We start from the raw sequence: 111,742 nt of genomic DNA on the forward strand, positions 1-111,742 counted from the left end.
TCCCGCTCCACCAGCAGCGGCATCGCCTCGGAGGCGGTGACCAACTCCCGCAGCGGGAAACGGGCCAGTACCTCGTCCACCTCCGGTGACAGTGCGGCCTTCAGGCGGTGGTGCACCGACAGGGTGTCGTCGCCGAGGGCACGCGCGGCGGCCAGGACCAGGTCGCGCTCCGCTCCCTTGGGCACTCCGGCGGCCGCACGCTCGTAGAGGTCGGCACCCTCTTCCAGGACCAGGCCGGTGTCGATGCCCGCCGGCACCTTGACGGAGGCGGTGTGCCGCCAGGTGGCCAGCGGATGGCTCCAGGCCTCGACACGGAAGGTCCAGCGGCCGGTGACGTCCGCAGTGACATCCGCCCCCCAGAGGTCGCTGCCCGGCGACAGTTCGCGCATCGGCGTCCAGGGGCCCCGGCGGCCCGCCGGATCCCGCAGGACCACGTTGGCACCGACGGCGTCGTGCCCCTCACGGAACACGGTGGCCGTGACCTGGAACGTCTCCCCGGCCACCGCCTTCACCGGGCGCCTGCCGCACTCCACGGCCGGCCGGATGTCACGTACCGGTACGCGGCCGATGGCCGGGGTCCTGCGCATGGATCTCACCTCCGCCGTGCGCGAAGCCGGGCCCCGGGCCGGCTTCGTGATCCGAGAAACGGTTCGGCTGCTGCCGCCCGTCTGGAACGCCGCATACGGTGCCAGGTCAGGGGCTTGACGCCGTGGAACGCCGCTCCGGTGGTGGTGCCCGCCGGGCCGCGCGATCCTGCTGCGGCCGCCCGTCCTGCTCGCGCAGGTAGCCGGCCAGGCTCGAGCGCAGATAGCGCTCAGCCGCGTCCGCTGCCTCCCGGGCGCAGCGCTTTCCCATCAGCACGCACAAGGTGTAGCCCGAGTCCTCGAAAGTGGCCCGGACCGTGCGGTCGTGGGGCGAGGCGAGCATCACGCGCTCCCACGCCCGGTAACGCCGCAACTGCCGGGCCACTTCGGCCTTGGCGGGTAGCAGCATGACCCTCTTCACCTTCCACGCTCTCGACTGGGCGCGTTCCCGACGGTCGGGTGGTGTCCGCGCAGGGGTGGGCACGGCACCGTTACGGCGATCGAGGCTTTCACTCATGGTGCACGTCCAGGCACACAACGTCCTGTTAGAACTTCAACCATCCGGCCGTTCGAGAGACTCGTGTTGCACGAATGGCGTAGTGGGCCCACTGTGGATGTGACTCAGAAGCGATCAACGCTCACGCTCGGTGTCCGGGATCCCTCCCGGACGGGGCGAGGGGAGCGAGAGCTTCGCCGGTGAGGAGCTAGCGACGATGAAGACCGCAGTGCCCTGCTACTACCACCTGGACGTGGAAGTCAGCCCGGAACGGGTGGGACAGGTCAGCCGCATCCTGGCCGCCCATCTCCGCTACTGGGACCTCGAGAACCTCGTGGACCCCGTCTGCCGCGGCGCCGAACTGCTGTTGCGGGCCATCGACGAGCACGCCACGGACAAGAACACGTCGATCGAGATGTGGTGGAACGGACAACACCTCATCACCGCCGTCGGCGGCGACGACCGCGACCTGCGCCCCGACCAGGACCTGCGGGCCTGCCTCGCCAACATCGCCGCCATGAGCGACGGCTGGGGCTGCTGTGCCTCGGAGACCGGCAGCAAGATCATCTGGTTCTCGCAGCGCGCCCGTGCCGGCCAGCGCGTCCCGTTGGTCCCGACCGCCCCGGCGCCGAGCCTGAGCGAGGGGCTCCAAGTGCCCCGCGAGCTCCCGGTGGCGGCTCTGGCCGCCCCGGCGACCGCCGTGGACGACGTTCTGGAGGGCGCCCGGTGACGGCCCGGAAGTCCCGCAAAGGGGTGCCCGTGTGGAGCGGGCACCCCTACCCGTTGGGTGCCGCCTTCGACGGGCAGGGCACCAACTTCGCCCTGTTCAGCGAGGTCGCGGAGCGGGTCGAGCTGATCCTGGTGGACGACGCCGGCACCGAGACCCCCGTCCCGCTGCACGAGGTCGACGGATTCGTCTGGCACGCGTACCTGCCCGGTGTGGGTCCGGGACAGCGCTACGGCTACCGCGTGCACGGCCCCTGGCAGCCGTCCCTCGGTCACCGGTGCAACCCGGCCAAGCTGCTGCTCGACCCGTACGCGCAGGCAGTGGACGGCCAGATCGACAACCACGCCTCCCTCTACGAGCGCGCGGACGACGGCCCCTCTCCGGGCAACAGCGCCGGGCACTCGATGCTGGGTGTGGTCACCGACCCGTACTTCGACTGGAGCGACGACCGCCCGCCGCGGCGGGCGTACGCCGACTCCGTCATCTACGAGGCCCATGTGCGCGGCCTGACCCGCACCCACCCAAAGGTCCCCGAGCGGCTGCGCGGCACCTACGCGGGCCTGGCCCATCCCGCGGTCCTCGAGCACCTGACCTCGCTCGGCATCACCGCGGTCGAACTGATGCCGGTCCACCAGTTCGTCCAGGACGGCGTCCTGCAGGACCGGGGCCTGGCCAACTACTGGGGTTACAACACCATCGGCTTCTTCGCCCCGCACAACGGCTACGCCGCGTTCGGCAGCCGGGGTCAGCAGGTCAACGAGTTCAAGGCCATGGTGAAGGCGCTGCACGCGGCCGGCCTCGAGGTGATCCTCGACGTGGTCTACAACCACACCGCCGAGGGCAACGAGATGGGCCCTACGCTGTCGTTCCGGGGCATCGACAACGCCTCCTACTACCGCCTGGTCGACGGCGACTGGGGGCACTACTACGACACCACCGGTACCGGCAACAGCCTGCTGATGCGGCACCCCTACGTGCTGCAGCTGATCATGGACTCGCTGCGGTACTGGGTCACCGAGATGCACGTCGACGGCTTCCGCTTCGACCTCGCGGCCACGCTGGCCCGCCAGTTCCACGAGGTGGACCGGCTGTCGGCGTTCTTCGACCTGATCCAGCAGGACCCGGTGATCAGCCGCGTCAAGCTCATCGCCGAGCCCTGGGACGTGGGCGAGGGCGGCTACCAGGTGGGCAACTTCCCGCCGCTGTGGTCGGAGTGGAACGGCCGCTACCGGGACGCCGTCCGGGACTTCTGGCGGACGGAACCGGGTTCGCTCGGGGAGTTCGCCTCCCGGCTGACCGGGTCCTCGGACCTGTACCAGCACAGCCGGCGCCGACCGCGCGCCAGCGTCAACTTCGTCACCGCACACGACGGTTTCACGCTGCGCGACCTCGTGTCGTACAACGACAAGCACAACGAGGCCAACGGCGAGGGCAACCGGGACGGCGAGAGCGCGAACCGGTCCTGGAACTGCGGTGCCGAGGGTGACGCCGGCGACCCGGCCGTCCTCGAACTGCGCGCCCGCCAGCAGCGCAACCTGCTGGCCACACTGCTGCTGTCGCAGGGCATCCCGATGCTCTGCCACGGCGACGAACTGGGCCGCACCCAGCGCGGCAACAACAACGCCTACTGCCAGGACAACGAGATCTCCTGGGTGGACTGGGACCTGACGGACGACCAGCGCACCCTCGCCGACTTCACCCGCTACGTGATCAACCTGCGCGCCGGGCATCCCGTGCTGCGCCGACGCCGCTTCTTCCGCGGCGAGACCGCGACCAACGCCAAGCAGCCGCTGCCCGACCTGATGTGGTTGCGGCCCGACGCCCGCGAGATGACGGACCGGGACTGGCAGCGCGGCGACGCCCACTCGGTCGGCATGTTCCTCAACGGCGACGCGATCGCCGAGCGCGACGCCTACGGCCGGCGCGTGATCGACGACTCCTTCCTGCTGCTGCTGAACGGCTACTGGGAACCCGTCGACTTCCGCCTGCCCGACGACTCCTTCGGCGAACGCTGGACGACCCTGATCGACACCGCCGATCCGGAGGGCACGCCCGACGAGCGCGAACGCAAGGCCTCCACCCGGCTGCGGGTGGAGGCCCGCAGCCTGGTCCTGCTGTCCCGGCCGTCCCGCAGCGGTCGATAGCCGGCGGCCCTTCGCACCACGGCGCCGGGTCCCCGCAGCACATGCTGCGGGGACCCGGCGCCGTGCCGGAGTCCTCGAAGGGACGCATCGGCCAGGCCGGCCGCACCCCGTCAGCGCGGGGTGCGGGACGTGACCGTGAACTGAGCGCCGTCCGGATCCCGCAGGATCGCCTCCGTCTCGTTCTCGCTCAGGACACTGCCGCCGTGCTTCTCGGCGGACCGGGCGCAGCCGGGGACGTCGTCCACCGCGAAGTGGACTTGCCAGTGCGGCCGCACGGAGGGGTCCGGGGCCGCCTCCACCGCGCCGGAGTCGATGCGCGCGACCACGTCGCCACCGCTGCGCAGCACCACCTCACCGGCCTCGTACTCGACTTCGCAGCAGCCCGGTGTGCCGGAGGCCCAGCCGAGGATCTCGCCGTAGAAGATCGCGGAGTCGAAGGCGTTACGGGTGTGCAGCCGGATGAAGGTCGGGGCCGCCCGCCGCCACGTCTCCCAGTTGGAGACCAGTTCGCCCTGCCAGATCCCGAAGGTGGCCCCGTCGCGGTCGGCGAGCAGGGCGGCCCGTCCCGGGGGGAAGGACAGCGGCCCGACCGCCGCCGTGCCGCCGCGCTCCCGGGCCCGCGCCACGGCCACGTCGGCGTCCGGGACCGCGAAGTACGGCGTCCAGGCCACCGCCATCTGCCACATCGAGGCGACCGCGGCGATCCCGGCCACCGGCACCCCGTTCGCCAGCGCGATCCGGAAGTGCTCGCCGAGTTTGGCACCGCGCCACCGCCAGCCGAGCAGAGCCGAGTAGAAGTCCTGGGTGGCTTCCAGGTCACGGCTGGTGAGGCTCACCCAGCACGGGGCGCCGAAGACGGAGTGTGTCGAGACGACGTCCCTCGTCCTCGGTCCACCGCTGGCAGGCGTGTCATCGTTCATGGCAGTCGCGTCCTGGTCTCGGGGCCGGGGGGCCACCGGTTCTTGTACCAGTGTCCAACCGGATCGGGGTGGAATGCCTGTCGAGTACCCCAGTGGCGCGGGGCCAGGCGGGTGAGCAGGATGGATACATGGCAGAGAGCGAAGCGGAGCGGATCCTCGAGCTGCAGGCGGAAGTCGCGCAGTTGAAGGAGGCCGTGGCTTCCCATGCCGTGGTGGATCAGGCCATCGGGATGATGGTCGCCCTCGGCCGGGTGACCCCGGACGCGGGCTGGGAGGTGCTGAAGGAGGTGTCCCAGCACACGAACATCAAGCTGCGCAACATCGCGGAGCTGATCGTCATCTGGGGGCGCCGGGGTGACATACCGCCCGAGATCGGTGCCCAGCTGGAGGACGCCCTGGACCGTTACGGGCCCACCCAGGTCCCCGGAACCGCCGAGGCGATCCCCGTCGTCGACGACATCGCAGACGACGCCACCCACGAGGAGCGACCCGGCACGTCGCGAGACCGTCCGGGCTCGCGGGACTGAGGCTCAACGGGTTTCCGCGAGCAGTTCCTCGCGCAGCCGGTCGAAGCAGCCGCTGAGCAGCCGGGAGACGTGCATCTGCGAGATGCCCAGCTGCTGGGCGATCCGGCTCTGCGTCATCCCGCCGAAGAACCGCAGGTAGAGAATGGTGCGCTCGCGTTCGGGCAGCGCCTCCAGGCACGGCTTGACCGCCGCGCGGTCGACCACCAGGTCGAAGCCGGGGTCCGACTCGCCGAGCGAGTCCCCGAGCGCGTACCCCTCCGTCCCGGCAACCTCGGCGTCCAGGGACAGTGCGGAGAAGCACTCCAGGGCCTCCATGCCGGTGCGCACCTCGTCCTCGCTGAGTCGCGTGTGCGCTGCGATCTCGGCGACTGTCGGCGCCCGGCCGGGCGTGGTCTGCGCCAGTTCCTTGACCGCACCGCGGACCCGGTTGCGCAGGTCCTGCACCCGGCGCGGCACGTGCAGGGTCCACATGTGGTCGCGGAAGTGGCGCTTGACCTCACCGGTGATGGTGGGCACCGCATACGCCTCGAACGCGCGTCCGCGGGCCGGGTCGTAGTGGTCGACGGCCTTCACCAGGCCGAGTGCGGCCACCTGGTACAGGTCCTCCAGGGACTCCCCGCGGCCGCGGAACCGTACCGCGATCCGCTCGGCCATGGGCAGCCAGAGCCGGACCAGTTCGTCCCGGAGCGCCTGGCGCCCGGGCCCGTCGGGCAGCTGCGCGAGCCGCTCGAAGGTCTCGCGCGTGTCGGGAGCGTCGTCATGGGGGTGAGGCTTCGTCCTGCCGGTGACAGGCATCGCGCGCACCTCTCTCAGCAGGTGCTGGATCGACAGACACCGCGGGAGGTGCGCTCGGACGAAAGGACACCGGGGCGCCCGGTCGGAGCCGGCTCCCACGGACGTGCCTCCTGTCCGAAGCACATACCAGCAGATTCCCGCTCACTGACATAACAAAACAATCTGGTTCTTAAGGGCCGCATTCGGACGCGCCCCTTGACCTCCTTTTGGGGAAGCAATACCTCTGTAGCAGAGGTAATCTTCAGGTGTGGAAGCCGAATTCCCCGAAGCCCTGGCCGACGCTCTTGTGGGGATCCAGCGGCTGATCCGGCGCCGGCTGCGCGGCGGGCTGACCGTCCCGCGGCTGCGCGGTGCCGAGGTGGAACTGCTGCGGCTGGTCGAGGGTCGGCCCGGCATCGGCATCTCGGACGCCGCCAGGGCACTGCACCTGGCGGGCAACTCCGTGTCGACCCTGGTGAATCAGCTCGCGCGGGACGGCTACCTGATCCGGGAGACCGACCCGGCCGACCGGCGCGCCGCCCGCCTGCGGCTCACCGAGACCGCCGAGAAGCGGCTCGGGGACTGGCAGCGCCGCCGGGCCGAACTGGTCGGCCGCCACGTGGCACGGTTGGACGAGGCCGACCGTGAGGCCCTGCGCACGGCGCTCCCGGCCCTGCGCAAGCTGGCCCTCACCCTGCACGAGGAGGCCGAGGAGACATGACGAGCGACACCCCCGCCCAGCCCGCCGAAGCCGTCGCCTGCACCCGCCTCGCCTACGCCTTCGGGGACACCAACGCGGTCGACGGACTCGACCTCGTCGTCCACGAGGGCGAGGTGTTCGGACTGCTCGGCCCCAACGGCGCCGGCAAGACCACCGCCATCCGCTGCATCACCACGCTCCTGCCGGTGCCGGCCGGCACGGTCCGGGTCTTCGGGCACGACGCGGCCAGGGAGCGCATGGCGGTGCGCCGCCTCCTCGGCTACGTCCCGCAGCAGCTGTCCGCCGACAGCGGACTCACCGGACGGGAGAACGTGGCCCTGTTCGCCCGGGTCTTCGACGTGCCCCGCCGCGAGCGCGCCGAGCGCGTCCGCCAGGCCCTGGCAGCCGTCGGCCTCGCCGACGCCGCCGACCGGCTCGCCGGCACCTACTCCGGCGGCATGGTCCGCCGGCTCGAACTCGCCCAGGCGCTGGTCAGCGCGCCCCGGCTGCTGATCCTGGACGAGCCCACCATCGGCCTGGACCCGATCGCCCGCACCGGCGTCTGGGAGCACATCAACGCCGTCCGCGCCGCCACCGGCATGAGCGTCCTGGTCACCACTCACTACATGGACGAGGCCGACCAGTACTGCGACCGGGTCGGCCTGATGCACCGCGGCCGCGTCCGCGCCCTGGGCACCCCGGCCGAGCTGCGGCAGGGGCTCGCCGAGCGCCGGGGCACCGACGCCCTGCCCACGCTGGAGGACGTCTTCCGGGACGTCGCCGGCAGCGGTCTGCAGGACCAGTCAGGAGGAGGTTTCCGCGATGTCCGAAGCACCCGCCGCACCGCACACCGCGTCGGCTGAGGCCCCACAGAACGGCACCGCCCTGCTGCTCAGCCCGCCCCGGCCGCGCGCCGGCTGGCGGCTGCTGCCCGCCCGGGTGGCCGCGATGTGCGCCGTCGAACTGCAGAAGCTGCGCCACGACCGCACCGAGCTGTACACCAGGGCGGTCCAGCCCGCCCTGTGGCTGCTGATCTTCGGGCAGACCTTCACCCGGATCCGGGCGATACCGACCGGGGGCATCCCCTACATCGACTACCTGGCGCCCGGCATCATCGCCCAGTCCGCGATGTTCGTGGCGATCTTCTACGGCATCCAGATCATCTGGGAGCGGGACGCGGGCATCCTGAACAAGCTCCTCGTCACCCCGACCCCACGCTCGGCGCTGATCACCGGCAAGGCCTTTGCGGCCGGAGTGAAGTCGCTGATCCAGGCCGTCGTCGTGATCGTCATCGCCGCCCTGCTCGGTGTCGCCCTCACCTGGAACCCGCTGAAGCTGCTCGGCGTCGCCGCGGCCGTGGTCCTCGCCTCCGCGTTCTTCTCCTGCCTGTCGATGACCATCGCGGGCATCGTCCTCAGCCGCGACCGGCTCATGGGCTTCGGCCAGGCGATCACGATGCCGCTGTTCTTCGGCTCCAACGCCCTGTACCCCGTCTCGGTGATGCCGGGCTGGCTCCAGGCCGTCAGCAAGGTCAACCCGCTCAGCTATCAGGTCGACGCCCTGCGCGGTCTGCTGCTCGGCACGCCCGCGCACCTCGCGGCCGACTTCGGCGTCCTGGCGGTGGCCGCCGCCCTGGGTATCGCCGCGGCCTCCTCGCTGCTCGGCCGGCTGGCCCGCTGATCTTGTCCCGGACGTGATGTGCGGCACGCACCCGCACCCGGCCCGGGAGCCCGGTCCCGGGATTCTTCCTGCGCAGCGCTTGATCACCGATCAAAGCGGGCGAACCCCCTGGCCACAGCGCATTCCGCTCATTTGACAGTGCGCTGAGCGCACAGATAGACAGCAGCTCTCGAAGGTCGAGAGGGGCATTGTGTACGAGCCGAACGTGGTCGGGGACTGGCAGGAGTACGACGAGTATGCCGGTCTGCGGGTCCGCGTCCACCGTCTGGAGGCGGCCGAGCCGCCGCGCGGACGCGACGACGCCGCGGCGGGGCTGACGTACTTCAGTGTCCGGGTGACGGTCGAGAACCGCGGCGCGCGGCACTACGGCATCCACCTGGAGGACGGCCAGATCGACGTCCGGGTCGGACCGGACGGGGAGGGCGCCTTCGTCGACTGGCGCAACTCCCAGTTCATCGAGGGCTTCGACGTCTATCCGCTGCGCCGGGCCACCGCCGTGCTCTACGCGGCCGCCCCGGAGGCCGCCCTGACGCACGTGGACGTACAGGTCCAGCTGCGCGTGGACGAGGAGTGGGCCGACCGGCGGCTCTGGGCGGGCGGCGTCGGCGTCCTGGAGGCGACCGCGACGGCCGCCCCCACGGCCGCCGCACAGGGCGGCCTGGCCCACCAGGTCAGCGCCTTCCTGAAGGACCAGACGGAGCCGGGCGGCGCCTGAACCGGGTCAGTGCGGGATGCCGTCGATGATCTCCCGCGCCCCCTGCCGCAGCAGCGACACAGCGACCGAGGTGCCGAGCGTGGCCGCGTCGAGCCGGCCCGCCCACTCGTGGGCGTTCAGCCGCGTCTTTCCGTCCGGAGTGAAGACACACGCCCGCAAGGACAGTTCACCGCCCCGGTCGACGCGCGCGTAGCCGGCGATGGGGCTGTTGCAGTGCCCCTGGAGGACATGCAGGAACATCCGCTCGGCCGTGGCCTCCCGGTGCGTGTCGGGGTCGCCGAGCCGGCTGACCGCGTCGATCAGCTCGCTGTCACCCTCCCGGCACTGCAGGGCGAGGATGCCCGCGCCGATCGGGGGCATCATCGTCTCCGGTGACAGCACCTCGCTGATCACGTCCTGGCGGCCGATCCGCTCCAGACCGGCCACGGCCAGCAGCAGCGCGTCCACCTCGCCGGCGGCCAGCTTCGCCAGGCGGCGGTTGGCGTTGCCGCGGAACGGCACGCACTCCAGGTGCGGGTGCGTGGCGGCCAGCTGGGCGACCCGGCGCACCGAGGAGGTGCCGATCCGGGTGCCGGCCGGCAGTTCGTCCAGGGTGAGCCCGCCCGGGTGCACCAGCGCGTCACGGATGTCGTCCCGCTTCAGGAACGCGGCGAACACCGTCCCCGCGGGCAGCGGCCGGTCCGCGGGCACGTCCTTGACGCAGTGCACCGCGAGGTCCGCCGCCCCGGCCAGCAGGGCGGCGTCCACCTCCTTGGTGAACGCACCCTTGCCCTCGACCTTGGACAGGTCGCCGAGCCACTTGTCACCCGTGGTCTTCACGGGGACGACCTCGGTGCGCACCGTCGGACGGAGCACGGCCAACTCGGCGCGTACGCGCTCGACCTGGGCGAGCGCCATCGGTGAGTCGCGGGACACGATGCGAATGAGTTCCGGGACGGACATGGGGACACGATAGACCCTCGGGTGTGATGCCTCGTCATGTCAGCCGCGCAGCCACCGGGCGAACGGGAACGAGTCCGCCTCCCGTCCGGGCCGCGCGACGAGGCCTCGGCGTTGACCGGGGTGCGTACCGGACGGCGGTTCCGCAGCAGGTCACGCCGCCCGGCCGGGGGGGCGTGGAACCGCACCGCGCCCTCGTTCCGGGCCGGGGCTGCCACTGCACCCCGGGCTCGCAGAGGCCGAGCTCGCGGGCCTCGGCGACGACTGCCTCCACCAGCAGCGGGCCCGGGGCCGGACCGCGATGGCCGGGAGTCGGGGAGAGGCGGTCCGTGTGCAGGTACTCAGTTCCGCGGGCTCGGCGTTCGCGGGCAGTGCCTGCGGCGGAGCGGCGAACGGGTGCCCGGGAGGGCGACGACGAGCACGACGGCACCGGCCAACGGGCGGCGAGCCATGCGCGGGTCCGGACGTGTGAGGTCGGCGAGGACACCGCGAGCCGCCAACAGCGGGGGTGCGCAAGGGCGTTCAGTGTGCCGGCCGGGCGCCGTGCGGCCAGGAGGTGACGGGCGTCACCGGAGTGAAGCCGCGCGGAACAGCGGCAGCTACCCGAAGCCCTCGGGCAGGTCCGCCGCCGCATCCTCCGGCCTGAGGTCCGGGCGCAGCCGCAGCCACGACGGCTGGCGCAGCATCCCGGCCCGGGTCCGGGTGCTGTAGCTGACCTCGCCGACCAGCCGGGGCAGCACCCAGCGGGCGCCCGGGATCCGCGGGACCGGCTCGAAAGGGCACGCGTCCGTCGCGGCGTCCCGCAGCAGGGCCGCCAGTTCGGCCCGTTCCGCCTCGCTCCAGCCCGTGCCCACTCCGCCGACGTACCGCAACCCGCCGCCGGCGCGCTGGCCGACCAGCACCGCGCCGGGCAGCCCGGTCAGCCGCCCCTTTCCCGGCAGCCAGCCGCCCACGATCACGTCCTCGCTGCGCATGTTGCGGATCTTGATCCAGGCGCGGGAGCGCACCCCGGGCTCGTACACCGAGTCCAGCCGCTTGCACACCAGCCCCTCGAGCCCGTGCTCCCGGGTGGCCTGGAGCGCCTGTTCGCCGTGCCCGGTCACCGCGGCCGGCGTCGACCAGTGCGACCCCGCCAGGCCCAGCTCCTCCAGCCGTGCCCGCCGCCGCGCATAAGGGAGCGCGAGCAGCGGCCCCTCCAGGTGGGGGACGTCGAACAGCACCAGATGGACCGGCACCTGCGCGGCTCGGCGTGCCGCTCGCGCCGGGGCGTGGGCGAGGCCCATCCGGCTCTGCAGCAACTGGAAGTTCGCCCGCCCCTGCTCGTCCAGGGCCAGCACCTCGCCGTCCAGGACGGCGGCCGTGGTGCCCAGGGCGCTGCCGAGCGGCCGGAGTTCGGGGTAGGCGGCGGTGATGTCCTCGCCGGAGCGGGCGCGCAGCAGCACGCTGCCGTCGCCGGGCAGGTATACCATCACCCGCTGGCCGTCCTGCTTGGTCTCGTACGCCCACCGCTCGTCCTGGGCGGCGGGCGGCAGCGTGCCGGGGGTGGCGAGCATCGGCGGGATGAGCGGCAGGGTCACGGCGGTCACGGCTGAAGGTGTCGACCGCTCCCGCCGTCCTCACGCGCCTTTCGGCACCGGTTCCCCTGAACGGGCCCGTCCCGGCGGCCGGTGCCTCGGGCCGGCCCGCCACAGTCCCGACTGACGGGCGAGCGACACGAGTTGGACACGGTGGTGGGCCGTGGGCCGCGTCATGGCCCGGCGCACAGGGGGGGGCACCGTCAGCGGGGACCCGCACAGCCGCGCCGTGATCTCCTCGGTGGACCGGCCCTGTGCCATCAGCGCCATGACCCGTCGTTCCCGCGCGGCGAGCCGCTCCGGCGGTGCCCGGCGGGCGCTGCGCTCCGGCCCGGTCGGGGAGCGGGGGCGATCAGCGTCCGGGTGGCGGCGGGTGAGGCAGGGCCTCACCCGCCGCCGAGCGGCTACCGACACCGGTGTGTTCATCGAGACCGGTCCGCACGGGCACGCCATCCAGCAGACGTTCTTCCTGTACGTCTACGAGCCCGGCGGCAACCGCATCGAGCTGTGCAACCCGCTCACCCGGCTGGCCCTGGCCCCCGACCGGCCGCTCCTCACCTGGAGCGAGGCCGAGCGGAAGAAGGGTCAGGCCTGGGGGCCGAAGACCCTCGAGTCCTTCCCCCACGGCACGCCATCCGTGGGGTGAGACCGCACGCACAGGTGCGAAGGGGCTGAACACCGCTGTGTGCAGCCCCGGACAACCGTGCCACCGCGGTCGGCCGGAGCTCCGGCATGGGCCGCTTCGGCACTGTCTTCGGCCCCTGGCTCGGCGGCCAGTTTGCTCGCCGCGGGCAACGGCGACCGGGGCTTCACGGCCTTCGCGCCGGCCGGTGTGTCGTCGACGGTCGTCATCGGCATCGCGGCGCTGCGCTCGGCCCGGCGGCCGGCGCGCAGCGGCGCGGAGCAGCGGCTCGTCGCCGCCCGGTGACCGGCGGGGTGCCGCGCCCGACAGCCGGGCCCGGCACCCCGCCGTGTCAGCCCTCGCCCGCCGGCTCGACGTCCAGACCCGTGCACGCCAGCTTCCCGTCGACCTCGGCGCAGGCCTCCACGCCCCGGGGCGAGCGGACGGCGAGCATCGGGCTGGTGTCACCGGCGGAGTCGCCCGCCGGATAGCTCGCCGACAGCACGTCCTGCCCGGCCCGCACCGACACCTCCCGCGCCAGCGGGGAGCGCACCCGCACCTGCGACCACGCGGTGCCGCAGGTGGGGGAGTAGCGCAGCAGGACGTCGTAGGCGGGGTCCGTCACCCGGCTCCTGGTCTGCGCGTCCCGGGCGCACACCGAGGCGTCGGGCAACTGGCCCTGGCAGGAGCGCGCGTGGCAGCGGGGCACGGGCAGCAGGGTCTGCGCGGCGGGCGCGGGGGCGCCCGGCCGTCCGGACACGGCGACGGCGGCGGCCACCGCGGCGGCCGTACCGAACAGTGCGAGCGCCGACAGCGGAAGCCACCGCGGGCGGGCCCGGCCCTTCGCGCCGGTTCGGCCCGCCCGGCTCGGGGGACTTGGCGCGGGCGGCTCCTCGGCCGCCTCCCACAGGGCCAGTACTGCGGCGGGATCGGCGCCGGCCAGCCGGCTGAGCGCCTCCACCGCGGGCCGCGGTGGCCGCTTGGTGCCGGTCAGATAGCGGTGCCAGGCCGACTTGCTGTAGGGGGTGCGCGCGGCCAGTGCCGCGAGGCTCAGTCCCGTACCGTCCTTCAGTTCGCGCAGTCTCGCCACCAATGACTCGTCCGGCGTGGTCGATCCCTGGGGATGCCGCATCGTGCGTCCCTCGACTCCCGTTCCGCTATGGGCACTTTCGCCCCTGTTGTCGGAATGGCTTCCCTGGAGACCGGGATTCGCAACACCGGGTGAGGTATGAGGCAGGTGTGGCGCGGATGTACCGAAGGCCTGTTCGGGGGTCATCGAACAGGCCTTCGGTGGTCAGGGGTTACGGTGCTGCGGGTATGTCAGCACCAGGGGACGGCACGGTGAGTGACCACGTAGCGGGCCGCGACGTAGCCCCTGTGGTGGGGCAGCCGGTACCAGATGTGGTTGCCCAACACCCCGGTGCCGTACGTCTCGCAGGTGATCGCCAGCAGCTGGCGCGTGTGCCGGTGCCCGATCACACGATAGGTGGTGCCCGGACCGGAGCGGACGTTCAGCCGGGCGTGGCGCGTGGCGACGCGGCCGAGGGTGGGGAAGGTGCGGCGGTACGACATGCCCTGCGCGACCGCCCGGGCCACCCCCTCGGCGGTGAAGCGGTGGACGCGACGGATGTGCAGCCGGCGGTGGTGGACGCGGTGGGTGCCGCGCCCGACGTGGTGGGTGCGGTACCGGGTGTGGTGCGTGCGGTGCTTGGTCTGGTGCTGGGCCGTGGCGCTGGGGGCCGGGCGCGGGGTAGTGGCGGCGCTCGCCGGCGCTGCCCCGGCCGCCGCGGGCAGGAACGCGAGCACCGCGACCGTGGCCAGCAGACTGCCCTTGAGAGTCCGTCGGATCATGGAAACCTCCGGCTGTCGTTCTCGTGACCACGAACGGTGATCACAACAGCCAGCGTTGCCGTGCCGGACCGTCAGGATGCCGTCCCGGCGTCCCGTGGGACGCCGGGGACGTCCCCGGGGACGGACTGCTCAGCCCATCAGGCCCTTCGTCGAGAGGTGTTCCACCGTCCTGCCCGTCTCCGTGAACGTCCCGGTGGCGTCGCCCCGGGGAGCGCACCCGGATGTCGAACCGCGCCGGCCCGGCCGGGGGAGCCGGCGCAGCGGCTGGACGTACAGGCCTCCCCTGTGACGCGGACCGTCCAGCGGCCGCGGCGGTCGGGCTACGTCACCTGCGTCCCCGTTCGGCCAGGAGGCCGACGCCCCCGCGGCGACGGCATGACGGCGCAGGCGCGGGGCGTGCGCCGGAGGTGGCCGGCCCCGGCCGGTCGATCCGAATCGGCCGTCCGCGCGTCTACCGTCGAGTAATATCCGGCGGCAGGTCACCAGAGGAGGAACCGTGCCCCGGTCCGAACGCTCACCCCTGCTGCTCGCCGGCCTGCTGGCCGCTGCCGGCGTCGCCCACTTCGCCGCCCCGCGTCAGTTCGATGCCACGATCCCCCGGGCGCTGCCGGGCTCGCCCAGGGCCTGGACGTACGGCAGTGGGGTCGTGGAACTGGCCCTCGCGGCCGGCCTCGCCTCGCGCCGGACGCGCCCGGTGGCCGCGAAGGCGGCCGCGGCCTTCTTCGTCGGCGTCTTCCCGGCCAATGTGAAGCTGGCCGTCGACTGGCGGCACCGGCCCGCGCCACAGCGCAACGCGGCCCTGGCCCGCCTTCCCCTCCAGTTGCCCCTGGTGCTGTGGGCCCGCGGTGTGGCCCGCAACGGGGAGGGACGGTCGTGAGCGCAGGTGTGGAGGTCGGGGACAAGGCCGAGGACTTCGCCCTGCCGGACGAGACCGGCACCACCCGGCGGCTCACCGAACTGCTGGCCGAGGGCCCGGTGGTGCTTTTCTTCTACCCCGCCGCCCTGACGCCGGGCTGCACCGCCGAGGCCTGCCACTTCCGCGACCTCGCCGCGGAATTCGCCGCCGTCGGCGCCCGCCCGGTCGGAATCAGCGGCGACAGCGTCGACAGGCAGCAGGAGTTCGCCGGACGGCACACCCTCGGCATGCCGCTGCTGTCCGACGTCGACGGGACGGTCCGCGAGCGCTTCGGAGTCAAGCGGGGCTTCACCCTCGCGCCCACCAAGCGCGTCACCTTCGTCATCGCCCAGGACCGCACCGTGCTCGACATCGTCCGCAGCGAACTGCGGATGAACACCCACGCCGACCGGGCGCTGTCCGTACTGCGCACCCACAAGGGCTGAGGCGGGCCGCTTCCGCACTCGATGCACCGGAACAATCGGACCAGCCTTGCGTCTGCGGAGCGTCTCGCGGCCGCGGCGACCACCTCGTCGTCGGCGAACGCGTCACCAACGCCATCCGCTACGGCGAACCGCCCGTCCAGCCGCGTCTGATCCGCGACCGCGCGCTCATCTGCGAGGTCTCGCACGCCAGTTCACACCTCGACCCACCTGGGGTGTGCGCACGCCTACGACGAGGGCGGCCGCGGACTGCTGCCGGCTGCCCCGGCTCACCCAGCGCTGGGGCAGCCGGCAGAGTGCCGGTGGCAAGACGATCTGGGCGGAACAGCCCCTGCCCGACGCCTGATCACTGGAACGGGCACCCCGGGTTCGGCGCGTCCTCCGAGAACGGGGAGCCGTGCGGCAGCACGTAGAGCACGTCGAGGACGAGCGGCGTGTCGCCCAGGTTGCGCCCGATGTGGACGTTGCCGGGACCGGACGGCTCCTGGATCGTCGCGCCGGCCCGGTACACGCCGTCCGAGGCGCAGGTGGAGTCGAAGTGACTGAGGGTGCCCTGCTTCACGAATCCGAACAGCGGGCCGTCATGGTAGTGCCATCCGGTGCTCTGACCGGGCGGGATCGTGATCTCCCGCAGCGTGTAGTCGGTGCCCTCGAGGGTGGTCTGGCTGATGAGCCGGGCGGTCACCCCGGGCCCCGGTGGGGTCGCCCCGGCGGTGCCGCAGGTCCAGACGGTGGCGGCGGTCACCGTGCCGGTGACGGCGGTGCGGAGTGCGGTGCGCATGTGGGAGCCTCCAGGGACGCGAGCGGGCATCGCCGCGAACATAGAGGCACAGTGGGCGCGTTGGGGGCGGAACCCGAGGATCCGGATTCAGCCGGCCGCACGCTCCCGCACCCACGTCCTCGGCTTCTCGTCCTCGCGCAGCCCGAGGGGGCGCGGATGGCGCAACATCCCGTCCCTGGTCCACTCGGTGAACTCGACCTGCGCCCGTTCGGACTCCACCCACCGGGCCCCGCCTCGCGCACGGCCCCCGTGAAGGGCGACTTCTGCCGGCGCAGTCCGCGCAGCCGCTCGCGCAGCGCGAGCAGCGTCTCGCGGTCGAAGCCGGTGCCGACCTTTCCCGCGTACCGCAGCCCGCCGTCCTCGTAGTGGCCGAGCAGCAGCGCCCCCAACCCCAGCCGGCTGCCCGCCGGTTCGGTGAAACCGCCGATGACGAACTCCTGGCCCCCGCGCGCACTTGAGCTTCAGCCGGTCCATGGAACGGCGCGGCCGGTACGGCCCCTCGGCCCGCTTGGTGATCAGTCCCTCCCGCCGTGCTCACAGGCCTCGGCCGGCAATTCCGCGCCGCCCCGTTGCGATGGGGCGTCAGCCGCAGCGGAGCGCGGAAGGAGAGTGTGCGGCGCAGCAGTGACGTGCGGGCGCGCAGCGGGAGTCCACCGGTCGGCACCCTCCAGCCGCAGCAGGTCACTTCTCCCCGTCGTCGGCGAGGACCTGGGCGAGAGTGCGTCCGGTGCGCACCGAGCGGGCCCGACGGGGATCCGGGGTGCCGTGCCCCTTTGCCCGGGCGGGGCCCTTGTGGACCAGCAGCCAGGCCTCCTCCCCGTCCTCACCGCTGCGGAATCGGGTGAGCGCGTACTCGCCGTGCAGCTTGGAGCCGTGCAACCGGAAGGAGGCGTGCCCCTTCTCCAGCGACTCCGCGAAGTCCACCGGGCGTCCCCTGCGGTCGTGACTGAGCGGCTCGTACGTCCCACGGTCCCAGACGATCACGGTGCCGCCGCCGTACTCGCCCTTCGGGATCACGCCCTCGAAGTTCTCGTACTCCAGCGGATGGTCCTCGGTGGGCACGGCCATCCGTTTGTCCCCGGGGTCGGTGGACGGGCCCTTCGGGACGGCCCAGGACTTCAGCACGTCGCCCACCTGCAGCCGGAAGTCGAAGTGCATCCGGCGCGCGTCGTGGATCTGTACCACGAACCGGGGCTGCTCCTCAGCGGCCGCGGCGGCCTTCCCCGACGGCTCGCGGGTCCGCTCGAAGTCGCGCTTGCCGCGGTACGTCCGCAGCCGGTCCTCCGTCGCCACGTGCGGCTCCTTCCCTACGTCCGCCTCACGGCCCCGAGTACCCCGGGGCGGCCCGTTCAGCTCCCGATCCCGTCCAGCTCGGCGACCGCGTCCTCCGGGAGGGACAGAGCGGCGGCGGCGATGTTCTCCCGCAGTTGGTCAGGGGACGACGTACCGGGGATGAGGGCGATGGTGGGCGAGCGCCGCAGCAGCCAGGCCAGGGCGACCTGTTGCGGCGAGGTGCCCAGCCGCGCGGCGACCTTCGACAGCGCCTCGGACTGCAACGGGCTCAAACCGCCCAGCGGGAAGTACGGCACGAAAGCGATGTTCTCCGCCGCGGTGCGCTCCACCAGGCCGTCGTCCTGCCGGTTGGCCAGGCTGTACAGGTTCTGGACAGTGACCACGGGCGCGATCGCCCGGGCCTCCTCCCACTGCGCGACGGACGCGGCGGTGAGCGCCCCAGGTGCCGGATCAGCCCCCGCTGACGCAGCTCCGCCAGGGCACCGAACTGGTCGGCGACGGAGTCCTCGTTCGGGGTGTCCATGTCGCCGAGCCGCAGATTGACCACGTCCAGCGTTTCCACGCCCCAGGTTCCGCAGGTGTCGGGCCCGGCGTAGGCCCGCAGGGCGAGCAGTAGCGCGGCACGGGCAGTCCGCCGACGCGGGCCGAGGTGCACCCTGACCGGCCGGAAGGCCAGGTCGCGGCCCCTGCCCCGGCGCGGCCGGACAGCAGGGCAGGCAGCTGCCCCGCGTGGCCCGGTGGCTTCCCTTCCGCGAGGCCCCTGATCAGGCCCTGAGCGGCATGGGCCGACCGGGCTGAGGGCCGTGGCCCTGCCGCCGTACGCATGCCCTGTCGCCAGGCCGCTCCCTCAGTGTCACGATCTCCCTGGAGCCACTGCGGACGACCAGCGGAGCGCGCATGACGACGGACGGGCCCCGAGCGGAGCAGGCCGGGCGGACGGAGCAGGTCAAGGGCGTCGAGGTGCTGCCGGTGGCGGGGCACATCGGCGCCGAGATCACCGGTGTCGACCTCGCCGGACCGCTCGAGGACGCCGTGGTCTCCCTGATCAGGGAAGCGGTGCTGCGCTGGAAGGTCGTGTTCTTCCGCGGCCAGCGCCTGGACCACGCCGGGCATGTCGCCTTCGCCCGTCGCTTCGGGGAACCGGTTGTGCTCGGCCGGCGCGGCAGTGCCTCACCGGCCGACTTCCCGGAGGTGGAGACCACCGCCGACCGGCTGGAGCTCGGTGGACGCTTCGGCATGGAGCACGAGGAGTGGCTGCAGCGCCGCCGGCACACCCTGCTGCGTGGCTGGCACTGCGACCACGGCGCCCGCGTGGACCCGCCGGCCGCGACGATCCTGCGGGCGCAGACCGTTCCGCCGTACGGCGGTGACACCACCTGGGCCAACCTGGCCGCCGCCTACGCCGGGCTGTCGGCCCCGGTCCGCGCCTTCGCGGACGGACTGCGCGCCGAGCACCGGCTCGGCGTCGGCTACCAGCCCCGGCCCGGCGACGACGCCTACCTCCGCCACCTCCTGGACCACCAGGTCGCCTCCGTGCACCCTCTGGTCCGCGTCCACCCGGAGACGGGCGAGCGGGTGCTGTTCGTCAATGGCTACTACCTGGAACAGATCACCGGCGTCTCGCGCCCGGAGAGCGCGGCCGTGCTGCAGATGCTGCTTGAACAGGCGGTCCGGCCGGAGTACACGGTCCGGTTCCGCTGGGAGCCCGGCAGCGTCGCCTTCTGGGACAACCGGGCCACCATCCACCTGGCCCCGAGCGACAACGCCCACCTGGGCCTCCCGCGGATCATGCACCGGGTGATGCTCGCGGGGGACGTGCCGGTGGGCGTGGACGGCAGGCCGTCCGTGCCGGTCACCGGCACGGAGGCGGGCCGCTGGTGAGTCAGCCGGCCGGCCGCCACCCCAGGGCAGGGCCGAGCTTCGTCGCCATGTCCGTCAGGATCTGGACGTAGTCCTCGTGCGCGAAGGTGAACGGCAGGGCGAACGCGACCTCGTCGATCTCGCGGAAGGCGGCGTGCACGCGCAGTCGTGCGGCGAGCTCGTCGGAGGTGCCGACCAGGTCCGGGGCGAAGAGGAGCCGCGCCGGGCCCTGCGGGGAGGTTGTCCGGGGGAGGCGCCTGGCCGCGTACTCCTCGTACCTGGCGCGCTGCTCGGGGCTCGCGGAGTCGGTGGGGATCACCACCAGGCCCTGGGAGACGCGGGCCGCCTCCCCGTCGGGGTGGTGGGCGCGGAACGCGCGGATGTGGGACAGCTGGATCTCGGCGAAGTCCGGTGGGCCCGCGTCCCCGGTGTTCTCGGCGTTGGCGGTGTTCTCGGCCTTGACCACGCTACTGGTCAGGAAGTTCATGCCGTGCTCGCCCGCCCAGCGCGCCGAGCCGAGGCTGCCGCCGCCGTACCACAGCCGCCGGCCGAGGCCGGGGGAGTGCGGCTGGACCACGTCCGAGCTGTATTCGATGGGCGGCTGCCGCCGCGTGGCCTCGAAGCCCGCCACCGCGCTGAAGTCGGTGGCCGGCTTGCCGCGCACGAAGTCCAGCAGCCGCCGCACGCGAGCGTAGCCGAAGTCCTCGGTGTCGGCCGTGTCCGGGTAGAGGGCCTTTCCGACCTGCTCGAAGTGCATCGGCGGGCCCACGCTGACGCCGGGATTCAGGCGGCCGCCGGACAGGATGTCCACCGTCGCCAGGTCCTCGGCGAGACGCAGCGGGTTCTCCCAGCCCAGCGGGATCACCGCGGTGCCCAGCTCGATGCGCCGGGTGCGTTGGGAGGCGGCGGCCAGCACGGCGACCGGGGACGAGATGCCGTACTGGAGGTGACGGTGGCGGACCCAGGCGCTGTCGAAGCCCAGCCGCTCGCCCAGCTCGATGATCTCCAGCGTGGACGCGTGGCCCCGGCCCGGGTCGGCCGCGTCGAACAGACCGATCGTGAGGAAGCCCAGCTTGCGCAGCGGGCGGGGAGTGGACGGCACGGACTCTCCTCCAGCGGTCGTACGTCGCTACCGTGCCCGATTCTGGCAGCCGAGTGTGACAACCGTGTGATCACGACAGCGGGATGGTGACCTCGTCCTCGACCGGCGGATCGATCTCCTGGGCCCGGTTGCCGGTCGCGGCGAAGCAGCGCAGCCGTACCGCCTCCGGGGAGACGTCCAGGCGCAGGAAGCACTTGAAGAACGGCGGGCTGTAGGTGGCCGAGCCGGGCGAGAACAGCTGGCTGTAGATCTTGTGGACCGGCAGCCGGAACCGGGAGGTGCGGTCCGGGCGCCCGCCGGCCCCCAGCAGGCTCGCGACCAGGCGGGTGCGCCGGGAGACCCGGGTCTCCGGGCCGGGCGCGCGGACCGGTTCGATGCCGAGCCTTTCGGCGACGACGGCCGTCGCCTCGGACTCGCTGAGGGCGAAGAAGCGGCGCAGGCGCAGGCGGCGGCCGTACAGGCGGCTGTAGAAGGCCAGCGAGTCGCCGCGCAGCGGATAGCAGCGGAACTCCCGCTCGGTCACGTTCGCGACCGACACCCGCGGGATGGTGTGCGTGGCGTGCATGAACGCGCCGCCGCCGCCCGCCACCACGTACTGAATGGTGCGCCCGTCCACGTCGACCGGATAGCGCTGGTAGTTGTGGATGTCACCGCCGATCGCGGCCACGTAGTGGTGGTCCGGCTCCCGGACGATGTCGTCGACCGTGCCACCGCCCTCGATGGCGCAGGGGTGGTGCTCGCCGTCCACGTACAGGGGTGAGCCGGTGATCAGGATCTTCGGCTCGGGCCCCCGGGAGACCTCGCGCAGCCACGCGCCCTGTTCGGCGTCGATCGTGCCCAGCAGCCCGGTGTCGATGCCGACGATCCGCACCGGTCCGGCGTCGATCGCCCAGTACGGCCCCGGCTGCACGGCCCGTTGCCCCGGCGCCGACCTCGACTTCCGTGCGGCCGCCAGGCGTTCCTCGTCCGCCGGGCGCGCCCGGTGCCAGAGCAGTGCACGCCACCAGGCCCGGGTGAGTGGGCGGGGTGTCGGCTCGGGGTCGAGGGGTGGGGTGCCGGCGCAGAAGACACGCATGAACCCGCCGAGGTCCTCGTACCAGTCGTGGTTGCCCGGTATCGCGAATATCGGCGCCGGGTAGTCGTGGTACGGCCGGAAGAACTTGGTGCCGTAGTCGTCGGCGCTGCCCACGGGGTAGATCACATCGCTCGCGATCACCGCGAAGTCGGTGTCCTGACCTGTCTTCAGAAACCCGGGTACGACGGCGTACTGGGAGTCGTCGCCCTCGCCGGTGTCCCCGATGACCATGAAGGAGAACCGCTCCGGCACGTCCCGCCGGATCACCTTGTCGGCGGGTGCCCCCGCCGCGGCCCGCCGCGCCACCCACCGGCTGCGGGTGCGGCCCGTGGGGTCGCCGAACCACGACGCCAGCACACCGTTGCGGGCGGCCCACAGGACCCTCGGGTTCAGCCACGACAGCTTCTCGACGTGGTCGGGCATGAGCTGCTGGTAGACGCCGCGTTCGGACGGGCCCCAGCCGGCGCCCCGTGCGGTATCGCGTGAGGATTCAGACACGCGACGCACGGTAACAACCGGCCGGCCGACGGCCGTTGGCCGGGGCCCGGTCCACCTGCTGACCCTCCTCGGCACGTCCGGCCCGCGCGCGCCGGTCAGGGCGACGCTCCTGACCGCCACGCGAAAACGCCGAGGTGCCGCGCGAGCGGGCGCGAACAGCGGTCCGTGGCCCCGGAGTTGCTTCGGTTCCTGCCGTGACCGATCCACGCGGGGTACCTCGTCCCGTTGAGGAGGTGTCGTGAGGGTGAGGGCCTTGCGGCCCGGCTGTGCACGATGAAGGGGACATGGGTACCGGTCTCCGCTGTCGGGCGGAAGAACCAAGGTCGAACTTGATTAGACAAGTTGGCGTGGAGGAGGTCAGGTGGCACCTTGCTCGGCCGCATCGCCGGCCACCGCCGCCCAGGGCCCTTCCGGATCCGGGCCGCTGTGAGCCTCCCACCTCTCACGTGCCCGACAGGCGCGCGGAACCGCCCGGACTCCCGGTCGTCCACAGTGGTCACCCCGAGGCCTCCTGCGCTCGCGCCGGCCGGTACGGCACTGCGGAAGCACCGGGGCCGTCCCAGGCGCACCGTTCGGCATAGGGAAAACCCTCGAATGCTCCCGACCTGGCTGCCATGTTCCGGCCAAAGCTGAAATCCTCCCCCCGCACACAGATCCTCCCCGGTGTGTACACGGATCACGGTCCCCGCACAGCTCAGCTCGTCCCGGGCGGCACACCCGTCTGCCCGGGTCTGTCACCGGCCGCGACCCGGCGGCCGCAGCAGGAGGAGTACGAGTGAGACGTCTTCCCCGCAGACGGGCCACGGTCGGAGCCGCACTGGTCTCCACCGCGGCCTTCCTTGCCGTCGGCATCCAGTCGGTCCCGGCGACGGCCACGCCCGCAGGCCCCCACCCCAGCCCCCTTCGCGCCGGAGGCCTGGAGGCCGGGCTCACGCCCGCCCAGCACTCCGCGCTGCTCAAGAGCGCCAGGCAGAAGACCGCGGCGACCGCCCGCACGCTCGGGCTCGGCGCGCAGGAGAAGCTGGTCGTCAGGGACGTCGTCAAGGACAACGACGGCACCCTGCACACCCGTTACGAGCGCACCTTCGCCGGACTCCCCGTCCTCGGCGGCGACCTGGTCGTCCACACCCCGCCCGCCTCCCTCGCCGCGGGCACCGTGAGCACGACCTTCAACAACAAGCACAAGATCAAGGTCGCCTCCACCACCGCGACCTACGCCAAGTCCGCCGCCGAGACCAAGGCCCTCAGGGCCGCCAAGGCCCTCGACGCCAAGAAGGCCACCACCGACAGCGCCCGCAAGGTGATCTGGGCCGGCAGCGGCGCACCGAAGCTCGCCTGGGAGACGGTGGTCGGCGGCCTCCAGGACGACGGCACGCCCAGCCAACTCCACGTCATCACCGACGCCACCACCGGCAAGGAGCTGTACCGCTACCAGGCGGTCAGGACCGGCACCGGAAACACCCAGTACAGCGGCACGGTGAGCCTCAGCACCACGCTGTCCGGCTCGACGTACCAGCTGTACGACACCACGCGCGGCGGCCACAAGACCTACAGCCTGAACAACGGCACCTCCGGCACCGGCACCCTGATGACGGACTCCGACGACGTCTGGGGCACCGGGTCCGGTTCCCACACCCAGACCGCCGGAGCGGACGCGGCCTACGGGGCCCAGACGACCTGGGACTTCTACAAGAACACCTTCGGCCGCAGCGGCATCAGGAACGACGGCGTCGCCGCCTACTCGCGCGTCCACTACAGCAGCGGGTACGTGAACGCCTTCTGGGACGACAGCTGCTTCTGCATGACCTACGGCGACGGCTCGGGCAACACCCACGCCCTGACCTCGCTGGACGTGGCCGGCCACGAGATGAGCCACGGCGTCACCTCCAACACCGCCGGTCTCGAGTACAGCGGTGAGTCCGGCGGGCTGAACGAGGCGACCTCCGACATCTTCGGCACCGGAGTGGAGTTCTACGCCAACAACAGCTCGGACGTCGGCGACTACCTCATCGGCGAGAAGATCGACATCAACGGCGACGGCTCGCCGCTGCGGTACATGGACAAGCCGAGCAAGGACGGCGGATCCGCCGACAGCTGGTACTCCGGGGTCGGCAACCTGGACGTGCACTACTCCTCGGGCCCCGCCAACCACATGTTCTACCTGCTCTCCGAGGGCAGCGGCACCAAGGTGATCAACGGTGTCACCTACAACAGCCCGACCTCGGACGGCGTCGCCGTCACCGGCATCGGCCGGGCCGCCGCCCTGCAGATCTGGTACAAGGCGCTGACGACGTACATGACGTCCAGCACCGACTACGCCGGCGCCCGCACAGCCGCCCTCAACGCGGCCGCCGCGCTCTACGGCACCAACTCCACCCAGTACGCCGGGGTGGGCAACGCCTTCGCCGGCATCAACGTCGGCAGCCACATCACCCCGCCCAGCAGCGGAGTGACGGTCACCAACCCGGGCAGCCAGACCGCCACCGTCGGCACGGCGGTCAGCCTGCAGATCCAGGCGAGCAGTACCAACAGCGGTGCGCTCACCTACAGTGCCTCCGGTCTGCCGGCCGGCCTGTCGATCAACAGCTCCACCGGTCTGATCTCCGGCACCCCCACCACCGCGGGCACCTCCAGCACCACCGTCACGGTCACCGACTCCACCGGCGCGTCCGGCACCGCGACCTTCGGCTGGACGGTCAACTCCGGTGGTGGCGGCGGTTGCACCGGGACCCAGCTGCTGACCAACCCGGGCTTCGAGTCGGGCAGCACCGGCTGGACGGCGACCAGCGGGGTCATCACCACCGACAGTGGTGAGGCGGCCCACGGCGGTTCCTACAAGGCCTGGCTCGACGGCTACGGTTCCTCGCACACCGACACCCTGTCCCAGTCGGTGACGATCCCCGCGGGCTGCAAGGCGACCCTGACCTTCTACCTGCACATCGACACCTCGGAGACCACCACCGGCACCCAGTACGACAAGCTGACGGTGACCGCGGGTTCGAAGACCCTCGCGACCTACTCGAACCTCAACAAGGCCTCCGGCTACAGCCAGAAGTCCTTCGACCTGTCCTCGCTGGCGGGCTCGACGGTCACGCTGAAGTTCAACGGGGTCGAGGACTCCTCGCTCCAGACCAGCTTCGTCGTGGACGACACCGCCGTGACGACCGGCTGAGGGATGGCCGCGGTCCCGCACCCCCGGGTGCGGGACCGTTCGCACGTCAGCTCAGCGGATCCAGCGTCAGATACGCCTGCTGCGGGTTGCCGTCGTTCACCAGCGACTCGTGGTTGCCGACGTCGTCGAAGGCGAACGCGTACGCCTTGCCGTCGGCCATCTGCGCGTGGATCTTGCGCGCGTAGTGGTTGGTCACCGCGTCCTGGTAGAAGTTCGCCGCCGAGGTGTCCGGCTGGTTGGGGTTGGTCAGCAGCGTCGAGCGGTTGAAACCGGCGCACAGCGTGCGGGAGATGGGCCCGCGGACGTTGTCGTTGGGCGCGTCCAGCAGCTTGTGGCAGCCGAAGATGCTGTCCGCGTCCGGCTTCTGGAAGCTCGTGACGATCGCGCCGGAGGCGTTGGTGAAGTTCATGACGTTCCCCGAGACCCGGCCGTAGTACTTGGTGTTCGGCTGGTTGGCGAACGGGGTGACCGTGAGGGTCGACGTCGAGTACTTCTGCCAGACCCGGTTGACGTAGTCGTCCATCACGCTCGCGGGAAGGGCCCCGGTCTCCACCCCGTACAGCGGGGAAAGGGCGCGCAGCACGGTGCCGTCGGAGCGGGTCTGGATCAGGTTGGCCCAGCCGCCCGGCTGTCCGCGCAGCGCGTCGAAGAAGCCGGTGTAGCCACCGGACTTCAGGTGCCCGGTGCTGCTCACGCTGCCGTCGGAGCGCTGCACGCCGACCGCGTACGGTGCCGAGAACATGTCCACCTGGGTGCTGTTGAGCCACAGCCCGGCGTCGTTGAGCGTGTACTCCGACCAGTTGAACAGGATGGTGCGGTTGGGGTCGGACGGGTTCTGCACGGCCGGCTGGACGAGCCCTCCGGTGGTCAGCCGGAAGTCGAGCTTCTGCCCGTAGGAGAAGTAGATCCGGCCGGAGAACTTCGGTATCCGGATCGTCTTCGACTGCCCGGCGGCCGGGCCGGCGATCGCCGCGTCCGGCGCGGGAGTGGGCGGATTTCCGCCCGCCGGCCAGGCGTGGAAGGCGCCGCCCGCGTCGGCCCAGCCCTGGCGTCCCGAGGACAGCTGGGTGCCGAGGTCGTAGACGTACACCGGGTCGGAGCGGCCCGAGTTGTTGGTGATCTTCAGCGGAATAGTGTCCGGTACGGCGGCTCCGGCGCGGTCCGGTGTGGCCAGCGCGACAAGGCCGCCGGCCAGGACCGCCGCGACCGCGAGGGGCAGCGCCGGGCGGGTGATGCTGGGGAGCACTCTCCACCTCCGTGTGGGGATCGGGGTCGTACGGACATTGGTCCGTACCTGTTTGAGAGCGCTCTCAGCGTCATGCTGAGACGCGTGCATGTCAATACAGGGGACGAGATCCGCCAGGCGCCCGCGGCGGGCCCCGGAACCCGGTCTCAGAAGGCGCGCTTGAGCAGGTCGAGCAGCGCCGCCCAGTGACGCTCGTCGGCCTCACGGTCGTAGGCGGGGGTGTCCGCCTGGGTGTAACCGTGCTGCGCGTCCTCGTAGACCTCGCACCTGTGCCGCACCCCGGCCGCGGTGAGAGCCGCCTCGAAGCGCCTGACCTGGTCCTCGGGCAGCGACGGATCATCGCCGGCGTGGCCGAAGTACAGCTCGGCGGTGATGGACCCGACCGCCCGGTGCGGGCTGCGGGGGTCGTCGGTGGCGAGCCGCCCGCCGTGGAACCCGGCCGCCGCCGCGACCCGGTCGGGATGGGCGGCGGCCGTCCGGACGGCGAGCACGGCGCCCATGCAGTAGCCGGTGATCGCGACCGGGCCGCCGGGGGTGAGCGGGCTGTCGGCCAGCCACCGGAGATAGGCCTCCGCGTCCCGCTCGATCAGATCCGGCGTGAGCGACGCCACGATCGGGCCGAGCCGCTCCCAGAGGGTCGGGTCGGCGCCCGGGTCGATGAATTCGGGCAGCCCGAGCACCGGGGTCCGGCCGAGGCGGTAGAACACGTTCGGCACCAGGACGGTGTAGCCGGCTCCGGCCAGCCGGTCGGCCATCGACCTCAGGTGCGGGCGTACCCCGTAGGCGTCCTGGTAGAACAGCACGCCCGGACGGGGGCTCCCGTCGGCGGGGCGGGCGAGGTAGGCGTCGGCGATGCCGTCGGCGGCCGGGACGTCGACGGTTGTTCCCTGGACATCGGTCATGGTGGGAAAGCCCTCCTTGGAGGCATGGGCGCCGGCGGCGAGCGCCCCTTGGCGCCGCGGGTACGGCCCATGCTGCCACGCAAGATCCATCCCGCCCCATCCGCCCGCCGCGCTCACTCGAAGCGGCTGGGGTCCCCCGCTCCCCGCCGCACGATCTCCGCCTCGCCGCTGGAGAAGTCCACCACCGTCGTCGGCTCGGTGCCGCAGTCCCCGGAGTCGACCACCGCGTCCACCGCGTGGTCGAGCCGGTCCTTGATCTCCCAGCCCTGGGTCATCGGCTCCTCCTCGTCCGGCAGCAGCAGCGTGCTGGACAGCAGCGGCTCGCCCATCTCGGCCAACAGGGCCTGGGTGACCAGGTGGTCGGGGATGCGCACACCCACGGTCTTCTTCTTGGGGTGCAGCAGCTTGCGCGGCACCTCGCGGGTGGCCGGGAGGATGAAGGTGTAGCTGCCGGGAGTCGACGCCTTCACGGCCCGGAACACGTCGTTGTCGACGCGGACGAACTGGCCGAGCTGCGCGAAGTCCCGGCACATCAGCGTGAAGTGGTGCCGGTCGTCCAGGTGGCGGATCGAACGGATCCGGTCCATGCCGTCCCGGCTGCCCAGGCGGCAGCCCAGTGCGTAGCAGGAGTCGGTCGGGTATGCGATGAGCGCACCCGACCGCACCGCGTCGGCGACCTGGCCAATGCTGCGCGGCTGCGGGTTCTCGGGGTGCACGTCGAAGTACTTCGCCATCTGCCGAGCTTAATGCCGTCCCCCACCACCGCGCGCGCGGCTCCGGCGCGCCCGTGTCGCCCCCGTCTCCGCCGGCATGCCCCGGCCTGCTGGAGGCGGCCGTGGTGGAGGACAGCCGGTGGGCGTTCATGACCGGTCCGCACGCCTCTGCCCTGGTCACCGGCGTGCTCCGCCTGCTGGGTGCGGTCCTCGCGGCGGCCGGGATGCGCCGAGGGGCGGCTCCGGAAGCCGGCTGAGGGACGTTCGCCCGGCGCACCCGAACTGCCGGTGTACGCCGCTGATCGCGGGGCATCCGACGTGTGAGGCACCCGGGGCCGTCCCCCCGCTCCGGGTCGCGATGTCTCCGCCGGCGGTTCCACCCCCCCCAGGACCGCCGGCGGAGCCGTGCCCGTCGACGGCCGGGACAGGGGGTCACCCCTGGGGTCCTGGGGTAACGTCCCCTTCGAAAGCCGAGGTCAACCCGACGACGAGGAGAAGGGCGACGTGGCCGGCCGAGCCGACGAGAGCCCCCACGCCCAGCAGCCGCACGACACCGACAGCGCCTGGGCGGAGCAGCTGCTGGACCATCTGCGTCCCGCCGGCCGCGAACCGCGCCGGGTCGTCGGCTGGCTCGGACCGGCCGTGCGGGCCACGGTCTGCCTCCAGGACGCGCACGGCGGCCTCCTCGCCGGTGAACGCCTGCCCCTCGACGAAACCGTGCTCGCCGACGTGGTCACCGGCCGGATCTCCTCGGCCGCCCTGGAAGACGGCGAACGCCATGTCCGCATGGTCCGGATACGGCATCCCGAACAGGGCCCGGCGGCGGGAGCGGTGCTTGCGGTGGCCCGCCCGGAACCCTTCGACCGGCGCGCCGCCGAGATCGTGAACCGCACCGCGGGCGTGCTCGAACTGCTCCTGCGTGAACGGGAGCTGACGGAGGCCGGGCGCCGGCTGCGGCGCGCCACGGCCGACCTGCGGCTGGCCATCCTGCAACTGCTGATGGTGGAGGACACCGTCTCCGCCCGCCGGGTCGCCGCGGGCCTGTGGCCCGGACTGCTCGAAGAGGACTCGGCCCGCGTCTACGTCGTCGAGGGTCCCCCCGCCGAGCGGGACACGCTCGCCGACGCCTGCGCCGACGCCACCGACGGCGAGGCCCTCGTCGTGCGCTGCCCCGCGATGGACGGCCACGTCATCGTCGTCAGCCCCAAACCATCGGCGGGGGAGCGGCTGCGTTCCCTCGTCGACGGCCGGCCGGGCACCTTCCTCGGCGGCAGCCTGCGCCAGCGCCTCGCCCGGACCGCCACCGCCTACCGGCAGGCCATCAGCGCCCTCGCCGTCGCCCGCTTCCGGCCGGACCAGGCGGCCGTCTACGCCGAACGCACCCATCCCGAACGGCTCATGCACCCGGCCGCACTGCGCGCCTGGTCCGCCGGCGTGCTGCGTCCCCTCGACCGACTGCCGCACCACATCCGCGCCGAACTCCTCGCCACCACCCGCCTGGGCCTGGAGTTCACCGCGGTCAGCGCGGCCAAGGTCCTCGGCGTCAGCCGCAACACCGTCCGCGCCCGGATGGACCGTGTCGAGGCACTGCTCGGCACCGACTTCTCCGACCTCACCACCCGCGCCGCCGCCCACCTCGCGCTCAACACCGAGGCGACGCAGGACCCGTACGGCCCCGACGACCCGGCCCCGGACCCGCCGGCCCCCGCCCGCCTCGGCGACCTGCTCGCCTCGACCGCGCTGCGGGCCTGGGCCCGCGACCTCCTCCGCCGCCTCGACGGCGACGGCCGCGACCTGCGCGGCACCCTGCGGGCCTGGCTCGCCGCGGACTCGAACGCCGAACGCACCGCCCGGGACCTGGGCGTCCACGCCCAGACCGTGCGCGAACACGTCCGGGCCGCCGAACCGGTCCTCGAGCGCCAGTTGCTGGCCATGGGCAGCGACCTGTACGAGGTCGTTCTCGCCCACCTGGCCACCGGCGCCCTCGCCGTACCCGCACTCGGCGGGTGAACCGGGGCGAAGCGGACTCACCTGTGCACGAGTGAGCCTTCGCCGCTGGGGAAAGGGCACCGGCGCGATACCCACCGCCGTGCCCCGCACGTAAGTTCAGCAGTCCGCGGGGCACGACCGGAACGGGGGACCGGTCGGAGCCCCGCGCGTCTCAGGCGCCCAGCCGGACCGGCACCTCCTGCCAGCCGTGGGCGATGAACGACGGCACGTGCCGCAGCTCGTCGGGGCCGACGGCCAGGCGCAGCCCGGGGAAGCGGGCGAACAGCGCGGGCAGCGCGGTCAGTGCCTCCATGCGGGCCAGCGGAGCGCCGACGCAGCGGTGCACACCGACCCCGAACGCCAGATGGTCGTCGGCGCCGCGCGCCGCGTCGAAAGCGGCCGCGTCCGGTCCGTAGTGCGCGGGGTCCAGCCCGGCGGCCGCGTACGTCGTGATGATCGCGTCCCCGGCCGGGATCGTCACGTCAGCGACCTTCAGGTCCGCGACCGCGAACCTGAGGGGCAGCGCGGCGATCGACGGGTGCACCCGCAACGTCTCCTCCACCACCGCCTCCCAGCCGATGCCTCCGGAGCGCACCGCCGCCAGCTGCGGCGGGTGGGTCAGCAGGGCGACGACCGCGTTGCCGATGAGATTGACGGTGGTCTCGAACCCGGCGCCGACCACCAGCAGTAGCGTGTGCAGCAGTTCCTCGTCGGAGAGCCGGTCGCCGTCCTCGTCCCGGACCCGGATCAGTTCCGTGGTGAGATCGTCGCCCGGATTCCTCCGCCGGTGCGCGAGCAGCGCCCCCAGCACCGTACCGATCCGTTCCTGCACGGACGCCGCCAGTTCCGGGCTCGGGTCGGAGGTGTCGAAGATGTCGGCGATGAGCCGTGCCGCGTCCGCGCGCAGCGAGTCGGGCACCCCCAGCAGTTCGCAGATCAGGCGCATGGGCAGCGGATGGGCGAGGGCCGCCCGGAGGTCGACCACCCGGCCGTCGGCGCCCTCGGCCTCCAGCTCGTCCAGCAGTCCGGCGGTGATGGCGGCCACGCGCGGGCGCAGCGCCTCGGTGCGCCGGTGCGTGAAGCTCGGCGCCACCAGCTTGCGCAGCCTGGTGTGGTCGGGACCGTAGGTGGAGAGCATGTTGACCACGCCCACCCAGCTCACGATCCAGCTCCAGGCCGGGTGCTCGCCGGTCTGTGGCCACAGTCGCCAGTGCCGGCGCGCGTCCTTGCTCACCAGGGGATCGAGGATCAGTTCCTTGAGGACGTCGTGTCCGGTGGGCGCCCAGGCGGGGATGCCGCCGGGCAGTTCCACGGGGACGACCGGGCCGAGGGCGCGCAGCCGGGCGCTCTCCGCCGCGATGTCGGTGCCGAAGGGGTCGAGCGGGACGCGGTCGGTGACGGTCACGACTGCTCCTGGCTGGTCGGTCTCGCGAGGCGGTCATGCCCAGTACACACCGTCATCGACCGTGAGCGAACAGTGCGTATCGGGACTCGGCCGAAACCGGCCGGATCGACACCTCACCTTGCCGCGGGTTCGGCCGGCAGGTTGAAGACGTGGTCCGGAGAAACGATCTTCGTGATCGCCTCGCCGAACAGGGTGCTGGGCTCCTGGCCTTCGTGGTCGATGTCGGTGTTGAGCAGCACCACGAGGGTCGCCTGCGCCGAAGGGAGGTAGATGGTCAGGGACTCGTAGCCCGGGAGGGAGCCGTTGTGGCCGATCCAGCCCTGCACGTTGAAGATGCCCAGTCCGTACCCGGCGCCCGGGATCGGCGTCGCCGGCGTGATGAGCCGCTGCCTCTGCGTGGCCGGGCTGATCATCCACCTGCCGTCCGGGAATTGGCCGGTCGCCACCGTGCGCGCCCACACCCGCAGGTCCTCCTGCTTCGAGACCATGGCGCCCGCCGCCCATCCCCAGGACGGGTTCCAGTCGGCCGTGTCCGCGACCTTGCCGTTGGCCGTCTGGTCCGTGTAGCCCTGCGCGTGCGGGGCGGGGAACTCCGCACCGGCCGGGAACAGCGTGTGCGTCATGCCGGCCGGGTCGAGGATGTTCTGCTGGATGTAGTGGCCGAGCCGCTGCCCGCTCTCCTTCTCGACGACCAGGCCGAGCAGGATGAGATTGGTGTTCGAGTAGAAGAACTTCTCTCCCGGCGGGAACAGTACCGGGTGCTTGAAGGAGTAGGCGAGCAACTCCTGGGGCGTGAACGGGCGTTGCGGGTCGGACGTGAGCGCCTTGTAGAAGTCGTCGTCCTCGGAGTAGTTGAACAGCCCGCTGCGCATGCCGGCCAGCTCCCGCAGCGTGATGGTGTCCCGGTTCGGCACACCGTCGACGTACTTACCGATCGGATCGTCCAGGCCCACCTTGCCCTGGTCCACCAGCTGCAGCAGCGCCGTCACGGTGAACGTCTTGGTCTCGCTGCCGATCCGCATGTACAGGTCCGGTGTCATCGGCCTGCCGGTGCTCTTGTCGGCGACACCGAACGAGCTGACGTAACTGCCCCGGTCCGGGGTCCAGATGCCGACGGTCACCCCCGGCACGTTCGCCTCCTGCATCACCTTCTGCACGGCGGCGTCGAGTTGGCGGGCCACGGTGGGGGTGAGGGTGCGGACGTCCGGGCCCGAGGGGGAGGGGCTGGGTGAGGCGGCGGCGAACGCGACGGGAACGGAGGCCGGTGCCGCCCCTGCGGGAGCACCGGCGAGCGGAACCATCAACGTCCCCAACGCGACGGCGAACGCGGCCCCCCGGCGCAGGCGTGCGGGCGAATGCGACATGGGCTGACTCCAAGCACGTGAGAGCCGAACGCGCGGTGGGCGGGACGTCGGAGCCCTGTCACCCCAGCATAGGAGCGCCCATCCGGGGGCGCCTGTCGGCCGTGGACACCGGGCTGCGGCACCCCTCCACGGTCGTACGGCGCCTCGAACCGCGCCCGAGGACGTCGACGGTCGGCGGTGGGTGCTGCCAAGGGGGCCCGTCGTGTGGCGGAATGTGCCGTCGGCGGCATGGGGCGCGGTTGTGCGGCGCCTCGGGGGTGTCCGCGGGTGTCGAGCGTCGGCGGTGGGTGCTTTCAAGAGGCCCGTCGTGTGGTGGGGTGTGCCCTCGGCGGCACTGGTCGCCGTCCTACGGCGGTCCGCCGCGGGATGTTTGCCGGACGGGCGGAAGGCCACGTTCGAGGGGCGGGCTCACCCGACCCGGTGAGCCCGGGGCCGGGCGTACCGGTGGCGCGCCCCGGGCGTTGCCCCGGCATGAATGTCAACGACCGCGTGGACCGGACGAACCGCAGGGCTCCGGTGGACCGTACCCGTGAGCCGATCCATGCCCAACTCGTCGCGGAGTGGCGGGCCGGGGGACGGACCGTGCCCGCGCAACGGGAGGCCCTGTGGGCCACCCTCGTCGGGATCGCGCTGCGTATCCGGGCCGAGCCCGAACGCTCCTGATCCGCTACTGCTCGCACAGCGGCGCGTGGACCGCCAGCGTGCCGTTGGCCTCCCGCAGCGCCGCCTCCAGGGTGCCGGGCGTGTGCAGCGAGCCGGTGCCGTCGGGCGGGACCAGCCACTCCAGGGAGCGGGCGGGCCGGTAGGGCGGCGGTACCGCCACCCAGGAGCCCTTGGTCGCGTACCGCAGACCGGTGCCGACCCAGCCCCCGGACGGGTCCGGCGGCAGGAAGAACCCGACCCGGCCCGCGGCGGTGTCCACCAGCGTCGGCCCCGGTACGGGCAGCGGGGGCCGCCACAGCAGGTCCAGGGCGAGCAGGCCGAGCCGGTCGGGAACGCTCAGGACGTCCCAGAAGCGTCCCGCCTCCAGCAGCGTGACACCCTCGCCGTGGTCCCACTGCCATTTGCAGGCGCGCGGATCGGCCGCCGCCGCGGCCAGCCACTCCACGCCCCGCATCCACATCGTGTTCGTCATGCACTGCTCCGGATGGTCCTCGCTCGTCTGTCATGGACGTGGAAAACAGGCGTGACCGGGCACTTGGTGCGCCTGCACCCCAACCCGGCATATGCATGCTCGTAGATATTTCTATCTGGCGGAAGGGGTGGCGCGGCCTGGCGTTTGAGAACGGCGTGTTCGAACACCGAGCGCAGGTTCGGTGATTGAAGGTGGAGCGTCACCCTCATGGGCGACGCACGTCCGGTTGGCGCGTGATTCGAGTGTGATCGCGATTGATTCGAGCGTCACTTCTTGATGGTTTAGCTATTTCGGTCGTAGGCTCACGCTGTTCCGTCATCACACCCACCGAGGTACTCCATGGACCGCACGCGTCTGCACGCCCTCCTGGCCTGCGAGAGTGCCGAGGCCGAACGCCGCAACCCACGTTCCCGGGCGGCCTACGCAGGGGCCGACCACCTCTTCGGCCGGGTACCGATGACCTGGATGAACAAGACCGCCGGAGCCTTCCCCCGGTATCTGGCCGGCGCGCGCGGCGCCCGGGTCACCGACGTGGACGGGCACGAGTACATCGACTTCTGCCTCGGTGACACGGGAGCGATGGCCGGTCACTCGCCCGCTCCGGTCACCGCGGCGGTCCACCGGCGCTTCGCCGGCCTGGGCGGGGCCACCGCCATGCTGCCCACGGAGGACGCCGAGTGGGTCGGCGCCGAGCTGACCCGCCGCTTCGGCCTGGCCCGCTGGAGCTTCTCGCTGACCGCGACCGACGCCAACCGGTGGGCGATCCGGCTCGCCCGGGCGGTCACCGGGCGCCCGAAGATCCTCGTGAACAGCTACTGCTACCACGGCAGCGTCGACGAGTCGCTGATCGTCGTCGGCCCGGACGGGCACGGCACCGCACGCCCGGGCAATGTCGGCGCCCCCTGCGACGTCACCCTGACCAGCAGGGTCGCCGAGTTCAACGACCTCGCGGGGCTGGAGCGCGAGCTGGCCCACCAGGACGTCGCCGCCGTTCTGATGGAACCCGCGCTCACCAACATCGGCATCGTCCTGCCCGAACCCGGCTACCTCGCCGGTGTACGGGACCTGACCAGGCGGTACGGCACCCTGCTCATCAACGACGAGACCCACACCTTCTCCGCGGGTCCCGGCGGCTGCACGGCCGCCTGGGACCTCGAACCCGACCTGCTCACCATCGGCAAGGCGATCGGCGGAGGCATCCCGGCCGGTGCCTACGGCCTCTCGGGGGAGCTCGCCGAGCGGCTGCTGGCCCGCGCGGACCTGGACCTCGTCGACATGGGCGGCGTGGGCGGCACCCTCGCCGGCAACGCGCTGTCGGTCGCCGCGATGCGGGCCACCCTGGAACAGGTGCTCACCGACGAGGCCTTCGCCCGGATGGAGAAGCTCTCCGAACGCTTCGCGTGGGGCGTCCGGGCCGGTGTCGAGGCGCACCAGCTGCCCTGGACCGTCAGCCGCCTCGGCGCCCGCACCGAATACCGCTTCACCTCGCCGGCGCCGCGCACGGGCACCGAGTCCGCGGCGGCGGCCGACCCGGAGCTGGAGGACTTCCTGCACCTCTACCTCGCCAACCGGGGCATCCTGCTGACCCCGTTCCACAACATGGCCCTGATGTGCCCCGACACCGCCGAGCAGGACGTCGACACGCACACCGAGGTCTTCGCCGCGGCCCTGGCCGAACTGGCGGGATGAGGAAGAACGTGGCACAGATGGACGAGATCGACCGGGCCATCCTGCGCGAGCTGCAGACCGACGGCCGCATCGCCTATGCCGACCTCGGCCCGAAGGTCGGCCTGTCCGCCTCCGCGGCCCGGCAGCGCCTGCAACGTCTGCTGGATTCCAGGGCCGTGCAGGTCGTCGGCGTCACCGACCCGATGGCCATGGGCGGGCAGGCCATGGCGCTGCTCGGCATCGGCGTCGACGGCGACCCGCGCACGATCGCGGACGCCCTCGCCGAACGCCCCGAGGTGGTCTACTCGGTGCTCACCTCCGGCGGCTTCGACCTGTTCGCGGAGGTGGTCGCTCCGGGGCCCAAGGACCTGTTGGACTTCGTCAACGACGCGGTGCGGCCCCTCGAGGGCGTTCGGGAGATCCAGACGTTCCCGTACTTCGGGATCCACACCCACCGCTTCCTGTGGGACGTGGGCTGACCCGGGTGTCTTCCGGTGACGCGCTCGAGCCGGGTGCGCGCTCAGGTGACCGGTGGCTGGGGTGTCAGGACCAGCAGGGTCGCGTCGTCGCGGACCTCGTAGCGCAGCTGTCCGATGTCCGCCCACACGGCGCCGGCGAGTTCACCGGAAGGGGTGTCCGCGAAGGCGGTCAGCCGCTCGGCCAGGGGATAGAAGGCATCGGAGGCGTCCCGGGCCTCCCAGACGCCGTCGGAGGCCAGCAGCAGGCGGTCTCCCGGCTCGAGCGGCACCGTGACCTCCTTCGGGGGATCGGCGTCGACCAGCCCGAGGCCCAGGGGAGCAGCCGCCGCGACCGTCACCTCCCGGGCCTGATCCGCATGCAGCAGCACCGGCGCCGGATGCCCGCAGCCGACCACCCGGACCGTCCGCGCGTCCACCGTGAACTCCAGGAGCACCGCGGTCGCGAACAGCTCCGCGTGCCGCACACCCGCCGAGTCCACCGCCAGCCTGCGGTCCATCCGGGACGCGACCGACTCCAGGTCCGGCTGGTCCAGCACCGCCTCCCGGAACGCCCCCAGCAGCGACACCACCGTCGCGACCGCCGTCAGCCCGTGCCCCTGCACGTCCCCCATCACCGCGCGGACGCCGTACGGCCCCTCCCGCACCTCGAAGAAGTCGCCGCCCACCAGCGTCCCGTCCTGGGCCGCCCGGTAGAAGCCCGCGCACCCCACCCGTCCGACACGCTCCGGCAGCGGCGGCATGACGGCCCGCTGCACGGCCTGGCCGATCGCGCGCTCCGTGTCCAGCTGTGCGTCGCGGCGACTGCGGACGAAGGAGACGAACACACTCAGCAGGGCGACGAACACGATGGTGAGCAGGTCGGTGTTGCCGGGACGGTTCAGGTGGGTGGCCGGCAGGTGCAGCACCATGACGACCAGCCCGCCGAGGACGGCGGTGGCCAGCGGTCCGTACGACAGGACGGCGAGCGGCGGGATCGCGCCCAGCAGGAACCCCAGGTCGTTCGCGTGCGGTGTGATGAGGGTGGCCGCGGTGACCCCGACGAGCAGCAGCACCGGCAGCACCCGCACCCACCGCGGCGGTGGCGCGCCCCGCAGCCAGCCGCGCTCTTCCCGGTTCCGACGCGACGACCAGCCGCGCACCGATCTCACATCCCCACGCTACGCCGCCGCCGGGGGAGGGGCTCCCCCGGGAAATTCGCTCGACGCGGGCCCGGTCGCCCGCCTAGCGTGTGCGGCACGCCCGAGACGGACGGAAGGAGGCGAGCGATGCAGATCACCGTCATCCTGCGCTCCCCCCTCCCCGTTCCGCGGGCGTAGCACGTCTGATCCGGCCGGGAGCGCGCCCACTCAGCGCAGTACGCATCCCGGAGGAATCCATGACCACTGTGGTCATCCGCACGCTCGACGAGAGCAGTGCTCACCTTTTCGACGCCCTGCCCGACCCCCTGGGCCTGGGCGAGAAGCACCGGCAGACCCGGTACCGTCCCGGCTGGAAGCGGGTCGCCCTGCGCGACGGCCGGATCGTGGCCCGCGCCGCCTGGTGGGGCCGGTCCGAGGACGCCGAGCCGCTCCTGATCAACTGGTTCGACGTGGCCGAGGGAGAGGAGGGTGCGGGAGCCGAACTCCTGCGCACCGCCCCCTGGCACACCGCGGAGCTCGAACTCGATCTCCCTGCCGGCTGGCGTGACGTTCCCGAGCAGCGGGCCGCCGTCGCCACCCGCACCGCCGCCGCCCGCGAGGCCGGATACGAACTGCTGGTGGAGCGCTTCCTGTACCGCTGGACCCCGGAGCACGGCCTGCCCGAGCGCCCCGGGCGCCTCGTCTTCACGGCCGAACCGGACGACTCCGTCTTCTTCGACGCCCTGCGCCGCATCCATTCCGTCACCCTGGACGCCCACGCCCGCCGGGCCATCGCGCACGGCGGAGTGGACCGGGCCGCCCAAGAGGAACTCGACATCTTCCGCTGGTTCCCCTCGCCGCGGGAATGGTGGCAGGTCGCCCGCACGCCCGAGGGCGAGCCGGCCGGCATCCACATCCCCGCCCGCAACTCGTCCGGACCGTGCGTCGGCTTCATCGGCGTCCTGCCGGAACACCGCGGCCACGGCTACGCCTACGACCTGCTCACCGAGTGCACCCACTTCCTCGCCGAACGTGGCGCCGAGTTCATCGCCGGCGCCACCGACCAGGCCAACTTCCCCATGGCCGCGCACTTCACCAGGGCCGGATACCCCGTCGTGCGGGAGCGCCTGAACTTCTGGGCCGGGCGCGATGTCAGTGCCGGGTGACATGCTGACGGAGCGGTGACCGGCAGCGGAACGGGGGAGGGGCCATGGGGTTCGTCGGCGAGGTGTGGTGCGTGCACGCCGGGGAGGAGGCCGTCGGCGAGATCGCGATCGACGACGCCGACTTCCCCTGGCCGTCGGGCCGGTTCACCGCCGGCCCCGGCTTCCCCGCCGCACAGGACCTCTTCGCCCGTGAACTGGCCCTGATGAACCGGGACGACGAGACGGCCTGGGGGGAGTGGTAGCCCGTGTACGACGAGATACGCCGCCGCGTCTCCCTCTTCTCGCCGGGCGGCCCGGTCCCCGAGTTCCTGCTGCACATTGAGGGGGACCGGGCATGGTTCCGGTGGAGCGACGAGCCTTTCGAAGAGGCGTAGGCGACGGTGGCGGGGACACCCCCTAGTCGGCCGGCCCCCCGGTCAGTCGGGTCTCCGCCGCTGCGAGTATCTCGGTGACCCGCAGGCCGAACGCGGCGTCGCAGGCGTGCGGGCGGCCCGTGCGCGCGGCGGTCAGCAGGGCGTCCGCGGCGCGGGTGAGGGCGGGGACCGCGCCCTCGGAACTCCTCGGCAGCAGCGACACGCCGGCCTCGCCCCGCAGCTCGAGGTCGGCCCCGGCCGCCGCGGGTGGTGCCGTCAGGCTCAGCGTGAGCGTGCTCGACGCCCCTGTGGCATGGTCGAGGACCAGGTGCACCGTGTCGGAGGGGCCGTACGCCGCCGCCAGGACCTGCCGTACGTCACCGAGGACCGGCAGCAGGACGGACAGCGCGTGCGGCCCCACGTCCCACAGCGCGCCCTTCTCCCGCCGCCACGGAGAGGCAGCGAACGGGCTGTCGCTGGTGAACACCGCCCCCAGCCACTGCGTCCGCGCGGTGAACCAGCCCGCGGCGGCGGCCTGTTCGTCGATCCAGGCCTCCGGTTCCTTCTGGAAGCGTGTGGTGAAGAACACCACCGAGGCCACTTGGGCCCGCTCCGCCGCCCGGGCGACGGCCCGTGCCTCGGCGACCCCCACCGCCAGGGGCTTGTCCAGCAGCAGATGACGGCCGGCCCGTGCGGCCCGCACCGCCAACTCGGCCTGGACGGACGGCGGAAGGGCCATGGCCACCGCGTCCACGTCGGCCAGCAGCGCCTCCACGTCGTCATACGCCCGGACGCCGTACTGCTCCGCCAGCGCGCCGGCCGCCTCCGGGCGGCGGCCCCACACACCGGCGAAGTCCAGACCGGTGTGTCCGGCGAGGGCGGGGGTGTAGGCCGCCTGGGCCCAAGGCCCCGTTCCCAGCAGTCCGATGCGCATGTCGCGTTCCTTTCTCCTTACCGGTCCCGGCGGTCTCACGACGCCCTGCCCCGGTCGCCGTCGACGCAGGGCGCCTCCGGTTCCCCGTCCCCGGCCAGCCATTGCGCGATGGTCTCGGCGATCGGCAGGCCGGTGTCCATCTCGACGAAGCCGAACTGGCCCGACTGGTTGCACTCCAGGAACCACCAGATCCCGTCCGTGTCCTCCGCGAAGTCGAAGGCACCGTATGCCAGTTCGGCGTCCTTCAGGTACCGCAGGACGGCCTCCCCGACACGCGGGGGCACGTCCACCGGGAGCCAGGGAGAGACCGACGGGGCGAAGCGTACGTCCACGTCGTCGGGGTGGGCGTCCGGATCGGCCGGCTTGCGCGCGGCCAGCAGCCGCTCGCCGACGACCGTGAGCCGGATGTCGGCCCGCTTGGGGATCCGCCGTTGCAGCAGGGTCGGGCCGAAGGCGACGGCCGCGAAGTCGGTGTCCGGCGCGACCCGGCTGGTGGGCACCGCCCGCGGCGGCTCCTGCGGATGCACGCCCGAGACGGGCTTGACCACCAGATCCGGGAAGCGCTGGGCGAACTCCCGGGCGGCCTGCGGAAACGTGGTGATCAGCGTGGCCGGCACCGCGAGTCCGCTGCGCTGGGCGAGCCGCAGCTGCCAGGGCTTGTGGCGCGCCCGGCGGGCCGCGTCCGGATGGTTCATCCAGCGCGCGTCGGTACACCGCAGCATGCCGTACAGCGCCTGGGACGACTCCTCCGTCAGCCACGCGGACGGCTGGGCGGCGCGGGCGGCCGGCTCCCCCGGCCTGCGCAGCCAGATGGAGCGCAGGCCGTTCATGCTCACCAGGCGCCCGCCGACGGACAGATGTCCGCGGCAGGCGCCCTGCACGTACTCGCCCGACAGAGCCACCCCGTTGGTGAGGTCGGCGGGGTCGAACCGGACCACGGGCACGCCCGCCTCGCCCAGTCGCAGGACCACCATGTCCGCCGTCACGTCCTCTTCACTGGTCAGGATGAGCACGGTCATCTTCCGTCGGCCCGCGGTCAGTCGTCGAAGTGCGTCTTGGACCCGGCCGTGGAGGTCGTTGTCCCCAGCGCTCTCAGGGTCGCGTGGTCGGTGGCGGCGATCCGCCCGTCCGGGAGGACGTTCAACTGCAGTCCGGAGTCGTACGCGTACGGAGTGGTGACGTCCAACTGCACAGCGGGGCGCGCGTAGTTGAGCGTGAACGGTTGCATGGTCTCTCCCTGATTCGGCTTTCACGTCCTTATACGAATCGAACGGGTGATTGGTTTCCTTACGCTCCGTAACCATGGTCCGGAGCAAGGCCGTTCGGGGCGTCGGGTAGGAGGACGCCGAGGAGTGCCGCGAGGCTGCGTGACGGCGCCGGCGATTCATCCCGCGAGGGCTCCGCGGGCCGCGGCGAGGGCCTGTTCGGCATAGCCGCGGCCGAACAGCACCACGTGCACCAGCAGCGGGAAGAGCTGGTGCAGGCCCACCCGCCCCCGCCAGCCGTCGGCCAGCGGCGCCGCCTCCTGGTAGCCGGCCAGCACCCGCTCCAGATGCGGGCAGCCGAACAGCCGCAGCATCGCCAGGTCGGTCTCCCGGTGCCCGCCGTGCGCGGCCGGGTCGATGAGCCGGACCTCCCCGTCGGCGCCCCACAGCACATTGCCGTTCCACAGGTCGCCGTGCAGGCGCGCGGGTGGCTCGGGTGGCCCGGCGAGCTCCGGTAGCCGCTCACAGACCCGCTCGACCAGGGCTGCCTCCCCTGACCGTACGGTGCCGGCGTCGACCGCGCCGCGCAGATACGGCAGTACCCGGTGCTCGGCGTACCAGGCCGGCCAGTCGCTCCCCGGTGTGTTGCGCAGGGGTGCGAGGCCGATGTACGCCTCCTCGGGGCCGCCGGGCGGCGGCGCGCCGAACGCCGGCGCCCCGGCGGCGTGCAGGGCCGCCAGAGCATGGCCGAAACGCAGTGCCGCGTTGCCGTCGGGGTGGCCGGTCCTCACGCGTTCGACGACCATCCACCGCTCGTCGTGCCCGAGCACCGCGGGCACCCGGACCGCGCCCGCCTCCCCGAGCCAGCGCAGCCCGGCCACCTCCGCGGGTACGGCGCCTGGGGCGTGGCCACGCTTGACCATCACCACCGTGCCGCCCTCGAGCGTCACCTCGGCGGGCGACCCGGACGCCGCCCGCGTACCCGTGACCGGGCGCCCGGTGAGCCGGGACGCCGCCTGCCCTGGATCCTCGTCTCGGTTGACCACGCCCCCAGCGTACGACCCGTAAATGAGGCTTTCCCAAGGGCGCTTGGACCATTGATACGACTGCTTTCGGCCAAACCAGCCAGTTACTACCCGTGTTGACCCTGTGCGACTGGCGTAAGGGTGCCGCGTCACCGCACCGGGGGCCCAGGGCCCTCGCGGGACTGGGCCGCATTCCCGGATGCCGGCATTCAGGCGGCCCCCCTGCCGCCCACCTCCCTGGGATCTAGCGCCGCTAGATGATGGGGCAACGCTAGTACTGCTGCTGCTCGATTATCTAGCGGTGCTAGGGTCGAACCATGTCGGTGCAGGAACGCAAGCAGCGCGAACGGGCGGACCGCGAACGCCTCATCTTGGCGACGGCCCGCGAACTCGCCGAACAGCAGGGCTGGGACGCGGTCACCACCCGCCGGCTCGCCGAGCGCATCGAGTACAGCCAGCCCGTTCTCTACAGCCATTTCCGCGGCAAGCGCGAGATCATCGGCGCTGTCGCCCTCGAGGGTGCCGCCGAGCTGGCCGCGGCGCTGCGGGCCGCGACCTCCGCCACGGACGGACCTCGCGCCCGGGTCACCGCGCTCGCCCACACCTACCTCGAATTCGCCGCACGCAACCCGGCGGTCTACGACGCCATCTTCGAACTCGACGGCGGCCTGGCGTTCCCACACGAGGACACCCCCGAGCCGCTCAAGGACGCCTTCGCCGCCCTGCTGGAAAGCCTCGGCGAGGTTGCCGGGGACGGCGTCCACCCGGGACTGTTCACCGAGGTGTTCTGGGCGGCCCTGCACGGGCTGGCCACCCTGACCCGAGCGGGACGGCTGCCGCCGGAGGACACCGAGCCGAGGGTGGAGCTGCTGGTGGACCGGCTCGCCATGCTCTGACGCACCGTCCCAGCGGGCACACAGCCGGGGTCCTCGGACCCCGCTGCCTGCCTGCGGCATCGCTTCCGGTCACTCGCGCCCACACGGCGCAGCCGCAGATCGCCGGGCCCCGGACCCCCGGCGGGGCACCCGCCCCGGAAGCCGCGGTGCTCATTGATCACGACCCGATACGCGATCTGCGGCCCAGGAGCACTGGATAACGGCGGAGCAGCGTGGCGCTGGGTCCACTGCTTTGAGTCCCCCTTCGCAACATCCCCCACGCCGGTGACCCAATACGGGTATGCGTCGAGCGCTTCGCATCTTTACCGTGGCCGCCGCCGCGCTCCTCGTCACGGCCGGGCCGGCGCCCCTCGCCAGCGCGGCGGGCCCGGCTCCCAAGCAGTGGTATCTCGACGCCATGGGGGCTGAAGCCATCAGGAAGGTGAGCACCGGCAAGGGGAACAAGATCGCCGTCATCGGCACCGGGGGTGAACCCCGATACGCCCTCACTGCACGGGCAGGCGCTGCGGGGAAGGACGCCCTCGTCGCTGACGGGCTGGCCAAGGGCAGCGTCACGGACACGCGCGACACCACCGGCGCCGGCACCATGGCCCGCCGAGCTCATCGCGGGAACGGGCCGCGGCGGCGGGCTGAGGCGCCTCGCCCCGGGCGCGTGAATCGGTGAGACACGGCGGGGGGGGGTGCCGGCTCGCTTGGGAGGCGGACGAGACGGGAGTTCGTCGCCTGTTCCTCCTCATTCATCCAGCAGATGACTGCTCGCAGGTCGGCTGCGAAGGGCCGTTAGCTGATCTGTTCGGCCAGGGCGAGGATGATGCCTGAGGGGCCGCGGAGGTAGCAGAGGCGGTAGATGTCCTTGTACCGCGCCACCTCGCCGAGCAGTTCGGCGCCATGGGGGCGCAGGCGGGCGATGGTGTCGTCGATGTCGTCCACAGCGAACATGACCCGGTGCAGGCCCAGCGTGTTCGGTGGCGGGTTGTGCGATCCGTCGCCGATCGCCGCGGGGGTGTGGTACTGCGCGAGCTCCAGCTTGCCGTGGCCGTCCGGGGTCCGCATCATCGCGATGTCGCTGCGGACTCCGTCGAGTCCGACGGCCTGATCCGCGAAGAGGCCCTCGATCTGCGCCTCGCCGTCGACCTCCATGCCCAGTTCGGTGAAGAAGGCGACTGCGGCGTCCAGGTCTTCGACCACGATGCCGACATTGTCCATCCGCTGAAGCGTCATGACGGTTCTCCCTCTGCGTTGCGCGGCACTTTGAGGCCACCGGTATACCGAGGAACGCAGCCGGCGGCCCGTTCTCGACACCCGTAAAGGAGCTGAGTTCCGCGGACCCGCTTCTGGTCCCGCCCTCGGGTGCCCCCATCACCGAAAGGGAACCCGCCGATACACGACAGAGACGGAGCCCTCTATCGGGCACCCGAAGGAGACACCCCGGAGAGTCACCGCCCAGCCCTGGGTCCCCGGCCGCGCGCGGCCGGATCGCCCTCGAGGTCCTGCTGGACCGCCTGCCGGACCTCGCGCTCGCCGTGCCCTCCAGCCAACTGGTGTGGCGCACCGGCTTCATGAAGCGGATCCCCGAGCGGCCGCCGGTGACCTGGTGGCCGCAGGCCGTCCGTACGTCCCGTACGGAGTCCCCGGCCCGGCACCCGGGCGGGGACGCCGACGTACCTGGCCGTCACGGGCCGGCGACGTGCCGTCCGGTCAGTCCCACCGGGTTGCCGGACGGCAGCAGCCCCGAGTCCACGACGGTGCGGGCCAGCGGCTCCAACAGGTCGGCCAGTCGTGCGGTGCGTTCCGCGCCGAGCACGGTCCACGGGCGCTCGGCCGCCGCGTCGGTCCGTGTCTCGACGAACGCGCGCCCGGCCACGCCCGCGCGGGTCAGAGATCCGTGCTCGGTGAGGAAGCCGCGCTCACGCAGGGCCGCCTCGGCAGCCGCCCAGTCCTCCGCCGCCCACGTGCGGGTCTCCCGCAGGAACGGTCCGTCGGACTCCCCGGCGGCCGCCTTGAGCACCATGGCCTCCACCGGTCCCAGTCCCAGGCTCACCAGGACCGCGACATGCCCGTCGCCCCGGTGCTCGCGCAGGGTCGTCAGGGCCTGCCACAGCCGTACCGCCGGCCGCTCCGGCCGCTCCAGGGCCTGGTTGGCGGCGGCCAGCACCCGTCCCGCCGTGTCCGCGCCGGCCGCCGCCTCCCACGCGAGATCGGCCGCCTCGGCAAGCTCGGCGGACTCCACCACGTCCGCCCCGAACAGACCGGTCATCGCCGCGTCCATGGCCGCCCACCGGGCCGCCAGCACATCCGCCGGCGCCGCGTACCCCCAGGCGTCGGGCAGCGCACGGGCCACTCGGGAGGGGTGGAAGACATAGAAACAACCCGTCACCACGGACGGGGACACCGCGCCGAGCGGGGCCGCCCGCAGCGCGAAATACCCCATCCAGAAGCCGCGCATCCCGAGCCCGTCCGCGGTCCGTCGCGCCTCGGGCGTGAAGTACACGAGATCGTGCACCGGCTCGAACCGCTCCCACATCTGCCGTGCCATCCCGCCCGCCACTCGGTCCTCCCACCACGTCGGCCAGTGACGACCAGCCTGCGCTATGACGGCGGTCATAACAAGGGGTGCGGCCGGACTCCCGGCCTGGCGCGCCCCGGCATCATCCGGTAGCGATCCGGACGCGCCCGATGGCATTGCCGAACAGCTCCGTGAACCATACGGTTCGACGGGGCCCCGCCGTGATGCGGAACGGCGGCACCTTGTCGGCGTCGCCCGGCACCGGGAGCGTGGTGATCCCGCCGTTCGGGCCGACCCGCCCGATCCGTCCGGCCTGGTCGGCGTACCACACGTGCCCGTCCGGCCCCCGCGTGATGCCGCTCGCGCCGCCGTCCGGATCGGGCAGCGGAAACCGGGTGACCCGGCCGGTGGCGGTGATCAGGCCGATCGAGTTCGAGCCGGACGCGGTGAACCACATGCCGCCGGGCCCGGCGACGATGTCGTCGGGGAAGCGGGAGTCGCCGGGCAGCGGGAACTCGGTGATCCGGCCGGTGACGCCGATCCTCCCGATCCTCCCGGCGAGCAGCTCGGTGAACCACAGGCCGCCATCCGGTCCCGCGGCGATGGAGTAGGGCGAGGCGCTCAGGGTGGGCAGCGGGTACTCGGTGACCCGGCCGGTGGTGGTGATGCGGCCGATCCTGTTGCCGTTCTGTTCGGTGAACCACAGGGCACCGTCGGGTCCGGGCGCGATCCCGGCCGGGAAGCTGTCCGCCGTCGGCACCGGGAACTCCCTGAGCCGGCCGGAGGTGGTGATCCGGCCGATCCTGTTCGCCTTCCCCTCGGTGAACCACAGCGCCCGGTCGGGGCCCGGGGTGATGTCGAGGGGGAAGCTGTCCGGGCTCGAGGTGGGGAAGTCGGTGACCTTGCCTCCAGCGCTGATCCGCCCGATGCGGCCGACTCCCGACCCCGCGAACCACAGCGCGCCGTCCGGTCCGGCGGTGATGCCGGCGGGGAGAGTGTCGGCCGTGGTGGTGATCGGATACTCCGTCACACGGCCGATGTCGGCCCCCGCCGGGGCGGCCACGGCGGTGATCCCGATCAGGGCACCCAGGGACGTCGCAAGGAGGCGGCGGGTTCCGCGTCCGATCAGGGCTGCGCTGGGCACGGTACGGCCCCTTCCCGGCGGGGCGAGGGACGCGGGCGCCGCCGTGATGTGATGGCTCGTCGGATTCAGGCTATGGGTGCCCGCCCGGTCGTACGGCCGAATCCGCCCGGAAGAGGGACGCCGGCTGCGCCCGACGGGAGGATGCCCCTGGACAGTCACCGGAAGGAGCATCGCCTTGCACATCGACGAGTCGCTCGTACGGTCCCTGCTGCGGGAACAGCATCCGGACCTCGCCGCGTACGCACCGCGCCCGGTGCAGGGCGGCTGGGACAATCAACTGTCGTGGCTATGCGAGGGGTTGGCGGAACGGCTGCCGCATACGTCGCGCGCCCCGGCCTCCTGCGCAAGGAGGGGCAGTGGCTGCCCCTGCTGGCCCCGCGCCTGCCCCTGCCGGTCCCGGTCCCGACGCGGGCCGGCGAAACCTCGGCGTGCTTCCCGCAGCCGTGGGCCGTGGTGAGGTGGGTCCCGGGAGACCCCGGCGACCGTACCCCGGTCACCCGGGGCGAGCACGCCGCCGAGCGGCTCGCCGGGTTCCTTCGGGCGCTGCCCGCCGAAGCGCCCGCCGAAGCCCCGACAACCCCGCACGCGCCGTACCCCTCTCCCTCCACGAGGACCGATTCGAGGGGAGTCTCCGTGACCCGGCGGACCCTGACCGACGCGGACGCCACCGACGCGCGCGCGGTCTGGGAGGAGGCGGTGGCGGCGCCCGGCCGGCAGGGGCCACGGACCTGGCTGCACGGCGACCTCCACCCGGCCCATGTCCTCGTCGCGGACGGCACCTTCACCGGCGTCATCGACTTCGGTGACCTGTGCGCCGGCGACCCGGCGATCGACCTGGCGGCCGGCTGGGTGCTTCTCCCGGAGGGCGCACGCCCGCGCTTCTTCCGGGCGTACGCGCGGATCGACGCGGCGACCATCCGGCGTGCACGCGGCTGGGCCGTTCGGCAGAGCCTCGTCCTCATGCGCATCGGCCGGGCGGGCGAACGCGGACTACCCGGCGGAAAGCCGACCTGGGGGCCCGCGGGGCGGGCGGCGCTCGGCCGGGCGCCGGCCGACTGGCGTGCCGCCGGGTGAAGCGCTCTGGCCCGGACGGGGGGTGCTTCGGCGTGTCGCTGGGACAGACGGGTGGAGCGATGACCCGGCTGGGCGGCCCGGATGGTGCGCGGCTACCGCCTGACTGACGGTGGTTCATGTCGAGGCCGGGTCCATCCAGCTGATGCCGTATCCGCTGCCCGGCCACGGCGGAAGGACCTCGACATGCGTTCTGCCCGCATCCTCCTCGCCACCGCGGCCGCCACCGCCGCCGTCTGCTTCGCCACGCCCGGGGCCGCCTTCGCCGTACCGGCCGGGGGCGACTGGGGCCGTGACGACTCCTCCTACAGCAGGGACCATGACAGCGGCTCCGACCGCGATCGCGACAAGGGTTCCGACAGCGACCACGACAAGGGCTCCGGCAAGGAGCACGACGACTACAGCACGGACCACGACAAGCGGCGGGGCCGCGACGAGCCGCGCGGCGGAATGCACACGGGCGGCGGTGCCCTCGCGGCCGTGCGGGGCGGCGACTCGAGCTCGAACCGCGACGACGGCCGGTTCGACCTCGAGAGCTACCGCGACAAGGACAAGGACACGGAGAAGGACAAGGGCGGCGGCCGCGGCAGCGGCCGCGACAAGGACGAGTGGGGCGGCGACGACCACGAGAAGCCCCGCGGCGGCATGCACACCGGAGGCGGCGCCCTCGCCACGCCCGGTGTCACCGCGGGCGGCCTGGCCGTGCTCGCCGTCGGCGCCACGGGTATGTACGCGCTGCGCCGCAAGAAGGCCGCCGCGCCGGCGTCCTGACCGCGCTCCCGCCTTCCCGGGGACCGGCCGCCGTCGGCCCACACGGTGCCGGCGGCCCGCGCCTCCCGAGCCCCGATCCCCGTGCTGCCGTGCCGAGTGAGGTGGTGTCCGATGGCAGCAGATCCCCCCTCCCCGCCCCCCGCCGAGCCGGCGACGGACGAGCAGCGGTCCGGCCGTGGCGGGCGGCTGACCCTGTGGGGTGTGGCGATCGTCTTCCTGGCCGTCAGCCTGTTCGGCGGCCATCACGGGTCGAACGACGCCCCGGTCGTCCCGCGTGCCTCGGGCGCGACCAGCGCCGTGCGGCCCGCCACGCCCGAGAGCATCGAGCCGCTGCCCCGGTCCGTGCCGACCCGGCTCCTCATCCCGAAGATCTCCGTGGACGCGCCCTTCGCGGAGCTCTCCATCGGCGCCACCGGTCAACTCGAGCCCCCGCCGGCCGACAACACCAATCTGGTCGGCTGGTACGCCAAGGGTGCCTCGCCCGGCGAGGCCGGCACCTCGATCATCGCCGGGCACGTCGACACGGTGACCTCGGCCGCCGTCTTCGCCAACCTCGGTGAACTCGAGCGGGGAGACCGGTTCTCCGTGGACCGGGCCGACGGGCGCACCGCGGACTTCGTCGTGGACGACACGGAGACCTTCGCCAAGGACGACTTCCCGAGCAAGCGCGTGTACGCCGACACGGACCGCCCCGAGGTCCGGCTGATCACCTGCGCGGGGGACTACGACCACTCGGTGCGGGACTACACCGACAACCTGGTGGTCTTCGCCCACCTCGTGTGAGGCCCGTGCCGACCGGTAGGAGGGTCAGACCGCGCGGTCGGCGAAGGGGCCGCCGGGGGCGAAGGCCAGCGCGGCGAAGCGTTCCCCCATCCGGCGGTGCGTGGCGGCGTCCGGGTGGAGGTCGTCGGGCAGCGGCAGTTCGGCGACGTCGGCCTCCCCGTAGAGGTCGCGGCCGTCGAGGTGGTGCAGGTGCGGGTCCTCGGCGGCCCGCTGCCGCACGATCCGGGCCAGCTCCTCCCGGACGACATGGAGGGTGAGCTTTCCGCTCGCCCGTTCCGCCGGATCGCCGGCGGCCCGGAACCGCAGCCGCCCGGCGCTCAGGGCGGTGAGGTCCGGGACGCTGGGGCCGGGCGTGTCCTCATGGATGGGGCACAGGATCGGCGAGACCACGAGCAGCGGCGTGTCGGGGTGGCCCTCGCGGACGGTGTCGAGGAAGCCGTGGACGGCGGGCCCGAACGCGCGCAGCCGCATCAGGTCGGTGTTGACCAGGTTGATGCCGAGCTTGACGCTGATCAGGTCGGCGGGCGTGTCGCGCAGCGTGCGCGCGGTGAACGGATCGAGGAGGGCACTGCCGCCCAGACCGAGGTTGATCAGCTCCACCCCACCGAGCGAGGCGGCGAGCGCCGGCCAGGTGGTGGTGGGGCTCGCGGCATCGGAGCCGTGGCTGATCGAACTGCCGTGGTGCAGCCACACCTTGCGGCCCCGGTCCGGCACCGGTTCGACGGGCGCGTCGGTGCGCAGGGCGACCAGTTCGGTGGTCTCGTTGTGGGGCAGCCAGATCTCGACGTCCTTCACCCCGCCCGGAAGCCCGGTGAAGCGCACGGTGCCGACCGGACCGGGCCGCTGCCCGGCGGTGCCGGTGGCCATGTCGATCGTCAGGGTGTTGCCGCCGGTGACGCAGGCACTGCCGGCCGGGCGTCCGTCGACGAGCAGGTCGTACCGGCCGTCCGGGCGGGGCGGGGCACCGACGTACACCCGCTTGGTCGGCAGTGTGTCGAGCTCGACTGCGGTGGCGCGGGTCCGGAAGACCACGCGGACGCCGGAGGGCTGGGACTCCGCCAAGTGCAGTTGCGGGTCTGCGCACTGGGCGCGGGCCCGGGCCGGCAGCCGGTGCGGGAGCAGCCCGTGTCCGGTGCGTTCCAGGTCGAGGGCGCCGCGAATGAGGTCGGCGGTGAGCGGAGTGGTGGTCCACTCGTACGGGGTGGAGGGCATCGTGCGCGCCTGTCGGTCGGAGGGGGAAGCCGAGGGGAGGGTCAGGGCGTCGGCCAGGCGCGCAACAGCGCGTCGAGGGCGTCCAGGATCCGGGTCCACGACTCCTGCGAGTCGGGGGAGCTGTGGCTGAAGCCACCGGCCGTCTCCAGGCTCACGTAGCCGTGGAAGACGCTGCCGAGCAGCCGGACGGCGTGGGTCTGGTCGGGTTCGGTCAGGTCGTAGCCGCGCAGGATCGCCCGGGTCATCTGCGCGTGCCGGCCGCCGGCGCTCGCGGCGGCCGTCCGAGGGTCCAGCCGGAACTGTGCCGCCGCGTATCGACCGGGGTGCTCCCGGGCGTAGTCGCGGTAGACGTTCGCGAAGGCCAGGAGGGCGTCCTTGCCGGCCCGGCCGGCCAGCGCATCGGCGGCGCGGTCGGCCAGTTCCTCCAGCGCGAGCAGGGCGATCCTGGTTTTCAGGTCCTGGGAGCTCTTCAGGTGCGAGTACAGGCTCGCGACCTTGACGTCGAACCGCCGGGCCAGTGCCGACACCGTGACCTGGTCGAAGCCGACCTCGTCGGCCAGCTCCGCCCCCGCCCGGACCAGACGTTCCGTGGTCAGTCCCGCTCGCACCATGAGCTTCCTTCCGTTTGCCAGAAGGGATTATGTATCTGCCTAAGGATTTTAGGCAAAAGGAAAAGAGATGTAGCTGGGAAGGAGAGGGAGCCCGGTTCGGAACGTAGTGGCCGGGGTCGCGACTTGTGCGCGCGACGGTGCGATGGAACGCTTCCGTCCGCCGGTCCCGACCACGGCCGGCCGTCGCTGTGAGCACCGGTTTCCCGGGAGACGGACAATCTCCGGAAGACCGGCCGTGGTAGGGAACGGGGAGTGGACCGGTGGAGTTGGAGCTTCGGCACCTGCGGGTGCTGTGCGCGATCGCCGACGCGGGCAGCGTGGGCCGCGCCGCCGCGCACCTCGGGTACTCGCAACCCGCCGTGAGCACCCAGCTCAGGCGCATCGAGCGCCATCTGGGCGAGCCTCTCTTCGAACGGAGCACGAGCGGAGTGCGGCCCACCCGGTACGGCACGGAGGTCGTCGCCCAGGCCCGGGACGTCCTGGCCCGCGCCGACGCCATCGGGCACCGCCCGGCCTCCGCCCGGCCCCGCCGTACCCTGCGCGTGGCCTCGACCAACTCGCCCATGCTCTCGGGCACGGTGTCCCGCGTCCGCACCCGGCTGCCGGAACTGTCCCTCACCGTGACCAGCGTCTACGCCTCCTCGCGGATCGTCGAGCTGCTGGAGGAGGGCGCGGTGGACGCGGCCATAGCCGCCGACTACCCGGGCATGGAACTACGGCACTCGACCGCCGTGAAACACCGCGGAATCGTCACCGAGCCGACGTTCGTGGCCCTGCCCTCCCGCCACCGTCTGCGCCAGTGCGCCCAGGTGCACCTGGCCGATCTGGCCGAGGACGAGTGGTTCGTGACCCCGGACGACGGCGCCGGCTGGCCCGGGGTGTTCTACGACGCCTGCGCGGCGGCCGGGTTCACCCCGGTCGCCGCGCACGAGTTCCTCGGCGACCGGACACAGCTGCAGAGCATGATCGCCGACGGCCTCGGTGTGTCCCTGGTGCAGCCGACGCTGCGCCCGATCCCGCACGTCGCGATCAAGCCGCTGGCCGGCTCGCCGCTGTGGTGCCGCTATGTGCTGGCCTGGCGGCCCGGCACCATCACCGACGACGTCGTGGAGACGCTCGTACAGTCGGCCACCGCCGCCTACCGCGATCTCGTCGCCCAGGCACCGCACTTGAGGACCTGGGCATCCCGCACGTGGAACATCGCCGGAACCCAGGTGCATTGATCGCCGGCCGGGCGGGAGGCCGGCGACAGGGCCTGGGCGGCTGTCGCCGGAGCATCCGGATGTTATGAGCCGGCAGTGCCATGTGCTATGTCACACACCATTGTTGGCGCGGGTGCGCGCTGAGACAGTGCCACTCCCGCCTCAACACCCCACCGAGGCGCATCCCTTCGTGGAGGAACCCAGATGCGCTACCGCCTCGCGCTGCCCAGACGCATGGCCGGCGCCGCCGCCGTCTGCGTCACCGTGGCCGGCCTGCTGTCGACACCGGCGCTCGCCTCACCCCAGCCGTCGGCCGGTACGACCGCCCGCCCGCCCGGGAAGCACACCCCCGCGCCGCCGCCCGCCGGCCCGGCCACCGGTGCCACCGAACGGCCCGCGGCCCAGGCGAGGAAGCTCAGCCCTGCCCAACTCCCTCCCCAGGCACCGCCGTTCACTCGCCGCATGGAGAGCGCCCCGCCCGGTGCGGCGAAGGCGGCCCCCTGCACTCCGGCCGATTTCGGCAGCCGCACCGGATCCGCCCTCGTCGCGGTCGTGAGGACCTCCACCACGGACTGCGTGAACACCCTCTTCTCGGTCACCGGCAAGGACGCGCACGACGTCTTCCGCCAGTCCCAGATGCTGACCGTGGCGAGCGCGTTCAAGAACACGGCCGGGCAGTACCGCGGCGACAACTCCGGCAGTCTCCACCAGCTGGTGCTGTTCCTGCGCGCCGGCTACTACGTGCAGTTCAACCACTCCGATGACGTGGGCCCGTACACCTCCCGGCTCACCGCCGCCGTCACGGCCGGCCTCGACACCTTCTTCGCCCGCTCCCACTCCCGTGACGTCAGCGTGGCCAACGGCGACCTCCTCGGCGAGACCGTCATCCTCACCGACAGCGCCGACCAGCAGGGCCGCTACCTGTACGTCTACCAGCGGCTGCTGAACGACTACGACAGCTCCTACGACTCCGTCGACAGCATGATCAGGGCCGTCAACGACGTCTACACGCCCCTGTGGCGCGGCAACTGGAACCCGGAGTACGTGCGGGCGGTCGACGGCGACCCGCGCATCATCGACACCCTGTACGACTTCGCGCTGGCCAACACCGATCAGCTCGGCACGAGTCTGGCCTTCCTGGACTCCAACGCCGGGATGAACCTGGCCCGTTACGTCGAGCACCCGGAACTGCAGGAAACGGTTCGCCCGTTGACCAGGGACCTGCTGGACGAGACCGGGATCACCGGTCCGACGGCCGGACTCTGGGTGGCCGTGGCGACGCAGGCGAACTATTACGACAACGCCAACTGCTCGTACTACGACGTCTGCAACCTGCCGGACAAGCTCACCAGGGCCGTCCTGCCCACCGTCCACCACTGCGATGCGAACGTCACCGTCCGCGCCCAGTCCCTGACCGCCGCCGATCTCGACGCCGCCTGCGCGAGCGTCCTCCACCAGGGCGCCTACTTCCGCTCGTTCGTGCAGACGGACGGCCCGATACCCGGCCAGTACGTCTCCACCATCCAGCTCGTGGTCTTCGCCGGCCGGGCCGACTACCAGACCTACGGCGGCGCCATCTACGGCATCAGCACCGACAACGGCGGTATGACGCTCACCGGCGACCCCTCCGACCCGTCCAACCAACCGACGTCGATCATGTACCAAAAGGACTACGACGACGGTTTCGTGGCCCGGATCTGGAACCTCAACCACGAGTACACACACTTCCTCGACGGCCGCGACGACATGAAGGGCGACTTCACCCAGCAGATCTCGGTACCGGACGTGTGGTGGATCGAGGGCCTCGCCGAGTACGTGTCCTACGGCTACCGGGGTCTCGCCGACGAGCAGGCGATCCAGGAGGCCGGCAAGCACACGTACCGGCTGAGCACCCTGTTCGAGAACACCTACGACAACAGCGACGTGACCCGGACGTACCCGTGGGGCTACCTCGCCGTGCGCTACATGGCCGAGCGGCACCCCGACGACATCCACCGCATGCTCGCCCGCTTCCGCGCCGGTGACTACACCGGCGGATACGCCGTCTACCACGACGGCATCGGCACCCGCTACGACGCCGACTTCGACCGGTGGCTCACGGCGTGCGCCGCGGGCGCCTGCGCCGGGCCGGCGAAGGCCTGACCCTACGCGCCCGAGCAGAACGGCCGCCGACCGGAACCCCGGTCGGCGGCCGCACGCCGTTGCCGTTCTTGCCTCAGACCGCCGTCGACGGGTACGTCGGGTACTCGACGCCCGAGACGTGCTGGACGACCCGGACCACCTGGCAGGAGTAGCCGAACTCGTTGTCGTACCAGAGGTAGAGGATCGCGTTGTCGCCGTCGACCTTGAGGGCGCCGGCGTCCACGATGGAGGCGTGGCGCGAGCCGATGAAGTCGCTGGAGACCGCGTCGGGCGCCGTGATGAAGTCGATCTGGCGCTTGAGCGGCGAGGTCAGCGAGACCTCGCGCAGGTAGTCGTGGACCTCCTCGCGGGTGGCCTCGCGCGCCAGCTGCAGGTTGAGGATCGCGATCGAGACGTCCGGCACCGGGACGCGGATCGAGCTGCCGCTGATCTTCGCCTTCAGGTCGGGCAGCGCCTTGGCGACGGCGGAGGCGGCACCGGTCTCGGTGATCACCATGTTGAGCGGCGCGGAGCGGCCACGGCGCTCGGAATTGTGGTAATTGTCCAGCAGGTTCTGGTCGTTGGTGAACGAGTGGACGGTCTCCACGTGGCCGCGCAGCACACCGTACTCGTCGTCCATGGCCTTCAGCGGCGGGACGATGGCGTTGGTGGTGCAGGAGGCGCAGGACAGGATCTGCTCGTCCGGCTTGACGGTGTCGTGGTTGACGCCGTGCACGATGTTCGGGACGTCGCCCTTGCCCGGCGCGGTCAGCACGACCTTCTCGATGCCGGGGCGCAGGTGCTTGGACAGGCCCTCGCGGTCGCGCCACTTGCCGGTGTTGTCGATGAGGATGGCGTCCCGGATGCCGTACTCGGTGTAGTCGACGAACGACGGGTCGTCGGCGTAGATCACCTTGATCGCGTTGCCGTTGGCCACGATCGTGCTGCTGTCCTCGTCCACGGTGATCGTTCCCTGGAACTGACCGTGGATGGAGTCGCGGCGCAGCAGCGAGGCGCGCTTGATGATGTCCTGGGCACCGCCGCCGCGCACGACGATGGCGCGCAGGCGCAGGCCGTTGCCGGAGCCGGCCTTCTCGATCAGCAGACGGGCGACGAGTCGGCCGATGCGGCCGAAGCCGTACAGCACGACGTCGCGCGGCTCGCGGCGCTCGATCTTGTTGGCGCCCGTGGCGCCGGCGACGGCCTCGGCGGTGAACTCCGCCACGCTCAGACCGCGGTCGTCGGCCTGGTACAGGGTGGCCAGCATGCCGAGGTCGATCTGGGAGGGCCCGAGGTCGAGGGTGGTCAGGGCCTGCAGGAACGGCATGGTCTCGGTGACCGACAGCTCCGCACCGGCGATCTGCCGGGCGAAGCGGTGCGTCTTGAGGATACTGACCACCGACTTGTTCACCAAGGAGCGGCTGTGCAGCAGGATGGTCACGTCCCGCTCGCGGTGCAGCTTCCCGATGAGCGGGATCATCGATTCCGCGATCTCCTCGCGGATCATCCAGTTGGCGAACGAGTCGTCGTTGACAGTCACAGATCCATCTTTCGAGCTAGGCAGCGCTCATATGGTAACCACACTGCCGCTTCGCTCCTCGTGGGGGTCCTCCTCGGCAACGGACGGAGTGAGGGTTCACCCCGATTCCTGAATCAGGGTGGAAGACCGTAAGAAACCCGGGTCGCGGTTTGCATGCCCTCAACGGCGTGACCAAGGTCGGAGGGTGAGCACGTCCTCCGTACCCCGGCCCGAGCCGGCCGCCCCGTCCCGTCCCTTCCGCCGCCCCTCACTGCCGCTGATCACCCGGCACCGGATCCCGGACGGGGCCCTGCCGGCTCTCGCGCTGTTCGCGGCCGTCCGGCTCGCCGGAGTCGCCGTCGTCATCGTCGTCAACCACCTCACCGGACACCCACTCGTCAGGAACCTGGCCCACTCCTGGGACTCCCGCTGGTACCTGCACATCGCCACGCATGGATACGGACACCTCATCTGGATCACCCGAGCCGGCCGGGTGCAGGCCGACTGGGCGTTCTTTCCGCTCTATCCGGGACTCGTCCGCGCCCTGACCACGGTCCTCCCGCTCTCCCCGGGCCAGGCCGGGCTGCTGATCGCCTGGGCCGCCGCGGGTGTGGCCGCGTACGGCGTCTACGTCCTCGGCCACCACCTCCACGGGCGTGCCGTCGCCACCGCCCTGGTCGGCCTGTGGGCGGTGCTGCCGCACGCCGTCGAGCTGACCATCGCCTACACCGAGTCCCTCTTCGCCGCCCTCGCCGTCTGGTCCCTGTACTGCGTACTCAAGGGCCGCTGGCTGTGGGCCGGTTCGCTGGCCGCGCTGGCGGGCCTGTCCAGGCCGACCGGGTTCGCGGTGGCGGCGGCCGTCGGCCTCGCCGCCGCGCAGGAGGTGCTGCGGCGGCGCGGCCGGGTACCGGCGGCGCTGTGGGCGGGCGCCCTCATGGCCCCGCTGGGCTGGCTCGGCTATGTGCTCTGGGTGGGGCAGCAGACCGGCGACCTGCTGGGCGGTTACTTCAGGGTGCAGAGCGCGTGGGACTCGCGCTTCGACTTCGGCGCCGGCGCCCTGCGCTTCCTCAGGGCGCTGCTCCTGTACGGCGGCGGCTTCGTCTACCCGGCGGCCCTGCTGATCGTCCTGACCGGTGTCGTACTCTTCGGGCTGCTCTGTCTGGACCGCGCCCCGCTGGTCCTGGTGGTGTTCGCGGGGGTGCTGGTGCTGCTCGTGGTCGGCGGCTCCGGTTCGTTCTCGTCCAAGCCGCGTTTCCTGCTGCCGGTCTTCCCCCTGCTGATCCCTCCGGCGCGTGCCTTCGCCCGCACCTGGCGGTTACGCCCGGCCCACGCGCTGCTGGTCGGCGGCGCCCTGGCCGTCGTGTCCCTGCTGTACGGCGCCTATGTGGTCGTGGTGGCCCACTCTCCCCTGTGAGCCGCATCGGCCGGCGGTCGTACCTCGTGCGCGCCGTCGGCTCGCAGGAGCAAGCGCAGCTCTTCGCGGGCAAGTTGGACCGATCGGTGCCCGACACGGCTGGATCCGGAGTCGGTTACTGAAAGGATTCCGCAGAGTACGGACCAGAGAGGCGTGTTGATGAAGCTGCACACCTGCGAGTGGGGGACGGGGGACCGGATCGCCGTCCTCGTTCACGGGATCATGTCCGACCACAGGACCTGGCGCCGGGTCGCACCGGCCCTGGCGGACAAGGGCTACCGGGTCATCGGTGTGGATCTGCGCGGACACGGCGCGAGCGGACGGGGCGAGTACGGCGCCGAGATCTGGGCCGACGATCTGGTGGAAACGCTGCCCAAAGGCCCGGAGTTGGCCATCGGGCACTCGCTCGGCGCCATGGCACTGGCCCTCGCCGCCGAGCGGCTGGCACCGGGCCGCGCCGTCTACTGCGACCCCGCCTGGGAGCCGGTCGCGAACGTCACCGCGGTCGCCTCCGCCTTCGCGGACTTCAAGAACACGCCCCGCGCGATGATCGCCGGCTTCAACCCGCGGTGGGACGAGGCGGACGTCGACGTGGAGCTGGCCACGCTCGCAGCCTGGGACCCCGAAACCGCCCACGCCCTCCCCGACGTCTACGCGGTCAGCAGGACCCCGACGCGCCCGATGGTGCCCTCACTGGTAGTGCTGGCCGACTCCAGCGCTCTCGTGTCCCCCGACCTCGCGGCGCGGCTGGCGCAGAGGGGCTTCGAAATCCGCACCGTCCCGGGGGCCGGGCACACCCTCTACCGGGACGACTTTGAGGGGTTCATGACAGCCTTGGATGGATGGATCTGAGACCGGGCGGCTCGAGGGTGTTCGCCCGGCCGCTGTGCGAAGACGCCGAATCGGGGTAGGCGTGGTGACGCCCGAGGAAAGGATCGTCATGACGACCTACGTCATCACTGTGCCCGGTACCTTCACCACGGGAGTCGGGGCCGACACCCGAGCGGTGCTGAGCCGGGCGCTCAGGCCGGCCGATCCGCACACCACGCGGATGGGCAGCAGCGAGGACCTGGACGTGCTGAGCGTCAACGAGGACAACACCTTCACCCTCCGCCTGACCGTCGAGGCGGACACCGGACCGCACGCCGAGGAGGCGGCCCGCCGGCTCGCGGACTCGGCCCTGCGCGGCGCGGGGCTGGACGAGAGGACGGCACCGCTAGGGCCCGCGGTGATCACCGGCATCGATTCGGACGTCGGCTGACGGGGGACCTGCGGACGCGCACCCCTGGGGCGGGTCAGCGGCCTGCTGTGTCGTACCGCTCGCCGCCTACAGCTCGATCAGCCTGCTCTTCCTCGTCTATCCGCTCATCATCTGGGCCGCCCCGCGTTTCCAGGTCGCGGGCGGCATGCTCTGCGCGCTGCTCACCTCCGTGCTGGCCACCGTCGCCGCGACGGACCGGGTCGGGGCCTTCGACGGACTGAGCCGGATCGAGGTCATGGCGAAGCTCCAGGAACAGCCGGCGAGGCACCGCCGCCCCGGCTGATGCCCTTCGTCTCGCCGCCCCGCTCGTCACCGCCCGGCTGCACGCCCGGCGCCGCCCGGTTTCCCGATGGCCGACCGCCGGTCGGGCCGTACCGGCCGGGGATGCCCGACGGCAGGTGCGGGTGGGCAGTTGCACGTGGGCCTCGGCCTCGCTGCTGGAACCCGCTCCGGCTCACCCCGGTACGGCGTGTCGAACGGCCGGCCGGGGGCACTGGGAGACGATGGGTGGTGCCGTAGCGGCACACGGCCGGGCCGGAGAAACAGGGGCGGCATGGAACAGCGCGTGGCAGCGGGAAGGGAAGGCCGGGACACCGCGCCGGCCGGGCACGACCCCGGCGATCCCGCGGGGCACCCGGGCGCGGACGCACGCCGTCGGATCCCGCGGACCGACGCGCTGCTGCGCGAGCCCCGGCTGGCCGCGGCGGCGGACCGGCTGGGCGAGCGCCTGGTCAAGGGTGCGATCCGGCAGGCACAGCAGGAGGCACGTGCCGGAGCCGTCGCGCCCGAGCACGTGGCGGACACGGCGGTCGCGCTGCTGCCCGGCACGGCCGGCGGACTCCGCCCGGTGATCAACGCCACCGGTGTGCTGCTGCACACCAATCTCGGCCGGGCGCCGCTGTCGGCAGCGGCCCGGCACGCCGTGGCGGCGGCCGCCGGCCCCACGGACGTCGAACTCGACCTGGCGGGCGGAGCACGGGCCCGCCGAGGCCGCTCCGCCCTCGCCGCGCTCCGCGACCGGGTGCCCTCGGCCGGTGGCGCGCACGTCGTCAACAACGGTGCCGCCGCGCTCGTGCTGGCCGCCACCGCCCTCGCAGCCGGCCGGGAGATCGTCATCAGCCGTGGCGAGATGGTCGAGATCGGGGACGGCTTCCGCCTGCCCGACCTGCTCGTCTCCACCGGCGCACGGCTCCGCGAGGTCGGCACGACCAACCGGACCGCCACCGCCGACTACGCCGCCGCGATCGGCCCCGACACCGGCTTCGTACTGAAGGTGCACCCCTCCAACTTCCGCATCACCGGCTTCACCCGCGCCGCCGAGGTCGGCGAGCTGGCCGGGCTGGGCGTCCCCGTCGTCGTCGACATCGGCTCCGGACTGCTCGCCCCGCACCCGGCACTGCCCGAGGAACCGGACGCCGACACCCAGCTGCGCGCCGGTGCCGCCCTGGTCACCGCGAGCGGCGACAAGCTGCTCGGCGGGCCCCAGTGCGGGCTCATGCTGGGCCGGGAGGACCTGATCCGCGCCCTGGCCCGGCATCCCCTGGCCCGCGCCCTGCGCGTCGACAAACTCACCCTGGCCGCCCTGGAGGCCACGCTCACCGGACCGCCCACCCCGACCGATGCCGCGCTCGCCACCGACCCGGCCCGGCTCCGGGAACGCGCCGACGGGCTCGCCACCGCCCTGACGGCGGACGGCATGGACGCCCGCGCCGTCACCAGCACCGCCACCGTCGGCGGGGGAGGCGCACCCGGAGTCACGCTGCCCAGTGCCGCGCTGTCCCTGCCGGAGCCGTACGCCCCGGCGCTGCGCATCGGCCGGACCCCCGTGGTCGGCCGACTGGAGGCCGGGCGCTGCCTGCTCGACCTGCGAGCCGTCCCGCCCGAGGACGACGAGCGGCTGGCCGAGGCCGTCCGGGCGGCCCGCCAGGCCGTGGAAAGGTAGGCGGCATGCGGGTCCTCGCCACCGCCGGCCACGTCGACCACGGCAAGTCCGCCCTGGTACGGGCGCTCACCGGCATGGAGCCCGACCGCTACGAGGAGGAGCGCCGCCGGGGACTGACCCTCGACCTCGGCTTCGTGTGGACCACACTCGGCCCGGACGGCGAACACCTCGCCTTCGTGGACGTACCGGGGCACGAGCGGTTCGTCGCCACCATGCTGGCCGGTGTCGGGCCCGTGCCCGCCGTGCTGTTCGTGGTCGCCGCCGACCAGGGCTGGCAGCCCCAGTCGCAGGAACACCTGGCCGTCCTCGACGCGCTCGGCGTCCGGCACGCCGTCCTCGCGGTGACCCGCAGCGACCTGGCCGACCCCGAACCCGTGCGCGCGGACGCCGTCGAGCGCCTGGCCGCCACCTCGCTGGGAAAGGTGCCGTCCGTCGCGGTGAGCGCGGTCACCGGCCACGGCCTTGACGAGCTGCGTCGTGAACTCGCCCTGCTCGCTGCCGAGTTGCCCGTCCCCGATGCCGAAGCCGACGTACGGCTGTGGCTCGACCGGGCGTTCACCGTACGCGGCCACGGCACCGTGGTGACCGGCACTCTCGGCGCGGGCACCCTGCGCGTCGGCGACCGGCTGGTGACCGGCGAGGGGCCGGCCGTCCTGCGGGTGCGCGGACTGCAGAGCCTGCAGGAGGAGCGGACGGAGGTGAGCGGGGTGGCCCGGGTGGCCGTCAACGTGCACGGACCGGGGGACGGCGGCCTGCGGCGCGGGCAGGTGCTGCTGACCCCGGACCGCTGGTTGCTCACCGACCTGGTCGACGTCCGGGTCGCCGGAGAGCCGGTCGCCGACCTGCCCCGCTCCGTCACCCTGCACATCGGCACGGCGGCCGTCCCGGTGACCGTCCGCCCGCTCGGCGAGGACACCGCCCGGCTCACCCTGAACCGGGCGCTGCCCCTGCGGATCGGCGACCGCGCGGTGCTGCGCGAGCCCGGCGGCAGCCGCATGCCCTGTGGTGTCACCGTCCTCGACGTACGGCCGCCCCGGCTGACCCGGCGCGGCGCCGGCCGGGCCCGCGCGGCCGAGCTGGCCGGGATGACCGGCCGCCCCGACGGCGCCGCCGAGCTGCGCCGCCGCCGGCTGATCCGCCGGGCCGACCTGCTGGCCATGGGCGCCCGGCCCCCCGCCGAGCCCGTCGCCGGAGACTGGCTGGCCGACGAGAGGTACTGGACGGCCCTGCGGGACCGGTTGGCCCGCGAGGTCGAGCGGCACGCCCGTGAACACCCCCTGGAGCCCGGACTGCCCGCCGAGGCGGCCCGCCGTCTGCTGGGCCTGCCCGACCGCGCCCTGGTGGACGCGCTCGCCCGGACCCCGCCACCACTGCGCAGTCGGCAGGGCCGGTTGTACGCGGGGGACACCCTCCGGCCCACCCTGCCCCCGCCCGTCCGGGCCGCCGTGGACGCCGTCCGCCGGGACCTGGCGCGTACGCCGTTCCGCGCGCCCGAGGCCGACCGGCTGACCCGACTGGGCCTCACCCGCAAGGCGTTGGCCGCTGCCGTGTCCGCCGGTGCCCTGCTGCGGATCACCGACGGCATCGTGCTGCTGCCCGGCGCGGACACCCAGGCCGCCGCCGTACTGTGCCGGCTGCCGCAGCCGTTCACCCTGAGCGAGGCACGGCTGGCGCTGGACACCACGCGCCGCGTGGCCGTACCGCTGCTGGAGCACCTCGACGCCCAGGGATACACGGAACGCGTCGACGACCAGCGCCGCCGCTGCCGGCCCGATCCCGGGAGCGGAGGCGGACGGGAATCGAACCCGCCTGCCCGAGATCCTCGGGCACCTCGGTTTTGAAGACCGGGAGGGCCACCAGGCACCCACACGCCTCCACCGCTCGCCCAGGCTAGTGCCCCAGGAGACAGGTATGACACCGACCCGCCAGGCCTCCGTACGCCTCACGCAGTTCGCCCACGGCGGCGGCTGCGCCTGCAAGATTCCGCCCGGCGAGCTGGAGGAGGTGGTCAGCGGGCTGGGCGCGCCGCTGACCGGCGGCGACACCCCGCTGCTGGTGGGCCTCGCCACCGGCGACGACGCGGCCGTCGTCACGCTCCCCGGGCAGGCGGGCACGGCCGTCGTGTGCACCGCCGACTTCTTCACGCCCGTCGTCGATGATCCGTACGACTGGGGACGCATCGCCGCCGCCAACGCCCTGTCCGACGTGTACGCGATGGGCGGCCGGCCCGTTCTCGCGGTCAACCTGCTCGCCTGGCCCCGCGACCGGCTCCCCTTCGACCTGGCCCGCGAGGTGCTGCGCGGCGGCCTCGACATCGCCACCGAGGCGGGCTGCCACGTCGGCGGCGGCCACAGCGTCGACGACCCAGAACCGAAGTACGGCATGGCCGTCACCGGCCTCGCCGACCCCGGACGGCTGCTGCGCAACGACGCGGGCCGGCCCGGTCTGCCGCTCTCGCTGACCAAACCGCTCGGCCTCGGGGTACTGAACAACCGGCACAAGGCCACGGGGGAGTGGTTCGAACAGGCCGTCGCCACGATGACGGCCCTGAACCGGGACGCCTCCGCCGCCGCCCTGGCCGCCGGGGCCACCTGCGCCACCGACATCACCGGCTTCGGCCTCCTCGGCCATCTGCACAAGCTCGCCCGCGCGTCCGACGTGACCGCCGTGATCGACACCGCAGCCGTGCCCTACCTGGACGGCGCCCGGGAGGCCGTACGGGACGGGTACGTCAGCGGCGGCACCCGGCGCAATCTGGAGTGGGTCGCGCCGTTCACCGACTTCGGGAGCACGGACGCGGACACGCGGCTGCTGCTGGCCGACGCCCAGACCTCGGGTGGGCTCCTCGTGGCCGGAGAGGTGCCCGGGGCGCCGGTGATCGGGGAACTGGTGCCGCGCGGGGCTCACTCGATCGTGCTCGCGTAGGCCCGCTCACAGCTCGGTCCCGGTGTGCGCGTCGATGCCCGCCCTGGCCCGGTACGCCCGTACCAGCGCCAGTGACGCCGGGCCCCGCGGCCGGCGGCCCGGGCGGATGTCGACGGCGATCGCCTTCGTCTCCTGGATGTGGGTGTTGGGGTCCAGGGACAGGTGCATCAGCTCGTTGGCCGCGTCCCCGGTGCTGTAGCCGTTCGGACCCCAGTGGTAGGGCAGGCCCACCTGGTGCAGGGTCCGCCCCTGCACCCTCAGCGGTGCCATCCGGTCGGTGACCAGCACCCGCGCCTCGATCACCGCACGGGCGCTGACGATCGTCGCCCAGCCCGTGTGCTCCAGGCCCCGCTCGGCCGCCAGCTCCGGGGACACCTCGCAGAAGAACTCCGGCTGCAGTTCCGCGAGGTACGGCTGCCAGCGGGACATGCCGCCCGCGGTGTGGTGCTCGGTGAGCCGGTAGGTGGTGGCCACGTACGGGAACACCTCCGAGCCGGGCTCGGTGCCGCTCGGCTGATAGCGGTTGTCGGGGTGCGGGGGCATCAAGTGCCGTACGGGGTTGCGCTGTCGCGAGTACAGCAGGTTCGGGAACGGGGAGTCCTGCGGCTCGTAGTGCGTCGGCAGCGGTCCGTCCGTGAGCCCGGACGGCACGTACAGCCAGGCCTTGCCGTCGGCCTGCATGATGAACGGGTCCTGCCCCGACAGGGCCTCCGGTCCGGTCGCGTCCCGCGCCGGCTCGTGATCCGGCGCCTTGTCCTTCTTGAAGTCGGGGACGTCGTGTCCGGACCAAGAGCCCTGCTCACCCTTGTCCGGGTCCCACCACACCAGCGCCTTCCGCTCGCTCCACGGCCTGCCCTCCGGGTCCGCCGAGGCGCGGTTGTACAGGATGCGGCGGTTGGCCGGCCAGGCCCACGCCCACTCGGCCGCCACCCAGTTCTGCTCCCGTCCCGGCTTGCGGCGGGCGGCCTGGTTGACGCCGCCGGCATAGACACCGCAGTAGATCCAGCAGCCGCACGCGGTCGAGCCGTCGCCTTTCAGCTGCTCGTAGGAGGAGAGCGGACTGCCGTCGGCGTCATGGCCGTTGACCTCGGCGAGCACGGCCTCCGCGTCCGGTTCCGCGAGCCGGCCCTTCGTCGGGTAGTCCCAGGCGAGGTCGAGCACCGGCCGGTCCATCTCGTCGGCGGAGCCGGCCAGCTTCTCCCGGATGATCCGCCCGAGGTGGTACGTGAACCACAGGTCGCTGCGCGCCTGGCCGGGCGGCTCGACCGCCTGGTGGTGCCACTGCAGCAGCCGTTGGGTGTTGGTGAAGCTGCCGTCCTTCTCGGTGTGCGCGGCGGCCGGCAGGAAGAACACCTCGGTGCGGATGTCCTCGGTGCGCAGCTCGCCGGTCTCGATCTCGGGGCCGTCCTTCCACCAGGTCGCCGACTCGATCAGGGAGAAGTCCCGGACGACCAGCCAGTCCAGGTTGGCCATGCCGAGGCGCATGAGCTTGGAGTTGGCGTTGCCGACCGCCGGGTTCTCGCCGACGAGGAAGTAGCCCTTGCAGGTGCCTTCCAGCTGGGCCATCGTCGTCTCGTACGTGGAGTGCGAGCCGGTCAGCCGCGGCAGGTAGTCGAAGCAGAAGTCGTTCTCCGCCGTCGCCGCGTCACCCCAGTACGCCTTGAGCAGGCTCACCAGATAGGCGCGCATGTTGCCCCAGTAGCCCTTGTGCGCGGCCTCGGCGTCGACGAAGGCGTCCAGGTCCTGGTTCTGGTGCGCGTGCGGCATCGGGATGTAGCCGGGCAGCAGGTTGAACAGGGTCGGGATGTCCGTGGAGCCCTGGATCGAGGCGTGCCCGCGCAGGGCGAGGATGCCGCCGCCCGGGCGGCCGATGTTGCCGAGCAGCGTCTGCAGCACGGCGGCCGTCCGGATGTACTGGACGCCCACCGTGTGCTGCGTCCAGCCGACCGCGTAGGCGAAGGCCGTCGTCCGCTCGCGCCCGGAGTTCTCCGTGACCAGCTCGCACACCTGCCGGAACAGGTCCTCGGGCACCCCGCAGATCTGCTCCACCAGTTCGGGCGTGTAGCGGGCGTAGTGCCGCTTCAGCACCTGGAAGACGCAGCGCGGATGGGTGAGCGACTCGTCCCGCTCGGGCTCGCCCTCGCCGATCACCGCACCGCCGGAGCCGTGGGCCTCGCCGCGCGCCGCCTCGGTCACCGAACTGCCGCCGCCGGTGCGCACCTCGTACTCCTGGTCGCGCTCGCCCGAGGGCGCCTGCACCTCGGTGCCCTCGTACTGCCAGCTGCTGTTGTCGTAGCTGCGGGTCTCGGGGTCCAGGCCGGAGAAGACGCCGTCCAGGTCCTCGGTGTCGCGGAAGTCCTCCCGCAGGATCACCGGCGCGTTGCTGTACGCCACCACGTAGTCCCGGAAGTACTTCTCCCGCTGCAGGACGTAGTTGACGATCCCGCCGAGGAACGCGATGTCAGAGCCCGCGCGCAGCGGCACGTGCACGTCCGCGAGCGCGCTGGTCCGTGTGAACCGCGGATCGACATGGATCACCTTCGCGCCGCGAGCCTTGGCCTCCATCACCCACTGGAACCCGACCGGGTGGCACTCGGCCATGTTCGAGCCCTGGATGACGATGCAGTCGGCGTTCTGCAGGTCCTGCTGGAAGGTGGTCGCGCCGCCGCGTCCGAACGAGGTTCCCAGACCGGGAACGGTGGAGGAGTGTCAAACGCGCGCCTGGTTCTCGGTCTGGATCGCTCCCAGCGCGGTGAACAGCTTCTTGATCAGGTAGTTCTCTTCGTTGTCGAGCGTCGCCCCGCCCAGGCTGGCGATACCGAGCGTGCGCCGGGTGCGGGTCTCGTCGACCTCCCACTCCCAGCCGGCCCGGCGCGCCTCGATCACCCGGTCGGCGATCATGTCCATCGCCGTGTCCAGGTCCAGACGCTCCCACTCGGTGCCGTGCGGCCTGCGGTACAGGACCTGGTGCTCGCGGGCGTTCCCGGTGGTCAGCTGGAGGCTCGCCGCGCCCTTGGGACACAGCCGGCCGCGCGAGATCGGGGAGTCGGGATCGCCCTCGATCTGGGTGACCTTGCCGTCCTGGACGTACACGTTCTGCCCGCAGCCCACCGCGCAGTAGGGGCAGACGGACTTCACCACCCGGTCGGCCGTGGTGACCCGGGGCTCGAGTCGCGCGCTACGCCCGCTCTTGGCGGCGGCTCCCCGCCCCAGCGGGTCCGTCCCGGTGAGCTGGCGGTAGACCGGCCAGGAGTCGATCCAGGTGCGCACACCCACGACTCGCTCCTCCCGCTCGGTTCCTCGACTCTCGCGCAGCGCGCGGCCACGGCATCTCCGGCCCTGGTGTGCCGCGGGGTACCCCCGCACGGTCCGGTCAAACGGCGGCGGCCAGGAAGGAGTCCGCGCCGACGGGGGAATCCGGCGGCGCGGTGTGTCGGCGCACGGACCGGACGCCATGCCCGTAATGTCCGGGTGGTCACGGTCCCGAGCGATGTGGCGGGAGCGATCGCATGATGGCCAGGAGCGTCGGGGCGAAGGTGGCGGCGCGATGAGGCGGCGTCACGTCCTCGGGACCGTGTTCACCGTCGAGGCGGTCATCGCCGGCCTCGTTCTCGTCGCCGTTCTCGCCGTGGTGACGTACGCGCTGGTACGCCGACGTGCCCAGGCCTCGGAGCAGGCCGAACGGCCCCGCCTGGAGGCCCACTACGTCGGTGTCCTGACCGCCTTCGCCCGGCATGGGCGTCTACCTGGTGTCGCTCCAGGGCGTGAGCCGGCCCTCTCCGCCCAGGGCGGTGATGCACGTGCCCGGTGACGGCCCCCGCCCGCGCGTCGTCGTGTTCGACGTCAACGAAACGCTCACCGGTGTCCGCGCTCGCGGCCCGGCTCGAGCACGTCGGCCTGCCCGGCCCTCTCCTGCCGGCCTGGTTCGCCGGGGTGCTGCGCGACGGCGTGGCCCTGACCCTGGCCGGCGGCCACGCCTCGTTCGCCGCCGTCGCCCGGGACGGACTGCGCACGCTCGCGGCCCGGGCGGGCCTCGCGGCCGACGGGGAGGAGGCCGCGGAGTACGTGCTCGGCGGCCCGCCCGAACTGCCCCTGCACCCGGACGTCCCCGACGGCGTACGGGCCCTGCGAGCGGCCCGGTACCGCCTGGTGACCCTGACCAACGGCTCGGCCGCCACCACCCGCGCGGTGCTGGACCGCGTCGGCCTGACCGACTGCTTCGAGGCCCATCTGGACGTCGAGGGCGTGGGCCGCTGGAAGCCGGCGCGCGAGGCCTAATCCATGCCCTGGACACCGTGGGTGTGCCGTCCCGGAAGGTGCTGCTGGTCTCCGTGCACCCCTGGGACGTCGACGGCGCCGCCCGGGCGGGCCTGGCCACCGCCTGGCTGCACCAGACACCCGAGCCCTATCCACAGGCCACGCACCCGGCCGACCGGTCCGCGACCGGAGTGGTGGACCTGGCGGGGCAACTGGGCGCCTGAGCCCTCAACGGCCGCGCGCCGCCAGCCGTTCCCGCTGCGGCACGACCGTGTACTTCGGGTCCTCGGCCGAGGCCACCCCGGCGTGGAACACGCCGAAGCGCAGGACCGCCGAACCGGAGAGCAGCGCGGCACCGGCCGCCGCGGCGAGCCGCCGGTCGCGCAGCCGTCCCGACAGGACCGCCAGCGCGGCACCGCCCGCCGTCAGGGCCTCCGCCGCCCGGAGCAGCCTGTGCGGCCTGCCCCGCTCGTAGGGCTCGGCGGCCAGGCCCATGCGGTCCTTCATCACCTGGAAGGCCCCCAGTTCCAGCGCGGCGCCCCCTACGGCCATGCGGCGCGCGGGACCCGCCTGGCCGACCGGGGCGGCGGCCAGCGCGAGACCGGCCGCCGCGGTGGCACCGGATCCCGCGAAGACGAACGGCAGCTCCCGGTACCCCTCGTGCCAGGAGGGCACCGCCGTGTCCGAGATCAGGACCGCGGTGTACGTCGCCACGGCCGGGCCGAGGACGGCGGCGCCCGCGGTGGCGGCCGAGCCCACGCGCCGGTGGCGGCCCGCGACATCCGCGGTCGCGGCGGCCAGTGCGAGCGGGGCGTACCCGGCCAGCAGCCACGAGCCGACGCTCATCGGAGAGGTGGGCTTGAGGACCCGGAGCATGTTCACGAAGCGGGCCGGGCGGCCCAGGTCATGGACGAGCGCCACCAGGGAGAGGGAGATCGCCCCGGCGGCGCCCAGCTTCGCCGGCCGGCCCAGCGCCGGCCGCCCGGTGAGGTCGGCCCCCACGGCCAGCAGCGAGGACGCCCCCGCCAGACCACCGAGGTACAGGTAGCCGGCGATGTCCAGGGGCTTCCACGTCGGCTTGTTCAGGACCGGCTTGCCGTAGTACGACGAGAACTCCGCGTCCGGGACCATCGGCCGCTCGCCCCGGCCGCGACGGCGTCGCCGGCGCCCGGCACGGGCCCCGGTGGGCGCCTCGCGTCCCGGCCGCTCGCCCTGCACACCGTTCCGGGTGACGTCCGATCCGCTCATCGCGGCCTCCTCACGAAACTGGCGACGGCGAGCGCGCCGAGTGAGACGGCGGCCAGCGCCGCCTGCCGCCACATGGCGGGCAGGTCCCGGGTGGTGACCACCGGGTCCGGGGGCAGGCCGTAGACCTCCGGCTCGTCCAGCAGCAGGAAGAACGCCCCGTCGCCGCCGACCCCGTCCTGCGGGCTCTCGCCGTAGAGCAGGGCGTCGGTCACCCCGGACGCGTGCAGCTGCGCCACCCGGGCAGCCGCCCGCTCGCGCAGCTCCTCCAGGGGACCGAACTGGATCGAGTCCGTGGGGCAGGACTTGGCGCAGGCCGGCTCCATGCCGACGCCCAGCCGGTCGTAGCACAGGGTGCACTTCCACACCCGGCCGTCGTCCTTGCGCTGGTCGATGACACCGTACGGGCAGGCGGGCACGCAGTAGCCGCAGCCGTTGCAGACGTCCTCCTGGACGACGACCGTTCCGAACTCGGTGCGGAACAGCGCGCCCGTGGGGCACACGTCCAGGCAGGCCGCGTGCGTGCAGTGCTTGCACACGTCCGAGGACATCAGCCAGCGCAGCTCGGTCCTGCCGTCCGGGGACACCGGCGAGATCTCCCCGGCCGGGGCGCCCGCGGGGGCAGCGCCGGGCGGGGGAGTGGTGGCTCCCGGGCCGGGCGGGGCCGCACCGGTGCCGAGCCGGGAGGCGGCGGCGAACACGTCCACGTCCTCGTGGCCGACACCGGGCTCCTGCCCGCCGAACGGCTTGCGCTGCTCGATGAAGGCCACGTGGCGCCAGGTGTCGGCGCCGAGCCCCTGCGTGTTGTCGTAGGACATGCCCGTCAGCTCCAGCCCGTCCTCCGGAATGGCGTTCCACTCCTTGCAGGCCACCTCGCAGGCCTTGCAGCCGATGCACACGGAGGTGTCGGTGAAGAAGCCCATCCTGGGCGGAGCGTCCGGGTAACCGGAGGCACCCGCCACGTCCGGCTGGGGGCCGAACAGAAGGTTGCCGTGGCCCGCCTTCGCCTCCTGGCCGCCGCTCATGCCGTACCCACCTCACTCACGACTCGTCGCCCCCCTCGGGTGCCTCGCCCGGCGCGGCCCGTACCCATGCCACGCGCCCGGCAGTTCCACGCTCTTGGCGAAGTACCAACGGCTCAGGGCGTTGCGCGGCCGGTGCCGGTGCCGGTGCCGGTGGAGCCACCGCCAGGCCTGCGTGCCCCTGCGCGCGAGGCCGGGGAGCGTCGCGCACCACGATCCGGTAGGCCTCCTCCCGCGACAGCAGCGTGCGCGCCTGCTCGTACCCCGTCCGCCGTCCGCCGTACCTCAGCGGTGTCCCGACCGTCCGGCAGCCGGCGTCGGTCGGCCGCCTGCAGGCCCGGACGCGCCCGCTTGGTGGGGCCGAGCGCGGTGCGGGTGGGCTGGCTGCGCAGCCGGTCGCACAGGTGCTGCTCCGGTCCCGGCCCGGTGAGCCACCGCTCGAAGAACGGATAGCCGTACAGGGAGAGGACGGCGGGCAGCATCACGCCCGGCGGGAGCGACCAGTGGTCGGGGAACGCCTTGCGTAGGAACTCCCTGCCCGCGGACGAGACCGGCAGCCGCTGGTCGAGCGCGGTCACCAGCCGCTCGCCCCGCCCCTCGCGCCTGGGCGAGCGCCGCTCGTCGGACACCGCCACTGCGTCTCGCCTTCCGCCCGGTTCCGGGCCCCTCACTGTGGGTGCTCTGATTCGAGCCCGGCACGGGTGCCCCCGCTCCGCTCGTTCGAAACGGTCCGGGCGGGGCCGGACGGGCGGGTCCGTTTGCGGCGGTGGGCGTGGGGCTGTCCGATGGCCCGCACGGACTTGCCGGCGGTCGTCGAGGAGGTCGCCGTGGTGGATGTGTCCGAGGTCGTCGCCGCCAGGCTGCGGTCGTGGGGTGTCGAACGCGTACGGCGTGCCCGGACGCTGCGGGACCTCGCTGGACTGATGGACGCGGCATCTCCGACTGCGCAACGGCACGTGCTCCCTGCTGTCGGGACACCTCGGTCTGCCCGGCGCGGCCGTCCCCTACGCGGTCGCCGCGCGGTTCGCCGCACCGGGCCGGCCGGTGATCGCCCTGGTGGATGACGGCGCCTTCCGGAGCGGCGTACTGAACATCGTCACATCGTCGTGGACGGCGAGATCCGGCCGGACCGGGCGGCCCGGCCGACGGGCATGGCGCGGGCCGGCCGTACCGGCGCCGTACGGTGATCAAGCCGTGAGGTGCTCAAACTTCTTCGTCTACCCCCGTTCCCGGGCTCCACACTCCCGGATTTCATCCTCGCCGGGGGATGTCCCGTGGCTTTGTCCGCGGTCGTGAATGTGGGTTAGCCTGCGACGTATTTCTCATCACGCACTTCCGTGAACTGCGGAAATGCATTCATCGATTCCGGGTCAGGCCGTGTGCCCGGTTGTGGTTCCGAGCCCTCTGCCCGAGGGCTCCTGGGGAGCGGAACGAGGGTGCGCATGGCCGGCAAGGCGACCGGGACGATCGAAGCGGTCCCGGGTGAAAAGGAACTGAGGAGACTCCTCGCGGGGCTGACCGCCGTACGCGACGGAGACTTCGGCACGCGTCTGCCCGACGACGCCAGCGGACTGATGGGTGACATCGCCACGGTCTTCAACGGCATGGTCGACCAGTTGTCGGTGTTCACCTCCGAAGTGACGCGCGTGGCCCGCGAGGTGGGCACCGAGGGTACCCTCGGCGGACAGGCGGAGGTACCGGGGGTCTCCGGCACCTGGGCCGACCTGACCGACTCCGTCAACGCCATGGCGGGCAACCTCACCACCCAGGTCCGCGACATCGCACAGGTCGCGACCGCCGTGGCCAAGGGCGACCTGTCGCAGAAGATCGATGTGCCCGCGCGCGGCGAGATCCTGCAGCTGAAGGAGACCGTCAACACGATGGTCGACCAGCTGTCCGCCTTCGCCGACGAGGTGACCCGGGTCGCCCGAGAGGTCGGCACCGAGGGGCGCCTCGGAGGACAGGCCCAGGTGCCCGGAGTCGCCGGTGTCTGGCGCGACCTGACCGACTCGGTCAACTTCATGGCCGGAAACCTGACCAACCAGGTGCGCAATGTCGCCCAGGTGACGACGGCGGTGGCGCAGGGTGATCTGTCGCAGAAGATCACCGTGGATGCGCGGGGCGAGATCCTGGAGCTGAAGAACACCATCAACACGATGGTGGACCAGTTGTCGGCGTTCGCGGACGAGGTGACCCGGGTGGCCCGCGAGGTGGGCACCGAAGGACGCCTCGGGGGGCAGGCGGACGTCAAGGGCGTCAAGGGCACCTGGCGCGACCTGACCGACTCGGTGAACTTCATGGCCGGAAACCTGACCAACCAGGTGCGCAATGTCGCCCAGGTGGCCACGGCGGTGGCGCAGGGTGATCTGTCGCAGAAGATCACCGTGGATGCGCGGGGCGAGATCCTGGAGCTGAAGAACACCATCAACACGATGGTGGACCAGTTGTCGGCGTTCGCGGACGAGGTGACCCGGGTGGCCCGCGAGGTCGGCACCGCCGGGAACCTCGGCGGACAGGCCACCGTGCGCGGAGTCTCGGGCACCTGGAAGGACCTCACCGACAACGTCAACGTGATGGCCTCCAATCTCACCGGCCAGGTCCGCTCCATCGCGCAGGTCGCCACCGCCGTGGCCCGCGGTGACCTCTCCCAGAAGATCACCGTCGAGGCCAAGGGCGAGGTCGCCGCGCTCGCCGACGTCATCAACACCATGGTCGACACGCTCTCCGCGTTCGCGGACGAGGTGACCCGGGTCGCCCGCGAGGTCGGCACCGAGGGCCGCCTCGGCGGCCAGGCCCATGTGCCCAACGTGGCCGGCACCTGGAAGGACCTCACCGACAACGTCAACTCCATGGCCAACAACCTCACCGGTCAGGTGCGCAACATCGCGCTGGTGACCACCGCGGTGGCCCGGGGCGACCTGTCGAAGAAGATCGACGTGGACGCCCGCGGCGAGATCCTCGAACTGAAGACGACCATCAACACCATGGTCGACCAGCTGTCGGCCTTCGCCGACGAGGTGACCCGCGTCGCTCGCGAGGTCGGCACCGAGGGCCGCCTCGGCGGCCAGGCGGAGGTCGAGGGCGTCTCCGGCACCTGGAAGCGCCTGACGGAGAACGTCAACGAACTCGCGGGCAACCTCACCCGCCAGGTGCGCGCCATCGCCGACGTGGCCAGCGCCGTCGCCGAGGGGGACCTGACCCGGTCGATCACCGTCGACGCGTCCGGCGAGGTCGCCGACCTCAAGGACAACATCAACTCCATGGTGGGGTCCCTGCGCGAGACCACCCGGGCCAACCAGGAACAGGACTGGCTCAAGACCAACCTCGCCCGCATCTCCGCCCTGATGCAGGGCCACCGCGACCTGCCGGTCGTCGCCGAGCTGATCATGGACGAGCTGGTGCCCCAGGTGTCCGCCCAGTACGGCGCCTTCTACCTCGCCGATGACGGCCCGTCCGGACCCGAACTGCGGCTCGTCGGCTCCTACGGCCGGCCCGAGGACGACACCCGGCCCGTCCGGATCCCCTTCGGCCGCTCCCTGGTCGGCCAGGCCGCCCGCAGCCGCCGTATCATCGCCGTGGACCAGCTGCCGCCCGGGTACGTGACCATCTCCTCCGGGCTCGGACAGGTCGAGCCCACCGTTCTGCTGCTGCTGCCCGTCGTCTTCGAGGAGCAGGTCCTCGGCGTCATCGAACTCGCCTCGGTCGCCCCCTTCACCCCGGTCCAGCAGGACTTCCTGCAGCAGTTGGTGGAGACCATCGGTGTCAACGTCAACACGATCGTCGCCAACGCCCGCACGGACGAGCTGCTCCAGGAGTCGCAGCGTCTGACCAGCGAACTGCAGTCGCGCTCCGCCGAGTTGCAGGCACGGCAGGAGGAGTTGCAGCAGTCCAACGCCGAACTGGAGGAGAAGGCCTCGCTGCTGGCCGAGCAGAACCGGGACATCGAGGCGAAGAACCTGCAGATCGAGCAGGCCCGGCAGGAACTGGAGGCCCGCGCCCAGCAGTTGTCGCTCGCCTCGCGGTACAAGTCCGAGTTCCTCGCGAACATGAGCCACGAGCTGCGCACCCCGCTCAACAGCCTGCTCATCCTGGCCCAGCTGCTGGCCCAGAACCCTTCCCGCAACCTCACCCCCAAGCAGGTCGAGTACGCGGGCATCATCCACTCCGCCGGCTCGGACCTGCTCCAGCTCATCAACGACATCCTCGACCTGTCCAAGGTCGAGGCCGGCAAGATGGACATTAATCCCGAGCGGGTCCCGCTCAAGCAGCTCATCGAGTACGTCGAGGCCACGTTCCGGCCGATGACCTCGCAAAAGAGCCTGGACTTCACCGTCACCACCGCACCCGGCGCCCCCGCCGACCTGCTCACCGACGACTCCCGGCTGCGGCAGATCCTGCGTAACCTGCTGTCCAACGCGGTGAAGTTCACCGAGCAGGGCGGTGTCGAACTGCGGATCGAACCCGCGCCCGACGAGGAGGTGCCCCAGGGCGTGCTGCGCGGCGGCACCATCGTGGCCTTCCGGGTGAAGGACACCGGCATCGGCATCCCGGATCAGCAGCGGGAGACCATCTTCGGCGCCTTCCAGCAGGCGGACGGCACCACGAGCCGCAAGTACGGTGGCACCGGCCTCGGCCTGTCCATCACCCGGGAGATCGCCCAACTCCTCGGCGGTGCCGTCACGGTCGACAGCACACCCGGCAAGGGCAGCACGTTCACCCTCTTCCTGCCCGTCGCCCGGGCGGACTTCGAGGAATTGCTGCGGGGCGGCCGGAATGCGCCGCAGCAGCTGGAGGCGCCCCGGGCCGACGAGCTGCCCGAGCGGGAGCCCATGGCCGACCCACGGCCGGGTGCCGCCAAGGGGCAGCGTCCGCGCCGCCTGCTCGTCGTGGAGGAGCGCCTGCGCGGCCTGCTCACGCTCGTCGCCGAGAGCGTCGTCGGGGACCTCGCGCACGGCCCGGGCGGCACCCCCGTCGACATCATCACCGCGGTCGGCGCGCAGGAGGCGGCCGGTGCGCTCGCCGCGGAACCCTGCCACTGCGTCGTCGTCCAGCTCGGCGCGTCAGACGGGGAGTCCGCCCGCTTCCTGCAGGCCCTGCGCGGCGACTCGGCGCTGGCGAGCGTGCCCGTCCTGGTACACAGCTCCTACCGCATCGAGCAGCTCACCGAGGACGGCGCGGGCGGCTCGCTGGAGTACCTGTACAGCCTGGACGAGCTGCGCGAACGGATCGCCCTGCACCTGTCGGCCGAGGAGCCCGGCGAGGTGCTCACCCTGGTCCGCGGCGACGAACCGCAGCCGGCGGCGCCCCACCCGGTCGACGAGAGCAACCGCGGCCGAAGCGTCCTCGTCGTCGACGACGACGCCCGCAACCTGTTCGCGCTCAGTGGCATCCTGGAACTGCACGGCTTCCGTGTGCTGCACGCGGAGAACGGCCGCAAGGGCATCGAGACGCTGCTGAACAACCCGGACGTCGAACTTGTTCTGATGGACGTGATGATGCCCGAGATGGACGGCTACGCCGCGACGGCCGAGATCCGCCGGATGCCGCAGTACGCCGACCTGCCGGTCATCGCCGTGACCGCCAAGGCCATGCAGGGCGACCGGGAGAAGAGCCTCGCCGCAGGTGCCAGCGACTACGTGACGAAACCGGTGGACACGCATGACCTCATCGCCTGCGTCCGGCGCTGGCTGCCCGCATGAGGACGCCCCTGCCAGCCCCACCGTCCGCCGGCCGAGGAGCACGTACACGGTGAACGCCTACGACCCGTCGTCCGAACCCGCGGCACCCGCCGCGGGCTCCGCCGACGCCGACACACCGGACATCCCCGACGCACCGGACACCCCCGACGCGTCCACCCCACCGCGGGCTACTGCAGCTGCCGACACGCCGGACCTGGTCGACGGGCTCGTCACGCCGGAGCCGGCCGACCTGGACCTGGACCTGGACCTGGCCGAGGTGCCCGCCACCTCGCCCGTCGGCCGACTCGCGGCGACGGTCGAACGGCTGCGCCAGGAGGTGCGGGCGGCACAGGCCGAGGCCGACGGCCGGGCCCTGATGGAACTGGCCAAGGGCATCCTGGTGGAGCGCCTCGGCTGCGGCCCCGCCCAGGCCGCCCGGCAGCTCGCCGAGCTCGCCGAGCAGGCCCGGGTGACCCCGCTGGAGTTCGCGGTGGAGGTCATCAACCAGGCGGCCCGGGACCGTGTCTCGGAGGTGACCGGCGCCTTCCTGGCCGCCACCTCGGATTCGGCCGCGCCGGTCGAGGAGTCCGCCGCCGTGCGGCTGCGGGCCGCCGAGAGCGGAGTCCTCGCCGCGCACGACACCCAGGCGGTGGCCGACTCGCTGCTCCAGCACGCGCTGGGGCCGCTGGGTGCGGTGGCCGTCGCCGTCTGGGCCGTGGGCTCCGACGGTTCGCTGACCCTCGCGGGCAGCGCCGGGTTCCCGCCGGCCGAGGCGGCGCGCTGGCGCTACGTCCCGCCGGACGTGGCCACGGTGGCCCGACGCGGCCTGACCGAGCCCGACGGGCTCTGGCTGCCGTCCCTCGCCGGGTCGGGGCTGCCCACCGTCGGACGGCGGGACTTCGCGGACGGTGCGCGGGTGGCCGTACCCGCCGGGGCGGGCGGCCGGATCCTGGGCGTCCTGGAGATCGCCTGGCCCAAGCCGGAGGGCCCGCAGCCGCCCCCGGTGGTCCGCCAGGTGGAAGCGCTCGCCGAACTGTGCGCGCACACCCTGGAGGCTCACGCGCTGCTGCCCGGGGCCGCGCAGGAACCCCGGGTGCTGCCCGACGCGGCGGAACTGATGGACCTGGCGGACGGGCTGCACGACCCGGCCCTGGTGCTGGTGCCGCACCTCGACGAAACCGGGCAGCTCGTCGACTTCCGCATCCAGCACGTCAACAGCCACTTCCTCGACCCCGCGGGCCGGCCGCGGGCCGTGATCAACGGCGCGCTGCTGCTGGAGGCCTACCCGATGGCCGCGGGATCCAGCGAGCTGTTCCAGCGGGTGGAGCGGGTCCACGCCACCGGCGAGGCGTTCCGCGCCCACCGCATGCGGCTCACCGCGCTGGTCGATGAGGTGCCGCTCGCGGCCGTCGCCGACATCAGCATCAGCCGGCACGGCGCCAGCGTGCTGCTGATCTGGCGCATCGAGGACGAGGCGGCACGCCTGGCCAGCCTGCTCCAGCACGCCCAGCGGCTCGGCCGCATCGGCGGCTTCGAGGAGAACCTGCTGACCGGCGAGATCACCTGGAACGGACAGCTGTTCGATCTTTACGGCCGCCCGCCCACCAGCTCCCCGGTCCCGCTGGAGGACCTGCCCGCGCACGCCCACCCCGACGACGCCGTCACCATCCGCCGCTTCCTGCGCACCCTGCTGCACCAGCGGCGTCCGGCCTCCGCCGCGTTCCGGCTGCTGCGGCCGGACGGAGTGACCCGGCACATTCGCGTGGTGGCCGAACCCGTCCTGGACACCTACGGCCAGCTCTTCGTCGTGCGCGGTGCCTACCAGGACATCTCCGCCCAGCACTGGACCGAGGTCGCCCTCGCCGCCACCCGCGACCAGCTCGCCCACACCGAGCAGCAGGCCGACGAGCGCAACCGCCTGGCCCTCCAGCTCCAGCACGCCATCATGCCGCCCACCCAGACCCCGCTGCAGGTGCCCGACCTGCAGGTGGCGGTGCGCTACCGGCCCGCCGAGACCGAGCAACTGGTCGGCGGCGACTGGTACGACGCCGTCGTGCTGCCCTCCGGGCTGGTACTGCTGTGCGTGGGCGACGTCGCCGGGCACGGCATCGAGGCGGCGACCAGCATGGTCGTGCTGCGCAACGCCCTGCGCGGCCTGGCCGTGACCGGCGCCGGGCCCGCACAACTGCTGTCCTGGCTGAACATCGTCGCCCACCATCTGACCGGGGCCGTCACCGCCACCGCCGTCTGCGGCCTGTACGACGCCGAGCGGCGCACCCTGCGCTGGGCGCGCGCGGGCCATCTCCCGCCGGTCCTGGTCCGGGACGCGGAGGCCGTCGCCCTGCCCACGCTCAAGGGCATGTTGCTGGGCGCCCTGCCGGAGGCCGAGTACGAGGAGACGGAGCTGCAACTCGCGGCCGGTGACACGCTGTTGATGTACACCGACGGCCTGATCGAGCGCCGGGACCGCTCCGTGGAGGAATCGCTGTCGCACCTGCTGACCACGGCCCGCTCGGCGCCCGTCGGCCTGGACCAGCACCTGGACCGGCTGCTCACCTACAGCAGGTCGGACACGGACGACGACACCTGCATCGTGGGGATCCGGGTGGCCTGAGTCAGCCCGTGCCGGTGCCGGGAACCCCGTCCAGGGGGGCGGTGAGGTGGCCGAGGGTGTTGGTGAGGTCCAGCATGCGGTCGAGCGTGGCGGGCCGCTCGTCCAGGTGCAGCAGGGCGCCGGCGGCAGCGGTGCGGCGGCGGACCGCCAGCAGGGCGGCCAGGCCGGAGGAGTCGATGTGGGTGAGCCCGCGGAAGTTCAGGCGTACGTCCCCCACGTCCGGCGCGGTGTCGAGGTGACCGGCCACGAAGTCGACCAGTTCGCCACAGGTGTCGTAGTCGAGGTCGCCGGCGATGTGCACGGTCAGCCCGGTGGTGCCGGGGTCTGCGATGAGTTTCAGCTGAGAGGCCACGGCAACAGGTTTACACGGTCGGCCCGTTGGTGAGGGCGACGGTGGTGGTGACGCGCTTGCCCCGGGTCAGCGGAGTGACTTCCAGTCCGTCGCTCAGCATGTTCACCAGTTGCAGTCCGTGTCCGCCGATGCGCCGCGGATCAGGAGGGCGCTGCCGGGGCGGCTCGGCGGAGGTGTCCATGACGGTGATGCGCAGTGCGGCGGCGTCGGGGGACAGCTCCAGCCGGAGCGCGCACGGGCCCGGAGCATGCTGCACCGCGTTGGTGACGAGTTCGCTGACCACGAGCTGAGCGTCCTGGACCGCCCGCCGTGCCGGTGCGGGCCGGGCCCGCGACAGCAGGACGCCGACGGCGTCTCTCGCGTCGGCGATGCAGGGCACGCCGGCGTTCCAGGTGCGGGTGTGCCGCAGGGGCGCGGGGCGCGTCCGCGTCGTCGCATGAGTGCTCAGCGGGATGTCCATGCTTGGCTGCCCTTTTCCTCCGGGGGTCAGGGTCCCCTCGTGACACGGCGAGGCAGGCCGGAGAATCCGATCCAGGGATTCCCCGAGCCTGCCCCGGTGCGTTGTCCGATTCAGCGCTGGACGTCAGTGCTTGAAGACGTCCTTCGTCTTCTCCTTGGCCTGCCGGGCGTCGCCTCGCGCGGCCTCCATGCGGCCCTCGGCCTCCATGCGCTCGTTGCCGACGGCGCGCCCCGCGGTCTCCTTGACCTTGCCCTTGGCCTGCTCCGCCTTGGCCTTCGCCTTCTTGTTGCCAGCCATCGGATGTCACATCCCCACGTCTCTTAGGTGTGCGGTCCACCTTCGGCTTGCCACTCAGCGGCGGTCCAAACGACCGTGATTACTAACTCTTGATTGAACAGTCCAGGCTGATAAACCTACTGTTAGTACCTGTGGACACGAAGGACAGGAATCAGGACCGGGGCGAGGACACCGAGGAGGCCGCCGTGCTCGCCGCCGCGCTGCGGCTGGCCATGGGCCGGATCGTCCGTCGGCTGCGGCAGGCCCACGCCGTCGGCGACGTGACCCTCTCCGGCGTCTCGGTGCTGGCCCGGCTGGCCGCCGCCGGACCCGACTCGCCCGGCTCGCTGGCCGAGCTGGAGCGCGTCCGGCCCCAGGCGATGGCCACCACGCTCGCCGGGCTCGAACAACGCGGACTGGTCAGCCGCACCCCCGACACGGCCGACGGCAGGCGGGCCATCGTGTCGATCACCGACACGGGCCGCATCATGCTGGAGGAACGCCGCTCGGAGTCCGTGGGCCGACTCGCCCACGCCCTGGACGAGTTCACCCCGCAGGAGCGCGCGGCACTGCGTGCCGCGCTGCCCCTCCTCGACCGGCTGGCGGAACGGCTGTGAGCGGGCAGACGCCGCTCCCGGGCGGACCCGCGCACGGCCTGCGCGGCCGTCTGCTCGCCCGCTCGGCCCGCCACCGGGACACGCCGCCGGGCCCCGGCTACAAGTGGATCGCCCTGTCCAACACCACACTCGGCGTCCTGATCGCCACGATGGACGCCTCCATCGTGATCATCTCCCTGCCGGCGATCTTCCGCGGCATCGGCCTGGACCCGCTCGCCGCGGGCAACATCGGCTATCTGCTGTGATGATCCTGGGCTATCTGCTGGTCTCGGCCGTGCTGGTCGTCGTCCTCGGCCGGCTCGGCGACATGTTCGGCCGCGTCCGCATCTACAACCTCGGCTTCCTGGTCTTCGCCTGCGCCTCCGTCGCGTTGTCCCTCGACCCGTTCCGGGCCGGCGCGGGCGCCCTGTGGCTGATCCTGTGGCGCATCGTGCAGGCCTTCGGCGGCTCCATGCTCACCGCCAACTCGGCTGCGATCCTCACCGACGCCTTCCCGGCCCGGCAGCGCGGCACTGCCCTCGGCATCAACCAGATCACCGCGCTCGCCGGGCAGTTCCTCGGCCTGCTCGCCGGTGGCCTGCTCGCCGAGGCCGACTGGCGGGCGGTGTTCTGGGTGAGCGTCCCCGTCAGCGTGACCGGGACCGCCTGGTCTTACCTCAGCCTGCGCGAGACCGCGGCCGGCGGCCGCGGCCGTGTCGACTGGCTCGGCAACATCACGTTCGCCACGGGCGCCGGCATCCTGCTCGCCGGCATCACCTACGGCATCCAGCCCTACGGCGGCCACCCCACCGGATGGACCAACCCCTGGGTGCTCGCGGGTCTGACCGGCGGTGTTCTCCTGCTGCTGGTGTTCTGCGCGGTGGAGACCCGGGTCGCCGAGCCCATGTTCCGGCTGTCCCTGTTCCGGGTGCGGGCCTTCGCCGCGGGCAACCTGGCCGCCCTGCTCACCGCGATCGCCCGCGGCGGGCTGCAGTTCATGCTCATCATCTGGCTGCAGGGCATCTGGCTGCCGCTGCACGGCTACGACTTCGAGGACACCCCGCTGTGGGCCGGCATCTTCATGCTGCCGCTGACCCTCGGCTTCCTGATCGCCGGTCCGATCTCCGGCTACCTCTCGGACCGGTTCGGCGCCCGCCTGTTCTCCACGGCCGGCCTGATCGTGGTCGCCGGCTCGTTCCTCGGCCTGTTGGTACTCCCCGTGGACTTCGCCTACGGCCCGTTCGCGACGCTGCTGTTCCTCAACGGCCTGGGCCAGGGGATGTTCTCCTCGCCCAACACCTCGTCCGTCATGGGCAGCGTCCCGGCCCGCTACCGGGGCGTGGCCTCCGGGATGCGCGCCACCTTCCAGAACTCGGGCACGGCCCTGTCCATCGGTGTCTTCTTCTCGCTGATGGTCTCCGGGCTGGCCTCCTCCCTGCCGTCGACGCTCAGCAGCGGACTGACGGCGCACGGCGTGCCCGCGGGCACCGCCCACGAGGCGGCCTCGCTGCCCCCGGTCAGCACTCTCTTCGCCACCTTCCTGGGCAGCAACCCCATCGGCCACCTGCTCGGCGCGGGCGGCACCCTGGACCACCTGACCGCGGCGCAGCGCGCCACCCTGACCGGCCACACCTTCTTCCCCCGGCTGGTGTCCGGCCCCTTCCACCACGGGCTGACCATCGTCTTCGGCGTCGCCGCGGGCATGGCCCTCGTCTCGGCCGTCGCCTCCGCCCTGCGCGGGGGCCACGAGCCCGCCGCCGACGACACCCCGAAGGGCACCCGTCCGGCGTACGCCCGCAAGGGATGACACCCCCACCGGGCGCGGTCGACTTCCGACCGCTGCTCCTGCTTGCCTTCCGGTGACGGCAGGGAAGGGGGACCGGGCACCGGGGGGCTGCACGCCTTCGCGTACCCGCAGCCCGCGGCGGCCCGGCCGCCTGACGCGGACCTGTCGGCAGCACTCAGAGTTCGCGCCGGCGACGCACCAGGTGACGTGCGACGAAGGCCCCGAGCAGGACGCCGGCGGTCCCGAGGAGGTAGAGCTGGTAGCGGGAGATCTCGTCGTAGACGGCCGTGATGTGGCTGCCCACCAGGTAGGCCAGGGTGGCCCAGAAGGCGACCCACAGCGCCGCGCCGAGCGCGTTGAAGGCGACGAAGCGGCGCCAGGGCATGCCCGTCGTACCCGCGATGATCCCGTTGGCCTGGCGCAGCCCCTCGACGAACCGGGCCACGGTGACGATCTTGCCGCCGTGCCGGCCGAAGAAGTCCTCGGCGGCCTGAAAGCGCTTCGGTGTCAGGAAGACGTACCGTCCCCAGCGGTGCACGGCGGCCCGTCCGCCGCTGCGGCCGATGAGGTAGCCGATGTTGTCCCCGAGCACGGCGGCGGCGAACGCGGTGGCGGCCACCGCGACGATGTTCAGCCGTCCCGCCCCGGCGAGAACGCCCGCGGCGATCAGGATGGTCTCGCCGGGCGCCGGCACCCCGAAGTCCTCCACGAGGACGACGGCCCCCACGGCCCAGTAGCCGTAGTGGCCGAGCAGCGGCGCCAGGTGAGCCAGCGGGCCCGGAAGCGGAGGGGCCATGCCCCCACGGTACGTCGTGGCGGCGCACCGCCCCGCACTCCGGCCGGCGGCGGCAGGGGGCGGGACGGGTGCAGTTACTGGGCGAGAGGGCCGGTGCCGAACTTGTCGTTGCCGGGGTCGGGCTGACAGGTGCGGCACAGTTCGTGTTCCCCGTCGCGGGTGACGACGGTTCCCCAGCCGAGGCAGTGCTCGCAGTTGCGGGCCAGGCCCAGGTCGGGGTGGGGCGGCAGACAGGGGCTGTGGTGGGCTCCGTAGGCCATGCGGTGAGCGGCTCCTTGAAAGTGCGGGGTCGCGGTCCGGATGACTTCCATTATGTCCGACTTTTTCTTTATGTCTATGGCGAGTGTCACTCGGTGCCAGAAATCACCCGAGGTTCCCCAGGCGCGCGTCCCGCCACAGGTCCACGCCACCGTCGGTGGCGTACTTGTCGATCTCGGCCAGTTCCTCGGTGCTGAAGGCGAGGTTCTCCAGTGCGGCCACGTTCTGCTCCAGCTGCTGGGTGCGGGAGGCGCCGATCACCAGGGAGGTGACCCGCTCGTCCCGCAGGGCCCAGGCCAGTGCCATCTGGGCCAGGGTCTGCCCGCGCCGGGCGGCGATGTCGTTCAGGGAGCGCAGTCGCCGCCGCATGTCCTCGGTCAGCCAGGACGGGTCGAAGGACTTGCCCTGAGCTGCCCGTGAGTCCTGGGGCAGACCCTCGAGATAGCGGCCGGTCAGCAGGCCCTGCGCGAGTGCCGTGAACCCGATGACGCCGAAGCCCTCCTCCTGGGCCGCGTCCAGCAGGCCGTCGGTCTCGATCCAGCGGTTGAGCATGCTGTACGACGGCTGGTGGATCAGCAGCGGGGTGCCGAGGTCGCGCAGGATCGCGGCCGCCTGCCGGGTGCGCTCGGCGTCGTAGGAGGAGATGCCCACGTACAGGGCCTTGCCCTGGCGGACGGCGGTGTCGAGCGCGCCCATCGTCTCCTCCAGCGGCGTGCTCGCGTCCAGCCGGTGGGAGTAGAAGATGTCCACGTAGTCCAGGCCCATGCGGCTGAGGGACTGGTTTAGCGAGGCCAGTAGGTACTTGCGGGAGCCGCCGCCCTGCCCGTAGGGGCCCGGCCACATGTCCCAGCCGGCCTTGGTGGAGACCACCAGCTCGTCCCGGTACGGCGCGAGGTCCCGCTTGAGCAGCCGGCCGAAGTTGATCTCGGCAGCGCCGTACGGGGGGCCGTAGTTGTTGGCCAGGTCGTGGTGGGTGATCCCGAGGTCGAAGGCGCGCAGGGCGATCTCGCGCTGGGTCTCGAAGGGGCGGTCGTCGCCGAAGTTGTGCCAGTAGCCCAGGGACAGCAGGGGCAGGTCCAGTCCCGAGCGGCCGGTGCGCCGGTAGCGCATCGTGCCGTCGTAGCGAGCGGGGTCCGCGACGTGGTTCATCGGGTCGTCTCCGGGGTGGTGCCGTAGGGGTGCCCGTCGTGTGCGAAGGGGCCCGTCCACCCTGCGCCTCCATGATTCGTAAGTCCAACCGCCGCCGCTCATGGGATTGAGCAGTGCGGTTTCTGAATCGGGCGGCGGTACGGCACGCGCCCGGGCGTTGTGATATCGGACGGCGTGGCGCCTGTTCAATCCTACGAACTTGCAGCGGCACGGGTTACCGGCTGACGCTGCGTTTGATAGGAAACTTTCCTACCAGTGTGGTGACAGCCAACTCTCCACCCCCCACCCCGATTTGGAGCCCCTGTGGTGCACGCAGACCGCGAATCAGCAGCCTCCGCCCGCCCCTCCCGCCGGACCGTCGTCGCCTTGTTCGGCGCCGTCGCCACCGGAGCCCTGCTTGGCGCCGAGCGCGTCGCGGCGGCACCGTCGGCCCCCTCGGCCGCGCCGGGCCTCGACGACCCGGCGAAGAAGGAGATCGCCATGCAACTGGTCTCGAGCGCGGAGAACTCCTCGCTCGACTGGAAGGCCCAGTACAAGTACATCGAGGACATCGGCGACGGCCGCGGCTACACCGCCGGCCTCATCGGCTTCTGCTCCGGCACCGGCGACATGCTCGACCTCGTCCAGCTCTACACCGACCGCAAGCCCGGCAACGTCCTGGCCAAGTACCTGCCGGCCCTGCGCCGGGTCAACGGCACCGACTCGCACGACGGCCTGGACCCCAACTACCCCAAGGACTGGCGCAAGGCGGCGCAGGACACCGCGTTCCAGCAGGCGCAGAACGACGAACGCGACCGCGTCTACTTCAACCCGGCGGTCGCCCAGGGCAAGGCGGACGGGCTGCACGCCCTCGGCCAGTTCATCTACTACGACGCCATCGTCATGCACGGCGACGGCGACGATCCCACCAGCTTCCGCAACATCCGCAAGCGGGCCCTGCGCAGCGCCAAGCCGCCGGCGCAGGGCGGCAACGAGACCACGTACCTCAACGCCTTCCTGGACGCCCGGGTGTGGGCCATGAAGCAGGAGGAGGCCCACAGCGACACCAGCAGGGTCGACACCGCACAGCGGGTGTTCCTGCGCAAGGGCAACCTCGACCTGAACACCCCGCTGGACTGGAAGGTCTACGGGGACAGTTACCACATCGGCTGATGACCGGGGGCAGGTGCGGCAGGCTCGCGGCGCCCGGGATCAAGAGTGCCGATCCCAGCGCAGTGGCCTGCCGCGCCGTCGTGCGCTGGATCACGGCGACCGCCCGGGCACCCGCGGCCGGGGCGAGGGCTTCGGGCGGGCGGGCCCGGCCCGCCCTCCGTGCCGGTGGCGCACTCGCATGCCGGGCCCCCGACGCGGAAAGATGGGTCCGAGCGATCGATCACACCGATGCGGAGGAGCGGACTCATGCCGCACGAGCGAGCCGGCCGGCCGGCCGGTCCCGAGGATCTTGTCGACGTGGCCCGGCTGGTCACGGCGTACTACACGCTGCACCCCGACCCGGCCGACCCGGGGCAGCGGGTGGCATTCGGCACCTCGGGACACCGGGGATCGTCCCTGGCCACCGCCTTCAACGAGGACCACATCGCCGCCACCAGCCAGGCCATCGTCGAGTACCGCGCGGCCCAGGGCGTGGACGGCCCCCTCTTCCTCGGCGCCGACACACACGCCCTGTCCGAGCCCGCGAAGGCCACCGCCCTGGAGGTGTTCGCCGCGAACGACGTGACGGTGCTCATCGACAGCGCGGACGGCTACACCCCGACCCCGGCGGTCTCGCACGCGATCCTCACCCACAACCGGGGCCGGACCTCGGGCCTGGCCGACGGCGTGGTCGTCACCCCGTCGCACAACCCGCCGGCCGACGGCGGCTTCAAGTACAACCCGCCCAGCGGCGGCCCGGCGCCCTCCGAGGCCACCTCATGGATCCAGGACCGGGCCAACCGGATCATCGCGGGCGGCCTGAAGGACGTGCAACGGCTGACGTACGCCCGTGCGCTGGCCGCGGACACCACTCGGCGGTACGACTTCCTGGGCACCTACGTCGGCGACCTGCCGAGTGTCCTGGACCTCGACGCGATCCGCGCGGCCGGTGTGCGGATCGGCGCCGACCCGCTCGGCGGAGCGTCCGTCGCCTACTGGGGCCGGATCGCCGAGGAGCACGGCATCGACCTGACCGTCGTCAATCCGCACACCGACCCCACCTGGCGGTTCATGACGCTGGACTGGGACGGAAAGATCCGCATGGACTGCTCCTCGCCGTACGCGATGGCCTCCCTCATCGAGCAGCGCGACCGCTTCCGCATCGCCACCGGCAACGACGCCGACGCCGACCGGCACGGCATCGTCACCCCGGACGCCGGCCTGATGAACCCCAACCACTACCTCGCGGTCGCCATCTCCTACCTCTACCGGCACCGCGAGCAGTGGCCCGCCCAGACCGGCATCGGCAAGACCCTCGTCTCCTCCACGATGATCGACCGCGTCGCGGCCGACCTGAACCGCCGACTGGTCGAGGTGCCGGTGGGGTTCAAGTGGTTCGTGGACGGACTGGCGGGCGGCACCCTGGGGTTCGGCGGCGAGGAGTCGGCCGGCGCTTCCTTCCTGCGCCGGGACGGCTCGGTGTGGACCACCGACAAGGACGGCATCATCCTGGCCCTGCTCGCCTCGGAGATCACGGCGGTCACGGACAGGACGCCGTCGGAGCACTACGCCGACCTCACCGCCCGCTTCGGCGAACCCGCCTACGCCCGCATCGACGCCCCCGCCTCACGCGAGCAGAAGGCGCTGCTGGCGAAGCTGTCCCCGGCCCAGGTCACCGCCGACACCCTCGCCGGGGAGCCGGTCACCGGCGTCCTCACCGAGGCGCCGGGCAATGGCGCGGCCATCGGCGGGATCAAGGTCACCACCGCCAACGCCTGGTTCGCGGCCCGTCCTTCGGGCACCGAGGACGTCTACAAGGTCTATGCCGAGTCGTTCCTCGGCCCCGACCACCTCGCCCAGGTACAGCAGGAGGCCAAGGCCGTGGTCCTGTCCGCGCTCGGCGGCTGACTCCGCCCGGCCGTACGACGGCCTCCGCCACGGGTGCGTCTCCCCGGGGTGCGGAGGCCGTCGGCGCCAGGCTCAGCCGCGTCCGCGTCCCTGCTCCAGCCGGTCCAGCACGGCCTGTGCCATGGCTGCCTCGCCCGTTGCGTTGGGGTGGGCGGGGGCCGCGGGCGAGGCCGGCTGCAGCGGCTCGATCCAGCGGTCCGCGGGCGCCTTGCACATGTCGTGGCCGACCGTGGGGCCGTAGGTGTCGGCGTACTCGGCCCGGTCCCACGCGGCCACCAGGCGCAGCATCTGGTTCAGCCGCTTCTCGGTGTCCCGCAGATAGGCAAAGTCCCGCTGGGCGAACGGCACCGAGGGGAAGCAGCCGCTGCCGTCGTCCGGCAGCAGGTCCGGGTAGCCGACGAGGAGCACCCGCGCGTGCGGCGCGCGGGCGTGCACCGCACGCAGCACCCGGTCGATCTGCGGCGCGGTCTCCAGGACGGTGAGCGCCAACCGGTCGTAGCCGGCGGCCTTGTAGAAGCGCTCGCAGGGATTGCCGGTCGGGTCCTGGCATGGAAATCCTCCCCCTGCGCCGGGACATCGCGGCGGTCCGCACCGAAGAGCGGTCCCCGCGGTCAACTCGGTCTGTATACCAGTCCGGTAGGTCTCCCGGACCAGAAGCGGGAACGAACATTCGTGCCGCACGGGGAAGGAGAACGCAGATCGCCCTGCGGCACTCCCGACCGGGGGTGCGCCACAGGGCGGTGGAGTGGATCAGGCGGTCAGATGCCTGCCGAGGCCGGCTGCGGGGCGGACGCCTGCAGGAGCGAGTCGTCCTCCGGACGGGCCCCGGACAGACGGTGCCGGGCGGCGATCACGGCCATGTCGGCGTCCTTGGTGCCCGTGGCCACGCACAGCATGTAGGAGACGTCCGCAAGCCGTTGCCGGGCCTGCGGCGTACTCTCCTCCGCCCCGAGCAGCGTGAGGGCCTCGTACTGGGCGATCAGGTCCTTCAGTACAGCGGGGTGTGCCATGAGCATGAGATCCGCCCTCCCTGGTGCGCAGCCAGCATCGATCATGTAGCTGCGCGGCTACCCGCGTTGCCGCCCGGCATGCTCCGAGGAGGAGCGGAGAGGGCAGGATTCGAACCTGCGTGGGCCCTGGGGCCCGACCGTGAGCCGCGCTCGCTGGTCCCCGATCAACCACTCCGGGCACCTCTCCCCGTGACCGGCTTCCGGATTCCGGTGCCGTTCACAGGAACAACGGTGCCAGGACCCCATGACATCGCGCTGACAGAACCGTTCGGGCCGCCGGGTCGCGCCCGGTGCGCTTCCGGTTCCCCGGCGCGGCCGACTTCGCCCGAAGGGCTTACGACCCCGTGAATATGCCATCACCGCACCGCCCGGAGGCTACGGTCACCGAGTCGGGGAACAGCGACACGAGGGGGTGGGTGTGGTGAGTCGGGAAGACCTGCTCGCCGCGCTGGAGGCGGTGCACCGGATCGGACGGACGGCCGCGCACGGCTGGGTGCTCGACGCACACGCCGTCGAGCTGCGCTCCGCGCTGGCCGGGCCGACGCGACTCGACCTGGTGGAGTGGGGCGACCGGGAGATGCGCGCGGAGCTGTCCGCGTTGGAGGGCCGCCCCGTGCGGCAGGCGGTCCGTCTGTCCCGGCACGGCCGCGACGTCCTCGCCTACGCCCGCCGTCGGCCCCGTCCGCAGTCGGACAGACCGGTGCCCGGGCCGGGACTGCGGCTGGTGGAGCTGAAGCCGTCGCAGATGAGCGCCCTGCGCACCTACCTGGGTCTCGCCGGTCACCTGCACGAGCCGCCCGCCGAGGGACTGGCGGAGCAGGTGAACGGCGCGGTGTTCCACCGCGAGGACAACCGGTGGCGGCTGCTGCTGACGCAGCGGCAGATGGAATCCGCCGCGTACGGCTACTGGCTCCACCGCGTCGCCACCTCGGCGGCGGAGGCCAACGCCTTCGGTCGCGAGTACGGCGTCACCTACCGGCCCGGCGACAGGGAACGGCGGGCCGCGGCAGCGCTGCCCGGGGCGCGCCGCGCTTCCCCCCACGCGCCGTAGGCACCGCGCCGGCCACCGGGGCACCGGGGTGCAGCGCGGACCTCACCGCTCGCCGTGACACTCGCGGTGCCCCTCGCTATACGCACGGCGCACGAACGCGGTGCCGCGGTCCGCGGGCGGGTGACCAGCGAACCGCCCACCCCGTGGGCCGAGTTGCCCCCGCGTTGACCGAAGCGGGGGATGACCATGACCGGCTCAGCCGGTGTGGAAAGCTTCGAGGGTCCGCATCGGCACGACGGAAGAGACCCACCGGCATGGCCGTCATCCACCACACCACCCTCAGTCCGACCAAGCTCGAACTCCTCACCACCTGGCTGCCCACCCGCCCGTGGCACCGCGGCGGCGCGGGCGCCCCCGGGCTGGCGAAGTCCGGCGGCTTCCGGCTGGACGACCCGGAGGGCGAGGTCGGGATCGAACTCATGGTGGTCACCGACAGCTCCACTCCCGAGCCGATCGCCTACCTGGTCCCGCTCAGCTACCGCGGTGCCCCGCTGGAGGGCGCGGAGCACGCGCTCGTCGGCACCACGGAGCACGGCGTCCTGGGCAAGCGGTGGGCCTACGACGGCTGCCACGACCCGGCGGTGGTCACCGAACTGCTGTCCCTGATCGAGGGCAGGGCTCAGGCGATGGCCCAGAGCATCAGCGACACACCCGACCACGAGGTGACCCGCTCCTACACGGGCGAGCCGTTCCCCCTGCACAACCTCACCCCCGAGCCCACCGACGACGAGCAGGGCACCCGCATCGCCGCACCGCACGGCACGACCCTCCACCTGCACCGTGTCCTGACGCCCGTCCCCGAGAACCCGCCGCTGCCTGAGCAGGGCGCCATCGGCCATGTCGCCAGTGGCTGGTCCGGACCGGACGGCAGCCGCCTCCGCGCGGTCTTCGCGGTGCTGAATCCCCGCTGATCCCCGCCGGCCGGGGAGATCGACACGGCGCGGGCCGGGACCGGGCGCGCAGGAGGTGGAGGAAGCAGGAGGTGGAGGAAGGTGAGCCCCTGCCCGGTGCTGGGCGACGGGGCGGGGGCCTCCCAGCGCCACCGCGCCGCCGGCCGCTGACGGTCTTCGTCGGCGTGGTCGTCGGCCCCCTCTTGCTGCCGGTGTGCATGCCCTTGGCCCTGCTGCTCGCCGTCCGCGGGCGTACTCGCGGGCACGGGGGCCACGTTGGGCGTCCGGCGTTGCGGTCCTGACCCCGCGGCGCGTGCCGGCATCGGGAGCACGGCCACCCACTTCGGCGCCTCTTCTGGCATGCCTCGGTCAAATCTGTCACGCTTTCGGCAGTCCTCGCCCTGACCCCATGAGGGCGTGGCGCACCTCTCCGTACAGCGATCGCGCAACCCCATCCGCGGCCGCCCCGGCACACCCCTGCCGGACGGGCGGCCATCGAGCAGGCCGGTATCCCGGCCGTCGCAAAAGGAGCAGTGTGTGAGATCGACCCCCCACAAGACCCTCGGCGCCGGTGCGCTCACCGTCGCCGCGCTGGTCGCCCTCTCCCTCCCCGTCACCCCCGCCGCCGCCGCCCAGCCGGCCAAGGATCCGGCCGCCGCCTGCACCCCAGCGCAGGCAGTCACCAACGGCGGCTTCGAAAGCGGGACTTCGCCCTGGACGCAGTCCTCCTCCAGCGTGATCACCAGCCGCAGTGGGGAGACCGCCCACGGCGGTTCCTCCTTCGCCTGGCTGGACGGTGTCGGCAGCACCCACACCGACACCCTCGCGCAGAGCGTCACGATCCCCAGCGGCTGCAGCACCGCCACCCTCACCTTCTGGCTGCACATCGACACCGCCGAAACGACCTCGTCCATCGCCTACGACAAGCTGACGGCCAAGATCGGCAACACGACACTGGCGACCTACTCGAACATCGACAAGAGCAGCGGGTACGTGCAGAAGTCGTTCGACGTGTCGTCCTTCGCCGGCCAGACCGTGAACCTCTCCTTCACCGGAACCGAGGACTCCAGCCTCCGGACGAGCTTCGTCCTGGACGACGTCGCCCTCGAGACCTCCGGCGGCACCACCCCGCCCCCGGCGGACTCCACCCGCACCCCGGCCGCCCCGTCGTACAGCGTCAGCCTCAGCAGCGACACGAGCGGCACCGTCTGGAACGGGCACGAGAGCGTGTCCTTCACCAACGCCTCCGCCACCGCGCTCGGTGAGGTGTACCTGAGGCTGTGGGACAACTACCACGGTACCTGCTCGGCGATGCCGATCACGGTCACCGGCGTCACCGGCGGCAGCGCGGGCGCCCTCTCGGCGGACTGCACGGCCCTGAAGATCACCCTGCCCACGCCACTGAACCAGGGCCAGAGCGCCACCATCGGCTTCGGCCTGGGCATCACCGTGCCCAGCGGTGCCGACCGGTTCGGCCACGACGGCGCCTTCAGCTTCATCGGCAACGCCCTGCCCGTCCTCGCGGTCCGCGACGGCGCGGGCTGGCACCTGGACCCGTACACCAACAACGGCGAGTCCTTCTACTCCCTGGCCGCCGACTTCAAGGTGACACTCGACCACCCCAGCACCCTGCTCGTCCCCGCCACGGGCACCTCCACCGACACCCCCGGCTCCAGCGGCCGCACGGTCACCACCGCCACCGCGGCCAAGGTCCGTGACTTCGCCTGGGCCGCCGGGCCCTTCAGCAAGATCTCCGCAACCTCGTCCGCCGGCGTGCCGGTGAACATCTACTCCGTCTCGGGCATCAGCTCCTCCAGCGCCCAGTCGATGCTCAGCACCGCCAGGACCGCCGTGGACGCCCACGCGGCCCGCTTCGGCGCCTACCCCTACGGCGAGCTGGACGCCGTCATCGACAACAACTACTGGTTCGGCGGCATGGAGTACCCCGGGTTCGTCCTCGACCTGGTCAGCACCACCGCCCTCACCCACGAGATCGGCCACCAGTGGTGGTACGGCATCGTCGGCGACGACGAGTACAACAGCCCATGGCTGGACGAGGCGTTCACGGACTATGCCACCGACCTCGCCCTCGGCAAGACCGGCAGCAACTGCTGGAGCAGCGTCTCCTGGGCCTCCAGCGCGGAGAAGATCACCAACTCCATGGCCTACTGGGACGCCCACTCCTCCCGCTACTCCACCGTGGTCTACGGCTACGGCAAGTGCGCCCTGCACGACCTGCGGAGGGTCCTCGGCGACACCGCCATGGCCCAGCTGATGAAGGACTACGCGACCGCGCACTGGTACGGCGTCTCGACCACGGCCGAGTTCAAGGCGGCCGCCCAGGCCGCCACGAGCACGGACCTCACCTCCTTCTGGACCCAGCACCGCATCGACGGCTGACTCCGGACCGACCGGTCGTGGGCGGCGCCGCTCCGGCGCGGCCCACGACCACTCGGACCCGGTCCCCATGCCACTCACATGGCCTAATCTCCGGTCGGATCACCTTCGTTGGGCGGTATCCGGAGTGCGGTGCGGCCCGACTGCGGGTCAGATGGATCCGTGCGAAGCCATATGTTCCTTCACCGCTGCCGCTCGCGCTGGTCCGTCACCGGCGCTCTGAGCGGCCTCCTGCTGATCCTGTCCATTCCCTCGGCCCCGCAGTCGTCGGCCGAGTCCATACCCGAACGCGGCAGCGCCTACATGGGCATGGGGGTGCTGGCCCACGACGGCGCCGACGCCACCCCGTCGGTCTCCCGGGCCACCCAGACCGAAGGCGTGGACGTCGCCAGCTACCAGGGCGACGTCGCCTGGTCCACCCTGTGGGGCAACGGCGTCAGATGGGCGTACGCCAAGGCGACGGAGGGGACGTACTACACGAACCCCTCCTTCGCCTCGCAGTACGCCGGCTCGTACGACGTCGGCATGATCCGTGGCGCCTACCACTTCGCCACACCCGACACCACGAACGGCGCCACCCAGGCGGACTACTTCGTGGACCACGGCGGCGGCTGGTCCAAGGACGGCAGGACCCTGCCCGGCGTGCTCGACATCGAGTGGAATCCCTACGGCGACGCCTGCTACGGAAAGTCCAACAGCGGGATGGTCACCTGGGTCCGCGACTTCCTGAACCGCTACAAGGACCGCACCGGCCGAAACGCCGTCATCTACACGGCCACCAGCTGGTGGAGCGAGTGCACCGGCGACTACTCCGGTTTCGGCGCGACCAACCCGCTCTGGATTGCCCGGTACGCCTCGACGGCGGGGACCCTGCCGTCGGGCTGGTCGACGTACACGATGTGGCAGTACACCTCCTCCGGTGAGACGGTGGGGGACCTCGACAGGTTCAACGGCTCTCTGGACAAGCTGAAGGGCTTCGCCACCGGGTGAACGCCGGCCGCGTGTCCGTGACCCGATGTGAGACCGCTGGGAAGACGACCGGACCCGGGGCGGTGACGAGGTGACGGCAGAGGCGAACGGCGCGTCCCTCGCGGAGTTCCCCGCCGATCCCACCCACTGCACCCGGGCCCGTCGTCCGCCGCGCCAGGTCGCTGGGCCTGCGGCACGCCGTGGTTCACTTGGCCGACCTGCAGCAGCGCCCCCTCGTACCGCTCACCGACGTGACCGCGACCCTGCGACGGCTCGCTCGCCGGTTGGACCCACCGCACCCTGGCCCTGCGTGTCGAGGAGTCCGACCGGGACGGCACGACCGCGTGGTTCCCGTTGCCGCACGGCGCCGAGCGCCTCGGTGCCCTGGGCCGCAGCCGGGGCTGCCGGTGACGCTCCGCGCCGGACCGTCAGCCGGCGCTGTACGCGGACCCAGTGTTGCCGCTCCCCCTCACCACCCGGCGTCGGGGACGACCCGAGGAGCGCCCTGCGGCGCCTTCAGCGTCCGGAGCCACGACGGAACCAGCCGCGCTGGGGAGGTGCGGCGTGCGGCGGGTACGGCGGTGGGGGCGGGGGAGTGGGGTGCGGGGGCTGTACCGGGCCTGCGAACGGGGGCAGTTGCCGGAAGTGTTCGTCGAGCGTGATCGTCGGGGTGATCCGGTGCAGCGCGGCCCGCACCAGGGTGAGCGGGTGCTCCGGGAACCGGGCGTCCCACTGCTCGTCGTCGCCCACGTGGTACGGCAGTCCGCCGAACTGCCCGCCGGCGGAGTACGGGTGGGGCCGGAAGTAGGCGTCGAGCCCCACCTCGTTCATCACCATCGCCTCCCGCACACCGGTCATCCCGTGTTCCGCGGCCTGCACCTTCAGCACCGTGCTGCACCCGGCCTTGGGCACGGTCCACGAGCCGAGGAACGCCTGCCCGTGGGGTGCGCCGGGCAGGCGTATCTTGATCAGCTGACGGACTGCCGGGACACCGTGCACCTCGCCGGGCACCGCCTCGATGAGGCCGCCCCCGCGTCCGCCCACGCCTGCCGCGAGCGCGGTCCGCAGGTGCTCGAACTCGTGCAGGGGGGCGGGCAGATCGGGGACGAGGGGGAAGAAGTGCACCGACAGCACGAGTCCCGCCGCGTCCGTCCACACGCCGGGCTCACGCTCGGTGAAGCCGGTCAGATCCAGGCCGGTGATCGGAGTCATGGAGATCATCATGGCGGGTGCGGACGCTTCGCCGGCGGCCGGGGCTCAGTCCGCGTCCTCCTCACCGAAGCCCTCGAAGCCGGCGAACTCGACCTGGTCGTCGTCCTCGTCCAGGACGCACAGGCCGGCCGTGCCGAGCCGGCCGCGCTGCCAGGCCAGGAGTGTGTCGATCAGCCCCTGCTCCAGCGGCGGGCCCTGGTCCGCGTGCCGGGACCAGAACACCAGCGGCCAGTCCTCGGGCCGGTCGCCCTCGGTGAGCCAGCCCGGATAATCGCCGTCGATGGAGTCGGCGAAGGGCAGGAAACCGCCGGGCGCCGGGAACGTGGCGAGGGGATACCACTGCGGATGACCGGACTTGAGCGACTCGTAGGCCTCGAGGGTCTGGTCCACGAAGACGGTTTGCGTCGATTCCACCGGCGGGGCGGGTGTAGTGGGCACCCTCACCCAGGACGACCTCGACCGCACCCGCGCCGCCCTGCTGTCCTTGCCCGGCTCCGTCCTCGCCGTGTCGCACGTCCCGGCCGACCGCACGCGCCGGTACCGGCGAGGCGATGCGGAGCACTGGCTAGGCTCGGGGCGTGTCGCACGTGGAAATCGTTCAGCTGCTGGTCTCGCCGGTGCACCGGCTCGCGGGCCGTCCGGGCGACGGCGTGCCCGAGCTGCCCGGCGACGAACTGGTGACGACGGCCGAGGTCCGCGCCGGACTGGGCATCGTGGGGGACCGGTACTTCAACCGCCCCGCGCACCGCAACGCGTCGATCACCCTCATGGCCGCGGAACGCCTGCCGCGACTCGGACCCGGCGAGGCCGACCTGCTGCGCACGCGGCGCAACGTCCTGCTGCGCGGGGTGGACATCGACGCGTACATCGGCTCGACGATCTTCCTCGACAGCGGCACCGGCCCCGTGGAACTGGAGGTCCGCGGCGCGGCCAGGCCCTGCGCGTGGATGAACGCCACGCTGGGAGCCGGAGCACAGCGTGCGCTGCGCGGCGGCGGGGGAGTCCGCTGCCGTCCGCTGACCGACGGGATCCTCACCGTGGGACGCGCCGAGTTCGGGGTGCGGGCAGCACCCACGACCTAGGGGGAGTCTTTCCGATCATCGGATCGTTGGGCTGGCCGTAAGGGATGGGGAGTCCATCCGGGCGAGACGCCGGGCCCGTGCGGCATGGTGCCCAGTGCCGCGGCGCCCCACGGCGCGCCCTTGGCCGGGTCGAGGTCGGGCGTGTACGAGGGGCACGGCAACGGGCGCCCCACCGTCCTCGGCCGGTCCGGACGGCCCTCAGGAGACCGAGGTGACCAATCGGTCGGCCAGCCGGTGGGCCTGGGCGAGCAGCGCGCCGTAGGTGGCGACCTGGTCGGGGTCGTCCGTCGTCGACCGGGCCAGGTCCCGGCGCAGCTCCTGGAGCGTGCCGCGCAGCTCTTCCACGGCCTCGCGCAGCTCCTCGTCACTCGCTTGGGCGAACCGGCTGTGGCTGTAGAGGTGCAGCGTGTGCGCGGTCTGGCGCAGGAAACGGGCGTAGCGGCGGGCGAGTTCCGGGTGCGGGCGGGGCGCCGGCCGGTCCTCGGCGGCGGCTTCGAGCACGGTGCGGGTGACACCAGCGGTGTGTACGGCCGCGTGGTCGAGCACCATGACGGCGTCGTAGTACCCCTTGCCGGGCAGCGGCGCCGCACCCGTGCGGCGGCGCAGGTTGACCCGCAGGCTCTCCCGGCTCCGGTCCACCGAGGCATGGGCCTGCTCCACGAGGCGGTACAGCCGCAGGGCGCGCTCGTGCCAGGCGCCGGCCTCCTCGGCGTCCCAGCGTCCTTCGGCCAGCCCGTCGGCCACCGCCCGCAGGATGTCGTGGGCCTGGTCGGTCGCGTCCCGCAGCACGGCCCGGGTGTCGCGCAGGTACACCGGCGGCCGGATCAGCGCGTTCACGGCGATGCCCACCACGGCGCCGAACAGCGCCTCGGCGAGCCGGGCCGCCGAGGTGGCCAGGGTGACGGATCCGTAGGTCAGGACGAAGAGGGCACCGGTCGCCGCGTAGATGCCCTGGCTGCCCAGGCGCCGCCAGTGGCCCAGCAGCATCACGACGGGCAGGACCAGCGCCATCGCGGCCACCGTGTTGTTCAGCAGCAGCCCGACCGCGGTGGCCACGACCGTGCCGACCGCGATCGCCGCCAGCTGCTGCAGGCCGTGCGCGATCGACCGGTACACGGTCGACTCCACCAGGACCACCGCCACCCACGGTGCGACGAACGCCAGGGGCGCGTGCAGCCACCAGCCCGACACCGCCCAGGCCACCCAGGCGGCCAACGCCGCCTTCCCGGCCTGGACGGCCAGATCCCGCTCCCGGCCCGGCTCCGCACAGGCCCGCCGCAAGCGCGTAGCCACGGTCGACTGATCACGCCGCAACGCCTGCCACGCCGCCCTCATCCCACGCACGGCAACCCGAGTGCCACCCGTGCCACCGCCCATGCCGCCGTACCCTCCACACACATGCCTCTCATACGGCGCCGGGTAGCCTCCAACCTGCGGATTACGCCTCGTACGGCGGCGTCGGTCCGTGATGACCGCCACAGGGGCGCAGCCGACCGTCGGTTACGGCATGCGCCGACGCCGGCCATACGCGCACGGTGCCGTACGGCGACGGAACCACTGGTCCGGAGGGCGACGACTGTTACGGCGGCACCGCCCGCAGTGCGCGCAGTACCGACCAGACGACCGAGATGAACGGTACGGCCACGACCGCGCCGATCACCCCCGCGACGATGCTGCCCGCGATGACGGACACGGCGACGACGAGCGGGTGCAGCCGGACCGCCCAGCTCATCACCAGCGGGTGCAGCACATGCCCCTCGATCTGACCGATGACCACGATGAGCACCAGCACGGCCACGGCCGTGAGCGGCCCGCGTCCGGCCAGGGCGACGATCGTGGCCACCCCGAGCGCCACCGGTGAGCCCACGAGGGGCACGAACGCGGCGAAGAACTCCAGCAGCATGAGCGGCAGCGCGAGCGGTACCCGCAGCACGAGCAGGGCGATGCCCACCAGTACGGCGTTGGTGGCCGCCACGATGATGATGCCGCGCGTGTACCCGGCGAACGTGCGCCAGGCCGCACGCCCCGCCCGGTCCCATGCCGGCCGGGCCCTGCTCGGCACCAGCTGGTCGCGTGCCCAGCTCCACATGCGCTCACCGGAGTGGATGAAGAAGACGGAGGCGAAGAGCGCGAGCGCGCCGCCCGTGATCACTTCGACGACTCTGCCCAGTTGCGACACGGCGCTGCTGAGCAGGCTGGACCGGTGCGTGGTGATGTAGTTCGTCACCTGGCGCTGCAGGTCGGAGAGCCGGCCCAAACTGAGCCGGAACGGCGGATGCTGCAGCCACACCTCGATCCGGTGGACCCCGCCGCGGAACTCGTTCGCCAGCGTGGCCGACTGGCCGGCCACCGCATTGCCCACGAGCGCGAGCAGGCCCAGCACGAGCAGCAGGCTGCCGACGAGCGCGACAGCCACGCTCAGCGGCCTGGGCAGCACACGGTTGAGGAGATCGGCGAGAGGGCGCAGGACCGAAGTGACGACGAGGGCGAGGAACAGGGCGACGGCGACGAGCTGGAACCGGCCGAGGACGGTGAAGACGCCGTAGACGACGATGCCGAGGAGGATGAGGCGCCAGGCGTAGGCCGCGGCGACCCGCAGCCACGGCACGACGCGCCCGGCCACCGGGGCGTCCGGCCCGGAGCGTGCGCCTCCCAGGAGCCGCACGGTGTACGCCGGCCGGCTGCCCAGCACCGTGCCGCCCGCGCGGCGCCCTTCGCCCGTCCGCCGGCCCGCACCGCCCACCACGCTCCCGCCTCCTCTCCGCCCCCGGTTCATGACCGTCAGTCATCTCCCAGAGAACGGTAAGGGCAAGTCGGCGGAGGGGGCCGTGCAACGCGCGGTCAAAGGAACTTCACAATCGACGGGCATTGGGGGAGCGGGAACAGGGGCACTCGCCCGGCGTCGTCGCAGGGAGGAGCCCTCCAGTGATCACCGTCGCGTTTCTGCTGCTCCCCGTGCTCAGCGCGCTGCTGTACGGCTTGGACCAGGTCGAGGACCGCTGGGTCACCAGGCCCACGGCCGCCCGCCATGCCCGGCGCCGCTCCCCGCTCAGGCGTGTGCGGGCCCGTGCGGACCGGCGGTAGCGAGCGCTCGCCTCTTCGCCTCTTCGCCTCTTCGCCTCTTCGGCTCGTCCCGCTCCGGCGGACGGCCGCCCGCCGCTCGTCCGTCACCCGCCCCTCCCCGGTGGGAAGCGTTCCGACACGAGCAGGCGATCCGTCCCTGCCCGGTCCGGATCGCTCAGGCACGGGCCGGGCATCCGTGCCGTCGCGCCTCAGCCTCTCCAGCCGCCGTCGTCGGCGCGCCCCACGGGCAGCAGATCCCGGATGTCACTGGGCAGTGCTCCGGCCATCCGTTCGGTCAGCTCCGGGGCCAGAGCGGCATCCAGCACCTCCAGCACGGCCGCGGCCTCGCGCAGGGCGGTGTCCTCGTCCGTGCCGGCCCGGTCGGCGATCCGTCCGGCGAACACGGTCAGCCCGAACCGCTCGGCCGCGGTGCCCGAGTCCGGGCCGGCCGACGCGTCCGCCGCCTCGCGCATGGGGACCGCCAAATCCGGTGGAAGCTGGGCGGCCACATGGCGGGCGAGCCCGGACGGCAGCCGTTCCGACAGTGTGCTCACCACGGCACGCGCCGCCCGCTCGGCCGACCCCCGGTCGGGCAGCTGGGCGAGCGCCTGAACCTTTCCGATCATCTCGTCGTGATGCATGAGGCCGGTTCCTTCCTCACGATGCCGTCCCCCACCGGCCGAAGGCCCGGCACCGGGCGAGTACCCGCATCGCCCGGACTCTTCCGAGCGTCGGCGTAGGGGGCCCCTCACTCCTCGGCCGACTGCTGGGTCCACGTCCACGCGTACTGGAGCCAGTCCGACAGCGTCAGCGCGCCGAGGCCCCCGCAGACCACACGGGTCAGGCGGGGCGAAGCGGTGTACGAGCACACCAGCGCCGTCGCCGCCCAGGCCGAGGTGCAGAACGGGCAGCACAGCAGGTCGCCCACCGCCCGCCGGAGCCCGGTGCCGCGCGGTTCGTCGACGACCTCGTTCGCCTCGCCCTGGGCGCCACGGCGCGCGAACGGGGCCCGCACGAAGCTCGTGATCCTGTCCCTGGTCAGCAGCCTGGACGTCTTGTACGTCGCGACTCCCAGCAGGGCGACGTCCCACGGCGGCAGCTGGCGCGGCAGCCGTACATGCCGCCATCGGGCCACCAGGGCGTATGTGCCGACGGCCGCCGCGAACACGCCGGCGAGGGCCGCGTAGCCCCCGAGGGGGACTTCGCCCTGGTCGTCGTAGTGTCCGGCGTCCGTCGTCATGGGGCTCCCGGTGCGCACCCTGTCCTCCGGCGGGTCCGCGCCGAGTTCCCCGGGGCCGGTGAGTCACACGTGGGCGGCGCCGCGACGTGGCCGAAGCCACATATGACGTAGTTCCCAGCCCTCCCCTGCGGCGCCGGAGGCCGGGCTACCGTGGCGTCGAGCTGTTCCCTCACGCAATTCGGACGGCCCGGTAGTGCTCTCTGATCTGTCCCCCCTGATCGCCGCGACGGCCCGCTGGCTGACGGGTGCCTACCCGCCCTGCGGCGGCGCGCTGGCCTCCGCGCTGTGCGAGGCACAGGCCCGGCAGGCCGTGACGGTCGCGGCATGGCTGCGCTATCCGACCGCGATCGACGCCGCGCTCGTCGGCATGGCGGGACCCGGTGGCGCGGCCCGCCTGGACTGGGTCACCGGTGCGGACTCGGCCGGCGACGACACGTCGGACGCGTGGGTGTGGCGCACCTGGGTCGACGAGGTCGTCGCCAGCTGGGCCGCCGACCTGCTGATCGATCCGGATCTCGCCGGAATGGCCGTCGGCGCGCTCGCCGGGGGAGAGCACACCTCGGGCCCGCCGGTCGAGTTCCGCCGCCTCCTGTCTCCCGACGACGGTGACCGGCGCGCCGCCGCACTGCTCAGGCACCCCGACCTCCTCGCACCCGTGGCGGAGCTCCACCACGGCCAGCTCCTGGACCGCCTGCGCACCGGACCGGCCCTCGCCGCCTGACGGAGCCCGCCGCCCGCGCGCACGTGAGCGGTCCGGCGGCGGCATCCTGCGCCGCGCCGACGAGCAGTCGACTGCTGCGTCCGGCTGCGCCCCCCAGGTAGCGTCACACCGGCAGTCCGCGCCCGGTCGAGGGGTAAGCCTCGCCCCATGACCTTCAAGAACCCCGTCCAACGCGGTGGCCCGCGCCGCGGCCGGTTCGACCAGTTCGCCGAGTACGCCTCGAACTTCACCAGCTCCCCGCTCTTCTTTCTGTTCTGCCTGCTCCTCGTCGGCGTCTTCGTCGCCGCCCACGCGGCCCACCTGAACCTCGAACTGCTGCTGCTGGCGGGCGAGTCCATGACCGCCGTGACCCTGCTGCTGCTCGCGCTGCTGAAGAACGCGGAGGTGCGGGCCGAGCACGCCATCCAGCGCAAGCTCGACGCGATCGCCGGCGCCCTGCTGGAAGCGCACAAGGACGAGCGGAGCCAGGCCTTCGAGGACCTGAGGAATGCGATCCGGATGGAGGAAGAGACCTGACCGAGCCGGCAGAAACGCCGCAGGGGTTCTTCCCGCTATGCCGCGAAGGGACCAACATGCCGTGTCATGGACATTTTGCTCGTCGCCAGCGCGTTCAACAGTCTCTCCCAGCGGGTGTATGCCGAACTCGTGGACCAGGGCCACCGGGTGGACGTCGTCCTCGCCACGCACGGTGCCGACCCGGTCCGTGCCGCCGTACGCGAACTGCGCCCGGACCTGATCATCGCGCCGATGCTGAAGACGGCCCTGCCGGAGGACGTCTGGCGGGAGCACACCTGCCTCATCGTGCACCCGGGGCCGCCCGGCGACCGCGGGCCGTCGTCGCTGGACTGGGCGCTCGCCGAGCGGGCCCCGTACTGGGGCGTGACGGTGCTCCAGGCCGAGGCGGCCATGGACGCCGGGGACATCTGGGCGGCGGTGCCCTTCCCCGTGCCGCCCGTCGGCAAGAGCGACCTCTACCGCAACGAGGCCTCCGACGCCGCCGTGGCCGCCGTCCTGCTGGCCGTACGCCGGTACGCCGACGCCTCGTACAAGCCCCGCCCGCAGACCGGCGACGCCCTTCCCGCGGTGTGGCGCGACTTCTTCCGGCAGGAGCGGCGCCGCATCGACTGGGACAACGACAGCACCGAGACCGTGCTGCGCAAGCTCCGCGGTGCCGACTCGCAGCCGGGCGTCCTGGACGAACTCCTCGGCCACGAGGTGTTCCTGCACGGCGGCCACCCGGAGGACCAGCTGCGCGGGCGCCCCGGCGAACTGCTCGCGACCCGGGCCGGCGCGGTCTGCCGGGCCACCCGCGACGGCGCCGTGTGGATCCCGGAACTGCGTCCGCGCAAGAGCTCCGGCGACCCGGCACCGTTCCGGCGCCCCGCCGCTTCCGTGCTCGCCTCCCTCTCCGTCCGGCTTCCCGAGGCCCCCGTCCCCTTCGAAATGCCCGCGGACCGGCGCACCTGGACCGACATCCGCTACCGCCGGCGCGGCGACGTCGGGTTCCTGAACTTCTCCTTCCCGGGCGGAGCCATGAGCACCGACCAGTGCCGCAGACTGCTCGCCGCCTACGAGTGCGCGCTCGCCGACCCCACCTGGGTCCTGGTGCTGGGCGCAGAGCGTGACTTCTTCTCCAACGGCATCCACCTGAACGTCATCGAGGCAGCGGCCGACCCGGCCGAGGAGTCCTGGACCAACATCAACGCCATGGACGACCTCGTCGAGGCGGTACTGCGCACCACCGACCGGCTGGTGGTGGCCGCGCTCGCCGGCAACGCCGCCGCGGGCGGCGCCATGTTCGCCCTCGCCGCCGACCGGGTGTGGTGCCGCAGCGGCGCCGTGCTCAACCCGCACTACCGGAGGATGGGCCTGTACGGGTCCGAGTTCTGGACGTACACGTTGCCGAGCCGCGTCGGTGCCGACACCGCCCACCGGCTGACCACCGAGGCGCTGCCCCTGAGCGCGGCGTCGGCCGCACGGATCGGGCTGGTGGACCGGCTCGTGCCCACCGGCCCCGGTGAGTTCGCCGCCGAGGTCGAGCGGCTGGCCGCCGACCTGGCCGCCACCCCGGACCTCCCGCAACGCATCGCCGCCAAGGCCGCCGCACGCCGCTCGGACGAGGAGGCACGCCCACTCGCGGACTACCGGCGCGAGGAACTCGCCCGTATGCGCGCCGTCTTCTTCGACCCCGAAGCCCCTTACCACGCCCTGCGGTCGGCGTTCGTCCGGAAGAAGCCCGCCGCCTCCACCCGCCCCCTGGCACCGGCCGCCGGAGACACCCGGTGAGCCCCGCGGCCGGCCGGCTGCTCGTGGCGGGCGTCGGCAACATCTTCCTCGGGGACGACGCGTTCGGCCCCGAGGTGATCCGCGCCCTCGAGCGGCGCCCGCTCCCGCGCGAGGTGCGCGTGCGGGACTACGGCATCCGCGGCATGGACCTCGCCTACGCGCTGCTGGAGGGCCACTGCACCGCCGTCCTGGTCGACGCCGCCCCGCGCGGACACCGCCCCGGCACCCTCACCCTGGTCGAAGCGGAACCGCCCGACGGCACGGCCGTGCCCGAGGCGCACGGCATGGACCCGGAGAAGGTGCTGGCCCTGGCCACGCACCTGGGCGACGAGCCGCTGCCCCGGGTCCTCGTGCTGGCCTGCGAGCCCGGTGTACTGCCACGAGGCGACGAGGACATCCTGCCGGGACTCAGCGCACCGGTGCGGGAGGCGGTCGACCGGGCCGTGGAGGCACTGCACACGCTGATCCCCGTCCTGCTGGCGGATCCCGCCGCACCCACACCCGCGTTGGGCCGCCCGATGGAATCCGGGCCCCCGCACGCGGCTGCGCTGCCCGGCCTCGCGGCCGACGGAGCCGAAGATCGGTGAGACCCCCGGGCCGTACGGACGCGGCCGGGGCTTTGCCTTACGACTCCGAGGAGCTGCGCCCATGTGCCGGTCCGACGTCAAGCAGGCCGTCCTGGCGAAGAACGACGACCTGGCCGCGAGCCTGCGCGACGATCTGACGCGGCAGGGCGTCAGCGTGGTCAACCTGCTCTCCAGCCCCGGCAGCGGCAAGACCGAGCTCCTCGGCCGGGTCCTGGCCCGAGCGGTGGAGCGCGACGTTCCGGTCGCCGCGCTCACCGCCGACCTGGCGACCGAGAACGACGCCGTCCGGCTGGCCCGCTCGGGCGCACCGGTCCAGCAGGTGCTCACCGACGGGCTCTGCCACCTGGAGGCCCGGCAGGTGCGCGGGCGTCTGGAGGGCTGGCTGCCGGCCGACACCGCGGTGCTCTTCGTGGAGAACGTCGGGAACCTGGTCTGCCCGGCTTCGTACGACCTCGGCGAGACCCTGCGGATCGTGCTGATGGCCGTGACCGAGGGTGAGGACAAACCGCTGAAGTACCCCACCGCGTTCGGCTCCGCCCATCTGGTCGTCGTCACCAAGACCGACCTGGCCGAGGCGGCCGGCTTCGACGAGGCCGCCTTCCGGGCGAACGTCCAGCGGGTCAACCCCGGGGTGGAGATCGTACGGTCGTGCGCACGCACCGGCGACGGCGTCGACACCCTTCTGGCACACGCGCTCGCCGCCCGGCACGGAGCCCCGCCGCACCGGCCTCCGCTCGCCCCGCACCCCCACGGTCACCACCACACCGCGTCCGCCACCGTCTCGTGACCGCGCCCGCAACCGGCCTGGTCCGCCGTCGGATCACCGTGCGCGGCACCGTGCAGGGGGTCGGCTTCCGGCCGTATGTGCACCGCCTGGCCGCCGACCTCGCGCTGGCCGGCTTCGTGAGCAACACCGCGAGCGGTGTCCTCATCGAGGTCGAGGGCCCGGCGGGCGAAGTGGGGCGGTTCTGCGACCGGCTGTCCGAGCAGCCGCCCGCACTGGCGACCGTGACCGGCGTCGGCTGCGAGGACCTGCCCACCACCGGCGCCACCGGCCCGTTCACCATCCGCCCCACCGAGCAGTCCCCGGGGCGGACCCAGCTCCCGCCGGACACGGCGACCTGCGCGGACTGCCTGCGCGAGCTGGCCGATCCGGCCGACCGCCGCCACCGCCATCCCTTCATCACCTGCACCCACTGCGGTCCCCGCTTCACCATCGCCACCGCGATGCCGTACGACCGCTCGGCCACCACCATGGCAGGGTTCCCGATGTGCCCCTCCTGCGCCCGCGAGTACGAGGACCCGGCCGACCGGCGCTTCCACGCCCAGCCCGTCGCCTGCCCCGACTGCGGCCCGAGACTGAGCCTGGTCCCGGCCGAGGGCACCGGAGTCCGCCCGGCCCGGGACGCCGGCGCCCTGGCGACGGCACGGGCACTGCTGGCCGCGGGCCGGATCGTCGCCGTGAAGGGCGTCGGCGGCTACCACCTGGCCTGCGACGCCACCGACGCACGGGCCGTCGCCACCCTGCGCAGCCGCAAGGAACGGGGCGGCAAGGCCTTCGCCGTGATGTGCGCCGACCTCGGCACGGCGGAGCGCATCGCGGTCCTTACCGGCGCCGAACGGACGGCGCTCACCGGCGTCCGCCGGCCCATCGTCCTGCTGCGCCGGCGCACGCCCGCTGACGGGCTCCGCCTCGCCGACGAGGTGTGTCCCGGCAGCCCGCACGTGGGCGTGATGCTCCCGTACACCCCCGTGCACACCCTGCTGTTCGGGCTGCCCGGCGACCACCCGGGCCCCCGGGTGCTGGTCATGACCAGCGGCAACCGCTCCGGCGAGCCCATCGTCACCGACGACGCCGAGGCGCTGACCCGGCTGGCCGGACTCGCCGACGCCTGGCTCGGCCACGACCGGCCCATCGCCTCCCCCTGCGACGACTCCCTGCTGCGGGTACGCCCCGACGGCACCGAACAGGTGCTCCGACGCTCCCGCGGGTACGTCCCCCGCGCCCTGCACCTCCCGGTCCCGGTCCGTCCCGTGCTCGCGGTCGGGGGCGACCTGAAGAACGCCCTCTGCATGGGTGAGGGCGACCAGGCCTGGTTCGGGCCGCACATCGGCGACATGGGCGACCTGGCAACCCTCGAGGCCGCCGAGCGCGCCGAACGGCACCTCACCCGCCTCACCGGCGTCACCCCTCACCTCGTGGCCACCGATCGGCACCCCGGGTACCACTCGGCGGCGTGGGCGCGCAGACGGTCGTCCATACTCGCCTCGCACACGCCGAAGTCGGTCCAGCACCACCACGCACACATCGCCTCCGCGATGGCGGAACACGGCCTCGACGGCACCACCGCCGTCATCGGCGTCGCCTTCGACGGCACCGGCTACGGCGACGACGGCACCGTGTGGGGCGGCGAGGTCCTGCTCGCCGACTACGCCGGCTACCGGCGCTTCGCCCACCTGACTCCGGCGCCGCTGCCCGGTGGGGACGCGGGCGTGGCCAACCCCTGCCGGCTGGCGCTCGCCCGGCTCTGGGCCGCGGGGCTGCCGTGGGAGCCGGAGCTGCCGAGCGTCACAGCTTGCACGGGTGCCGAACTCAACGTTCTGGAACGGCAGCTGACCCGGCAGGTGGCCTGCGTGCCGACGTCCAGCATGGGCCGCCTCTTCGACGCGGTCTCCTCCCTCGTGGGCGTGTGTCACCGCGCCGGATACGAAGCACAGGCGGCGCTGGAGCTGGAGGCGGCGGCAGCGCAGGCACGGGACGCGGATGCGGCGGCGTACCCCTTCGGCTTCCGGGCCGGCCACGGGATCGACCCCGCGCCCATGCTGGAGGCACTCCTCGCCGACCAGCGCCGCGGCGCCCCCGCCCCGGTACTCGCGGCCCGGTTCCACCGCGGTGTCGCGCGGGCCGTCACGGAGATCTGCGGGCGTGCCCGCACGGCCGCAGGCCTGACCACCGTGGTCCTGACGGGGGGTGTCTTCGCCAACGGACTGCTGGAGGAGGAGTGTGCCGCCCTGCTGGCTGCGGACGGCTTCGTGGTCCTCCGGCACCGCGAAGTACCCCCGAACGACGGCGGGTTGGCACTCGGCCAGCTCATGGTCGCGGGAACAGCAATCAACGAGACGGAGTGACCCATGTGTCTGGCAGTGCCCGGCAAGGTCGTGGCCATCGACGACGGCGCCGATCCGCTCACCGGGCTGATCGACTTCGGCGGAGTACGGAAACAGGCGTGTCTCGAGTACCTCCCCGATGTGCGGGTGGGGGAGTACGTCATCGTCCACGTCGGCTTCGCCCTGCAGCGCCTGGACGAGGAGTCGGCCCGGGCGTCCCTGGAGCTGTTCGAGCAACTCGGACTGCTGGAGGAGGAGTTCGGCGACGCCTGGGAACAGGCGGCGCGACAGGAGAGCGGAAGTGAGGTCCAGTGAAGTACATCGACGAGTTCCACGACCCGGACCTGGCACGCCGGTTGCTGGACGAGATCCGTGCCACGGTCACCCGGCACTGGGCCCTGATGGAGGTCTGCGGCGGCCAGACCCACTCCATCATCCGGCACGGTATCGACCAACTTCTGCCGGAGGAGGTTGAGTTGATCCACGGTCCCGGCTGCCCGGTGTGCGTCACGCCGCTCGACGTCATCGACAAGGCGCTGGAGATCGCCGCCCGGCCCGACGTGATCTTCTGCTCCTTCGGCGACATGCTGCGGGTGCCCGGCACCGACCGGGACCTGTTCCGGGTCAAGGGCGAGGGCGGTGACGTACGGGTGGTGTACTCACCGCTCGACGCCCTCGACCTGGCCCGCAGGAACCCGGACCGCCAGGTCGTCTTCTTCGCGATCGGCTTCGAGACGACCGCCCCCGCCAACGCCATGGCCGTCCACCAGGCCCGCCGGCTCAAAGTGGACAACTTCAGCCTGCTGGTGTCCCACGTCCGCGTCCCCCCGGCGATCGAGGCCATCATGACCGCCCCCGCCTGCCGGGTGCAGGGCTTCCTCGCCGCCGGGCACGTGTGCAGCGTCATGGGCACCGCCGAGTACCCGGACCTGGCCGAGAAGCACCGGGTGCCGATCGTGGTGACCGGCTTCGAGCCGCTGGACATTCTGGAGGGCATCCGCCGCGCCGTCCACCAGCTGGAGCGCGGGGAGCACCGGGTGGAGAACGCCTACCCCCGGGCCGTGCGCGACCAGGGCAACCCGGCGGCCCTGCGCATGATCGAGGAGGTCTTCGAGGTCGCCGACCGCAACTGGCGCGGCATCGGCCGCATCCCGGCCAGCGGCTGGCGCCTGACCGACGCCTTCCGCGCCTACGACGCCGAGCACCGCTTCGACGTCACCGGCATCCGCACCGAGGAACCCGCCGTGTGCCGCGCCGGCGAGGTCCTGCAGGGCCTGATCAAACCCACCGAGTGCGAGGCGTTCGGCAAGGCCTGCACCCCGCGCACGCCGCTCGGCGCCACGATGGTCTCCAGCGAGGGCGCCTGCGCTGCCTACTACCTGTACCGCCGGATGACCGACGGCCCGGCCCCGCGGGGATCCCGCGTTCCGCAGGAGGAGATGAACCCCGTTGGCTGACCTCGCCACCGAAAAGACCGCGGTGATCGAAGCGACCGAACCGACCGAGACAGCCGTCGATCCCGCGAACTGGACCTGCCCGGCGCCCCTGCGCGACCAGCCGGTCGTGGTCATGGGCCACGGCGGGGGCGGCGCCCTGTCCGCCGAGCTGATCGATCAGGTCTTCGCCCCCGCCTACGGCAACCCCACCCTGGACGCCCTCACCGACTCGGCCGTGCTCGACCTGGGCGGCGTCCGGCTGGCCTTCTCCACCGACTCCTACGTCGTACGGCCGCTGTTCTTCCCCGGCGGCAGCCTGGGCGACCTGGCGGTCAACGGCACCGTCAACGACCTGGCGATGAGCGGCGCCCGGCCCACCCACCTCTCGACGGCCTTCGTCCTGGAGGAGGGCGTGGAACTGGCCGTCGTCGGGCGGATCGCCCACGCCATGGGGGCGGCGGCCCGGGCGGCCGGTGTCACCATCGCCACGGGCGACACCAAGGTGGTCGAGTCCGGTCATGGCGACGGCGTCTACGTCACCACCGCCGGCGTCGGCCTGGTCCCCGACGGCGTCGACATCCGCCCGCAGCGCGCCCGGCCGGGCGACGCCGTCATCGTCAGCGGCCCCATCGGCCTGCACGGCGTGGCGATCATGAGTGTGCGGGAGGGGCTCGAGTTCGGGGTAGAGATCGCCTCCGACACCGCGCCGCTGGCCGGCCTGGTGGCGGACATGCTGGCGGTCACCAAGGACATCCACGTCCTGCGCGACCCCACCCGGGGCGGCCTGGGCACGTCCCTGAACGAGATCGCCCGCGCCTCCGGCACGGGAGTACGGCTGCGGGAGCGGGCCATCCCGGTCCCGGACGAGGTCGTGAACGCCTGCGGTTTCCTCGGTCTGGACCCGCTGTACGTCGCCAACGAGGGCCGGCTCGTCGCGTTCGTCCCCCGCGAGGAGGCCGAGGCGGTGCTCGCGGCGATGCGGGCCCACCCGCAGGGCGCGGGCGCGACCCTCATCGGCGAGTGCGTCGAGGAGCATCCCGGCATGGTCGTCGTCGCCACCGGACTCGGCGGCACCCGGGTGCTGGACCTGCCGCTGGGGGAGCAACTGCCCCGCATCTGCTGAAGAGCACCGGCCGGTGCCGACCCCGTCGTCAGCGCGGGGCCGGCACCGTTTCCACGCCCGTGATCTCCAACTCCCGCCCGCTGCGCAGGTCCTGAGAGGGCCGGTCGCAGCCGGGGCACCAGAAGAACGGCGGCATGCCCACCGCGAACTCCTGCGCGCACCCGCCGCACCAGGCCCGCGCCGTCACCTGCTCGACGACGAGACTGGCCGCGGCCAGCGCCGTACCGTCGCGGGCCACTTCGAAGGCGAAGTGCAGCGCGTCCGGCACCACACCCGCCAGCTCCCCGACCCGGACGGTCACCACCGACACGTCGTCGGTGCCGTCCGCCCGGGCGATCTCCTCGGCCTGTTCCACGATCGCGGTCGCGATCGACAGCTCGTGCACGGCAGGCTCAGGGGTAGCGGCGGTTCGCGCGGAGGCCACCGGTCATCCGGTAGATCCGCAGCTCACGGACCACGCCGGGCAGTTCCTTCAGGAACAGAGCGAGCGCCAGTCCGCCCACCACGGCGGCCTGTGCGATCAGCACCTGACGTCCGGACGTCACCGATCTCGCCGTTCTCTTCGTTCGGCAGCGCTTCATCACGGTCACTTTCCGCCCTCTCATCCCGGTGAGATGTTCGGCATGGCGTCCAGCAGGGCGTCATGCCGCTTCCAGTGGATCCCGGTGGAGCGGCGGGCGTCGGAGGTGCCGTCCTGGTGGAATCCGGTCTGATGCGTGTGCGGGCCCCTGTTTCCCTGGTGCAGACCACGCACATGCTTGGGCATGTCGGGCTTCGCCTGGGGGCGGCCCACTCGGATACTGCTCATATCTGTTCTCCTTCCAGGTCCTCACGACCGCTCGGTGAGCTCCGCGAAGAACCGTTCCACGGCCGGCCAGACCCGGTCGCCGCCGGACAGGCCGCGCCATTCGCGGCGGACCACGGCGACCATCCGGAAGCAGTCGTCGACCGGCACGATCCAGTGCTCGTCGAGGCCCCGTACGGTGTTCACCAGCAGCGCCTCCACATCGGGTGCCATGGATGCGAGCTGCGGAAACGTGGCGGTCAGCCGCTGCCAGGCCGCCGTGTCCACCTCCCACCGCATGGCTCCGGCCGGGCTCGGCCCCTGTGCGGTGACCGTGCCGTCGGAGCGCGGCACGAAGAACACCAGGCCCACCGGTACGCCCAGCACCGCCGTGTCGACCGGCGGCAGCCGGAGCCGGCGCCGGGGCACGAGCCGATAGCGTCCCTCGCCCGCTCCGTCGTCGGCGAAGAGCACCGAGCAGGGGCCGCACACGCACTGCACCTCGGCGGCCGGCGTGTCGTATAGGTGGGGGTGTTCGCCGGCCACCGGGGCAGCGCACAGGTCGCACACCTCGGCCTCCGCCGTCGCGGTCCGGCCGGCGGCCGAGCGGATGACCCGGGCCAGCGCTCCGTCCACGGTCACCGTGCCTCCTGCGGCTCCGGCGCAGCACGGCGTCTCAGCGTCGTCAGCGGTACGAAGGCCGGGGCCGCCCGCCGCTCGGCGGTGACCGGCTCCACCGACTCCAGCTCCGGGGCGGCGGCCAGCACCGCCGCGCGGACCACCTCGGTGACGTCGGCCGACCCGCCACCACACCCGGAACCGCATCCGCCGCCGGTGCTCACCCGCACCCGGGCCACCTGACCCTCGACGCCGGCCCACTGAAGGTCACCGCCGCGTTCACGGACCGCGGGCCGCAGCTTCTCGACCGCGCGGGCGGCCCGGAGCTCGGCGGACTCGGGGTGGATGCCGTGCAGCACCAGCAGGTGCCCCAACAGCTCGTCGTCGGCCAGCCGCTCGCGCAGCCGCTCGTCCGCCCGGTCCAGGACCCGGGCGAGCGCCTCGCCGTAGACCTCGGTCAGCAGGGTCACCGACTCCAGCGCCTCACGGGCGGCCGGACCGGGCGCGGACTCCAGCCCCGCCAGCACCTCGTCGAGCCGGGCGAGCCGCGCCTCCACCGCCGGATCCGGGAGCCGTACGGCCGTGTCAGCCATGGTTGGCTCCGTAGGTCGGCGAGTGCACGGTCGACAGGGTCTTGCCCTTGCCGACGTACATGTGCACTCCGCAGGGCAGACACGGGTCGAAGCTGCGGACGGTGCGCATGATGTCGACGCCCTTGAAGTCGTCGGGCCCGTTCTCCTCGAAGATCGGCTGGCCCTGCACGGCGTCCTCGTACGGCCCCGGGGTGCCGTAGATGTCGCGGGGGCTGGCGTTCCACGGGGTCGGCGGGTACGGGTGGTAGTTGGCGATCTTCTTGTCCCGGATCACCAGGTGGTGGGAGAGGACACCCCGGACCGCCTCGTGGAAGCCGCAGCCGATGGACTCGTCGGGTACCTCGAAGTTCTCGAAGACCTTGGTGTCGCCGTCGCGGAGCATGCCCATCGCCTCCTCCAGGAACTGCAGGGCCATGGCGGCCGCGTAGGCGACGAAGTAGGGTCGGGCACGGTCCCGTTCAATGGTGTTGCTCCACTTCGGGATGCGCCACTCGAGCGTGGTCTCCGGCAGCGACTCGCCCTTGGGGAGCGAGATGCGCACGCTGTTCCCGGTGGCCTTGACGTACGGCGTGTCGACCAGGCCGCTCAGCGC

Annotated in this window: 108 protein-coding genes, 1 tRNA gene and 9 pseudogenes (1 of these 118 cut by a window edge); 60 read left to right on the forward strand and 58 right to left on the reverse strand. The window is 72.4% G+C overall.

Translation table 11 applies throughout. The features are described from left to right. Both ACFZDC_RS33315 and ACFZDC_RS33320 read right to left on the reverse strand, forming a co-directional pair. On the reverse strand, window positions 1–587 hold a 587-nt coding region (locus ACFZDC_RS33315; protein WP_391329637.1), incomplete at its 3' end, for a maltotransferase domain-containing protein. 106 nt (window positions 588–693) lie between these two features. Beyond that, entirely contained in the window at window positions 694–993 is a 300-nt protein-coding gene (locus ACFZDC_RS33320) for a DUF5133 domain-containing protein (RefSeq protein ID WP_391329639.1), read from the reverse strand. A 304-nt stretch (window positions 994–1,297) separates the two neighbouring features. On the opposite strand from ACFZDC_RS33320, the gene ACFZDC_RS33325 reads away from it, so the two are divergent. Beyond that, on the forward strand, window positions 1,298–1,810 hold the full coding sequence (locus ACFZDC_RS33325) for a pep a2 (protein WP_391329640.1): 513 nt from the start codon (window positions 1,298–1,300) through the stop codon (window positions 1,808–1,810). Next, window positions 1,807–3,951, forward strand: a complete 2,145-nt coding sequence (gene glgX, locus ACFZDC_RS33330) for a glycogen debranching protein GlgX (protein WP_391329641.1) — start codon at window positions 1,807–1,809, stop codon at window positions 3,949–3,951. Before ACFZDC_RS33325 ends, glgX begins: the two co-directional genes overlap by 4 nt. A gap of 110 nt (window positions 3,952–4,061) precedes the next feature. Here the strand turns inward: glgX and ACFZDC_RS33335 are convergent, their stop codons facing one another. After that, the gene (locus ACFZDC_RS33335; RefSeq protein ID WP_391329643.1) at window positions 4,062–4,871 is read right to left on the reverse strand and encodes a VOC family protein; all 810 of its coding nucleotides are present in this window, start codon (window positions 4,869–4,871) and stop codon (window positions 4,062–4,064) included. Between the two features lie 128 nt (window positions 4,872–4,999). Here ACFZDC_RS33335 and ACFZDC_RS33340 point away from each other — a divergent pair. Continuing rightward, window positions 5,000–5,299: pseudogene (locus ACFZDC_RS33340) on the forward strand (ANTAR domain-containing protein); the annotation flags it as partial. A 102-nt stretch (window positions 5,300–5,401) separates the two neighbouring features. Here the strand turns inward: ACFZDC_RS33340 and ACFZDC_RS33345 are convergent. Beyond that, complete coding sequence (locus tag ACFZDC_RS33345) at window positions 5,402–6,193, reverse strand: SigB/SigF/SigG family RNA polymerase sigma factor (protein WP_391329645.1); 792 nt, start codon at window positions 6,191–6,193, stop codon at window positions 5,402–5,404. Window positions 6,194–6,440: 247 nt separating this feature from the next. Between ACFZDC_RS33345 and ACFZDC_RS33350 the strand changes: the two genes are divergently transcribed. The 4 genes from ACFZDC_RS33350 (at window position 6,441) to ACFZDC_RS33365 (ending at window position 9,267) form a co-directional block, all read left to right on the forward strand. After that, complete coding sequence (locus ACFZDC_RS33350; RefSeq protein ID WP_391329647.1) at window positions 6,441–6,893, forward strand: MarR family transcriptional regulator; 453 nt, start codon at window positions 6,441–6,443, stop codon at window positions 6,891–6,893. Continuing rightward, window positions 6,890–7,735, forward strand: coding sequence for an ATP-binding cassette domain-containing protein (locus ACFZDC_RS33355; RefSeq protein ID WP_391329649.1), 846 nt, complete (start codon window positions 6,890–6,892; stop codon window positions 7,733–7,735). Before ACFZDC_RS33350 ends, ACFZDC_RS33355 begins: the two co-directional genes overlap by 4 nt. Next, window positions 7,695–8,552, forward strand: coding sequence for an ABC transporter permease (locus ACFZDC_RS33360; RefSeq protein ID WP_391329651.1), 858 nt, complete (start codon window positions 7,695–7,697; stop codon window positions 8,550–8,552). The genes ACFZDC_RS33355 and ACFZDC_RS33360 overlap by 41 nt, the downstream gene beginning before the upstream one ends. Before the next feature lie 190 nt (window positions 8,553–8,742). Beyond that, window positions 8,743–9,267, forward strand: coding sequence for a hypothetical protein (locus ACFZDC_RS33365; RefSeq protein ID WP_391329653.1), 525 nt, complete (start codon window positions 8,743–8,745; stop codon window positions 9,265–9,267). Between the two features lie 6 nt (window positions 9,268–9,273). On the opposite strand, the gene hemC is transcribed toward ACFZDC_RS33365, so the two are convergent. The 3 genes from hemC to ACFZDC_RS33380 form a co-directional block, all read right to left on the reverse strand. After that, window positions 9,274–10,209: a hydroxymethylbilane synthase gene (hemC, locus tag ACFZDC_RS33370; protein ID WP_391329655.1), complete on the reverse strand. Its 936-nt coding sequence runs from the start codon at window positions 10,207–10,209 to the stop codon at window positions 9,274–9,276. A gap of 596 nt (window positions 10,210–10,805) precedes the next feature. Beyond that, window positions 10,806–11,783 carry an ATP-dependent DNA ligase gene (locus ACFZDC_RS33375; RefSeq protein ID WP_391329863.1) on the reverse strand — a complete coding sequence of 326 codons (978 nt, stop codon included), beginning with the start codon at window positions 11,781–11,783 and terminating at the stop codon, window positions 10,806–10,808. Window positions 11,784–11,822: 39 nt separating this feature from the next. Beyond that, complete coding sequence (locus ACFZDC_RS33380; RefSeq protein ID WP_391329657.1) at window positions 11,823–12,233, reverse strand: LuxR C-terminal-related transcriptional regulator; 411 nt, start codon at window positions 12,231–12,233, stop codon at window positions 11,823–11,825. On the opposite strand from ACFZDC_RS33380, the pseudogene ACFZDC_RS33385 reads away from it, so the two are divergent. Together ACFZDC_RS33385 and ACFZDC_RS33390 are read left to right on the forward strand one after the other, a co-directional pair. Beyond that, window positions 12,184–12,426 (forward strand): annotated as a pseudogene (locus ACFZDC_RS33385) (catechol 2,3-dioxygenase); the annotation flags it as partial. The gene ACFZDC_RS33380 and the pseudogene ACFZDC_RS33385 overlap by 50 nt on opposite strands. Window positions 12,427–12,558: 132 nt before the next feature. Then, window positions 12,559–12,708, forward strand: a complete 150-nt coding sequence (locus ACFZDC_RS33390; protein WP_391329660.1) for a hypothetical protein — start codon at window positions 12,559–12,561, stop codon at window positions 12,706–12,708. A 46-nt stretch (window positions 12,709–12,754) separates the two neighbouring features. Here ACFZDC_RS33390 and ACFZDC_RS33395 read toward each other — a convergent pair whose 3' ends face one another. Together ACFZDC_RS33395 and ACFZDC_RS33400 are read right to left on the reverse strand one after the other, a co-directional pair. After that, window positions 12,755–13,534: a DUF2690 domain-containing protein gene (locus ACFZDC_RS33395; RefSeq protein ID WP_391329661.1), complete on the reverse strand. Its 780-nt coding sequence runs from the start codon at window positions 13,532–13,534 to the stop codon at window positions 12,755–12,757. A gap of 188 nt (window positions 13,535–13,722) precedes the next feature. Further along, window positions 13,723–14,253: a hypothetical protein gene (locus ACFZDC_RS33400; RefSeq protein ID WP_391329663.1), complete on the reverse strand. Its 531-nt coding sequence runs from the start codon at window positions 14,251–14,253 to the stop codon at window positions 13,723–13,725. A 496-nt stretch (window positions 14,254–14,749) separates the two neighbouring features. Between ACFZDC_RS33400 and ACFZDC_RS33405 the strand changes: the two genes are divergently transcribed. The 3 genes and pseudogenes from ACFZDC_RS33405 to ACFZDC_RS33415 all read left to right on the forward strand — a co-directional run. Then, complete coding sequence (locus ACFZDC_RS33405; RefSeq protein ID WP_391329664.1) at window positions 14,750–15,130, forward strand: DoxX family protein; 381 nt, start codon at window positions 14,750–14,752, stop codon at window positions 15,128–15,130. Continuing rightward, entirely contained in the window at window positions 15,127–15,594 is a 468-nt protein-coding gene (locus tag ACFZDC_RS33410) for a redoxin domain-containing protein (RefSeq protein ID WP_391329666.1), read from the forward strand. The genes ACFZDC_RS33405 and ACFZDC_RS33410 overlap by 4 nt, the downstream gene beginning before the upstream one ends. A gap of 83 nt (window positions 15,595–15,677) precedes the next feature. Next, window positions 15,678–15,937: pseudogene (locus ACFZDC_RS33415) on the forward strand (ATP-binding protein); the annotation flags it as partial. Here the strand turns inward: ACFZDC_RS33415 and ACFZDC_RS33420 are convergent. The 4 genes and pseudogenes from ACFZDC_RS33420 to ACFZDC_RS33435 form a co-directional block, all read right to left on the reverse strand. Then, a complete protein-coding gene (locus ACFZDC_RS33420) occupies window positions 15,938–16,372 on the reverse strand; it encodes a cupin domain-containing protein (RefSeq protein ID WP_391329668.1) in 435 nt (144 codons plus the stop codon). A gap of 87 nt (window positions 16,373–16,459) precedes the next feature. Further along, window positions 16,460–16,761, reverse strand: a pseudogene (locus ACFZDC_RS33425) (hypothetical protein). A gap of 292 nt (window positions 16,762–17,053) precedes the next feature. Further along, the gene (locus ACFZDC_RS33430; RefSeq protein WP_391329670.1) at window positions 17,054–17,665 is read right to left on the reverse strand and encodes a DNA polymerase ligase N-terminal domain-containing protein; all 612 of its coding nucleotides are present in this window, start codon (window positions 17,663–17,665) and stop codon (window positions 17,054–17,056) included. Between the two features lie 56 nt (window positions 17,666–17,721). Then, window positions 17,722–18,048 carry an aldo/keto reductase gene (locus ACFZDC_RS33435; RefSeq protein ID WP_391329672.1) on the reverse strand — a complete coding sequence of 109 codons (327 nt, stop codon included), beginning with the start codon at window positions 18,046–18,048 and terminating at the stop codon, window positions 17,722–17,724. Window positions 18,049–18,562: 514 nt separating this feature from the next. Between ACFZDC_RS33435 and ACFZDC_RS33440 the strand changes: the two genes are divergently transcribed. Next, entirely contained in the window at window positions 18,563–19,546 is a 984-nt protein-coding gene (locus ACFZDC_RS33440) for a TauD/TfdA family dioxygenase (RefSeq protein ID WP_391329674.1), read from the forward strand. 1 nt (window position 19,547) lies between these two features. On the opposite strand, the gene ACFZDC_RS33445 is transcribed toward ACFZDC_RS33440, so the two are convergent. Together ACFZDC_RS33445 and ACFZDC_RS33450 are read right to left on the reverse strand one after the other, a co-directional pair. After that, window positions 19,548–20,627 carry an LLM class flavin-dependent oxidoreductase gene (locus ACFZDC_RS33445; protein ID WP_391329676.1) on the reverse strand — a complete coding sequence of 360 codons (1,080 nt, stop codon included), beginning with the start codon at window positions 20,625–20,627 and terminating at the stop codon, window positions 19,548–19,550. 70 nt (window positions 20,628–20,697) lie between these two features. Next, a complete protein-coding gene (locus ACFZDC_RS33450; protein ID WP_391329677.1) occupies window positions 20,698–22,200 on the reverse strand; it encodes a metallophosphoesterase in 1,503 nt (500 codons plus the stop codon). A 775-nt stretch (window positions 22,201–22,975) separates the two neighbouring features. Between ACFZDC_RS33450 and ACFZDC_RS33455 the strand changes: the two genes are divergently transcribed. Then, window positions 22,976–25,372, forward strand: a complete 2,397-nt coding sequence (locus ACFZDC_RS33455; protein WP_391329678.1) for a M4 family metallopeptidase — start codon at window positions 22,976–22,978, stop codon at window positions 25,370–25,372. A 46-nt stretch (window positions 25,373–25,418) separates the two neighbouring features. Here the strand turns inward: ACFZDC_RS33455 and ACFZDC_RS33460 are convergent, their stop codons facing one another. The 3 genes from ACFZDC_RS33460 to ACFZDC_RS33470 form a co-directional block, all read right to left on the reverse strand. Continuing rightward, the gene (locus ACFZDC_RS33460) at window positions 25,419–26,618 is read right to left on the reverse strand and encodes a beta-1,3-glucanase family protein (RefSeq protein ID WP_391329680.1); all 1,200 of its coding nucleotides are present in this window, start codon (window positions 26,616–26,618) and stop codon (window positions 25,419–25,421) included. A gap of 146 nt (window positions 26,619–26,764) precedes the next feature. Beyond that, a complete protein-coding gene (locus tag ACFZDC_RS33465; RefSeq protein WP_391329682.1) occupies window positions 26,765–27,520 on the reverse strand; it encodes a dienelactone hydrolase family protein in 756 nt (251 codons plus the stop codon). A 113-nt stretch (window positions 27,521–27,633) separates the two neighbouring features. Further along, window positions 27,634–28,254 carry an L-threonylcarbamoyladenylate synthase gene (locus ACFZDC_RS33470; protein WP_391329684.1) on the reverse strand — a complete coding sequence of 207 codons (621 nt, stop codon included), beginning with the start codon at window positions 28,252–28,254 and terminating at the stop codon, window positions 27,634–27,636. 101 nt (window positions 28,255–28,355) lie between these two features. Between ACFZDC_RS33470 and ACFZDC_RS33475 the strand changes: the two genes are divergently transcribed. After that, window positions 28,356–28,490 (forward strand): hypothetical protein, encoded by a 135-nt coding sequence (locus ACFZDC_RS33475; RefSeq protein ID WP_391329686.1) that lies wholly within the window; start codon window positions 28,356–28,358, stop codon window positions 28,488–28,490. A 247-nt stretch (window positions 28,491–28,737) separates the two neighbouring features. Then, on the forward strand, window positions 28,738–30,243 hold the full coding sequence (locus tag ACFZDC_RS33480; RefSeq protein ID WP_391329688.1) for a helix-turn-helix domain-containing protein: 1,506 nt from the start codon (window positions 28,738–28,740) through the stop codon (window positions 30,241–30,243). Window positions 30,244–30,394: 151 nt separating this feature from the next. On the opposite strand, the gene ACFZDC_RS33485 is transcribed toward ACFZDC_RS33480, so the two are convergent. Together ACFZDC_RS33485 and ACFZDC_RS33490 are read right to left on the reverse strand one after the other, a co-directional pair. Beyond that, window positions 30,395–31,627, reverse strand: a complete 1,233-nt coding sequence (locus ACFZDC_RS33485; RefSeq protein WP_391329690.1) for a cytochrome P450 — start codon at window positions 31,625–31,627, stop codon at window positions 30,395–30,397. Between the two features lie 113 nt (window positions 31,628–31,740). Beyond that, window positions 31,741–32,991 (reverse strand): serine hydrolase, encoded by a 1,251-nt coding sequence (locus tag ACFZDC_RS33490; RefSeq protein ID WP_391329692.1) that lies wholly within the window; start codon window positions 32,989–32,991, stop codon window positions 31,741–31,743. Between the two features lie 471 nt (window positions 32,992–33,462). Between ACFZDC_RS33490 and ACFZDC_RS33495 the strand changes: the two genes are divergently transcribed. After that, window positions 33,463–33,654, forward strand: a complete 192-nt coding sequence (locus ACFZDC_RS33495) for a hypothetical protein (RefSeq protein ID WP_391329694.1) — start codon at window positions 33,463–33,465, stop codon at window positions 33,652–33,654. A 4-nt stretch (window positions 33,655–33,658) separates the two neighbouring features. On the opposite strand, the gene ACFZDC_RS33500 is transcribed toward ACFZDC_RS33495, so the two are convergent. Next, window positions 33,659–34,126: a hypothetical protein gene (locus ACFZDC_RS33500; protein WP_391329696.1), complete on the reverse strand. Its 468-nt coding sequence runs from the start codon at window positions 34,124–34,126 to the stop codon at window positions 33,659–33,661. Window positions 34,127–34,465: 339 nt separating this feature from the next. Here ACFZDC_RS33500 and ACFZDC_RS33505 point away from each other — a divergent pair, with 339 nt between their 5' ends. Further along, window positions 34,466–35,815: a transaminase gene (locus ACFZDC_RS33505; protein WP_391329697.1), complete on the forward strand. Its 1,350-nt coding sequence runs from the start codon at window positions 34,466–34,468 to the stop codon at window positions 35,813–35,815. Between the two features lie 17 nt (window positions 35,816–35,832). After that, window positions 35,833–36,273, forward strand: coding sequence for an AsnC family transcriptional regulator (locus ACFZDC_RS33510; RefSeq protein WP_391329865.1), 441 nt, complete (start codon window positions 35,833–35,835; stop codon window positions 36,271–36,273). A 41-nt stretch (window positions 36,274–36,314) separates the two neighbouring features. Here ACFZDC_RS33510 and ACFZDC_RS33515 read toward each other — a convergent pair whose 3' ends face one another. Continuing rightward, entirely contained in the window at window positions 36,315–37,421 is a 1,107-nt protein-coding gene (locus tag ACFZDC_RS33515) for a SpoIIE family protein phosphatase (RefSeq protein ID WP_391329699.1), read from the reverse strand. A gap of 227 nt (window positions 37,422–37,648) precedes the next feature. On the opposite strand from ACFZDC_RS33515, the gene ACFZDC_RS33520 reads away from it, so the two are divergent. Together ACFZDC_RS33520 and ACFZDC_RS33525 are read left to right on the forward strand one after the other, a co-directional pair. Then, window positions 37,649–38,557, forward strand: a complete 909-nt coding sequence (locus ACFZDC_RS33520; RefSeq protein ID WP_391329701.1) for a GNAT family N-acetyltransferase — start codon at window positions 37,649–37,651, stop codon at window positions 38,555–38,557. A gap of 44 nt (window positions 38,558–38,601) precedes the next feature. Beyond that, window positions 38,602–38,931: pseudogene (locus ACFZDC_RS33525) on the forward strand (hypothetical protein). A gap of 22 nt (window positions 38,932–38,953) precedes the next feature. Here the strand turns inward: ACFZDC_RS33525 and ACFZDC_RS33530 are convergent. The 4 genes from ACFZDC_RS33530 to ACFZDC_RS33545 all read right to left on the reverse strand — a co-directional run bounded on the left by ACFZDC_RS33530 (window position 38,954) and on the right by ACFZDC_RS33545 (window position 42,095). Continuing rightward, window positions 38,954–39,844: a Gfo/Idh/MocA family oxidoreductase gene (locus tag ACFZDC_RS33530; protein ID WP_391329703.1), complete on the reverse strand. Its 891-nt coding sequence runs from the start codon at window positions 39,842–39,844 to the stop codon at window positions 38,954–38,956. Between the two features lie 35 nt (window positions 39,845–39,879). Continuing rightward, a complete protein-coding gene (tgmB, locus tag ACFZDC_RS33535) occupies window positions 39,880–40,863 on the reverse strand; it encodes an ATP-grasp ribosomal peptide maturase (RefSeq protein WP_391329705.1) in 984 nt (327 codons plus the stop codon). Between the two features lie 17 nt (window positions 40,864–40,880). Next, the gene (tgmA, locus tag ACFZDC_RS33540; protein ID WP_020938095.1) at window positions 40,881–41,072 is read right to left on the reverse strand and encodes a putative ATP-grasp-modified RiPP; all 192 of its coding nucleotides are present in this window, start codon (window positions 41,070–41,072) and stop codon (window positions 40,881–40,883) included. Window positions 41,073–41,228: 156 nt separating this feature from the next. After that, window positions 41,229–42,095 carry a fructosamine kinase family protein gene (locus tag ACFZDC_RS33545; RefSeq protein WP_391329707.1) on the reverse strand — a complete coding sequence of 289 codons (867 nt, stop codon included), beginning with the start codon at window positions 42,093–42,095 and terminating at the stop codon, window positions 41,229–41,231. Between the two features lie 296 nt (window positions 42,096–42,391). Between ACFZDC_RS33545 and ACFZDC_RS33550 the strand changes: the two genes are divergently transcribed. After that, the gene (locus tag ACFZDC_RS33550) at window positions 42,392–42,970 is read left to right on the forward strand and encodes a WHG domain-containing protein (RefSeq protein ID WP_391329709.1); all 579 of its coding nucleotides are present in this window, start codon (window positions 42,392–42,394) and stop codon (window positions 42,968–42,970) included. Between the two features lie 307 nt (window positions 42,971–43,277). Next, a complete protein-coding gene (locus ACFZDC_RS33555; protein WP_391329711.1) occupies window positions 43,278–43,634 on the forward strand; it encodes a hypothetical protein in 357 nt (118 codons plus the stop codon). Window positions 43,635–43,750: 116 nt separating this feature from the next. Here the strand turns inward: ACFZDC_RS33555 and ACFZDC_RS33560 are convergent, their stop codons facing one another. From ACFZDC_RS33560 to ACFZDC_RS33570, 3 genes are all read right to left on the reverse strand, one after another. Then, window positions 43,751–44,191, reverse strand: coding sequence for a VOC family protein (locus ACFZDC_RS33560; protein WP_391329713.1), 441 nt, complete (start codon window positions 44,189–44,191; stop codon window positions 43,751–43,753). Window positions 44,192–44,642: 451 nt separating this feature from the next. Further along, window positions 44,643–45,506: a hypothetical protein gene (locus ACFZDC_RS33565; protein WP_391329715.1), complete on the reverse strand. Its 864-nt coding sequence runs from the start codon at window positions 45,504–45,506 to the stop codon at window positions 44,643–44,645. Window positions 45,507–45,618: 112 nt separating this feature from the next. Continuing rightward, a complete protein-coding gene (locus ACFZDC_RS33570) occupies window positions 45,619–46,620 on the reverse strand; it encodes a hypothetical protein (protein WP_391329717.1) in 1,002 nt (333 codons plus the stop codon). Window positions 46,621–46,908: 288 nt separating this feature from the next. Here ACFZDC_RS33570 and ACFZDC_RS33575 point away from each other — a divergent pair, with 288 nt between their 5' ends. The 3 genes from ACFZDC_RS33575 to ACFZDC_RS33585 all read left to right on the forward strand — a co-directional run bounded on the left by ACFZDC_RS33575 (window position 46,909) and on the right by ACFZDC_RS33585 (window position 49,245). Continuing rightward, on the forward strand, window positions 46,909–47,694 hold the full coding sequence (locus ACFZDC_RS33575; RefSeq protein WP_391329719.1) for a phosphotransferase: 786 nt from the start codon (window positions 46,909–46,911) through the stop codon (window positions 47,692–47,694). A 183-nt stretch (window positions 47,695–47,877) separates the two neighbouring features. Further along, window positions 47,878–48,462: a hypothetical protein gene (locus ACFZDC_RS33580; RefSeq protein WP_391329721.1), complete on the forward strand. Its 585-nt coding sequence runs from the start codon at window positions 47,878–47,880 to the stop codon at window positions 48,460–48,462. Between the two features lie 111 nt (window positions 48,463–48,573). Continuing rightward, on the forward strand, window positions 48,574–49,245 hold the full coding sequence (locus ACFZDC_RS33585) for a class F sortase (protein WP_391329723.1): 672 nt from the start codon (window positions 48,574–48,576) through the stop codon (window positions 49,243–49,245). Window positions 49,246–49,269: 24 nt separating this feature from the next. Here ACFZDC_RS33585 and ACFZDC_RS33590 read toward each other — a convergent pair whose 3' ends face one another. Further along, the gene (locus tag ACFZDC_RS33590) at window positions 49,270–50,457 is read right to left on the reverse strand and encodes a GDSL-type esterase/lipase family protein (protein WP_391329725.1); all 1,188 of its coding nucleotides are present in this window, start codon (window positions 50,455–50,457) and stop codon (window positions 49,270–49,272) included. Between the two features lie 41 nt (window positions 50,458–50,498). Beyond that, on the reverse strand, window positions 50,499–51,068 hold the full coding sequence (locus ACFZDC_RS33595) for a WHG domain-containing protein (RefSeq protein ID WP_391329727.1): 570 nt from the start codon (window positions 51,066–51,068) through the stop codon (window positions 50,499–50,501). Between the two features lie 260 nt (window positions 51,069–51,328). Here ACFZDC_RS33595 and ACFZDC_RS33600 point away from each other — a divergent pair, with 260 nt between their 5' ends. Continuing rightward, window positions 51,329–52,291: a LysR substrate-binding domain-containing protein gene (locus ACFZDC_RS33600; protein ID WP_391329729.1), complete on the forward strand. Its 963-nt coding sequence runs from the start codon at window positions 51,329–51,331 to the stop codon at window positions 52,289–52,291. A 183-nt stretch (window positions 52,292–52,474) separates the two neighbouring features. After that, on the forward strand, window positions 52,475–54,412 hold the full coding sequence (locus ACFZDC_RS33605; RefSeq protein ID WP_391329731.1) for a collagenase: 1,938 nt from the start codon (window positions 52,475–52,477) through the stop codon (window positions 54,410–54,412). Window positions 54,413–54,485: 73 nt separating this feature from the next. On the opposite strand, the gene ACFZDC_RS33610 is transcribed toward ACFZDC_RS33605, so the two are convergent. Further along, window positions 54,486–55,931, reverse strand: coding sequence for a glyceraldehyde-3-phosphate dehydrogenase (locus tag ACFZDC_RS33610; RefSeq protein WP_391329733.1), 1,446 nt, complete (start codon window positions 55,929–55,931; stop codon window positions 54,486–54,488). Between the two features lie 184 nt (window positions 55,932–56,115). Between ACFZDC_RS33610 and ACFZDC_RS33615 the strand changes: the two genes are divergently transcribed. The 6 genes and pseudogenes from ACFZDC_RS33615 to ACFZDC_RS33640 all read left to right on the forward strand — a co-directional run. Continuing rightward, window positions 56,116–57,324 carry a hypothetical protein gene (locus ACFZDC_RS33615; protein ID WP_391329735.1) on the forward strand — a complete coding sequence of 403 codons (1,209 nt, stop codon included), beginning with the start codon at window positions 56,116–56,118 and terminating at the stop codon, window positions 57,322–57,324. Between the two features lie 159 nt (window positions 57,325–57,483). Beyond that, entirely contained in the window at window positions 57,484–58,176 is a 693-nt protein-coding gene (locus ACFZDC_RS33620; protein ID WP_391329737.1) for an alpha/beta fold hydrolase, read from the forward strand. Window positions 58,177–58,264: 88 nt separating this feature from the next. After that, window positions 58,265–58,585: a hypothetical protein gene (locus tag ACFZDC_RS33625; RefSeq protein WP_391329740.1), complete on the forward strand. Its 321-nt coding sequence runs from the start codon at window positions 58,265–58,267 to the stop codon at window positions 58,583–58,585. Further along, the gene (locus tag ACFZDC_RS33630; protein WP_391329867.1) at window positions 58,569–58,868 is read left to right on the forward strand and encodes an MASE1 domain-containing protein; all 300 of its coding nucleotides are present in this window, start codon (window positions 58,569–58,571) and stop codon (window positions 58,866–58,868) included. The genes ACFZDC_RS33625 and ACFZDC_RS33630 overlap by 17 nt, the downstream gene beginning before the upstream one ends. Window positions 58,869–59,138: 270 nt before the next feature. Further along, window positions 59,139–60,527: an L-seryl-tRNA(Sec) selenium transferase gene (selA, locus tag ACFZDC_RS33635; protein WP_391329742.1), complete on the forward strand. Its 1,389-nt coding sequence runs from the start codon at window positions 59,139–59,141 to the stop codon at window positions 60,525–60,527. A gap of 5 nt (window positions 60,528–60,532) precedes the next feature. Next, a pseudogene (locus ACFZDC_RS33640) lies at window positions 60,533–62,302 on the forward strand (SelB C-terminal domain-containing protein); the annotation flags it as partial. 8 nt (window positions 62,303–62,310) lie between these two features. Here the strand turns inward: ACFZDC_RS33640 and ACFZDC_RS33645 are convergent. Beyond that, a tRNA-Sec gene (locus ACFZDC_RS33645) sits at window positions 62,311–62,403 on the reverse strand. Between the two features lie 35 nt (window positions 62,404–62,438). Between ACFZDC_RS33645 and selD the strand changes: the two genes are divergently transcribed. Continuing rightward, a complete protein-coding gene (gene selD / locus ACFZDC_RS33650; RefSeq protein ID WP_391329744.1) occupies window positions 62,439–63,452 on the forward strand; it encodes a selenide, water dikinase SelD in 1,014 nt (337 codons plus the stop codon). A gap of 6 nt (window positions 63,453–63,458) precedes the next feature. Here the strand turns inward: selD and fdh are convergent, their stop codons facing one another. Then, window positions 63,459–66,728 (reverse strand): formate dehydrogenase, encoded by a 3,270-nt coding sequence (fdh, locus tag ACFZDC_RS33655; protein WP_391329746.1) that lies wholly within the window; start codon window positions 66,726–66,728, stop codon window positions 63,459–63,461. Window positions 66,729–66,999: 271 nt separating this feature from the next. Here fdh and ACFZDC_RS33660 point away from each other — a divergent pair, with 271 nt between their 5' ends. The 3 genes from ACFZDC_RS33660 to ACFZDC_RS33670 are packed head-to-tail and all read left to right on the forward strand — an operon-like array spanning window position 67,000 to window position 67,933. After that, window positions 67,000–67,263 carry a hypothetical protein gene (locus ACFZDC_RS33660; RefSeq protein ID WP_391329748.1) on the forward strand — a complete coding sequence of 88 codons (264 nt, stop codon included), beginning with the start codon at window positions 67,000–67,002 and terminating at the stop codon, window positions 67,261–67,263. A 50-nt stretch (window positions 67,264–67,313) separates the two neighbouring features. Further along, entirely contained in the window at window positions 67,314–67,730 is a 417-nt protein-coding gene (locus tag ACFZDC_RS33665; protein ID WP_391329750.1) for an HAD family hydrolase, read from the forward strand. 17 nt (window positions 67,731–67,747) lie between these two features. Beyond that, complete coding sequence (locus tag ACFZDC_RS33670; protein ID WP_391329753.1) at window positions 67,748–67,933, forward strand: hypothetical protein; 186 nt, start codon at window positions 67,748–67,750, stop codon at window positions 67,931–67,933. 4 nt (window positions 67,934–67,937) lie between these two features. Here ACFZDC_RS33670 and nrfD read toward each other — a convergent pair whose 3' ends face one another. From nrfD to ACFZDC_RS33685, 3 genes are all read right to left on the reverse strand, one after another. After that, the gene (gene nrfD, locus ACFZDC_RS33675; protein ID WP_391329755.1) at window positions 67,938–68,957 is read right to left on the reverse strand and encodes an NrfD/PsrC family molybdoenzyme membrane anchor subunit; all 1,020 of its coding nucleotides are present in this window, start codon (window positions 68,955–68,957) and stop codon (window positions 67,938–67,940) included. Continuing rightward, window positions 68,954–69,979 carry a 4Fe-4S dicluster domain-containing protein gene (locus ACFZDC_RS33680; RefSeq protein WP_391329757.1) on the reverse strand — a complete coding sequence of 342 codons (1,026 nt, stop codon included), beginning with the start codon at window positions 69,977–69,979 and terminating at the stop codon, window positions 68,954–68,956. The genes nrfD and ACFZDC_RS33680 overlap by 4 nt, the downstream gene beginning before the upstream one ends. A 113-nt stretch (window positions 69,980–70,092) precedes the next feature. Beyond that, entirely contained in the window at window positions 70,093–70,611 is a 519-nt protein-coding gene (locus ACFZDC_RS33685) for a hypothetical protein (protein WP_391329759.1), read from the reverse strand. Between the two features lie 307 nt (window positions 70,612–70,918). On the opposite strand from ACFZDC_RS33685, the gene ACFZDC_RS33690 reads away from it, so the two are divergent. The 3 genes from ACFZDC_RS33690 (at window position 70,919) to ACFZDC_RS33700 (ending at window position 78,268) form a co-directional block, all read left to right on the forward strand. Then, window positions 70,919–71,272, forward strand: coding sequence for a thiamine pyrophosphate-dependent enzyme (locus ACFZDC_RS33690; protein WP_391329870.1), 354 nt, complete (start codon window positions 70,919–70,921; stop codon window positions 71,270–71,272). 146 nt (window positions 71,273–71,418) lie between these two features. Continuing rightward, the gene (locus tag ACFZDC_RS33695) at window positions 71,419–75,675 is read left to right on the forward strand and encodes a HAMP domain-containing protein (RefSeq protein ID WP_391329761.1); all 4,257 of its coding nucleotides are present in this window, start codon (window positions 71,419–71,421) and stop codon (window positions 75,673–75,675) included. Window positions 75,676–75,868: 193 nt separating this feature from the next. Then, window positions 75,869–78,268, forward strand: coding sequence for a SpoIIE family protein phosphatase (locus tag ACFZDC_RS33700; RefSeq protein ID WP_391329872.1), 2,400 nt, complete (start codon window positions 75,869–75,871; stop codon window positions 78,266–78,268). Between the two features lies 1 nt (window position 78,269). Here the strand turns inward: ACFZDC_RS33700 and ACFZDC_RS33705 are convergent, their stop codons facing one another. The 3 genes from ACFZDC_RS33705 to ACFZDC_RS33715 all read right to left on the reverse strand — a co-directional run bounded on the left by ACFZDC_RS33705 (window position 78,270) and on the right by ACFZDC_RS33715 (window position 79,377). Beyond that, window positions 78,270–78,620, reverse strand: a complete 351-nt coding sequence (locus tag ACFZDC_RS33705; protein WP_391329764.1) for an STAS domain-containing protein — start codon at window positions 78,618–78,620, stop codon at window positions 78,270–78,272. 10 nt (window positions 78,621–78,630) lie between these two features. Next, window positions 78,631–79,080 carry an ATP-binding protein gene (locus tag ACFZDC_RS33710; protein WP_391329766.1) on the reverse strand — a complete coding sequence of 150 codons (450 nt, stop codon included), beginning with the start codon at window positions 79,078–79,080 and terminating at the stop codon, window positions 78,631–78,633. Window positions 79,081–79,203: 123 nt separating this feature from the next. Beyond that, complete coding sequence (locus ACFZDC_RS33715) at window positions 79,204–79,377, reverse strand: CsbD family protein (RefSeq protein ID WP_391329768.1); 174 nt, start codon at window positions 79,375–79,377, stop codon at window positions 79,204–79,206. A 131-nt stretch (window positions 79,378–79,508) separates the two neighbouring features. Between ACFZDC_RS33715 and ACFZDC_RS33720 the strand changes: the two genes are divergently transcribed. Both ACFZDC_RS33720 and ACFZDC_RS33725 read left to right on the forward strand, forming a co-directional pair. Then, on the forward strand, window positions 79,509–79,973 hold the full coding sequence (locus ACFZDC_RS33720; protein WP_391329770.1) for a MarR family transcriptional regulator: 465 nt from the start codon (window positions 79,509–79,511) through the stop codon (window positions 79,971–79,973). Window positions 79,974–80,122: 149 nt separating this feature from the next. Further along, window positions 80,123–81,759: pseudogene (locus ACFZDC_RS33725) on the forward strand (MFS transporter). A 154-nt stretch (window positions 81,760–81,913) separates the two neighbouring features. On the opposite strand, the gene ACFZDC_RS33730 reads toward ACFZDC_RS33725, so the two are convergent. From ACFZDC_RS33730 to mgrA, 3 genes are all read right to left on the reverse strand, one after another. Continuing rightward, window positions 81,914–82,534 (reverse strand): VTT domain-containing protein, encoded by a 621-nt coding sequence (locus ACFZDC_RS33730; RefSeq protein WP_391329772.1) that lies wholly within the window; start codon window positions 82,532–82,534, stop codon window positions 81,914–81,916. Window positions 82,535–82,608: 74 nt separating this feature from the next. Beyond that, window positions 82,609–82,794: a hypothetical protein gene (locus tag ACFZDC_RS33735; protein WP_391329774.1), complete on the reverse strand. Its 186-nt coding sequence runs from the start codon at window positions 82,792–82,794 to the stop codon at window positions 82,609–82,611. A gap of 103 nt (window positions 82,795–82,897) precedes the next feature. Beyond that, window positions 82,898–83,941 carry an L-glyceraldehyde 3-phosphate reductase gene (gene mgrA / locus ACFZDC_RS33740; RefSeq protein WP_391329776.1) on the reverse strand — a complete coding sequence of 348 codons (1,044 nt, stop codon included), beginning with the start codon at window positions 83,939–83,941 and terminating at the stop codon, window positions 82,898–82,900. Between the two features lie 303 nt (window positions 83,942–84,244). Here mgrA and ACFZDC_RS33745 point away from each other — a divergent pair, with 303 nt between their 5' ends. Both ACFZDC_RS33745 and pgm read left to right on the forward strand, forming a co-directional pair. After that, complete coding sequence (locus ACFZDC_RS33745) at window positions 84,245–85,093, forward strand: chitosanase (RefSeq protein WP_391329778.1); 849 nt, start codon at window positions 84,245–84,247, stop codon at window positions 85,091–85,093. Window positions 85,094–85,339: 246 nt separating this feature from the next. Beyond that, window positions 85,340–86,980: a phosphoglucomutase (alpha-D-glucose-1,6-bisphosphate-dependent) gene (gene pgm, locus ACFZDC_RS33750; protein ID WP_391329780.1), complete on the forward strand. Its 1,641-nt coding sequence runs from the start codon at window positions 85,340–85,342 to the stop codon at window positions 86,978–86,980. Between the two features lie 72 nt (window positions 86,981–87,052). On the opposite strand, the pseudogene ACFZDC_RS33755 reads toward pgm, so the two are convergent. The 3 genes and pseudogenes from ACFZDC_RS33755 to ACFZDC_RS33765 form a co-directional block, all read right to left on the reverse strand. Continuing rightward, window positions 87,053–87,526 (reverse strand): annotated as a pseudogene (locus ACFZDC_RS33755) (GDSL-type esterase/lipase family protein); the annotation flags it as partial. 212 nt (window positions 87,527–87,738) lie between these two features. Further along, complete coding sequence (locus ACFZDC_RS33760) at window positions 87,739–87,996, reverse strand: DUF5133 domain-containing protein (RefSeq protein ID WP_391329782.1); 258 nt, start codon at window positions 87,994–87,996, stop codon at window positions 87,739–87,741. 88 nt (window positions 87,997–88,084) lie between these two features. After that, window positions 88,085–88,177 (reverse strand): annotated as a pseudogene (locus ACFZDC_RS33765). A gap of 234 nt (window positions 88,178–88,411) precedes the next feature. Here ACFZDC_RS33765 and ACFZDC_RS33770 point away from each other — a divergent pair. From ACFZDC_RS33770 to ACFZDC_RS33785, 4 genes are all read left to right on the forward strand, one after another. Next, the gene (locus ACFZDC_RS33770; protein ID WP_391329784.1) at window positions 88,412–89,041 is read left to right on the forward strand and encodes a DUF6417 family protein; all 630 of its coding nucleotides are present in this window, start codon (window positions 88,412–88,414) and stop codon (window positions 89,039–89,041) included. 254 nt (window positions 89,042–89,295) lie between these two features. Next, the gene (locus tag ACFZDC_RS33775) at window positions 89,296–89,952 is read left to right on the forward strand and encodes a 1,4-alpha-glucan branching protein (protein ID WP_391329786.1); all 657 of its coding nucleotides are present in this window, start codon (window positions 89,296–89,298) and stop codon (window positions 89,950–89,952) included. A gap of 516 nt (window positions 89,953–90,468) precedes the next feature. Next, window positions 90,469–92,331 carry a M1 family aminopeptidase gene (locus ACFZDC_RS33780; RefSeq protein WP_391329788.1) on the forward strand — a complete coding sequence of 621 codons (1,863 nt, stop codon included), beginning with the start codon at window positions 90,469–90,471 and terminating at the stop codon, window positions 92,329–92,331. Between the two features lie 171 nt (window positions 92,332–92,502). Beyond that, the gene (locus tag ACFZDC_RS33785; RefSeq protein ID WP_391329790.1) at window positions 92,503–93,318 is read left to right on the forward strand and encodes a GH25 family lysozyme; all 816 of its coding nucleotides are present in this window, start codon (window positions 92,503–92,505) and stop codon (window positions 93,316–93,318) included. 495 nt (window positions 93,319–93,813) lie between these two features. Here the strand turns inward: ACFZDC_RS33785 and ACFZDC_RS33790 are convergent, their stop codons facing one another. Next, window positions 93,814–94,509 carry a hypothetical protein gene (locus ACFZDC_RS33790; RefSeq protein ID WP_391329792.1) on the reverse strand — a complete coding sequence of 232 codons (696 nt, stop codon included), beginning with the start codon at window positions 94,507–94,509 and terminating at the stop codon, window positions 93,814–93,816. 45 nt (window positions 94,510–94,554) lie between these two features. Further along, window positions 94,555–94,923: a hypothetical protein gene (locus tag ACFZDC_RS33795; protein WP_391329794.1), complete on the reverse strand. Its 369-nt coding sequence runs from the start codon at window positions 94,921–94,923 to the stop codon at window positions 94,555–94,557. 164 nt (window positions 94,924–95,087) lie between these two features. On the opposite strand from ACFZDC_RS33795, the gene ACFZDC_RS33800 reads away from it, so the two are divergent. After that, the gene (locus ACFZDC_RS33800; RefSeq protein ID WP_391329796.1) at window positions 95,088–95,591 is read left to right on the forward strand and encodes a molybdenum cofactor biosysynthesis protein; all 504 of its coding nucleotides are present in this window, start codon (window positions 95,088–95,090) and stop codon (window positions 95,589–95,591) included. A gap of 198 nt (window positions 95,592–95,789) precedes the next feature. Here ACFZDC_RS33800 and ACFZDC_RS33805 read toward each other — a convergent pair whose 3' ends face one another. Continuing rightward, window positions 95,790–96,926: an aromatic acid exporter family protein gene (locus tag ACFZDC_RS33805; RefSeq protein WP_391329798.1), complete on the reverse strand. Its 1,137-nt coding sequence runs from the start codon at window positions 96,924–96,926 to the stop codon at window positions 95,790–95,792. Window positions 96,927–97,170: 244 nt separating this feature from the next. Continuing rightward, window positions 97,171–98,367 (reverse strand): AI-2E family transporter, encoded by a 1,197-nt coding sequence (locus tag ACFZDC_RS33810; RefSeq protein ID WP_391329800.1) that lies wholly within the window; start codon window positions 98,365–98,367, stop codon window positions 97,171–97,173. 149 nt (window positions 98,368–98,516) lie between these two features. Between ACFZDC_RS33810 and ACFZDC_RS33815 the strand changes: the two genes are divergently transcribed. Then, a complete protein-coding gene (locus ACFZDC_RS33815; protein WP_391329802.1) occupies window positions 98,517–98,675 on the forward strand; it encodes a hypothetical protein in 159 nt (52 codons plus the stop codon). Window positions 98,676–98,863: 188 nt separating this feature from the next. On the opposite strand, the gene ACFZDC_RS33820 is transcribed toward ACFZDC_RS33815, so the two are convergent. Together ACFZDC_RS33820 and ACFZDC_RS33825 are read right to left on the reverse strand one after the other, a co-directional pair. Then, the gene (locus ACFZDC_RS33820) at window positions 98,864–99,295 is read right to left on the reverse strand and encodes a DUF2267 domain-containing protein (protein WP_391329804.1); all 432 of its coding nucleotides are present in this window, start codon (window positions 99,293–99,295) and stop codon (window positions 98,864–98,866) included. A 107-nt stretch (window positions 99,296–99,402) separates the two neighbouring features. Continuing rightward, on the reverse strand, window positions 99,403–99,894 hold the full coding sequence (locus ACFZDC_RS33825; RefSeq protein ID WP_391329806.1) for a DUF1360 domain-containing protein: 492 nt from the start codon (window positions 99,892–99,894) through the stop codon (window positions 99,403–99,405). A 193-nt stretch (window positions 99,895–100,087) separates the two neighbouring features. Between ACFZDC_RS33825 and ACFZDC_RS33830 the strand changes: the two genes are divergently transcribed. The 9 genes from ACFZDC_RS33830 to hypE all read left to right on the forward strand — a co-directional run bounded on the left by ACFZDC_RS33830 (window position 100,088) and on the right by hypE (window position 109,155). Beyond that, on the forward strand, window positions 100,088–100,615 hold the full coding sequence (locus ACFZDC_RS33830) for a hypothetical protein (protein WP_391329808.1): 528 nt from the start codon (window positions 100,088–100,090) through the stop codon (window positions 100,613–100,615). A 147-nt stretch (window positions 100,616–100,762) separates the two neighbouring features. Next, the gene (locus tag ACFZDC_RS33835) at window positions 100,763–101,131 is read left to right on the forward strand and encodes a hypothetical protein (protein ID WP_391329810.1); all 369 of its coding nucleotides are present in this window, start codon (window positions 100,763–100,765) and stop codon (window positions 101,129–101,131) included. Window positions 101,132–101,197: 66 nt separating this feature from the next. Then, complete coding sequence (locus ACFZDC_RS33840) at window positions 101,198–102,901, forward strand: enoyl-CoA hydratase-related protein (RefSeq protein WP_391329812.1); 1,704 nt, start codon at window positions 101,198–101,200, stop codon at window positions 102,899–102,901. Further along, a complete protein-coding gene (locus ACFZDC_RS33845; protein ID WP_391329814.1) occupies window positions 102,898–103,488 on the forward strand; it encodes a hydrogenase maturation protease in 591 nt (196 codons plus the stop codon). The genes ACFZDC_RS33840 and ACFZDC_RS33845 overlap by 4 nt, the downstream gene beginning before the upstream one ends. A gap of 61 nt (window positions 103,489–103,549) precedes the next feature. Continuing rightward, entirely contained in the window at window positions 103,550–104,275 is a 726-nt protein-coding gene (hypB, locus tag ACFZDC_RS33850; RefSeq protein WP_391329816.1) for a hydrogenase nickel incorporation protein HypB, read from the forward strand. Further along, the gene (gene hypF / locus ACFZDC_RS33855) at window positions 104,272–106,617 is read left to right on the forward strand and encodes a carbamoyltransferase HypF (protein ID WP_391329818.1); all 2,346 of its coding nucleotides are present in this window, start codon (window positions 104,272–104,274) and stop codon (window positions 106,615–106,617) included. Before hypB ends, hypF begins: the two co-directional genes overlap by 4 nt. Before the next feature lie 3 nt (window positions 106,618–106,620). Next, complete coding sequence (locus ACFZDC_RS33860) at window positions 106,621–106,911, forward strand: HypC/HybG/HupF family hydrogenase formation chaperone (protein ID WP_391329820.1); 291 nt, start codon at window positions 106,621–106,623, stop codon at window positions 106,909–106,911. Further along, complete coding sequence (gene hypD / locus ACFZDC_RS33865; RefSeq protein ID WP_391329822.1) at window positions 106,908–108,053, forward strand: hydrogenase formation protein HypD; 1,146 nt, start codon at window positions 106,908–106,910, stop codon at window positions 108,051–108,053. The genes ACFZDC_RS33860 and hypD overlap by 4 nt, the downstream gene beginning before the upstream one ends. Further along, window positions 108,046–109,155, forward strand: coding sequence for a hydrogenase expression/formation protein HypE (gene hypE, locus ACFZDC_RS33870; protein ID WP_391329824.1), 1,110 nt, complete (start codon window positions 108,046–108,048; stop codon window positions 109,153–109,155). The genes hypD and hypE overlap by 8 nt, the downstream gene beginning before the upstream one ends. A 28-nt stretch (window positions 109,156–109,183) precedes the next feature. Here hypE and hypA read toward each other — a convergent pair whose 3' ends face one another. The 6 genes in view from hypA to ACFZDC_RS33900 are tightly spaced (at most 56 nt apart) and all read right to left on the reverse strand, a layout consistent with a single transcriptional unit that may run on beyond the window. After that, window positions 109,184–109,540, reverse strand: coding sequence for a hydrogenase maturation nickel metallochaperone HypA (gene hypA, locus ACFZDC_RS33875; protein WP_391329826.1), 357 nt, complete (start codon window positions 109,538–109,540; stop codon window positions 109,184–109,186). Window positions 109,541–109,547: 7 nt separating this feature from the next. After that, on the reverse strand, window positions 109,548–109,700 hold the full coding sequence (locus ACFZDC_RS33880) for a hypothetical protein (RefSeq protein ID WP_391329828.1): 153 nt from the start codon (window positions 109,698–109,700) through the stop codon (window positions 109,548–109,550). 56 nt (window positions 109,701–109,756) lie between these two features. Further along, the gene (locus tag ACFZDC_RS33885) at window positions 109,757–109,963 is read right to left on the reverse strand and encodes a hypothetical protein (RefSeq protein ID WP_391329830.1); all 207 of its coding nucleotides are present in this window, start codon (window positions 109,961–109,963) and stop codon (window positions 109,757–109,759) included. Window positions 109,964–109,984: 21 nt separating this feature from the next. Then, window positions 109,985–110,581 (reverse strand): DUF5947 family protein, encoded by a 597-nt coding sequence (locus tag ACFZDC_RS33890; RefSeq protein WP_391329832.1) that lies wholly within the window; start codon window positions 110,579–110,581, stop codon window positions 109,985–109,987. After that, on the reverse strand, window positions 110,578–111,150 hold the full coding sequence (locus tag ACFZDC_RS33895; protein ID WP_391329834.1) for a NifU family protein: 573 nt from the start codon (window positions 111,148–111,150) through the stop codon (window positions 110,578–110,580). Before ACFZDC_RS33895 ends, ACFZDC_RS33890 begins: the two co-directional genes overlap by 4 nt. After that, on the reverse strand, window positions 111,143–111,742 hold the 3' portion of the coding sequence (locus ACFZDC_RS33900; RefSeq protein ID WP_391329836.1) for a nickel-dependent hydrogenase large subunit. It continues 1,194 nt past the right edge of the window; the window shows 600 of its 1,794 coding nt (coding positions 1,195–1,794); the start codon falls outside the window, past its right edge — the gene reads right to left on this strand; the stop codon is at window positions 111,143–111,145. Before ACFZDC_RS33900 ends, ACFZDC_RS33895 begins: the two co-directional genes overlap by 8 nt.

The sequence above is a fragment of the Streptomyces sp. NPDC007905 genome, assembly GCF_042959345.1.
Taxonomy (GTDB): Bacteria; Actinomycetota; Actinomycetes; order Streptomycetales; family Streptomycetaceae; genus Streptomyces.

Coding starts and splice junctions, on each gene's coding strand:
- ACFZDC_RS33320 (WP_391329639.1), bottom strand. CDS start 993: ATGCTGCTACCCGCCAAGGCCGAAGTGGCCCGGCAGTTGCGGCGTTAC.
- ACFZDC_RS33325 (WP_391329640.1), top strand. CDS start 1,298: ATGAAGACCGCAGTGCCCTGCTACTACCACCTGGACGTGGAAGTCAGC.
- ACFZDC_RS33335 (WP_391329643.1), bottom strand. CDS start 4,871: ATGAACGATGACACGCCTGCCAGCGGTGGACCGAGGACGAGGGACGTC.
- ACFZDC_RS33345 (WP_391329645.1), bottom strand. CDS start 6,193: ATGCCTGTCACCGGCAGGACGAAGCCTCACCCCCATGACGACGCTCCC.
- ACFZDC_RS33355 (WP_391329649.1), top strand. CDS start 6,890: ATGACGAGCGACACCCCCGCCCAGCCCGCCGAAGCCGTCGCCTGCACC.
- ACFZDC_RS33360 (WP_391329651.1), top strand. CDS start 7,695: ATGTCCGAAGCACCCGCCGCACCGCACACCGCGTCGGCTGAGGCCCCA.
- hemC (WP_391329655.1), bottom strand. CDS start 10,209: ATGTCCGTCCCGGAACTCATTCGCATCGTGTCCCGCGACTCACCGATG.
- ACFZDC_RS33380 (WP_391329657.1), bottom strand. CDS start 12,233: ATGGCGTGCCCGTGCGGACCGGTCTCGATGAACACACCGGTGTCGGTA.
- ACFZDC_RS33395 (WP_391329661.1), bottom strand. CDS start 13,534: ATGCGGCATCCCCAGGGATCGACCACGCCGGACGAGTCATTGGTGGCG.
- ACFZDC_RS33400 (WP_391329663.1), bottom strand. CDS start 14,253: ATGATCCGACGGACTCTCAAGGGCAGTCTGCTGGCCACGGTCGCGGTG.
- ACFZDC_RS33420 (WP_391329668.1), bottom strand. CDS start 16,372: ATGCGCACCGCACTCCGCACCGCCGTCACCGGCACGGTGACCGCCGCC.
- ACFZDC_RS33440 (WP_391329674.1), top strand. CDS start 18,563: ATGACGACGGACGGGCCCCGAGCGGAGCAGGCCGGGCGGACGGAGCAG.
- ACFZDC_RS33465 (WP_391329682.1), bottom strand. CDS start 27,520: ATGACCGATGTCCAGGGAACAACCGTCGACGTCCCGGCCGCCGACGGC.
- ACFZDC_RS33470 (WP_391329684.1), bottom strand. CDS start 28,254: ATGGCGAAGTACTTCGACGTGCACCCCGAGAACCCGCAGCCGCGCAGC.
- ACFZDC_RS33490 (WP_391329692.1), bottom strand. CDS start 32,991: ATGTCGCATTCGCCCGCACGCCTGCGCCGGGGGGCCGCGTTCGCCGTC.
- ACFZDC_RS33495 (WP_391329694.1), top strand. CDS start 33,463: ATGAATGTCAACGACCGCGTGGACCGGACGAACCGCAGGGCTCCGGTG.
- ACFZDC_RS33500 (WP_391329696.1), bottom strand. CDS start 34,126: ATGACGAACACGATGTGGATGCGGGGCGTGGAGTGGCTGGCCGCGGCG.
- ACFZDC_RS33505 (WP_391329697.1), top strand. CDS start 34,466: ATGGACCGCACGCGTCTGCACGCCCTCCTGGCCTGCGAGAGTGCCGAG.
- ACFZDC_RS33510 (WP_391329865.1), top strand. CDS start 35,833: ATGGACGAGATCGACCGGGCCATCCTGCGCGAGCTGCAGACCGACGGC.
- ACFZDC_RS33520 (WP_391329701.1), top strand. CDS start 37,649: ATGACCACTGTGGTCATCCGCACGCTCGACGAGAGCAGTGCTCACCTT.
- ACFZDC_RS33530 (WP_391329703.1), bottom strand. CDS start 39,844: ATGCGCATCGGACTGCTGGGAACGGGGCCTTGGGCCCAGGCGGCCTAC.
- tgmB (WP_391329705.1), bottom strand. CDS start 40,863: ATGACCGTGCTCATCCTGACCAGTGAAGAGGACGTGACGGCGGACATG.
- tgmA (WP_020938095.1), bottom strand. CDS start 41,072: ATGCAACCGTTCACGCTCAACTACGCGCGCCCCGCTGTGCAGTTGGAC.
- ACFZDC_RS33550 (WP_391329709.1), top strand. CDS start 42,392: ATGTCGGTGCAGGAACGCAAGCAGCGCGAACGGGCGGACCGCGAACGC.
- ACFZDC_RS33560 (WP_391329713.1), bottom strand. CDS start 44,191: ATGACGCTTCAGCGGATGGACAATGTCGGCATCGTGGTCGAAGACCTG.
- ACFZDC_RS33565 (WP_391329715.1), bottom strand. CDS start 45,506: ATGGCACGGCAGATGTGGGAGCGGTTCGAGCCGGTGCACGATCTCGTG.
- ACFZDC_RS33575 (WP_391329719.1), top strand. CDS start 46,909: ATGCGAGGGGTTGGCGGAACGGCTGCCGCATACGTCGCGCGCCCCGGC.
- ACFZDC_RS33580 (WP_391329721.1), top strand. CDS start 47,878: ATGCGTTCTGCCCGCATCCTCCTCGCCACCGCGGCCGCCACCGCCGCC.
- ACFZDC_RS33585 (WP_391329723.1), top strand. CDS start 48,574: ATGGCAGCAGATCCCCCCTCCCCGCCCCCCGCCGAGCCGGCGACGGAC.
- ACFZDC_RS33590 (WP_391329725.1), bottom strand. CDS start 50,457: ATGCCCTCCACCCCGTACGAGTGGACCACCACTCCGCTCACCGCCGAC.
- ACFZDC_RS33595 (WP_391329727.1), bottom strand. CDS start 51,068: ATGGTGCGAGCGGGACTGACCACGGAACGTCTGGTCCGGGCGGGGGCG.
- ACFZDC_RS33605 (WP_391329731.1), top strand. CDS start 52,475: ATGCGCTACCGCCTCGCGCTGCCCAGACGCATGGCCGGCGCCGCCGCC.
- ACFZDC_RS33620 (WP_391329737.1), top strand. CDS start 57,484: ATGAAGCTGCACACCTGCGAGTGGGGGACGGGGGACCGGATCGCCGTC.
- ACFZDC_RS33625 (WP_391329740.1), top strand. CDS start 58,265: ATGACGACCTACGTCATCACTGTGCCCGGTACCTTCACCACGGGAGTC.
- selA (WP_391329742.1), top strand. CDS start 59,139: ATGGAACAGCGCGTGGCAGCGGGAAGGGAAGGCCGGGACACCGCGCCG.
- selD (WP_391329744.1), top strand. CDS start 62,439: ATGACACCGACCCGCCAGGCCTCCGTACGCCTCACGCAGTTCGCCCAC.
- ACFZDC_RS33660 (WP_391329748.1), top strand. CDS start 67,000: ATGAGGCGGCGTCACGTCCTCGGGACCGTGTTCACCGTCGAGGCGGTC.
- nrfD (WP_391329755.1), bottom strand. CDS start 68,957: ATGAGCGGATCGGACGTCACCCGGAACGGTGTGCAGGGCGAGCGGCCG.
- ACFZDC_RS33680 (WP_391329757.1), bottom strand. CDS start 69,979: ATGAGCGGCGGCCAGGAGGCGAAGGCGGGCCACGGCAACCTTCTGTTC.
- ACFZDC_RS33695 (WP_391329761.1), top strand. CDS start 71,419: ATGGCCGGCAAGGCGACCGGGACGATCGAAGCGGTCCCGGGTGAAAAG.
- ACFZDC_RS33710 (WP_391329766.1), bottom strand. CDS start 79,080: ATGGACATCCCGCTGAGCACTCATGCGACGACGCGGACGCGCCCCGCG.
- ACFZDC_RS33715 (WP_391329768.1), bottom strand. CDS start 79,377: ATGGCTGGCAACAAGAAGGCGAAGGCCAAGGCGGAGCAGGCCAAGGGC.
- ACFZDC_RS33730 (WP_391329772.1), bottom strand. CDS start 82,534: ATGGCCCCTCCGCTTCCGGGCCCGCTGGCTCACCTGGCGCCGCTGCTC.
- ACFZDC_RS33735 (WP_391329774.1), bottom strand. CDS start 82,794: ATGGCCTACGGAGCCCACCACAGCCCCTGTCTGCCGCCCCACCCCGAC.
- mgrA (WP_391329776.1), bottom strand. CDS start 83,941: ATGAACCACGTCGCGGACCCCGCTCGCTACGACGGCACGATGCGCTAC.
- pgm (WP_391329780.1), top strand. CDS start 85,340: ATGCCGCACGAGCGAGCCGGCCGGCCGGCCGGTCCCGAGGATCTTGTC.
- ACFZDC_RS33760 (WP_391329782.1), bottom strand. CDS start 87,996: ATGCTCATGGCACACCCCGCTGTACTGAAGGACCTGATCGCCCAGTAC.
- ACFZDC_RS33775 (WP_391329786.1), top strand. CDS start 89,296: ATGGCCGTCATCCACCACACCACCCTCAGTCCGACCAAGCTCGAACTC.
- ACFZDC_RS33785 (WP_391329790.1), top strand. CDS start 92,503: ATGTTCCTTCACCGCTGCCGCTCGCGCTGGTCCGTCACCGGCGCTCTG.
- ACFZDC_RS33790 (WP_391329792.1), bottom strand. CDS start 94,509: ATGACTCCGATCACCGGCCTGGATCTGACCGGCTTCACCGAGCGTGAG.
- ACFZDC_RS33805 (WP_391329798.1), bottom strand. CDS start 96,926: ATGAGGGCGGCGTGGCAGGCGTTGCGGCGTGATCAGTCGACCGTGGCT.
- ACFZDC_RS33810 (WP_391329800.1), bottom strand. CDS start 98,367: ATGAACCGGGGGCGGAGAGGAGGCGGGAGCGTGGTGGGCGGTGCGGGC.
- ACFZDC_RS33820 (WP_391329804.1), bottom strand. CDS start 99,295: ATGCATCACGACGAGATGATCGGAAAGGTTCAGGCGCTCGCCCAGCTG.
- ACFZDC_RS33825 (WP_391329806.1), bottom strand. CDS start 99,894: ATGACGACGGACGCCGGACACTACGACGACCAGGGCGAAGTCCCCCTC.
- ACFZDC_RS33835 (WP_391329810.1), top strand. CDS start 100,763: ATGACCTTCAAGAACCCCGTCCAACGCGGTGGCCCGCGCCGCGGCCGG.
- ACFZDC_RS33840 (WP_391329812.1), top strand. CDS start 101,198: ATGGACATTTTGCTCGTCGCCAGCGCGTTCAACAGTCTCTCCCAGCGG.
- hypB (WP_391329816.1), top strand. CDS start 103,550: ATGTGCCGGTCCGACGTCAAGCAGGCCGTCCTGGCGAAGAACGACGAC.
- ACFZDC_RS33860 (WP_391329820.1), top strand. CDS start 106,621: ATGTGTCTGGCAGTGCCCGGCAAGGTCGTGGCCATCGACGACGGCGCC.
- ACFZDC_RS33885 (WP_391329830.1), bottom strand. CDS start 109,963: ATGAGCAGTATCCGAGTGGGCCGCCCCCAGGCGAAGCCCGACATGCCC.
- ACFZDC_RS33895 (WP_391329834.1), bottom strand. CDS start 111,150: ATGGCTGACACGGCCGTACGGCTCCCGGATCCGGCGGTGGAGGCGCGG.